The organism is Mesorhizobium sp. M1342, from assembly GCF_040317955.1.
Classification (GTDB): Bacteria; Pseudomonadota; Alphaproteobacteria; order Rhizobiales; family Rhizobiaceae; genus Mesorhizobium.
Genome location: NZ_JAMYLI010000001.1, coordinates 226714 through 328749 on the forward strand (window position 1 = coordinate 226714; position 102036 = coordinate 328749).

Sequence of the window (102036 nt, forward strand, 5' to 3'; positions counted from 1 at the left end):
GTCGCAGCGGCGCTGCGACAGCCTCGTAACCCATGTTGCTTCACGGAGGATATGGCTATGAGAAGCTTTGATTATACCCCTCTTTACCGCACAACGGTCGGCTTCGACCGTCTCTTCGATATGCTCGAGAAAAGCGGGCGCTCCGACTGGCCTCCCTACAATATCGAGAAGATTGGCGAGAACGACTATCGCATTACGATGGCTATCGCCGGCTTCGCTCTCGATGAAGTCGAACTCATACAGAACGGCCCCGAATTGTCTGTCATCGGCCAAAGGAAACCCGACCAGGAAAATCGGGAGGTCCTTCATCGCGGCTTGGCGACGAGCAACTTCAAGCAGGTGTTCAAACTTGCCGATCACGTAAAGGTCAAGGCGGCCAACCTCGAGAATGGCTTGCTGTCGGTGGACCTGATCCGCGAAGTGCCCAAGGAACTCAAGCCTCGGCGCATTGAGATAGGGTCCGAAGCCAAGGCGGTTTCGCTCGAGCAACCCGGCAAGAAGCAGTTGATCGATTCCGATGCGGAGCCTCAGCGCGAGGTCGCCTGATTCCCTGGAACCTAGATCTACGGTCCGCCTCCCGGTTCGGCCGGGAGGCACAGCTCGCGGAGAATGGAGATGAGAACCGAAGCTTACAGTTTTTACCAACCCGAACCGAAAAATCTTGCCGCGGAATCCGCTGAGTTGCGGACGCCAGATGACGTCCTGAACGAGGAGACGATGACAATCGGCGCAAAGCGGGCTTTGCTCGCTTTCTGGGCTTCCGACGTTCATGCGGTTCCTGACAATCCCGCGTTGCGGCAATTGGACAACGGCGCCATCGTGGAAGTCAGCGACATACTTCGCGCCCTCCACCTCCTGGACGAATCCGGGCGGGAACCGCGTATTTCAAAGATGCCGGGCACCGTCAGCCCGTCTTTCGACCGGCGCCGCAGGAAGAGCCGCCTCGGTTGGATGCGGCACCCCTGGCGAGATGACGACGATGATCCGCCGCCAATCCCGGCCATTGCAACGGTACCGCCTGGGCGTGGAGGTGGCGGCATGTTGGCCGAGCCGGAGCATGCAATCGCATGATGACCCGAACCAGCAACAACCCACCGTGCCGAATGGAGGATTACATGAGTGACAGGACGTTCGACCAACCGGTCCTGGTCAAGAATGGCGAGTTCATTCAAGAAATAGGGTGCCTCGACGACGCCTTTGACTTCTTTGACGAGTGGCCAAGGGAAAGGCGGGGTCCGATTTTCGAAACGGCCTTTCGAGCCTGCCAGCGTGCTTACGACGGCCAGGTTCCGCTGACGGTGGCGCGCGATGCCGTCGCCGGCTTCGCAAGATCCGTCAAGATCCTGCAGGACCCGCTTGCTCAGTTCCCTTGGATGGACACAAGGTCAGGTCGCGGTGGGATTACCGCTTAGCCTTGATAAAAGGGGCGGCGCTACCAGGACGGCTGGGCCTGCATCGTCGTTTTCACATCGCTGCAAGGTGAGCTGCCCTACCAGTTCACCTTGTAGCGGGGCGGCTCGATCTTTTGTTCGAACTCCCTGGTGCGGTTTTTGGCGACTGGCTAGGTCAGCCTCGCAACAGTCAACGCTAATATAATGTTCGAAGCGTCGCCACAGGAGGTTCAATGGTTTCCGCTATCGTAAGTCAACATCCGCATGTCCCGGAAAAACAAACGGCAGTGGGGAAGCCGCAAACCGGGGAAGGATTTTCGCCGGGCCGCAGCGCGGACGCCGTGGGACATCTGGCCAAAATCATGGTTGCCGCAGGCGGCGATATGGATGCTGGCGCGCAAGGCCGCGCGGCATCCAAGATCGCCAGGATGGACATCACGGTTCTGGCCGCACCACCCGTAGAAACACCAACAGAGTAAAATATGCTCGTTCGGGCGCCTCCGCGCCGTCATCAGCGGCATGCGCGGCTCTCGCAGATTACGCCACGGCTCTCAGCGGAGGCTCCGCCATCGTCCCCAGGCCGTCGCATTCCGCGCAGGCGCCCGTCTTTCCAGGGCAGCCACCCCGATGGGTTCCCTGCGGGCAGCAGTGCCCGTTTGACGCATACCACTTGGAGCAGTCGAAAACCCTGCCGCTGCCATGACAGCGCGGGCATTCCATATTCGATGAAATCATACTAATTCTTGCCCAACCCAAACGCACTCGCCCTACGTCGCAAGTAACAGGAATCATTGTGCTTTCAAGCACATTGCCCTGACTTAAATTGGGGGGATCGACGGATGGCCGGCATCGATGGCGAGCTATTGTTGCGCCGTAATTACGTTCCTCGTGAAGACCTTGCTCGCCACAAGCCGCGTTGGACATTGGCCGGCAACAATAGGTTGCGCCGCCTTGTCCCGTTCGTTCTCAATGGTGACGGCGACTGCGTCGCCGGGCTTCGCGTCGGCGGCCTGTGTGGCCGTGGACGCGAAGAGGACCGTCTGGGTGATGAGAGCCGAAAACGCGGCAACCTGGACCAGCACGGCGGCGAGGGCGATCTTCTTCAGCATGCGAGAAAACGCTCTTCGATGTTCCCGGTTCCCCACGCATTCAGGTTTTCTGCTCGCTACGGAACAAGAGACCGGCAGGGCGGTTAACTCGATTATGCCGAGCAAGATCAAAGAGCCACCATCGAAGCCCGCACCGGAGAAGATACCTGTGCAACGCCGGGACAAAGAAGTCCCGCCAGAGCTTAAGCATGTCGACCCGCCACCGCGAGATGTGCGAGAGGCACCGGCACCCAACCCGAACGGCGACAAGAGATGAGATCGCCGAGATCGAAGCAAGGCCTTATGCCTGCTCCCGCGAACCGTCCCGATGCCGCGGCGTCATCGACGGCGCTGGACAGCGGGGCCAGGTCAAGTTGAGAATCAACCTGCTGACCGCGATTTTGCAGACATGCCATAGATCAGCCCCTATGGGCGACCTGACCGTCTCAAGGCTTTGAAAAGATTGGCTCCCCGGGCCGGATTCGAACCAGCGACCAACCGGTTAACAGCCGGTTGCTCTACCACTGAGCTACCGGGGAACGGATGCTCTTATGTGAGTGGCGCAGCCTATAGCTGCCCTTTTCGGCTTTGCAAAGAAGCTTTTCACATTTTTCCGAGGCTTTTTCGCGCAGGCGTTTCTCGCAATCGTCGAAGGAAGCCCTCATATTAGCCGTCTTGGCGGGGATATGGAACCGAAAGCGCGGCGGCTGCTTTGGTTCAAGCATGCTTGCGAACAATCAAACGGGTCAATCTTTCGAGACGATGACAGCACAAGACAACCAGATGCCGGCGCGGAAAATCTCCGTTTTCGGGCGCGAGTTCAAAATGCCGCGCTCGCGCGGGCTCAGAATCACGATCGGCATCCTGCTGACCGTTGGCGGCGTCCTCGGTTTCCTGCCGATCCTCGGCTTCTGGATGGTTCCGCTCGGATTGCTGGTGCTGTCCTATGAATTCGCCATGGTTCGCCGTCACCGGCGTCGCTTTGTCGTCTGGTGGGAACGGCGTCGCCGGCCCGATTGACCGCCGATAGCGCAAGGCGGGTGTTCAGCGGGCGGCGTGCTCTTCCAGCGCCTCACGGATCTGCTTGAGAATCGCCGCGGCCGAGGCAAGCCTTGCCCTGTCATGCGGCGACAGGCTGTCCGCACCTTCGATGGACAGACGGTCGATTGCGTAATGCAGAGGCTCTCCGCATTGTGGCAGGGACAGGCCGGACGAGGCACTTGTATTTGCTGCCACTGTCCGGTGCATGGCTCTTCCTCCTGCCATGTCCAACGCACGGCCGCCGATGAGTTTCTTCTCCGGGCAGGCTATGCTTAATTGTCCGCTAATGGAGCGGTCAGGCCCGATCCGACGATTTGCCGGGTGCCGTCCGGACTGACGCGAGGAAACCGTTCGGAATGCACGGTGGCCGCTTGACGTCATTTTCGCCACAACCTATTGGAACCGGGTGGAACGCCGGGAGCAATGAGGCCTCGTGGCGGAGTGGTTACGCAGAGGACTGCAAATCCTTGCACCCCGGTTCGATTCCGGGCGAGGCCTCCAATGCCCGGGCCCCCGCGCGGCAGCGCAGGGGCCTGAAGTTCCTGACACAATGGACCGCGGTTCTGGCGCGGCAAGCGGATTGGTTGGGACATGAGCGCTGATTTCTCCGAACTACGCGTCAAGATGGTCGACGGCCAGGTCCGCACCACCGATGTGACCAGCGCGCCGCTGCTCGATGCAATGCTTGTCGTCCCAAGAGAGATGTTTGTCGGCGCCGCCCAGCGCGATCTGGCCTATATCGACGAGGACATCCGCATTGCCGCCGGCGCGGACGGCGCGCGCTACCTGATGGAAGCATCGCCGTTGGCCAAGCTTATCCAGCTGGCGGAGATCAACCCGACCGATTCGGCGCTCGATGTCGGTTGCGGAACCGGCTACGCCTCGGCCATCCTGTCGCGACTGGCCAGGTCCGTGGTGGCGCTCGAAAGTGATTCGGCGCTGGCGGAAACCGCCAGATCGACGCTTTCGTCGCTGGGCTGCGGCAATGTGACCGTCGTCCAGGGCGCGTTGCCGCAGGGGCATGCCGCTAAGGCGCCTTATAACGTCATCTTCGTCGGTGGCAGCGTCGCGGAAGTGCCGGTGGCGCTGCTGGACCAACTCGCCGAAGGCGGCCGCCTTGTCGCCGTCGAAGGGCAGGGCAATTCCGGCGTGGCCCGTCTCTTTTTCAAGGCCGGGGGGGTTGTAACCGGAAGACGTGCATTTAATGCGGCAATTAAGCCACTACCGGGGTTTGAACGCATTCGTGCTTTCGAATTCTGAATGATTTGGCCTTGCAGGAGAGGCTGTGTCATGGTCGCTTGCATTTGAACGATCGCTGCGGATCCCAGACTGGGGGCACTTTGGGGTGAGCAGCAGGGAACATCGAACACGCGGCGCCGGCTGATCTATGAGAGAAGCAGGCGCGGCGCGGTTCCCATGGAAAACGAATGAGGGTTTAACCGTGCCGTCTTTACGCAAGTCACTTTTCACCGCCGTCCTCGTTTCGGCGACCATGCTGTCCCCACTGGCGGCTTCAGCCGAAAGCATCTCCGGCGCGCTTGCAAAGGCCTATCAGTACAATTCTTCGCTGAATGCATCCCGCGCCGGCGTTCGTGTCACCGACGAGGGTGTCGCCATCGCCAAGTCGGGCTACCGCCCGATTGTCACCGGCTCGGCGGATATTGATTATTCGAGCAGCCATCTCAATGGCACCAATTCAAGCGTGAGGCTGACCACCGGAAATTTTGGCGTCCAGATAAACCAGATGCTGTTCGATGGCTTTCAGACCAGGAACAATGTCGCTGCCGCCGAAGCGCAGGTCCGCGCTTCCGTCGAAAGCCTGCGCAACACCGAAGAGGGTATCCTGTTCAGCGCGGCCCAAGCCTATATGAACGTGATTCGCGACCGGCAGGTCGCCGTGCTGACTGAGCAGAACCTTCAGTTCCTGACCGAAACGGCGCGCGCGGCGCGTTCGCGTTTCGAAGTTGGCGAAGGCACGCGCACCGATGTCGCCCAGGCCGATGCTTCGCGGGCCGCCGCCGTGGCATCGCTGAGTGCCGCCCGGGCGCAGGCGCTGGCAAGTGCGGCGATCTACCGCCAGATCGTCGGCGACGAGCCGGGCAAGCTCAAGGGCGCTTCGCCGGTGGCAAAGCTGTTGCCGTCGAGCCTCGCCGCCGCCGTCGGGGTGGCCTCGAACGAGCATCCGGCCATCCTTGCCACGCAGCATCTGGTCGACGCGGCCGCGTTTTCGGTGAAGTCGGCCGAAGGCGCGCTGTTGCCGCAGCTGTCGGCTTCCGCCGGCGTTTCGAGCGCCTATCGCAATACCTCGCCTTTGCCGGGCGTCGGTTCGCAGGATGGCACGACCAATTCGGCCAGTGTCGGGGCAACGCTGACCATCCCGATCTATTCGGGTGGCCGCACCTCGGCGATCGTGCGCCAGGACAAGGAATCGCTCAGCCAGGCCCGCATCCAGGTCGACGTCAGCCGCGACCAGGTGCGCCAGGCCGTCACCGCCGCCTGGACCGAGTACACCGCCGCGCAGCAGCAGCTGACGGCCAACAGGCAGGTGATCGAGGCCGCGAAGCTGGCACTGAACGGTGTCATCGAAGAGCGCAATGTCGGCCAGCGCACCACGCTCGACGTCCTCAACGCGCAGGCGACGGTCATCACCGCCCAGATCAACCAGGCCGGTTACGAACATGATGTGGTGGTGGCGAGCTACGCCATCCTGCAGGCGACCGGCCGTCTGTCCGTCGACCGCCTTGGCTTGCAGGTAGCGAAATACAAGCCTGAAGAGCATTACAACGCGGTCAAGGACAAGTGGTACGGCCTGCGCACGCCGGACGGCCGCTGAAGCGTTCGGCCAGGACTGGCCGTGCTCCTCGTTTGAGCAGGATCTTTCGTACTGCGCTCTCGGGTTCAGATCGCGCTAATCTGTTGAAATCCCACAAGTCCCCAGATTGGGGATTCTCGTGCGGCGATCCGTCGGTTACGCTGTCGCCATGATTCGATCCGGCTCTGCCGGATCGGAAAACCCAACAGGGGTCACAAGGGCGGCGGATGTGACGATGGCAACGGCAAGCAGCGCACAGCGCGAACCTTCCATGGAAGAGATACTGGCTTCCATCAGGCGGATCATCGAGGACAGCGACGGCGGCCGCAAGCAGCCGGGCGACGCCGATGAGTTGAGCCAGGATCTGGAGCGCGCGTCGAGCGCCTATGCAGCCCCCGACGTGGAAGCATTCCGTGCCGACCTGCATGCCGCCCCCGACGGCAGGAAGCCGGTCACGCTGGCGGAAGTCCAGGCACAGTTGCCGGCGGCCGAGCCGGTGGCCGCACGCATGGAAACGCCGGTGCGCCCCGATCCCGGCCCGGCAAAGCCATCGATGACACTTGCCGAGGTCAGCGCCCGCGTCGCCGCCGAGCCAATCACGGTTGAAGCGCCGGGATCGCGTCCTGTCGCCGACGCTTCCATCGCCGATTGGCGTCGCGAGATCGCCGCGGTCGGTGAGCAGGCGAGGGCGGTGTCGGACCGGAGCGAAGCCCCCAAGACCGCTGCCCAGCCGTCCGTGGAGACTCCAAGTGACGAACCGACCGCGAAAGCAGCCGTCGAGCCGTCTCGTCCGGATGCAAGCGTGGTGCGACCGGTGGCGGCCAGCGACGCGCCGCGTCCGGCGATCGTTTCCGAGCACACCGGCCGGCAGGTCGCGGCTGCCTTTGGCGAGCTTTCCGACGCGTTTGCCAGCCGCAGCAAGAAGACATTCGACGAAATGGCCGAAGAGATGCTGCGGCCGATGCTGCAGGATTGGCTCGACAACAATCTGCCGACACTGGTCGAAAGGCTGGTGCGCGAGGAGATCGAGCGCGTGGCGCGCGGGGCGCAGTAGTTCCCCATGCCGATCACCAAAGGAAGCGGCGCCCTCGTGGCGCCGTTTCCTTTGGTGAGGTCAGCTTGTTGGCAGGACGACGGATCGCTTTCCGTTGAAATGACCAAGGCCGCGCCTATCTGGTTGTGAGGGTCCGAGACAGCCCTTGCGGTTGACTTGGTCAAAGCCTTCCGATTTACAGCGGACCAGCAAAACTCCCGACAGCGCGGACCATTTTCCCATGCTTGAAAAGACCTACGACGCCAAAACCGTCGAGCCGAAGATCGCCAAAGTCTGGGAAGAGGCCGACGCGTTTCGCGCCGGTGCCGGGGCCGAGGAGGGGGCGGAAGCCTTCACCATCGTCATCCCGCCGCCGAACGTCACCGGCTCGCTGCATATGGGACACGCGCTCAACAACACGCTGCAGGATATACTGGTGCGCTTCGAGCGCATGCGCGGCAAGAATGTCCTGTGGCAGCCGGGCATGGACCATGCCGGTATCGCCACGCAGATGGTGGTCGAGCGGCAGCTGATGGAAAAGCAGATCCATCGCCGCGACCTGACCCGCGAGCAGTTCATCGAGAAAGTGTGGGAGTGGAAGGCCGAATCCGGCGGCGCGATCTTCAACCAGTTAAAGCGGCTCGGCGCCTCGGCCGATTGGTCACGCGAACGCTTCACCATGGACGAAGGCCTGTCCAAGGCCGTGCTCGAAGTGTTCGTCACGCTCTACAAGGAAGGGCTGATCTACAAGGATAAGCGCCTTGTGAACTGGGATCCCAAGCTGCTCACCGCGATCTCCGATCTCGAGGTCGAGCAGCAGGAGGTCAACGGCAATCTCTGGCACTTCCGCTACCCCGTAGAGGGCCAGGTCTTCGACCCGGAAAACCCAACAACCTTCATCACCGTGGCGACGACGCGCCCGGAGACGATGCTGGGCGATACGGCCGTCGCCGTGCACCCTGACGACGAGCGCTTCCGGCATCTGGTCGGCAAGAACATCGTCCTGCCGATCGTCGGTCGCAGGATTCCTGTGGTGGCGGACGAGTACTCCGATCCGGAAAAGGGTTCGGGCGCGGTCAAGATCACGCCCGCGCACGATTTCAATGACTTCGAGGTCGGCAAGCGCCACAAGCTGCCGGCGATCAGCATCCTGACCACGGAGGCGGCGGTAAGTCTCAGGGATAATGAGGATTTCCTTGCCGGCCTCGAGGTGACGCCGGAGCGCCAAATTGTCTGGGACGAACTCGACGGCCTCGACCGCTTCGTCGCGCGCAAGAAGATCGTCGAGCTGATGGAAGAGGGCGGCTTCCTCGAAAAGGTCGAGCCGCATCGCCACGCCGTCCCGCATGGCGATCGCGGGGGCGTGCCGATCGAGCCGTTCCTGACCGAGCAATGGTATGCCAATGCGGCGGAACTGGCCAAGCCAGCGATCGCTTCGGTGCGCGAGGGGCGCACCAAGATCATACCCGGGAATTGGGAAAAGACTTATTTCCAGTGGATGGAAAATATCGAACCCTGGTGCATCTCACGCCAACTGTGGTGGGGTCATCAGATCCCGGCATGGTACGGGCCGGATGGGCGCGTCTTCGTCGAGAAGACCGAGGAAGAGGCGCTCGGCGCCGCGATCGAATACTACCTGGCTCTGGAAGGACCCTGGAAGGGCTGGGTCGAGGACAAGTTGGAGAATTTCCAGCCGGGCGAGATCCTGACCCGCGACGAGGATGTACTCGACACCTGGTTTTCGTCGGCGCTGTGGCCGTTCTCGACATTGGGATGGCCTGATGAGACGCCGGAGCTGAAGACCTACTACCAGACCGACGTGCTGGTGACCGGCTTCGACCTCATCTTCTTCTGGGTTGCCCGTATGATGATGATGGGCCTGCACTTCATGGACGAGGAGCCGTTCCACACCGTCTACATGCACGCGTTGGTGCGCGACAAGAACGGGCAGAAGATGTCGAAGTCGAAAGGCAACGTCGTCGACCCCCTCGACCTGATCGACGAATACGGGGCCGATGCGCTGCGCTTCACCCTGACGGTGATGGCGGCGCAAGGCCGCGACGTGAAGCTCGACCCGGCGCGCATCGCCGGCTATCGCAATTTCGGCACCAAGCTGTGGAACGCCACGCGCTTCGCCGAAATGAACGAGGTCGCGCGCAATGACGAGTTCTGGCTGAATGACGCGAAGCTGGCGGTCAACCGCTGGATCCTGACCGAACTGACGCGCGCGGCGCGCGAAATCACGGACGGCATCACCTCATACCGCTTCAACGAGGCGGCGGGTGCCGCCTACCGCTTCGTCTGGAACCTGTTCTGCGACTGGTATCTGGAATTGCTGAAGCCGGTGTTCATGGGCGCCGACGAGGCGGCCAAGGCCGAAAGCCGCGCCTGCGTCGCCTTCGTACTCGACGAGATCTACAAGCTGCTGCACCCGATGATGCCGTTCATGACCGAGGAACTGTGGGCGCAGACCGCTGGCGAAGGCAAGCAACGCCTCTCGCTGCTGTGTCATGCGGCATGGCCGTCACCGGATTTCGAAGACGCCGAGGCCGCAGCGGACATCAATTGGCTGGTCGAACTCGTCTCCGGCATTCGCTCCGTGCGTTCGGAGATGAACGTGCCGCCGGCAGCCATTGCACCGCTCGTCGTGGTCGGCGCCAATAATGTGACACGCGAGCGCCTCGTTCGCGAGGATTCGGCGATCAAGCGGCTGGCGCGGGTCGGCGACATCTCGCTTGCCGATGTCGCGCCCAAGGGCTCGGCGCAGATCGTGCTCAATGAGGCGACGGTCTGCCTGCCGCTTGGCAGCCTGATCGACCTCGCCGCCGAGGCGGCACGGCTGCAGAAGGAACTGGCCAAGGTGACCGAGGAGATCGCGCGCCTGCACAAGAAACTGTCGAACGAAAGGTTCGTCGCCAGCGCGCCGGCCGAGATCGTCGATGCCGAGCGTGAAAAGCTCGCCGAATACCGCGATGCGCAGGGCAAGCTGTCAGTCGCGTTGGCCAGGGTTCGCGACGCCGGCTAAGGATAGATTCGCGAGACTTTAGCCCTCTCTAAACTGCTGGTTTTCCGCCTCGAAAATCAGCATGCCGTTGCGTTAATTTTGACGTAAACGGAAGTTTTAGCCCCATTGTTGCCATAATGTAACAATGGGGCTCCCGGACCGCAAAAAACGCTGTTTTCGAACCTTTTTGGATGGGTTTCCTCTGTTTTTTGGAAGCAGATCCGCCATCACGGACCGTTTTCGGCCTTGCCGCATCCGGTTGCATTTCCTCGAAAATGCGCCTGGCGAATGTGTACATGTACGCTCTTGAATTCGTTGTTGCACCGTTAACCCGAATTGGTTCTAGCTTGATGCACTCGAATTCGGGGAGGACATTTCATGACTATTCTGCGACTGAAAGCGCTGCTTGGGGCGGGCTGCTTTTCGCTGGCTTTGATCGGGACGGCGATGAACCCGGCACATGCCGGCGGCCTGGAGCGTGCTGGCTACGATATCGACCTGTTGTTTGATCCGGCTCCGTTCGCGACCGAAGCGGAAGCGACCTATGTGATGCCGGACCGCAAGTACAAGAATGCGCGCGGCCCGGGCGGAGCCGATCTCGGTTTGGGCACCTCGGCCGACGGAGCCGAGGGCTATTGGGTTCCACGCATTGGAGCCAAGGTCCAGGTCGTGCAAGGCGTGGATTGCATGGTCGATTATTCGCAGCCCTGGGGTGCACATACCGCGCCGGGAAATGCGTGGAACGGCGCGTTTTCGAATATCGAAACCGACATCAAGAGCGACAACTACGCGGCTACCTGCTCCTACAAGATGGACGCCGGCAAAGGCCAGCTTCGGTTCATAGGCGGTGTTTTCTACCAGAAGATCTATGGCTTCAAGGAGAACTACACAGATATTGGCTTCGGCACGATGGTCGGTCGTGTCGATCTGGAGGCCGATGGCTGGGGCTGGCGTGCGGGCGTCGCTTATGAAATTCCAGATATCGCGCTGCGCGCCAGCCTTGTCTACAATTCGCAAGTGAAGCTCGACAATATCTCTGGTACTCTGAACATCGGCGGCGTCGTCTCTGTACCGATTTATGGTGCGACGGAGTCAATGCCGGATTCGCTCGAATTGAAACTGCAGTCGGGCATCGCACCTGGCTGGCTCGCTTTCGGTTCGATCAAGTGGGTCAATTGGAGCGTCCTGCAAAGCGTTCCGATCTGTGCCCAGGGTACACCCTCCTCATTCTGCGTCACGAATGGTCTGGGCCAACTAACTTCACTCGACCTGATGTATCGTGATGGCTGGACTGTCACGGGCGGTATCGGTCACAAGTTCAATGATCAGTGGAGTGCCGCTGGGCAGCTTTCCTGGGATCGTGGCACGTCGCATGGCTATGGTGCACAGACCGATACCTGGACGCTGGGTGGTGGCGTTGCCTATACGCCCAGGCCGAATATCGAGGTTCGTCTGGCAGGTGCGGTCGGTGTGCTGACCAGCGGCCATTCAGGGGAGTTGGCTGGCGAGAACGGCTATATCGCGGGCACCGATGACAGCTATGACTTCGGCAACGATCTGGTCACGGCAATTTCCGGCGGTATCAAGATCAAGTTCTAAGCAACTGAAAATTCTAAGCAAAAGGCCGGGCGTTGCTCGGCCTTTTTCGTTTGAGCCGGCATCGCCCGTGCGCCCCGTATCCAAGCTGCGTTGCATATTAGCCGCACCTCTTTCGCCCCGTGCGATTGTGACGTTTTGGCAACACTTTCTGAACAACCCCTGCGCTGGAAGCCGGGCTGAGGAAATTGCCCATTTCCCGCCATAAACCCGGCGCACCTCGATCTTGTCTCGGGACACGCGCCAAAAGGCTCGGCGAGGGGGCAGGCCGCTCCGCCCCATTTGCAGGGAAGATGGGGCAAGGAAGAGTATGGACGCCAAAGTCATCTCCAAGGCTAAGCTCCCCAGCCGCCATGTGACCGTCGGTCCGGCGCGTGCGCCGCATCGTTCCTATCTCTATGCGATGGGTTTGTCGGCGGCCGAGATTGCGCAGCCGCTGGTCGGGGTCGCCTCCTGCTGGAACGAGGCGGCGCCCTGCAACATCTCGCTGATGCGCCAGGCGCAGGTGGTCAAGAAGGGCGTCGCTGCGGCCAGCGGCACGCCGCGCGAATTCTGCACCATCACCGTCACCGACGGCATCGCCATGGGTCACCAGGGCATGAAGTCATCGCTGGTGTCGCGCGAGGTCATCGCCGATTCGGTCGAACTCACCATGCGCGGCCATTGCTACGACGCGCTGGTCGGGCTGGCCGGCTGCGACAAGTCGCTGCCCGGCATGATGATGGCCATGGTGCGGCTCAACGTGCCGTCGATCTTCATCTATGGCGGTTCGATCCTGCCCGGCAGCTATCGCGGCCGCCAGATCACCGTGCAGGATGTTTTCGAGGCGGTCGGCCAGCACTCGGTCGGCACGATCAGCGACGACGAACTGCTTGAGATCGAGCAGGTCGCGTGTCCCTCGGCCGGTTCCTGCGGCGCCCAGTTCACCGCCAACACCATGGCCACCGTCGCCGAGGCGATCGGCCTGGCGCTGCCCTATTCCTGCGGCGCGCCGGCTCCCTATGAAATGCGCGACCGGTTCAATTTCGCCTCCGGCGAAAAGATCATGGAACTGATCGCGAAAAACATCCGGCCGCGCGACATCGTCACGCTGAAGGCGCTGGAGAATGCGGCGACCGTGGTCTCGGCCACCGGCGGTTCGACCAACGCGGCACTGCATCTGCCGGCGATCGCCCACGAGGCCGGCATCAAGTTCGACCTGTTCGACGTGGCCAAGATCTTCGAGAAGACGCCTTACATCGCCGACCTCAAGCCGGGCGGCAAATATGTCGCCAAGGACATGTTCGAGGCCGGCGGCATTCCGCTGCTGATGAAGACGCTGCTCGACCACGGCTATCTGCATGGCGACTGCATGACCGTGACTGGCCGCACTTTGGCCGAAAACATGCAGCACGTTGTCTGGAATGAGCATCAGGACGTGGTCCGCCCGGCCAACACACCCATTACCCAAACCGGCGGTGTCGTGGGCTTGAAGGGAAACCTTGCCCCCGAAGGCGCGATCGTGAAGGTCGCGGGCATGGCGGAGTTGAAGTTCTCCGGCCCGGCACGCTGCTTCGATTCGGAAGAGGAATGTTTCGAGGCGGTGACGCAGCGCAACTACAGGGAAGGCGAAGTTCTCGTCATCCGCTACGAGGGGCCGCGCGGCGGCCCCGGCATGCGCGAGATGCTGTCGACGACGGCAGCACTTTACGGCCAGGGCATGGGCGGCAAGGTGGCGCTGATCACCGACGGGCGCTTCTCGGGCGCGACGCGCGGTTTCTGCATCGGCCATGTCGGCCCCGAAGCAGCCGTAGGCGGCCCGATCGGACTGCTCAGGGATGGTGACGTGATCTCGATCGACGCTGTGAACGGCACGATCGACGTGGCGTTGTCCGATAGCGAACTGGCGGCGAGGGCAAAGACATGGAAGGCGCGCGCGACCGATTATCAGTCGGGCGCGATATGGAAATATGCACAGACGGTAGGGCCGGCGCGCGATGGCGCGGTGACCCATCCAGGCGGTGCGAAAGAAACACACTGTTATGCGGACATCTGAGTTGTTGAAGTCAACACCAGAGTTGTTGAGGTCGTCTGTCTTTTCGGCACTGGTCGTGATCGCCACTTTTGGCGCGACCTTTGGCGCCGTGGGCCAGGCCATGGCCTTCGACGACAAGGTGTTCGACGACAAGACCGGGGTGAAGCCGCAATCCAGCCCATGGGCGGTCTTCCAGTTCGGCTTCTCCGCCTACAAGAACGGCCACAAGGAACAGGCTGCCGAGGCCTACAAATACGCCGCCGAAAACGGCCAGATCGGCGCCACCTGGAAGCTTGCCCGCATGTATGCCGAGGGCGACGGCGTGGCGCGTGACGACTACGAGGCGTTCAAGTTCTTCTCCGAGATCGTCGATCAGGACGTCGAGCCCGGCTCGCCTGAGGAAAGCTATGTCTCCGACGCGCTGGTGGCGCTTGGCGACTATTTGCGCACGGGCATTCCCGGCAGCCCGGTCGCCGAGAACGAGGTGGCGGCCCAGGAATATTACATGCGCGCCGCCGCCAACTACCGCAATCCGAACGCGCAGTTCGAAATGGGGCAGATGTTCCTGAAGGGCGAGGGCGGCGTGAAGGCCAGCGTCAAGCAGGCCGGGCGCTGGTTCCAACTCGCCGCCGAGAAAGGCCATGCCGGCGCACAGGCGACACTGGGCCATTTGTTGTTCCAGAGCGGCAAGATCGTTCGTGGCCTGGCGATGATGACGGCAGCGCTCGAACGCGCTTCGCCGGCTGACCAGCCCTGGATCCGCGGCATGCAGGAAGAGGCATTTGCCACCGCCGGCGAGGCCGACCGCCGCACCGCCATCTCGCTGGCCGATGATATCCTCACCAAGGGCAACAACGCGGATCAGTAATCTCGCGGCCGCGTCAGCTTCACCAGCAGCACTCGATTTTCGATCGTGATCAGTTCTCGATCGGCTCCGTCGGCACCATGCTGGGCGCCGGCGTCGAGATCGGCGTGACATGGGGTTGTGGCGCCAGCGTGTTTTGCGGGCAGCTATCCCCGATCTTCGTCCACGATGTGTTGTTGAGCACCATGTCGCAGCGAGCCAGATGGCTCCGGTCGGCAAGCGTCAGGCAGGCGACCTGGCCAAGCTGGTAGGATTTTCCATTGGCCAGGCATTCCTGGTCGGCAAATGCCGCACCGGGAGCGGCCATGGCAAATGCCAGGCCGATCGGACAAAGATGAAATCGTGTGCTCATGGAACCCCAGCCGCCATGCTGGCCCGCAATGAGCGGCGCGAAATGTGGCGATATGAGGTCCAGCGCAGACGTGCCCGGCGAGGGTTCTCTCAGGCCGGCTGAAGTGCGAGATCGATCGCCACCGGCACGTGATCGGACGGTTTTTCCCAGGCGCGCACGTGCTTTTCGATCGACGCGGAAGAAAACCGGTTGGCGGCTTCCGGCGACAAGAGCAGGTGGTCGATGCGGATGCCGTTGTTCTTCTGCCACGCGCCGGCTTGATAGTCCCAGAATGTGTAGGTGTCGGGTGCGTCGGTGACCGCGCGCACCGCCTCGGTGAAACCAAGGTTGAGCAGCCGCCGGAAGGATTGTCGCGTCTGCGGCTGGAACAGCGCGTCGCCCAGCCAGTTCTCCGGAAACCGCGCGTCGATCCGCTCGGGAATCACGTTGTAGTCGCCGGCGAGCACCAGAGCCTCCTCCAGTCTCAGCCGTTCTTCGGCCCAGCGCTCCAGCCGCGCCATCCAGGACAGCTTGTAAGGAAACTTCTTCTCGTCATCGATCGGATTGCCGTTCGGCAGATAGAGCGAGGCGACGCGCAGCGCGCCCTTGTCAGTCGAGAAAACCCCTTCGATGAAACGCGCCTGTTCATCGGCATCGTCGCCGGGCAGGCCTCGGATCACCTCGTCGAAGCGCAGCTTCGACAGCAGGGCGACGCCGTTGAAACCCTTTTGGCCGTGGGTTTCGACATTGTAGCCAAGCGCCTCGATCTCGGCGCGCGGGAATTGCTCGTCGACCGACTTGATCTCCTGCAGGCAGACGATGTCGGGTGCGCTCTCGGTCAGCCAATGGGTGAGGTTGCCAATGCGGGCGCGGACACCGTTGATGTTCCAGGTGACGATTTTCATGGCGGTCTCGATGCTGTTCAGTTGGATTCTTGCGGCGGATGGCGTTCGACGAGGCCAATCGTATTGCCAGCCGGGTCCTTTAGGAAGGCCATCCATTCGCTTTCCCCCGCTGGACCGAACTGGCCCTCTGTGTCGCGATGGACAAGTGTTGGCGGCGCGGTGAAGGGTACGCCTGCCGCGACCGCAGAGGCATGGAAGTCATCGAGGCCCGATATGTCGAGATAGACGGTTCCGGCCGGTATGCCGTCGGTGAACAGCAGCCTGATATCGCCGGCCATGATGAAGGCGATGCCCGGCGGGTCGAAGCGCGCATGAACCGCCATGCCGAGCACGTCGCGCCAGAAAGCCAGCGTGGCGTCGAGATCACGGCCAGCCGACAGCGCGATCTGACGGACCGCACCGATAGCAGGCATTCTATATGGAGAAACTCGTGCCGCAGCCGCAGGAGGCGACGGCGTTCGGATTGCGGATCTGGAACGACTGGCCCATCAGATCGTCGACGAAATCGATCACAGAGCCGCCCATATAGACCAGCGACAGATCGTCGATCAGCACGGTGGCACCGTCCTTCTCGATGGCGACGTCGTCGTCATTGCGCGTATCGACCAGATCGAACTTGTAGGAGAAGCCCGAGCAGCCGCCGCCTTCGACCGACACGCGCAGCGCCGTCTTGCCGGCCTCGTTCGAGACAATCCTGGCGATCCGCTTGGCGGCGGCCTCGGTCATATCGACTTTCATGGCAGTCTTGGCATCAGCGCCCATGGGCGTCACCTTGCTTTCGGTTTCACATGATAGGTATGAAGCGCGAGGGGCCAAGTCAACCTGGCTAAGTCAAACGCGGCAGCATCAGCCATGACCAATGAGTTGGGCGACATCGGATTCGGCTATCGGCCGCGCGCCGCCTATGCCTGCGACCCGGCAAAGTCGCGCGGACGGCTGTTCGACGAGGTGGAAAGCCCGACCCGCACGCCATTCCAGCGTGACCGTGACCGCATCATCCATTCGACGGCCTTCCGGCGCCTGAAGCACAAGACGCAGGTCTTCATCGCGCATGAAGGCGACCACTATCGCACCCGGCTGACCCATTCGATCGAAGTGGCGCAGATCGCGCGCGCCCTGGCACGGGCGCTGCGCGGCGACGAGGATCTCGCTGAGGCGGTGGCGCTGGTGCATGATTTCGGCCACACGCCCTTCGGCCACACCGGCGAGGACGCGCTGAACGAAAAGATGGCCACCTGGGGCGGCTTTGACCACAACGCGCAATCGCTGCGCATCGTGACGAGGCTGGAGGCGCGCTACGCCGAGTTCGATGGGCTCAACCTGACCTGGGAAACGCTGGAAGGCCTGGTCAAGCACAATGGACCGCTGACGGACGCCAACGGCAAGGGTCTGAAAGGGCCGGTGCCGCAGGCGATCCGTGATTACTCTGAACTGCACGATCTCGAACTCGACCGGTTCGCCGGCATCGAGGCGCAATGCGCGGCGATCGCCGACGATATAGCCTACAACACGCATGACATCGATGACGGCTTGAGGGCAGGGCTACTGACGCTGGACATGCTGGAGACGGTTTCGCTGCCGGGAACGATCCTGAAAGGCGTTCGCTCACGCTATCCCTCCCTCGATGATGTGCGCACCGGCCACGAGCTGATGCGGCGGCAGATAACCGCCATGGTCGAGGACGTGATCAAGTCGACGACCGCCAATCTCGATCGCATCAAGCCGCGGAGCGCCGATGCAGTGAGGGCAGCTGGCGAGACGATGGTAGTTTTCTCGGCCGAAATGGCTGCCTTGGAGAAAGAACTGAAGGCCTTCCTGTACAAGCACCTCTACCGGCACGCGGAGGTTATGCGGGTGCGCGCGGACGCCGAGCAGATCGTCAAAAATCTGTTCGACGCCTATTTCGCCGATCCGCGCGCCATGCCGGACGGCTGGCGCGAGGGGCTGGATCGGGCCGACGACCGCATCAAGGCGCGCAGCGTCGCCGACTTCCTGGCGGGTATGACCGACACCTACGCGCTCAAGGAACACCGGCGTTTGTTTGACCATACGCCTGAATTGGGCTAGGGCGGGCTCGATTTTGCCGGCCAACGAGCCGGATTCGCTGCAAAGCCGCCAGAGCCAGACCCCAGAGTCACACAAATGAACATCTTCGCCGATTTCACCGCGCGAATCATAAAAGCCGTCGAAGCGCTTGATCTGAAAGACAAAGACGGCGTTTCGGCTGACCTGTCGCGCATTGCCGTCGAGCCGCCGCGCGACGCCAGCCACGGCGACCTGGCGACCAATGCGGCGATGGTGCTGGCCAAGCCGACCGGCCAGAACCCGCGCGCGCTGGCCGAAAGACTGGCGCAGGCGCTGCGTGACGACAAGGATGTCGCGGCGACGGAAGTGGCAGGGCCCGGTTTCGTCAATCTCAGGCTCAAGGACGGCTTCTGGCAGACACATCTGACCGCACTGCTCGGCGAGGGCCGCAACTATGGCCGCTCGACGGTTGGCGGCGGCAGGAAGACCAATGTCGAATATGTCTCGGCCAATCCGACCGGGCCGATGCATGTCGGCCATTGCCGGGGTGCTGTCGTCGGCGACGCGCTTGCCAATCTGATGGCCTTCGCCGGCTACGATGTGACCAAGGAATATGTCATCAACGATGCCGGCTCGCAGATCGACGTGCTCGGCCGTTCCGCATTCCTGCGCTACCGCGAAGCGCTGGGCGACGATATCGGCGAAATACCCGCCGGTCTCTATCCCGGCGATTACCTGGTGCCCGTCGGCCAGGCGCTGGTCGCGGAATTCGGCCGCTCGCTTCTGCAGATGCCCGATGACGAGGCGCTCGCCATCGTCAAGGATCGCACCATCGATGCGATGATGGCGATGATCCGCGAGGACCTGGCGATGCTCAACGTGCATCACGACGTGTTCTTCTCCGAGCGCACGCTGCACGCCGACAATGCCAGGAAGATCCGCTCGGCGATCAACGATTTGACGCTGAAGGGCCATATCTACAAGGGCAAGCTGCCGCCGCCCAAGGGCGAGAAACCCGACGATTGGGAGGACCGCGAGCAGACGCTGTTCCGCTCGACCGCGGTCGGCGACGACATGGACCGGGCGCTGGTCAAGTCCGATGGCTCGTTCACCTATTTCGCCGCCGACGTCGCCTATCTCAAGGACAAGGTCGATCGCGGCTTCGTCGACCTGATCTATGTGCTCGGCGCCGACCATGGCGGCTACGTAAAGCGGCTGGAGGCCTTGGCGCGGGCGATTGCCGGCGACGAGGTGAAGCTCACTGTCCTGCTGTGCAATCTGGTCAAGCTGTTTCGCGAGGGCGAACCGGTGCGTATGTCGAAGCGGTCGGGCGATTTCGTGACGCTGCGCGAAGTGGTGGAGGAGGTCGGCCGCGACGCGATCCGCTTCATGATGCTCTACCGCAAGAACGATGCGCCGCTGGATTTCGATTTCGTCAAGGTGACCGAGCAGTCCAAGGACAATCCGGTGTTCTATGTCCAGTACGCCTCGGCGCGCTGTCATTCGGTGTTCCGGCAGGCGAGCGAGCAACTGGGCGAAGCCAATTTCGACCGCAACAGCCTGGCGTCGGCCGCGGCATTGCTGACCGATGAGGGCGAGATCGGCCTGATCCGCAAGCTCGCCGAATACCCGCGGCTGATCGAGTCCGCCGCCCTTGCGCTCGAGCCGCATCGGCTGGCATTTTACCTCTATGATCTGGCTTCCAGCTTCCACGGACACTGGAACCGTGGCACGGATAATCCGGACTTACGTTTTGTTAAGGTTAACGACCGACAATTGACGCATGCCAGACTAGGGCTGGTGCAGGCTGTTTCGGACGTTTTGACGTCCGGCCTGACGTTGATCGGGGCCGCCGCGCCCACCGAAATGCGTTAGGTTTGACTAAATAACCTGTCACCTTTTGCCCACATTGCGCTGGTAAGGGCCAACCCTACGCGACGTCCATGGCGTCCGAATGAGTGCGAGTTCGGGAACAATAATGGCAGACAGAACCCAGCTGAGAGTAGCCGACAACAACGACATCGCTGACGATGATCCGTTCGCGGAACTGACCAGGATCATGGGATTCGACCCGCGCCAGCCGGTCAGGCCGCAATCGCCCGCCCAGCCGCAGGCCCCAGCCGCCGATCGCGGGCTCGAAGAGGGCGATTTCGATATCGATCTCGAGAAAGAAATGATGGGCGAGTTCGGCGCTGACGACAGCGACGCCGCTCCGGTTGTCCAGGCTCATGAGCCGACCTTCGAGCATGAGCCGGCATTCCAAGCGGCTGACGCCAGCGCGATGGACGACGAGCTTTCGGTGTCGCTCGACGACGATTTCCAACTGGACATGGCTGAGATCGACGGCCACGTCGCCGGCACCAGCCATGCGGTCGCAGCTGAAGCCGCGCCGTCCGTCGAGCCGGCTTTCGCGTCTGATTTTGACGATGCCGTCGCCGGTTCGCTTGAGGACGTCTCCCCCTTCGAGGACGATCAGTCGATGGCGGACGAGCTTGCCACTTCGCTCGACCAGGACCTCCGGATCGATGAGGAAGCCGAAGAGGCCCAATACGCCGTTGCCGACACGCACGCTTCTGTCGAGCCAGTTGCCTCAGATGACGAATTCGACGATGCGGTGGCAGTCTCGCTTGAAGACGAGCTGGTGCTCGACGACCATTCGGCGGCCGAACAGTCATTCGTGGTCGCCGAGCCCGTCGAGTATCCCATGCCGGAGCAAGCGGCGGCGCGTGACGGCCATGCAATCTCCGATGAAAGCTTTGCCGGCCATTTCGACGACGCCATGGCTGATGTCGACATGGATTTCGACGTTCGCGCGGATGAGCCGAATGCCTTCGACGAGCCGCCAACGCATGATGCGTTTGCCGATGTCGCTGACGCGAAGGGCGAGCTTCCCAGCCCTGAGAGCGTGCCGGACGATGCTTTTGACCTGAATTTGGACGACGCGTTTGCCGAAACGGTCGAAGAGCCGGTCACAGAGGTTGCCGCCGTTGCCGCCCAGCCGGCGGCGCCGGAAGCCTACATCGCAGCCGCGGTGCATGCCCCGACCGCGGACGAACGGAGCCTGGAAGACGAGTTGAATGCGCTGCTGGGTGCCATGACTGCGCGCACAGTGCCGGTGGCCAGTGAGCCCGTCACGGCTCAGCCGGCTGTCGCTGCCCTGCCGCCTGTTGCCGAGCCCGCCGAGGAACCGGCCGACCTTGTCGGCGACCTCGACTGGGATCTTGACGAACCCGCGCCTGAGCAGGACGGGCATGTTGGCACGGCCCAAGCGGCCGATGCGGATATTGACGACCTTATGCTTGATGAACTCCAGGATACGACCTGGAACACGGTTGGCGATGTCGATTTCGACGATGATGCGTTCGACGCGGCTTTGCCCAAGGATCTTGATCCGCGTGACGAAGCCGCTGACCGGGACAATTCGGCGGATTCTCTCGATTGGCTTGCGGAGCGTTCCCAACCGGCAGAGCCGCCGCGTTCGTGGAGCCGCGTGACGCCGGTTCCGCAGCAGCCGTCATTCAGCGCTCAGCCTGCGTTTGGTGCTCAGCCGGCCGCTTCGGTGGCATCCGTGGCCGCCCGGCCGGCAGTCGCCGCCATGACATCCTACCGTTCGTCCGAGCCGGTCGAGGCCGTGGCTCCCGCTGCCCCGGTATCGGCGCCGCAATCGCGCCAGCCGGCGCATTACGAAGACATGCCCGACGTCGAAACGGTCGATGTACCCGAGCGTGTCGTCGCGCTGGCGGACGATCTCGATATTCCCGAACTGCACTTCGAGGAAGACCAGCCAGCGTCGCCTGGCTACGACGATCTCGATGCGGAGTTCTCCAGCCTTCTCTCCGAGATGAACGCGGTGGAGGTCGCTGCCGCTCCCACAGGCAATTTGGCCGGCGCGTCTTACGATGATGACTCCTATGCCGCGGGCTTCAAGCCGGGCTATGACAGCCTCAAGCCGGCATATGACGGGGTCAAGCCGGGCTATGATGGGATCAAGCCGGGCTATGAGCCGGAAGCGCGGACCTATGCCGCGCGGCCGATGGACATGTCCGCCCGCGCGGCGGCGCCCACGGGTTATGCCGACGCCTCTGGTTTCGACCTTGACAGTCTGCCAGGGAGCCAGCCGGTTTCCCAAGCCGATGATTTCACCGTCGATGAACTCGACTACGATCCCGAACTCGACGAGGCTATGGCTGTGCCGGGGCTCGGCGAGCGTGAGGCCGCGAGGCCGTCGCGCGGACGCGGCCTGTTCATCGCCGCGATTGTCGGCGCGGTCGCCGTCGCGGGCGGTCTCGGTGCCTTTGCGCTGTCCTTTGGCGGCAAGGGCGGCAGCGAAGCGCCTGTCATCGTCAAGGCCGACAACGCGCCGATCAAGGTTAAGCCGGAGAATCCGGGCGGCGCCGTGGTGCCCAACCAGGACAACAAGGTCTACGACGCGGTCAGGGGCGCAAAGCCAGCCGAGCCGGTCCAGGAAAAGCTGGTCACCAACGTCGAAGAGCCGGTTGACGTGCAGGCGAAGGACCCGGCCCGCGCCATCGATCTTTCGCCGGACCAGAATGCAGCCGCCGCTGGAACCGATGTCGGCAATGCCGCGCCGATGTCCGGCGCCGCTTCGGCCGACAACGCTTCTGCCGATAGCACTGCGCCGGCGCCCAAGTCCGAGGATCGCATCGCGCAGGTGCTGCAGGATGCCGACAAGGGCACCAATGCCGATGTCGTCGCCGTTGCGCCGCGCAAGGTGAGGACCATGGTGGTCAAGTCGGACGGTTCGCTGGTGCCGCGTGAAGATCCGGCAGCGCCCGCCGCTCCGCAAATGGCCGCTACCGAGCCGGTCGATCCGGCGCCGCAGCATGTCGCCCCGGCGGCGCAAGCCGATGCGGACCAGACCGGCACCGTGGCGCCTGCCGCCGCCCAGGCGGACGACGAGCCGGCCCTCAAGCCGGTCGCCAAGCCGAAAGCCGAGGCCCAATCGGCGAACACGCCGGCAAAGGTTCCGCTCGCGCCGCAGCGTCCGTCCGACCAGCCGGTCGATGTTGTCGGCGAGGTCAAGCCCGATCAGGTTGCGTCCATAGATCCGGCATCGACCGCGGCCGGCGGTGGCTCGTGGTCGATGCAGATCGCCTCGCAGCCGACCGTCGAAAGCGCCCAGTCCAGCTATCAGGATCTGCAGCGCCGCTATGGCAGCGTGCTTGCCGGGCGTACCGCCAACATCGTCAAGGCCGAGATCGCCGGCAAAGGCACGTTCTACCGCGTGCGCGTTCCGGCCCAGTCACGCAATGACGCGATCAATTTGTGCACCAGTTACAAGGCCGCCGGCGGCAACTGCTTCGTCTCGCGCTAAAGCCGGAGCCAACCATCAAAAGCCGGCGCGGTCCACCGCGCCGGCTTTTTCATGGGGAAAGCAGATCCGGCATTGTCCCGGATGAATCCCTGGCGATTCCCTTTGATCGCACAAAGCCCTAAACTGCCGACATGACCGAATCAAAATCCATGATCCTCGGCTGTGCCGGGAAATCGCTTACCCGCGAAGAAATCAATTTCTATCGCAATGAATGCCCGTGGGCCTTCATCCTGTTTGCGCGCAACATTGGCGAGACCGAACAGATCCGCGATCTGGTCGCCGAGATGCGGGACTGCCTAGGGCGTCCGGACGCGCTGGTGTTCATCGATCAGGAAGGCGGCCGTGTGCAGCGCTTGCGACCGCCGCTGGCACCGAACTATCCCGCCGGCGGCGCGCTCGGCGCGCTGTGGCGCGACGATCATGATGCCGGCGCCCGAGCGGCCTGGCTGATGGCGCGGCTGCATGCCTTCGACCTGCTGCGCTACGGCATCACAGCCGATTGCCTGCCGGTGCTCGATGTGCCGATCGAAGGCGCCAGCGATGTCATCGGCGCGCGGGCCTATGGCAAGGATCCGCGACCGGTGATCGAGCTCGGCCGCGCAGCCGCGGAAGGGCTGATGTCGGGCGGCGTGCTGCCGGTCATGAAGCATATTCCGGGTCATGGACGTGCCTTTGCCGACACGCATTTCGAACTGCCGGTGGTCAATGCCTCGCTCAGCGATCTGCAGCGGCATGATTTCGCCCCGTTCAAGGAGCTTAGCCATCTGCCGATGGCGATGACAGCCCATGTCGTCTACAGCGCGATCGACCCCAACAATCCGGCGACCACCTCCGGCAAGGTCATCGACGAGATCATCCGGCGCGAAATCGGCTTCGACGGACTGCTGATGAGCGACGACACCTCGATGAAGGCACTTTCTGGGGATTTCCCGACAAAGGCGGCCTCGATCCTTGCGGCGGGCTGCGATCTGGTCCTTCACTGCAACGGGGTTTTTGAGGAGATGGCCGGCATCGCATCGCGCACCATGGGGCTTGAGGGCACGTCGCTGGAGCGCGCAAAGCGGGCGCTGACCTATATAAAGAACCGTGACACGGTTGAAGAAACCGAAATACGTGCCGAATTCGCCACCTACTTCGATGCGGTGGCATAGCAAAGGGAAAGCGACAGGCAGTGGCGGAAACATTGGAAAGCAAGGCCGCGAAGGCCGCACCGATGGACCGTCTGTGGGCCGAGAATGACGATTCACGCGTTACCGGCGACCCGTCGCTGGTCGTCGACGTGGCCGGCTTCGAAGGTCCGCTCGATCTTCTGCTGCATCTTGCCCGCACCCAGAAGGTCGATCTGGCTCGCATTTCGATCCTGGCGCTGGTCGAGCAATATCTGACCTTTGTCGAGACGGCGAGGGCGCTCAGGCTGGAGCTTGCCGCCGACTATCTGGTGATGGCGGCGTGGCTGGCCTTCCTCAAGTCCAAGCTCCTGGTCCCCAAGCAGCCCGGCGACGAGGGCGAAAGCGGCGAGGAACTGGCGGCGGTGCTGCAGTTCCGCCTGAAGCGGCTGGAAGCCATGCGCGACGCCTCGGCGCGTCTGGTCAACCGCAACCGGCTCGGCCGAGACGTGTTTGCGCGCGGCATGCCGGAAATGGTCATCGTCGAAAAGCGTAACGCATATTCGGCCTCGCTCTACGATCTCTTGACCGCCTATGCCCAGCAGCGCCAGAAGCAGGCGATCAACAATGTGACCATCGCCAGGCGCGGTGTCTGGTCGCTCAAGGACGCGCGCGACATCCTGACCCGCCTGGTCGGGGCTGCAAGCGACTGGACGGCGCTGGAGAGTTTTCTGATCGCATACATGACCAGTCCCGAGGAGCGGCGCACGGCGATCGCCAGTTCGTTTGCGGCCACGCTGGAGCTGGTGCGCGACGGCACGATGGACGTGCGGCAGGATCAGACGTTCGCGCCGATCTACCTGCGCGGCCGCACGCAGGCAATCAAGGCAGTCGAGGTGGCATCATGAGCGAACGCTTCAACGCTTCGGTTGTCCCGTTCAAGGTCGGCGATGAACCCGAAGAGGAGTTGCTTTCCCAGGATCCGGCCGAGCAGCAGCTACAGAACCCGGCCGAACGGCTGCATCTGGCCGAGGCCGTGCGCATGGCCGAGGCGATCGTGTTCGCCAGCGCTGAACCCGTCAGCGAAAAGCAGCTTGCGGCCCGCCTCCCTGACGGCATCAACATTGCCCTGGCCATGGCCGAGCTGCAGCAGATCTATGCGCGGCGCGGCGTCAATCTGGTGCGTGTGGGCGACGCCTGGGCGTTCCGCACCGCCGGCGACCTGGCTTTCCTGATGAGCCGCGATACCGTCCAGCAAAGGAAGCTCTCCCGCGCGGCTCTCGAAGTGCTGGCGATCATTGCCTATCACCAGCCGGTGACGCGTGCCGAGATCGAGGACATCAGGGGCGTGGAGACCTCAAAAGGTACGCTCGACACGCTGCTGGAAACGGAATGGGTGCGCATGCGCGGCCGGCGAAAGACGCCCGGACGCCCTGTGACCTACGGCACGACGGAGACCTTCCTCGACCATTTCGCGCTGGAAGAGATTCGCGATCTTCCTGGCATGGAGGAACTGAAGGGGGCCGGACTGCTTTCGGGCCGCATGCCGTCGAATTTCTCCATTCCGCAGCCGCCGGCCGATCCCGACGCATTGACCGACGACGAGGATGCGCTGACCGATATCGATCTCGAGGAACTCGGCCTGCTGACGCCGCGCGTCACGGAAGATTGACTGGCATTGGCGGCGAACTTGATGAGGATGCGCGGATTCGTAGCGGGCGTTCCCGTCGAAAATGCGTGACATCCGTCACCCTTTCATAAACTCTGTCGCAGTTGTGTTTGAATCCCAACGCGAAAACGCATAGATCATCGCCAGGGAAAACATTCGAGAGAGATTTGCTATGGGTTCATTTTCGATTTGGCATTGGCTGATCGTGCTGGTGATCGTGCTTTTGGTGTTTGGCCGCGGCAAGATTCCCGAGCTGATGGGCGATATGGCCAAGGGCATCAAGAGCTTCAAGAAGGGCATGGCCGACGACGAGGTTGCCGAAGACAAGCGCACCGTCGAACACCGTGCCGACGAGACCGTTGCGGCCGCGAAGGAAAAAGCCAGCAAGAGCTGAGCCAAAGGTTCTAGTCGGAACAGAGTGCCATGTTTGAAGTCGGCTGGACCGAAATGCTGGTCATCGCGATCGTCATGATCGTGGTCGTCGGACCCAAGGATTTGCCCAATATGCTGCGCACCTTCGGCCGCACGACGGCGAAGCTGCGCGCCATGGCGTCCGATTTCCAGAAACAGTTCAACGAGGCGCTGAAGGAAGCCGAGCTCGACGACGTCAAGAAGTCAGTCGACGAGCTCAGGGGTCTCAGCCCGATGGCCGAGATCAGGAAGCAGCTCAATCCGTTCGAACAGGCCGCGGCCGATGTTCGCTCCGGCGTCGATGCGGCGATGAAGCCGAAGCCGGCCGATCCGGCAAGCTCTGTCGCTTCGACCCCGCAGGCGGCCGAGCCGTTGAAGAACGGTGCAACGACCATGCCTGGCGTCAACGGACCGGAAGCAGCGCCAGCAGCGCCGATTTTCCCGGCGATGACCGACGAATCGGTGGTGACGACGTCAGTACCGGCGGCACCTGTCGTGGCGCCGAAGGCATCCGCGGCGAAGAAACTAACCAAGCCTGCACCGGCAAAAGCGACGCCGGCTGCAAAAGCTTCGGCAAATGGTGCAAAGGTTGCCGCGAAGGCAGCGTCTGCGTCCAAGACGCCGGCGAAGGCCGTGACGACGGCACAGCCTGAAACGCTCAGGGCCAAGACGCCCGCTGCGGCCAAGGCTATCGCGGCCAAGACTGTAGCGACCAAGACGGGGGCGAAAGCCGAACCGAAGCTTGCAGCGGTGAAGAAGCCGGTGGCCAAGAAGACGGCTGGAGCCGCCAAGTGAGCGTTTCGGACACCGAAAAGGACGAGATCGAGAAATCGTCGGCGCCGCTGATGGAGCATCTGATCGAGTTGCGCCGGCGGCTGATCTGGTCGCTGGGCGGCTTCTTCGTTGCCTTCCTGGTCTGTTTCTTCTTCGCCAAGAAACTGTTCAACCTCCTGGTCGTGCCGTTCAAATGGGCGACGCAATGGGCAGGGCTCGATCCGCACAAGGTCGAGCTGATCTACACGGCGCCGCAGGAATTCTTCTTCACTCAGGTCAAGCTCGCCATGTTCGGCGGCATGGTGATCGCCTTTCCGCTGATTGCCACGCAGATCTACAAGTTCATCGCGCCCGGCCTGTACAAGAACGAGCGGAATGCCTTCCTGCCGTTCCTGATCGCGTCGCCGATCCTGTTCCTGATGGGTGCGTCGCTGGTCTATTTCTTCTTCACGCCGATGGTGATGTGGTTCTTCCTCGCCATGCAGCAGGCCGGCACCGACGATCAGGTGCAGATTTCGCTGCTGCCGAAAGTGTCGGAATATCTCAGCCTGATCATGACGCTGATCTTTTCCTTCGGCCTGGTGTTCCAGCTGCCGGTGGTGACCAGCCTGATGACACGGGTCGGCATGCTGTCGTCCAAGGGACTGGCCGAGAAGCGCAAATGGGCGATCGTCATTGCCTTCGTCGTCGCGGCGATACTGACGCCGCCCGATCCGATGAGTCAGATCGGCCTGGCCATCCCGACCATCCTTCTCTACGAGGTGTCCATCTGGGCTGCCCGGCTGATCGAGCGCGATCGGGAAAAGCAGCGCGTGGCACGCGAGAAGCAGGATGCGGCGGACGAGGTGGCGGACAAAGCACCGGACGAGCCCCCGGCACCTGCCTCCTCATAGGCAACAGAGCGGCTGCAGCGGCGGAAAAACATAGTCGTCGCCCCGCCCATCTTGCATCGATCTCGGATGCGGTTTACGCCCTCTGGCTGAAACGCATCGCGCTCAAAGCGATGCGTTTCAGTTTTGTTTTGAGCATATCGTTGTCCCAAAATCGCTGTGCACTTTTGGGCGACATGCTACCCAGGAGCGTTCAAACCATGCTTGACATCAAATGGATTCGCGACAACCCGAAGGCCCTTGTCGAGGCGCTGGTGAAGCGCTCGTGGTCGGCCGGTGAGGCGCAGTCCATGGTCGACGGACTGATCGCCTCGGACGAGGCGCGGCGCGAGCACGTTACCGAACTGCAGACCAAGCAGGAGCGCCGCAATGCCGCGTCGAAGGAGATCGGTAACGCCATGCGTTCGGGCGATGCCGCCTTGGCCGAAAAGCTGAAAGCCGAAGTCGGCGAGATCAAGGTCTTCATCCAGAACGGCGAGGCGCGCGAACGCGAGCTCGACAAGGCCCTGACCGATGCGCTGGCAGTGCTTCCCAACGTGCCGTTCGACGACGTGCCTGTCGGCAAGGACGAGCACGACAATGTCGTCAAGCACCTCGTCGGCAAGGTGCCGACGCGGCCGAACTGGGTGAAGGAGCACTTTGAGATCGGCGAAGCGCTCGGCATGATGGATTTCGAGCGCGCGGCAAAGCTGTCGGGCTCGCGCTTTACGGTGCTGAAAAGCGGACTGGCCCGGATGGAACGTGCGCTCGGCCAGTTCATGCTGGACCTGCATACGACCGAACACGGCTACGAAGAAGTCATCCCGCCGTTGATGGTCAAGGACGATGTTCTGTTCGGCACCAACCAATTGCCTAAGTTCGAGGAAGATCTGTTCTTCACGCCGCACGGGGAGGGCAGGCTTGGCCTGATCCCGACCGCCGAGGTCCCACTCACCAACCTTGTGCGTGAAGAAATCACCGCGCATGAAAAACTGCCGCTGCGCTACACCGCGCTGACGCCGTGCTTCCGTTCGGAAGCGGGTTCGGCCGGGCGCGACACGCGCGGCATGCTGCGCCAGCATCAGTTCTACAAGGTCGAGCTGGTGTCGATCACCGATCAGGAATCGTCGCTTGCCGAGCACGAGCGGATGACGCAATGCGCCGAGGAAGTGCTGAAGCGGCTCGGCCTGCCGTTCCGCACCATGACGCTGTGCACCGGTGACATGGGGTTTGGTGCGCGTAAGACCTACGACATCGAGGTCTGGCTGCCCGGCCAGAACGCCTATCGCGAGATCTCGTCCTGCTCGGTGTGCGGCGATTTCCAGGCGCGCCGCATGGACGCGCGCTACAAGGACAGGGACGGCAAGGGCAACCGCTTCGTGCACACGCTCAACGGCTCGGGCACAGCCGTTGGCCGCGCGCTCATCGCTGTCATCGAAAACTACCAGAATGAAGATGGCAGCGTAACCATTCCTGAAGTGCTGCGGCCTTACATGGGCGGTCTGGAAAAGATCGAAGCGAAATAATGCGCATTCTCCTGACCAATGACGACGGCATTCATGCCGAGGGACTGGCGTCGCTCGAACGCGTCGCACGTACGCTGTCCGACGATGTCTGGGTGGTGGCGCCCGAGCAGGACCAGTCCGGCTATGCGCATTCGCTGTCGATCTCGGAGCCGCTGCGGCTGCGCAAGATTGGCGAGAAGCATTTTGCCGTGCGCGGCACGCCGACGGATTGCGTCATCATGGGCGTCAAGAAGATCCTGCCTGGCGCACCCGACCTGATCCTGTCCGGCATCAATTCGGGCGCCAACATCGCCGACGATGTCACCTATTCCGGCACCGTCGCCGGCGCCATGGAGGGTGCGCTGCTCGGCATCCGCTCGATCGCGCTCAGCCAGGGCTACAGCTATGTCGGCGAAGATCGCGTCGTGCCCTACGAGACGACAGAAGTGCTGGCGCCGGCGCTGCTGAAGAAACTTGTCGCGACGCCGTTGCCGGACGGCGTGCTGCTCAACGTCAATTTTCCCAACTGCACGCCCGAAGAGGTCGCGGGCACGGTGGTCACCACGCAAGGCAAGCTCGTGCACTCCCTGTGGGTCGACGAGCGCCGCGACGGGCGCGGCCTGCCTTACTACTGGCTGCGCTTCGGCGGCGAGCCGGTCGAGGGCAAGCAAGGCACCGATCTCTACGCGTTGCGCAACAGGCTGGTGTCGGTGACGCCGCTGCAGCTCGACCTGACCGCGCATGAAATCCGTGACCAATTGAGCAAGGCGCTTGCATGAACCAAGGCCTCCCGATCGATGACCGCGAAGGTTTTGCTGCCTTTCTGCTGCGCCTGCGCGGCCGGGGGACTGTGCCGAAGGCGCTGATCGCGGCCTTCGAGGCGACGCCGCGGCGCGGCTTCCTGGCGGCCCAGTTCCATCAGATCGCCTGGTCGGACCGTATGCTGCCGATCGAATGCGGCGAGGCGATCGAAGGTGCCGACATGCAGGCGGCGGTGATCGCGGCGCTCGCTATCGAGCAGGGCAACCGCGTGCTCGAGATCGGCACCGGCTCGGGCTACACTTCGGCGGTGATGTCGCGGCTGGCGGCGCGGGTCATCACCACCGATCGCTACAAGACGCTCGCCGAGCAGGCGCGGCAGCGCTTCGAGGCGCTCGGCATCGGCAATGTGATCGTGCGCCACGCCGATGGTTCCGGCGGGCTGCCGAATGAAGGGCCATTTGACCGTATCGTCGCCTGGGCTGCCTTCGACAGCCTGCCGCGCTTCCTGCTCGACCAGTTGTCGAGCGGCGGTATCGTCATCGCTCCGATCGGCCCCGAAGAGGGCGAACAGGTGCTGGCCAAGCTGACCAAGGTCGGCAGCCGCTTCGAGCGTGAAGACATCGGCCTCGTTCGCCTGCAGCCGATCCTGCGCGGTGTCGCCGCTGTCATCTAGCGCGTATGTCGATGTTCAGGCCGCGCCGCGTCGGGTGCGCGCGCCGTCTTCGACCCCGGCCGGCATGACCTGAAAATCTCCCCTGGGCTCGCTCTCTAATATTTTAAGAAAAATTGCGTCGGATTCCATGGGGTTAACCGTCGAGTAACATTAACGCGCTTTAATCATGCCTAGTTTGTACCGGGTATGTGCGGGTTAGTGCGATGCAACTCAGTGTTTTGAAGACAAACGGTCGCAATCTGGCGCGAGGCTGCGCCATACTGATGGTCGCGGGTGCCGCTGCGGGGTGCAGTTCCCAGGTTTCGCGGTTCAATGGCGTCGACGATGTCTTTACATCCTCGACCAACAATCAGCGCGCCATCATCAACAAGCAGGATGCCGTACAGCAGCCCTATCCGGGCGATGTCGCCGCCGCTCCGATCGATGGCAGCCATACACAGTCGGTCAGCCGCTCCAGCCTCGATCCGGTCTCGACGCGGCCGCTGCCGCCGCCGGTTGCCCAGGCTTCCGAAGTGGCGCCGGTGTCGAAGCCGGTACGCACCGCATTGGCCCCGGCACCGCATGTCGACAGGACCACGACCGGCACCGTCGCCCCAGTGGCGTCGCCTTTCAAGGTTTCGCAACCTGACGAACCCCGCGTGGCTGCTTCCGGCACTCCGCATGCAACCGAGATCGTCGTCAGGGACGGCGAAACGATCGGCGGCCTGGCGCAGCGCTACAAGGTGCCGTCCGACGTGATCATGAAGGTCAACGGGTTGAGCGCGACCAAGGGGCTGAAGACCGGCCAGAAGCTGGTCATCCCGGCCTACGCCTATTCGAGCAAGAGCGAGCCGAAGCTCGCGGATGCCAAGCCGGCGAAAGACACCAAGCACAACCTGCCGGCCACCGCGCCCGACAAGGTGGCCGTCCTGCCGCAGCAGCCGAAGCCTAGGGAGGGCAAGTCCGCCGCTCCGGTCGACACGTCGGCCGCCGCGAGCCAGCCCAAGGAGCCCAAGCCGCAGGTAGCTGCGGCCAAGGCGACCAATGCAGCTGGCACCTATACGGTTCAGTCGGGCGACACGCTTTCCTCGATTGCCAGGAAGACCGGCGTCGGCGCCACTGCGCTGAAGCAGGCCAACGGCATGAAGGATGGCTTGCTCAAGATCGGCCAGACGCTGAAGGTGCCGGCCGGTGGAACCGCGACCGCCGCCGCTGCCAAGCCGGCCAAGGTCGATCCGGTGACGACGGCCACGACGCAGCCCGCGGCAAAGACCACGCCGTCGGAAACGCTGGCGTCCTACACGCCGCCGAAAAAGGATTCCAAGGTCATCCAGCAGGCCGAGGCCGACGATGCCGTCGCGCCAGACGCCACCGGCATCGGCAAGATGCGTTGGCCGGTGCGCGGCCGCGTGATTTCCGGTTTCGGCTCCGGCAAAGACGGCGTTGACATCGCCGTACCCTCTGGCACACCGGTCAAGGCAGCCGAAAACGGTGTCGTCATCTATGCCGGCGACGGCCTCAAGGAATTCGGCAATACGGTGCTGGTGCGCCACGAGAATGGCCTGGTCACCGTCTATGGCCACGCCAGCTCGATCGAGGTCCAGCGCGGCCAGAAGGTCAAGCGCGGCCAGGAAATCGCGCTGTCGGGCATGAGCGGCACAACGGACTCGCCGAAGCTGCACTTCGAAGTGCGCAAGAACTCGGCGCCAGTCGATCCCTCCGGCTATCTCGAATAGTCGAGGCTATCTCGAATAGAAGAAAAAAAGCAATTTTGCGGGCCGTCTGACCTCCAGTCCGGCCCGCCGGCTCAGCCCGTTCCGAAAGGAGCGGGCTTTTTCAGCTTCAACGCGACGCGCCAGTCTTCAAGCTTCAAAGATGATCACGCAGGGTGTCGGCGATCATGACGCCAAGGCTGCTGGCCTTGATGCCGAGAAGCGTCTCCGCGTCGGAGGAATCGACCAGCAAGGGATTGTCGAAGAGGTAGCTCATTTCGATGACCTCATGCATGCCCGATGCCTCCATTTCGGGGATGGAATAGGAACGTGTCTCTGGAATTTCACGGTGAAGCATTGCCGCCGTCGTTAGGATGAGTTCCCGTGGTGAGGCGTGTTGCGATGGAACATGGAATGCTCGTCCCCATTCGCCCGTGTAGCGGGAAGCGGCGACCAGTGTCCTGGCCACGTCCTTCGTGAAGGACCAGGCATGAGTCGCGTCGAGGTTTCCAATGAAAGCAGTCGGCCTCCCCTCGATTATGGAGGGCAGCGCGACCAGTGAGAAAGAGCTGATCGCGCCATGTCCAAGATAATCGCTGGACCGCACTTCGACTGCCGGCACGTCCGCACGGACCGCGCGCTGCCACATGATCGTCCGGGCGGTTCCTTTCTTCGAAGTCGGATCCAGAGACAGGTCGGAGTGAAGCGGACTATCGGCATGTTCGCCATAGCCATAGAGGTTTCCGAGTATCACAAGCTTCGCGCCGACCGCTTCCGCGGCCCGCACGGTGCCGTCGATGATTGGGAAAAAGTCGGTCGGCCACCGGTGATAGGCGGCCATGGCACACATGAAAACGGCGTCGGCGTTTCGGCAGATACGCGCCAGTTCAACGCCATCGGTGGCATCGGCCTGCACCGCCCGGACGTTCCGCAACCCGTTTGAGCCGACACTCCGGCTCGTGAGAACGACATCATGTCCTTCTTCTCCCAGAAGGCGCGCGGTCTCGTGCCCGACCGGGCCTGCTCCGACAACTACATAAAAACCCATGGCAACCTCTCGTCCAAACTCTATGGAGAGGCGTAGGTACATGTCCCCGGCATTGAAAATCGCGCGGAAATTGCCAATTCTTGGACAGGTTTTGCCATGAAGTGAGAAAGCATGCATTCGCAGTCTGTTCCGGCTCGATTTCCGCCCGACGTCACAATGGCCTTCTGGCATATCGAAGCGGGCGTCCATCGTCTCTCCAAAGCGGCCCATCATCGCATCATGGTGCATGCAAGCGCGGCGACGCGTTCCTACTGCAATGAGGTTGGTCGATATTTCGTGAGGCGCGCCGGCGATATTGACCTGGTGCCCGCTGGCCAAGAGGGCGGTTTCGAGACTGAAACCCCGTTCGACACGATCGAGATCGCGTTACAACCAGCCCTGATGGAAAGGGTGGCGGCTGAGCTTGGCGGCAAGGCGCGCGCATTGCCGCTCGACACACGTCACCTGCTTCGTGATCAGCGCATCCAACATCTCGCCCGAGCACTCGAGAGCGATGTCAACGCAAACTCACCGAGTGGACCTTTGTTTGCCGACAGCATTGGCGCAGCTCTTGCGGTGAGGCTGCTCGGTCTTGACAATCTCGATGTCGACCGAAGAAACCGGTTGTCAGATGCCCAGCTCAAGCGTGTGTTGGAGCATATTGAGGCTGGCCTGCACGAGCCCCTTTCGATCCTCCGACTGAGCCGAGTTGCCGGGGCGAGCAGCTCGCACTTGCGGGCTTGGTTCAAGGCGGCGACAGGCTTCACCCTGCACCGGTACGTGTTGCGACGCCGGGTCGAACGCGCACGCGTCCTGCTCCGGCGCGGGGATCTCAGCACAAGCGAGGTTGCGGAATTGACGGGCTTTGCGCACCAGTCACACCTGGCGCATTGGATGCGTCGTGAGATCGGCCAAACGCCGCGTGACTTGCGGCGGTCGCAGCCCAAATGATCTTGTCATTGGATGGCGTTGGCGACGCCACCCAACGTATCAGTCCCTCAGTGGCTTGCCGAGCCGGCCAGCCAGGTCCTGGGTGAACTGCCAGGCGACGCGACCTGAGCGGCTGCCGCGGGTGGTCGCCCATTCCAGTGCTTCGGCGCGCAGTTGCTCGGGATCCACGACAAGGCCATGGTGCCTGACATAGCCGTCGATCATGTCGAGATACTCGTCCTGCGAACATTTGTGGAAGCCGAGCCACAGCCCGAACCGGTCGGACAGCGACACTTTTTCCTCGACCGCCTCGGACGGGTTGATGGCGGTCGAGCGCTCGTTGTCGATCATGTCGCGGGGCAAAAGATGCCGGCGGTTCGAGGTGGCATAGAAGATGACATTGGCGGGGCGGCCCTCGACGCCGCCTTCGAGCGCTGCCTTGAGCGATTTGTAGGAGGTGTCGTCATGGTCGAAGGAGAGGTCGTCGCAAAACAGGATGAAGCGGAAGGGCGCCGCCTTGAGCAATCCCATCAGCTTCGGCAGCGTGTCGATGTCCTCGCGGTGGATTTCGATCAGCTTCAACGGCAGGTCGGACTTGGTCCTGGCGTTGATCTGGGCATGCACGGCCTTGACCAGCGACGATTTGCCCATGCCGCGCGCGCCCCACAACAATACGTTGTTGGCCGGATAGCCGCCAGCGAAGCGTTCGGTGTTGTCGACAAGGATGTCGCGGACGCGGTCGACGCCACGGATCAGGCCGATGTCGACGCGGTTAACCCTGCGCACCGGTTCCAGATAGCCCGGATCGGCCTGCCAGACGAAGCAATCGGCCGCGCCGAGGTCGGTTTGGGGTACCGGCGGCGGGGCAAGACGGCTCACCGCCTCGATCAGCCGGTCGAGTTTCTGGTTCAGGGCTTCAATGCTGCTGTCGGTCATGGCTGTCTTTTGTTTCGCGTTTTGACGTGTGGGGGCGTGAAGCTGGCCGATTCCGTCTGATACAAAACCGGCTGCAACCTTTTGTTCGAGCGTGATCTTTTCCAAAAACTGGCTCGCGCTTTTCGCGATCCTGCTCTAACACGGCTCAACAGGCCGGAAAAGCAGCCGATTTGGGCGGCCGCGCAGTTGCATTGACAACTTTACCGACTATATTCCGGCCAAATTTCAAGGGGCCGCCAGATTGGCGGCTGTTTTCAAAATTCAGGAGTACCTCGATGTTCGTGACACCGGCATACGCCCAAGGCGTCGGCGCTTCTCCAGACATGTTCATCAGCATTTTGCCGTTTGTCCTGATTTTCGTGATCATGTATTTTCTGATCATCAGGCCGCAGCGCACGCAGCTGAAGAAGCGCGGCGAGATGCTGGCCGCGGTCCGTCGCGGCGACACGGTCGTCACCGGCGGCGGCTTCGTCGGCAAGGTGACCAAGGTGATCGACGACAACGAGCTCGAGATCGACCTCGGCGGTGGCATGAAGGTGACGGCGCTGCGTTCCACGATCGCCGATGTGCGCGTCAAGGGCGAGCCGGTCGCCAACCAGAACGCCAAGAAATAACCGAATTGTCGGCGGAGGGATCCGCCAGCATGCCTGACGGAGGACGCCATTTGCCGCCTTCTTCGCGCTTCAGGATAGTTCTGATCTGTGTGGCTGCGGTCATTACAGCAGTGCTTGATGTGTCCATCCTTTTCGCGGCAAGTCCGCTCGCGAAGCAGCCTTATTGGGCACCAAAAATCCAGACGGCGATTGGCCTCGATCAAAAGGGCATTTCGCGCTTCGTATTCGGCCTGGATCTGGACGAATTGATCAAAGGCAGGCTGGAGACGACCCAAGACGAAATCCGCTCACTGCTGCGTTCCGCTCACATCGGCTATACCGGTCTGGCTGTATCGGGTCGCGCGGTTCAGGTACACATTTCGGATGCCGCTCAGCTTGTTTTGGCCAAAGTAACGCTAAAGACACTGACCGATCCGTCTGCCGATGATGACGCAGTCCAGGAGCTGGTGCTGGATGAGTCCGGACCAGTCTTGCTCAAATTCGTCATCACGGGCGCCGGCATCAAATACCTAACGTCCGCGGCTTTGAAGCAGTCAGTGGAGGTCATCAAGCATCGCATCCATGACTTCAGGAGGGTTGAATCGGGCATTTCGGAGCCGATCGTGCGGCAGCAAGGCGATGATCGGATTATGGTCCAAGTGTCGGGCCTCAAGGATTCGCATAGGCTAAGTAATATCCTTGTTCGTGCCGCCAAGCTGACTGTCCAGATGATTGATGGATCGATGCCGGTGAAAGACGCGCTTAATGGGCCGCTGCCCAATTCGTCCAGCATGCTTTATTCACACGACGATCCGCCGGTCCCCTACCTGATCGAGAACCGTGTCATCGTTTCGGATGACAACCTGATCAATGCGAAGCCGGCCTACAGCCCGCAAAGTAACAAGCCGATTGTCCTGTTTCGGGTCGATTCAAAAGGAACCGCACGGCTAAGCCGGGAGACCTCGCAGAATGTCGGCAGTTCGTTTGCAGTCGTGCTGGACGGTCGGGTGGTTTCAGTACCGGTAATCCGCGAGCCCATCCTTGACGGCATCGGCCAGATATCGGGCAATTTCACTGTCGAGGACGCTAACGATCTCGCCGTGCTATTACGCAATGGCCGCTTACCCGCACGATTGACAATAGTTGAAGAAAGTCCGATGGCAGCACCAAAGTGACCGCCTTGTGCTCGACAACCACAGATGCGCGGATGAATGGTGAGCCGGTGGCGAACCAGAATGCCAAGAAATAACCGAATTTTAGGCGGAGCGATCCGCGGACACGCTCTGACGGACGACGCCATATGCTGTATTTTTCGCGCTTCAAGATGATCCTGATCTGGGTGGCCGTGGCCATCACGGTGATCCTCGCCGCGCCCAATCTCATCCCCGCAAGCACTTTGGCCAAGCTTCCCGACTGGGTGCCGAAGCGGCAGATGACGCTCGGCCTCGATCTGCAGGGCGGCTCGCACATCCTGCTGGAGATGAATCAGAACGATCTGATCAAGGACCGGTTGGAGACGACGCGCGACGAAATCCGCACGCTGCTGCGTGACGCCAAGATCGGCTACACCGGCCTCGCCGGCACCGGACGTGTCTTGCAGGTCCGTATCACCGATCCCGCCCAGATCGATGCCGCCAAGACGGCGCTGAAGACGCTGACCGATCCGGTCGCTGCCGGCCTGTTCACCGGCGGCTCCATCCAGGAAATGACGCTCGATGATTCCGAGCCCGGCCTGCTCAAGTTCAACGTCACCGACGCCGGCATCAAATATCGCACATCGACGGCGCTGACGCAGTCGATCGAGGTGGTCGAGCGCCGCGTCAACGAACTCGGCACGACCGAACCTATCGTGCAGCGACAGGGCGACGACCGTATCCTTGTCCAGGTGCCGGGTCTTCAGGACCCGCAAAGGCTGAAGGAAATCCTCGGCCAGACCGCCAAGCTGACCTTCCAGATGGTCGACCAGTCGATGCCGGTGCAGGATGCCCTCAACGGCCGTCCGCCAGCCGGCTCGTCGGTGCTGTACTCGCAGGACGATCCGCCGGTTCCGTATCTGATCGAAAATCGCGTCATCGTCTCGGGCGAAAACCTCGTTGACGCACAGGCGACATACAATTCGCAGAACAACGAGCCGGTGGTGTCGTTCCGCTTTGATTCGAAAGGGGCGGCGCGCTTCGGCCAGGCCACTGCGCAGAATGTCGGCAAGCTGTTCGCCATCATCCTCGACAACCAGGTGATTTCGGCGCCGCAGATCCGCGAGCCGATCCTCGGCGGCACCGGCCAGATATCCGGCAACTTCACCGCCCAGAGCGCCAACGACCTTGCGGTGCTGCTGCGCGCCGGTGCGTTGCCCGCAACGCTTACGGTCATCGAAGAACGCACGGTGGGTCCGGGCCTTGGCCAGGATTCGATCCATGCCGGCAAGGTCGCCGGCATCATCGGTTCTATCCTCGTCGTCGCCTTCATGTTCGTCGCCTACGGCTTCCTCGGCTTCCTGGCCAACATCGCGCTGGCGGTGCACGTGGCGATGATCGTCGGCGTGCTCTCGTTGCTTGGCGCGACGCTGACCTTGCCTGGTATCGCCGGTATCGTGCTGACCATCGGCATGGCGGTCGATTCCAACGTGCTGATCTACGAACGAATCCGCGAGGAGCGACGCGCCGGCCGCTCCGTGATCCAGGCGATCGATACCGGTTTCACCAAGGCGCTGGCGACCATCGTCGATTCCAACATCACTTCGCTGATCGCCACCGTGGTGCTGTTCTATCTCGGTACCGGGCCGGTGAAGGGCTTTGCCATCACTTATGCCATCGGCATCCTGACGACCGTGTTCACCGCTTTCACCTTCACCCGGCTGCTGGTCTCGATCTGGCTGCGCCGGGCTCGCCCGAAGGAACTGCCGCGCGCGCCGGTGACCTTCGTTCCGCCCGGCACGAAAATTCCGTTCATGGGCATCCGTCGCTGGACGTTCACGCTGTCAAGCGCACTGTCGATCCTCTCGGTGGTGATGTTCATGACCGTCGGCATCAATTACGGCATCGATTTCAAGGGCGGTTCGCTGATCGAGGTACAGGCCAAGAGCGGCAATGCCGACCTCGCCGACCTCCGCTCGCGCCTGACCGAGCTCAACATCGGCGAAGTCCAGGTCCAGCAGTTCGGTACGCCCAACGACGTGTTGATCCGCGTCGGCACGCAGGATGGCGGCGAGAATGCCGAGCAGACCGTCATCGACAAGGTGCGCGGCGAACTGCAGGACAATTATGACTTCCGCCGCGTGGAAGTGGTGGGACCGACAGTCTCCGGAGAACTCGCCAAGCAAGGCACCATCGCCATGCTGATCGCGCTGCTCGGCATCCTGGTCTATGTCTGGTTCCGCTTCGAATGGCAGTTCGCGGTCGGCGCCATCGTGGCGACGGTGCACGATGTGGTCATGACACTTGGCTTCTTCGTCATCACCGGGCTGGAGTTCAACCAGTCGTCACTGGCGGCGATCCTGACCATCATCGGCTATTCGCTGAATGACACGATCGTGGTCTATGACCGTGTTCGCGAGGATCTGCGAAAATACAAGCGGATGCCGCTGCCGCAACTGTTGAACAACGCCATCAACGAGACTCTGTCGAGGACGACACTGACATCGGTGACGACGATCCTGGCGCTGCTGGCGCTGGTGCTGTTCGGCGGCGAGGTGATCCGCTCGTTCACCATGGCCATGCTGTTCGGCGTCGTCTTCGGCACCTATTCCTCGATCTTTATCGCCGCACCGCTGCTGATCCTGTTCAAGTTGCGGCCGCAGGCAACTGCCGACGAGGAGAAGCCGGTCAATGGCGGCAAGGCGGTCGCGACCTGACGCGCCGCCCCGAAGGGATGACAGAACGATGACCAGCAAAGGCATCGTCATCCGCGAGGCGCATTTTCCGGGCCGCGCGCCGATCGAAGCCTACGGCAATGGCGGGTTCCGCTTTGCCGACATGTCGCACCGTGGTTCGCTCATGTGCCTGCCATCCGGCATCCATGGTTGGGAACCGGCTGATCCCCTGGCGCTGACGGTGGCGGATTTCGACAGGCTGCTGGCTGAGGCCGACAAGGTCGAAATCCTGCTGGTCGGCATGGGCAGGGATCTCAGGCCATTGCCCGCCGCATTGCGGGCCGCGCTGAAGGCCGCCGGCATTGCATCCGACCCGATGTCGACGGGGGCCGCGGTGCGGACCTACAATGTCCTTCTGGCGGAAGAGCGCGCGGTGGCCGCAGCGCTCATTGCCGTCGATTGACATGTCTCGAAGCGCTGAAATCGTCATGGACGCGGTGCGCGCCACCGACCATGACCGCTATCTGACCGCGCTCTATGCAACGGCGGACAAGCGCGACGCGCTGTTTTCGCTCTATGCCTTCAATGCCGAGATCGCAGGCATTCGCGATCGCATCCATGAAGCGCTGCCGGGCGAAGTGCGGCTGCAGTGGTGGCGCGATGTCATTGCCGCCGGCGGCGAGGCCGGCGCCGGCCATCCCGTTGCCGAAGCCTTGAACGCCACGATAGCGACGTTCGGCCTTCCGGAGCCGGCCTTCGAGAACATGCTCGATGCGCGCATCTTCGACCTCTACGACGACCCGATGCCGTCGCGCACCGATCTGGAAGGCTATTGCGGCGAGACGGCCGCAGCACTCATCCAGCTTGCGGCGATGGTGCTCGATCCCGTCGAGGCGCCGCGCTTTGCCGATCTGGCGGGCAGGGCAGGCTGTGCGCAGGCGATGACCGGCCTGCTGCTGCTGTTGCCGCTGCATCGCCGGCGCGGACAGTGTTTTGTCCCGGCCGATATCCTTGCAGCGGCCGGCTCTTCGCCGCAGGAGTTCGTTGCCGGTGATGGCGGACCCGGCGCCAAACGCGCGGTGGCGGCGATGATGGCGCTGGCACGGGAACATCTTTCCGCCTTCGAGCGAGGCGCTCCGGCTCTGCCTGTATCGCTGCGTCCGGCATTCCTGCCGCTCGCCCTGTCACGTGCCTATCTCGGCAAGATGGAGAATGGTTCGCCGCTCGAAGGCGTGGCGCGGCTGTCGGCCTTGCGCCGGCATTGGCTGCTGCTGCGTCGCGCGAGCAAGGGCTGGCCTGCGCTTTGACGTAAACGTCAATCATGTTAAGACGTCCCCGCGCCAAACTGTTGCTGAAGACAACAGGCCGGCCCGGAGGAGATGAATGAGCTTACCCATATTGGTAGCGATCGTTACCTTCGGCATCGCGCTGTCGGTTGCGGCGGTGCATTTCACCGGCGGCAGCAAGACGGCGACGCTCAGCAGTGTCGATCGCGCAGTGAGCCGATTCACTGAGGATTTTCCCGACGAGATCGCGACGGTGGTCCGCCTGACAGCGGATGCCAAGACGGCGTTTCTGGATATCGGGCGAGGGCGCATCGGCATCGTTCACAGCATCGGCGATCGCTTTTTGACCCGCATCGTCTCGCCTCAGAATGTCGCGGTTTTGAACGCCGGAGATGCGAACACGGTTTCGCTGCGGCTCGCCGATTTCACCTGGAAGGGCGGCCGCTTCCGCTTTGCCAGCTCAACGGATGCACAGGGCGTGCTGAAAGCGCTTGAGCCGCAAGGTTCAAATTCCACTGGGCAGGCCGCGTGATGGACAGCTACAATTTCCCGCAAGTCACCCAACTGGCCATCCCGTTCTTCGTGGTCGCGATCCTGATCGAGCTTTGGTTGGTGCGCACCGGCCGCGCCAGGGATTCGTTCGAGACGCGCGACACCTTGACCAGCCTGATGATGGGCACCGGCAATGTCGTTGCCGGGCTGCTGCTTGGCGTCGTGTCCTACTGGGCACTGCTGTGGCTGTGGCAATTCCGCGTCTTCAATCTCGGCCTGTCGGTCTGGGTGTTCCTGGCCGCCTTCCTGCTCGATGATCTGCGCTACTACGTCTATCATCGCATCGCGCACCGGGTGCGCTGGGTGTGGGCCGAACACGTAAACCACCATTCCAGCCAGCACTACAATCTGTCGACGGCGCTCAGGCAAAGCTGGACCGGTCTGTTCACCTTCATGTTCGTTTTGCAGGCGCCGCTGGTGCTGCTCGGCTTCCACCCGGCGGTGATTGCCTTCACCTTCGGCTTCAACCTTGTCTGGCAGTTCTGGATCCGCACCGAGACGATCGGCAAGATGTGGAGCTGGTTCGAGTTCGTCTTCAACACGCCGTCACACCACCGCGTCCATCACGCCACCAATCCGCGCTACCTCGACGCCAACTATGCCGGCACGCTGATCATCTGGGATCGCGTGTTCGGCACCTTCGTCGGAGAACTGGAAGAAGACCGGCCGCGCTACGGCATCGTCAGGAATCTCGGCACCTTCAATCCGCTGAAAGTGGCGTTCCATGAATGGATCGGCATGTTCAGGGATGCCTTTGCGCCCGGTCTGACGTTGAGCGACCGCCTGAACTATCTGATCAAGCCGCCGGGCTGGAGCCATGACGGCTCGCGCGAAACTTCCGAGACATTGAAAGCTGCCTATGTCAGGCGAAATCCTGATGAGGCGGGCAAGCCGGGGTTGCCGGCGGCTGGTGTCGAGCCAGCCGAATAACCATCGCCTCAGGATGGTTCGCTCGACCCGCCCTCGCGCATCAGCGTTTCATAGTCGCGACCGCCATGGAAGATGTTGACGATGCGGACGAAGTTATCGTCGATGATGTAAGCGATGACTGCAGAGTGCTCGAACGGAACTGTTCGCAATCCTGGCAGGATGTCGTCGCGGGAACGACCGCCGCGAGGCGCGTTGCCGATGCTCTGGCACCGGTCTTCGATGCGCAGAACGAACTTCAGCGCGACGTCAGGACTTCCACTGGCTTCGACTATATGTCTGAAAATGTTGGCCAGATCATTTCTGGCATCTTCACGATACTCGACCTCAAGCCGCCGAATCATCGGCACGGCTCGAATACTGGGCGAAGAGTCCCCGGAGGTGAGTGCGAACCTCTTCTCCCGAATGGCCCGGCCTTGTATCCTCGATCGACGCCTTCACCCGGGCTCTGATCGACGCCATGCGCTCGGCATGCTCTTCCTCTTCGCGCTGGAAGGCGCGAAGGGCTGCACGGATGACTTCGCTGGCCGATCCGAAGGAGCCATCTTCGACCTTTTCGCGGATCATGCGCGCCATTGCGGGCGTGACGGTGACCGATAGTTTCTCGGCGGATTCCATGGCTGTCTCTCTTAGGCAAGAAGTGAGATAGTATCCTACTTGACGCCTATGGTCCAATCAGAGAGGAAGCTGGCTACTCTGCAGCTTCGGCCGTTTCCGTTTGCGCCGCCAATCCCAGCCATTGCCGGCAATCGGCGCGTGCGCGCGATGTGATGGCATGCCGCTTGGCGACGGTCTTGTCCTTGCCGCGCATGCGCTTGCCCTCGGTCTTCGGCGCTTCCACAGGCGGGAACAGGCCGAAATTGACGTTCATCGGCTGGAAAGAGCGCTTTCCCGGCTCGTCATCCGAAACGATGTGGCCGCCTGTGATGTGGTTGAGCAGCGCGCCGAAGGCCGTGGTCAGCGGCGGCAGCGACGGCGCATGGCCGAGCCTTTCCGCGGCGGCGAAACGGCCGGCGAGCAGGCCGATCGCGGCACTCTCGACATAGCCCTCGCAGCCGGTGATCTGGCCGGCAAAACGCAGGCCGGGGCGCGACTTCAGCTGCAGCGAAGCGTCGAGCAAGGTCGGCGAGTTGATGTAGGTGTTGCGGTGCAGGCCGCCGAGGCGGGCGAAATCGGCGTTTTCGAGACCCGGTATGGTGCGGAACACGCGCACCTGCTCGGCGTGCTTCAGCTTGGTCTGGAAGCCGACCATGTTATAGAGCGTGCCCAGCGCATTGTCCTGCCGCAGCTGGACGACGGCATAGGCCTTCACCGTCGGATTGTGTGCATTGGTCAGCCCCATCGGCTTCATGGGGCCGTAACGGAGCGTCTCGACGCCGCGTTCGGCCATGATCTCAATCGGCAGGCAGCCGTCGAAATAGGGCGTGCCTTCCCATTGCTTGAATTCGGTTTTCTGGCCGTCGACCAGCGCCTGAACGAAGGCAAGGTACTGGTCCTTGTCCATCGGGCAGTTGATGTAGTCCTTACCGGTGCCGCCGGGCCCGACCTTGTCGTAGCGCGACTGGAACCAGCAAATGTCCATGTCGATCGTGTCGAAGTGGACGATCGGCGCGATGGCGTCGAAGAAGGCTAGCGCATCGGCGCCGGTCGCTTCCGCGATCGACTGGGCAAGTGAGGGCGCGGTCAATGGACCCGTGGCGATGATCGCCTGGTCCCAATCCGCCGGCGGCAGGCCCGGCACTTCCTCGCGCTGGATTGATATCAGCGGGTGCGCTTCAAGCCTTTTCGTCACCGCGTCGGCAAATCCGTCGCGGTCGACGGCGAGCGCGCCGCCAGCAGGCACCTGGTTGGCGTCGCCGGCGCTCATGATCAGCGAGCCGGCCAGCCGCATTTCGGCATGCAACAGGCCGACGGCATTGTTGTCGGCGTCGTCGGAGCGGAAGGAGTTCGAACAGACCAACTCGGCCAGGCTGTCGGTCTTGTGCGCATCGGTGCCGCGAACGGGCCGCATTTCATGCAGGATGACGGGCACGCCGGCCTCGGCTGCCTGCCATGCGGCTTCGGAACCGGCGAGGCCGCCGCCGATGATGTGGATTGGGTTTTTGCTCATGAACGCCGGAATAATCGCTTGGTGCGGCGATTGCAATTGCCGTGCGCGGTGCGGAGCAAACAGCTGCTGATCGGAGCGCCCCTGAAAACAACAACACCCGCCGGGGGAGGAGGTCCGGCGGGTGTCGTTTTTGGGGTCGACCCTCGGGAGGAGGTGAAGGCCGACCATATTCGTCATCGCCGGGGAGGAGGTCGGCTTTGACGAAAACTCTTTCGCTAATTTTGAAAGGGGCGAAACCCTTCTGGGGCCGGGAAACAGCGCCCGCCGCGGGAGGAGGTGCGGCGGGCGCCGTTTTGGTGGCCAACCTTCGGGAGGAGGTGAAGGTCGGACCTATTCGTCATTGCCGGGGAGGAGGTCGGCTTTGACGAAATCTCTTTCGCTAATTTTGAAAGGGGCGAAACCCTTCTGGGCAAATTTGATTTGCCCCGGGGAAACAGCGCCCGCCGCGGGAGGAGGTGCGGCGGGCGCCGTTTTTGTGGTCAACCCTTGGGAGGAGGTAAGGGGTGACCGTATTCGTCAAGGTCGGGGAGGAGGTCGACCCTGCCGAAATTCTGTCTAGATCGCCTGGCGGGCGATGATCTTGATTTCGTCGCGGACGATACCGAGATCATGCAGCTGGCGGTTGGAAAGGCGACCCAGCTCGGTAACCGTCTCGCGATAAACGCGCCAGTTACGATAGTTGCGGATCAGGTTCATTGTCGTTCTCTTTTTCAAAACTGGTTCGGACCATTCGCGGTCCGAAGAATTAGACCGCCTTGCGAGCGACGTAAGGAATGTCGCTGCGGCTGATGCCGAGGTCGGTCAGTTCACGGTTGCTCAGGCGGCTCAGCTCGGACACGGTGTCCCTGTAGCGGCGCCAGTTGCGGTAGTTGCGGATCAGGTTCATGGTAGTTCTCGTTTCGTCTTTCTTGCGGATCATTCCGTTTGTGTACGAACTATAAATAGGCGGAACCATATCGATTTAAAAGCGCTATGGCTGCATGGCAGCAATGCAAATTGTGCAATGCAGCATTAACGGGCGTTCACGGACCTGACACAAAGAAACCCGAATCGGAAAATGCCGCCGCGTCAACGATTTGACCGGATCGGCTGAAAAAAGACCAAACGTGGGGGAGACACAGCATGGCGAGCTATTCGTCGCGGGTCAGGGCGGATATCGCGCGCTGGCTGCAGGCCGGGCTGATCGACGCCGCCACAGCCGATTCGCTTTCGTGCAATGTCGAGGCCAACGCGCGCGAGTCGCTTAGCTTCGGCTCTATCCTGGCAATGATGGCCGCCTTGCTGTTCGGCGCCGCCATCCTGATTTTCGTCGCCGCCAACTGGGACGCGATCCCGCGCCTGGCACGCGTGGCGGCACTGTTTGCCGTCATCCTCGGCGGCTATGTCGGCGGCGCGGTGCTGAAGACCCGCGACCATCCGGCGCTCGGCGAAGCGCTGTGGATCGTGGCGGCCGCGGCTTTCGGCGGCTCGATCGCGCTGATCGGCCAGATCTATCATCTCTCGGGCGACGAGGCGTCTGCTCTGGTCACCTGGGGCGCCGGCACGGCGCTGGCGGCGGTTGCGCTGCGTTCGAATCCGCTGACGGTCGCTTCGGTCGGCATCGCCGATGCCTGGCTGTTCCTCAAAGGCTTCGACTACTACAGCCGCAGCGAATTTCCGCATGCCTTCGTGATCATGGCGATCGTGCTGTTTGCCGTATCGTTCTGGACCCGCAGCCAGGCGGCGCGCCACCTGATCATCCTGTCGGTTCTGTTCTATCTTGTGCTGCTCGTCACCAACCACGACACGCTGCAGGTGGCTATCCCGCTGGTCGTCGTCTCGGCGCTGCTGTTCGCGGCCTCGGTCTTCGCGCCGGATCCGGTCGACCGGGTCGTGCAGCTCGGCGGCCGCTTGCCCTTGCACGCACTGCTCGGCTTCCTCACCGGCCTCGCAATGATCCAGTTCGAACTCGCCGACGAGAGCACCTACAACAGCGGTTTTGCCCTCGCTTCGGTGATCGCGCTTGCCGGCATTGTCGGGGCAATCGTGCTGGCGGGACGGGAGAGCCGTGGGCTGCGCTGGTTTGCCTATCTTGGCTTCGCCTTCGAACTCGCCATCATCTATGTGGTGACCTTGCAATCGATGCTCGATACAGCCGGCTTCTTCCTGGCCGCCGCAGTGCTGCTCGGCATCCTTGCGATCGTCATCATCCGCGTGGAAAAGCGTATGAAAGGTCCAGATGCCAAAGGAGCCACGGCATGATCACCGGGAAAAGGCTTGTCATCTCGGCACTGCTGCTGGCGCTCGTCCAGATCGGCTTCCTGAGCTGGATCATCGCCGGCCGCGCGGCGATCCTGCGCAACGGCAAAGAGGTGCTTCTGAAGATCGAGCCCGTCGATCCGCGCGACCTCCTGCGCGGCGATTATATTATCCTGGGCTACGATATTTCGCGCATACCGGTGAAAATGATCGCCAACATTCCGCCCGACAAGTTTTCCAGCGACGACACCTCGATTGTCGTGCGCCTGAAGAAGGGCTCCGACGGCTATTGGCAGCCGACGACAGCCTGGTTCGGCAAGGCGCCGAAGCCGGCCGCTGCGGACGAGGCCGATATTTTAGGCCACATCGCCGAGGGCTGGGATCTTCGCGGCGAAGGGATGACCATCGCGCCGGACTATGGCATCGAACGCTTCTATCTGCCGGAAGGCGAGGGGATGGCGATCCAGAACGACATGCGGGTGCGGCCATTCGGCATCCGTCTTGCGCTCGCCGGCGACGGCACCGCGCAGATCAAGGCGCTGGTGGACGGCGACAAGACGCTGTTCGAGGAACCACTCTACTAAGTCCCTTATTTGCAGTGGTGTGAAACATGCCAGTTAGCCTGTCGACGCGTGAGGACATCAACCTCGACACTGTTTTCCGCGTCGCCTGGAAGAAGGACACGGTGGACATCGACGAGAAGGCCTTGCAGCGCATCGCCGAATGCCGCGCCTCGTTTCTCAGGCTGATTGAATCCGATCCGCCACCGGTCATCTATGGCGTCACCACCGCCATGGGAGAGCTGGCGAGCCGCAAGCTCGAACTCGACGAGCGGGATCGCCATGCGCGCATCAAGGCGTTTGCCGCCGCCACCTCGTTCGGCGATCCCTTGCCGGATCGCGTGGTCAGGGCGATCGTGCTTGCCCGCCTGACGAACTTCATCGAGGGCAACGCCGCCACCTCGCCACGCATCGCGCTTGCCGTGGCCGCAATGCTCAATGGTGGGCCGATGCCAACAGTGCCGGCCTCGGGCCAGGGCGGCGCCGGCGAAATCCTGGCGCTCTATCCGCTGTTTGCCGAGCTTTCGACGCGCTTCGATCTCGAGGTCAAGGAACGCGGCTCGCTGATCAACGGCTCGCCCTGCGCTGCAGCCCTCGTAGCGGACGCGGCGCTCGCGGCGCGCCGCCGGATCCGCATGGCGCAAAAAGTGTTCGCGCTGTCGATCGAGGCGTTTCGCGCCCCGCTCGAACACTATGACGCCGCCCTCGATACGCTCTGGGGTGATGAGCATGAGGCCGCGGCCCTGCAGGGTTTGCGGGAATTTCTGGTTGGCGCCGGCGATGGGCGACGCAATTATCAGGCGCCGGTCAGCTACCGCATCGTGCCGCGCGTCCTCGGCCAGGCGCATCGTGCGCTGTCGTCGGCCGAGCGGGCAGCCAATGTGTCGCTGGCCTCTATATCGGACAATCCGGTCTATATCCCGCCCGAAGATGCACATCCGCTCGGCCGCTGCATCTCGACCGGCGGCTATCACAACGCCATGGCGACGCCGGCGCTGGATGATCTGGCGGCGATATGGGCCGACATCTGCCTGCTTTGTGATCGCCACGCCTCCAAGCTGCTCAACGGCAAGGTGTCGCTGCTGCCCGATCTTCTGATGACCGGACGACACTCGGCCGACAGCGATGGCCACGGCAGTGTCGGCTACGTGCCGATGGCGATCACCGGCTATCTCGAGCAGGCCAAGCTGGCGGCGCAACGTACCTTCATTCCGGGCACGGAATCGGCCGGTGCGGGGCAGGACGACGTCGCCACGACGGCATTCTTCGCATGGACCAAGGAAGCGACCGCCGGCCGCTGCGTCGATGCCGCCATGGCGATGCTGGCGATGATCGCCTCGCAGGCGCTGCACGTCACCGAACGGACGCCGCCGCCGGCACTGCGCTCCTTCGTCGATCAAATCAGAGCTATCGTGCCGCCTGTCGGTGCCGATCGTGTGCTGGGGCCTGAGCTTGCCAGGCTGGCGGAATGGTTCACACAGAAAGTGTTCGAGGCGTAGAGATGCCAACAAGCCCTGGCTGGTGAAATTGGTGCGCCTGAACGGATGAAATTCGAACCGGTCCTCCTTGGCCAAGGCTTCGGAGGACGCTCCTTTGTCTAAGCGGTGTCGCGCCTTCAGGCGACCCGCTTCAGGTCTTTGTCTTTGTGCATGTCGCTCTCCCAAAACCGAGGTCACTTTGGGCGACATGCACTAACGAGCTTCAGGTGGCCCGCCACCCCAAGCTCGAAGAGCGAAGGCTGGTGCGGACGACGGGAATCGAACCCGTACGATCAGAGATCGAGGGATTTTAAGTCCCTTGCGTCTACCAATTCCGCCACGTCCGCAGGCCAGCCCTTTTCAGACGCCTGACACAGGCCGTCAAGTCGTGTTGTTGAGCGTTCGCCGAACGTGCAAACAGACGGGGCGGCTTGATGATACTGGCGCGATCACGGAATTATCGGCGCGGCGGGTAGTGGTAGGATGCCTGTGTGGTGGATTTGATCTGCCAAGGCCGGCGCCTCTCAGGCCCAACCCATTCCCCCCGCCCACTGGGAGCGTCGGCCACCCTTCCATGAAAGAGCCCTTTGAGTGGTTGCCTGGTCCGGCAGCGTCGCGATTGTGGCCCTGCTCAGAACTTGTAGCTCAAATTGATGCCTACCGTGTTGAGCTTCACGTTCTGATCGCGATCGTTGAAGGGTTCCGCCACGTCGTAGTGCTCGGAGCCGAAATCATAGTAGCGATACTGTGCGCCGACGACGAACTTGTCGGTCAACGCGTAGTCGACGCCGGCACCCACGGTCCAGCCGACATTCGTGCGCGTGCTGGCGAACGCCGGACCCGCGACTTGCGATGTTTCGATGCCGGCAAAGGCGACGCCGCCAATGCCGTAGACCAGCAGGCGATCCATGGCGTAGCCGGCCTTGGCGTTGACCGACCCGAACCACTTGATGTCGGTGCCGAATGTGCTTCCCAGCGCCGATACCGTCGTGCCGCCGACCGAGGAATAGTTGAGGTCCGCCTCGGCGCCGAGCACCGCCTGGTTGAACTGCCACAGGCCTGCGACATGGCCGCCGACAAAACCGCCGTCAATGTCGGGCGCGATGGAAAACGGCGCGCCTTCTGTCACCGATATATCGGATTGGCCCCAGCCATAGCCGGCCTGCAGACCAGCGTAGTAGCCCGTCCAGTCGAAGCCGGGCGCGGTCATAGGCACGTCGACCGCTGGGTCGGCTGCAAAAGCCGGCACGGCCAGAACGGCAAGAAAACCGGCACTTGCGACTATCAGTCGACGCATCGAACTCCCCAAATGACGATTCAGAAAGGTCCTCGCCAGAAGGATAACCGCATTCGCCGCAATCGCAATCCCCCTGTCGCCGCACAGAATCCTCTATTTGGCGTCGATGAAGTCCAGCACAGCCTGGCTATATTCATCCGGCGCTTGCAGCATGGCGAAATGACTGGCGTTGGGCAGGATAATCAGCTTCGCGCCCGGGATGACGGAGGCGATATATTCGGTGTGTTCGCGCTTGATCGCTTCGTCATGGTCGCCGGCAACGATCGCCGTCGGCGTGGTTATCTCAGCGAGCTGCTCCTTGGTCCACGCCGGCTCGGTCTCCCACATATGGCTCATCTGCGCCACGAAGGCGTCATACTGGTCCGGTGTTTTCGACATCTTCTTGTATTCGCGGCCGGAGCGGTCGATGTAGGCGGCAAAGGTCTTGTTGGTCATCACGCCCGGATCGACGCCGTCGGTGGTTACGTTGGCGGCTTGCGCAAAGAGCCTTGTCAGCCGCTCCGGATGATGCAGTGCGATGTCGATACCGATAATTCCGCCATCGCTCCAGCCGACGAGCGCGGTCTTGTCGATCTTCAGGTGATCGAGCAGCGCCAGATAGTCCGACGCCATCAAGTCATAGCCATAGGGCTGCTCGGTGCGGGTGGAGCGGCCGTGACCACGGCTGTCGGCGACTACCACCTTGTGCGTCTTGGAAAACGTGGCCACCTGGCTGGCCCAGATGTCGGCGTGGCCGAGGCCACCATGGATGAGCAGCACGGGGTCACCCGCTCCGAAAACTGCGTAGTACATCTGGATGCCGTTCACCGGCGCATATCCGCTCTGATCGGGTTTGGGCATGGCCGCAGGCTCCGGCAAGGTCTGCCAACGTTCCTCGGCGGCGGCAAAAGCGCTCGAGGCGGCGAACAAGATGACGATGGCGAACGCTTTCCAAAAACGGGTCATGTTTTTTCCCTCATATGGTTCGGTCCGCGGTCAGCATCGCCTTCCAGCCGGATTAGTCAACAAGCCCGGCCTGCGCGGCGTGTCGGACCGACGGCTCTGGCGGCGCCCGCCGACATTTGCGAGACTGGCGACAACCGAAGGAATCGCCAATGACGAAAGCAACGCCAGCAAAACCCAGACCGTGGACCGAGATGGCGACACATCTGGTCGATGTCGCCATGGGGCGCAAACCCGCTGACCTGGTCGTCCGCAACGGCCGTTGGGTGAACGTCCATTCGGGCGAGATCATCGCCGGCACCGACATCGCCATCGCCGGCGGTCGTTTCGCTTATTGCGGGCCGAACGCCAGCCATGCCATCGGCCAGGGCACCAAGGTGGTCGACGCCGGCGGGCGCTATCTGGTGCCCGGCCTCTGCGACGCGCATATGCATGTCGAGAGCGGCATGGTGACGGTGACCGAGTTCTGCCGGGCCGTTATTCCGCACGGCACCACCTCTATGTTCATCGACCCGCACGAGATCGCCAATGTGCTTGGCCTGCCCGGCGTGCGGCTGATGCATGACGAGGCCGTCGCCATGCCCATCAACGTGCATGTGCAGATGCCGTCCTGCGTGCCCTCGGCGCCCGGGCTGGAACATGCAGGCGCCGAGTTGACGGTCGCCGATGTCGCGGAGGCAATGAGCTGGGAAAACATCATCGGTCTTGGCGAAGTGATGAATTTCCCCGGCGTCGCCGCCAACGATCCTGTCATGTCGGGCGAGATCGCCGCAACGGTGAAAGCGGGGAAAACGGTCGGCGGCCACTACGCCTCGCGCGATCTCGGCCTGCCGTTCCATGGCTATGCCGCCGGCGGTCCCGAGGACGATCATGAGGGCACACGCGCCGAGGATGCCATCGCCCGTGTGCGCCAGGGCATGAAGGCGATGCTGCGGCTCGGCTCGGCCTGGTACGACGTCGCCTCGCAGATCAAGGCGGTGACGGAGAGCGGCATCGACCCGCGCAATTTCATCCTGTGCACCGACGACAGCCATTCCGGCACGCTGGTCCAGGAAGGCCATATGGACCGCGTGGTGCGCCACGCCATCCAACAGGGGTTGAAGCCGGTGACGGCGATTCAGATGGCGACGCTCAACACCGCCCAGCATTTCAGACTGGAGCGCGAGATCGGCTCGATCGCGCCGGGCCGGCTGGCCGACCTGCTGATCGTATCGGATCTCGCCGCAATGACCATCGACGAGGTCTATGCACGCGGCATCAGGCTGGCCAAGGGCGGCAAGCTCGAAATCGATATTCCGGCCTATGATTACCCGAAGACGGCGAAGAACACCGTCAAGCTTGGCAAGAAGCTGAAGGGCGGCGACTTCGATATCGTTGCTCCCAAAGGCGCCAACGAGGTGCGGGTGCGTGTCATCGGCGTCATCGAGAACCAGGCGCCGACGCGGGCACTGGAGGCCGATCTGCCGGTCGAGGACGGACTGGTCGCCATGGATCGCCGCAACGACATCTGCCAGATCGCGCTGGTCGAGCGCCACCGGGGCACGGGTGGCGTCACCAACGCCTTCGTCTCCGGCTTCGGCTACATGGGCGACTGCGCCATGGCGTCCAGCGTGGCGCATGACGCCCACCACATCATCTGCGTCGGCACCAACAAGCAGGACATGGCGCTGGCCGTAAACCGTCTGGGCGAGGTCGGTGGCGGCGTCGTGCTGTTCTCCAAAGGCAAGGAACTGGCGCTGGTCCAAATGCCGATCGCCGGGCTGATGTCGGACGAGCGGGCGGAAATCGTCGCGGCCAAGGCCGAGAAGCTCACCGAGGCGATGCGCAAGATGGGCTGTTCGCTGAACAACGCCTACATGCAGCACTCGCTGCTGGCGCTGGTCGTCATTCCCGAACTCAGGATTTCCGATGTCGGCCTGATCGACGTGACGACATTTCAGAAGGTCGATCTGTTCGTCTAGGATTGTTGATATTCAGGCCATGCCGGCCTGCAAGTAGCGATTTTCTGCGCTTCCGGTGCTCACGTACTTAAGTACGCTCCGCTCCGGTTCTCGAAAACCACCACTTTCGGCTCGGCCTGACCCGAATCTCAACAATCCTAGGGCCAATGTCGCCCGCCGGTTCACCCGCCGGTGGCGATGGTCAGCACCTTGAACGGCGTGGTGATGACGATCTCGGCGACCGAGCCGACGGCCTTTCCGAGGCCCTGGCCGAGATTGTTGAGCTGAGTCGGGACGGGCTCGTCCGAGGCAAGGCCGGCAGGCGCCCGCAGCCGGTCGCCCAGCAGTTGCACCAGCATCGGGTTGTCGGCGAATTTGGCGTGGTTGAGGCGGTCACCGCCCTTGGCCTGGGAAAGGTCGACCACCGACACGCCATAGCTGGCGAGGTCGGCCGCATCGCCGTAATCCCCGACGCGCGGCTTATCGCCCGAGATCAGGGAGGACAGCTTGAGAGCCCGGTCATCCGCCGAGAGCAGGATGGCGAATGGCTTGTCGGGTTTGCCGTAACGGATCATCTGTTTCTTGAACACGTCGACATCGATGTCGGGTGAGGCCAGGATGACGTAGCCGAGTTTGTCGTCGAGATCGCGATCGCCGGTGATGGCAAGCTGGCGCAGCGCCTCCATGGTCACCCAGGTCCCCATCGAATGGGCGATGATGTCGATGCTCTTGACCTTGGTCTTGGCCAGCATCCTGAGCGTCGCCTCGAGGTCGTCGCGCGCTGCGTTGGCGCTTTCCTTGTCGTAGATGTAACCCGTGGTCTTGCCGCTCGAAGCCCACGAGAACAGCACCGGCGTGCCGGGATATTTCGTATCGTGGGCGATCTGCGTCAGCCGGTAAATGCCGTCATCGAAGCCATTGTTGAAACCGTGCACGAAAACCAGCGCACGGTCGCCGCGCATGGCGATGTCGGCACCAACCGCCTTGGCGAATTGCGGTGCGCCTTCGTAGAAGGTGACGTCCTTGGCGGTGAAATCCTTGGCCGGATTGCTGTTTGCCGATCCCTTGGCCCGCTCGATGGCGCCGACCTGATGGCTTTTCGGAACGGTGACGTCGACGCGGGCAAAGCTGGTGGTCAGCGAGCGATCGCCGTCGAACACTTGCCGCGGTTCCTTGGTTGCCTTCTGGCGGGTCGTGGCGACGAAGATCTCATGCGTTGCCGCAATGTCGGACGCGGGCACCGAGACCGTCGTCCTGTTGAGCAGGTCATGCGTTTTCCCGCCGGCGCAGCCGGTGACGGCGAGCGCGAAAGCAACGACGAGGTAACTCTTCGAACGCACGGTCACACGCCGGCTCCCGCAAAGGGGGACGTCAAACGCATGACGCCGCTGGCTATTCCGATAAAGCCAGAGGCCGGCGCGGTCCAGTCCAAAGTGAGTCCATGCGTCAGCAACGGCGAGCAGGCACGGCAAAAACCGCGGGACCGCATCTATTGCCCGAGCAGGCCGATGCGGTCGGTCACGTCACGGTCGCTGGCAAAGCCGTCATCCTCGCGCAGCCGCTGGCCGATCATCTTCACCAGCGTTGGATTGTCTGCGAATTTCGTATGGTTGAAGCTGTCCGATCCCTTGACCTTGGAGAGGTCGACGACCGTCACGCCGTAGGAGGCAAGATCGGCGGCATCCTTGTAGTCGCCGACGCGCGGCCGCGAACCGGCGATCAGACCGGAGAGCCTCAGCGCCCGATCGTCGTCCGACAACAGCAGGAAGAACGGCTTGTCGGGCTTGCCGTAACGCCGCATCTGGCTCTTGAACACATCGACATCGATGTCGGGCGAGGCCAGCACCACGTCACCGAGTTTGCCGCCGAGATCGCGATCGCCGCTGATGGCCATCTGGCGCAGCGTTTCCATGGTGACCCAGGTCCCCATCGAATGCGCGACGATGTCGATGCGCCGCGCGCCCGACTGCTCCAGCATCCTGAGCGTCACTTCCAACTGGTCGCGGGCAGCACTGGCGCTTTCCTTGTCATAGACATAATCCCTGGTCCTGGCGCCCGATGCCCAGGAAAACAGCACCGGCGTGCCGGGATAGCCGGAATCATGGACGATCTGGGTCAGGCGATAGACGGCGGCGTCGAAGCCGGTGTTGTAGCCATGCACGAAGACCATGACGCGGCCGCCACGCGCCGCGATGTCGGCGTTGAGCGCGCTGGAGAATTTCGGCTGCGTGTCGTAGCCGACGACCTCGGAAGCCATGAAATATTTCGCCGGGTCGTCCGACTTGCCGCGCGAGCGCCGCTCGATCTGGCCGGTCTCGTGCAGCCCCGGAACGGTAACGTTGACGCGGGCATAGTTCAGCGTGGCAGACCGCTCGCCGTCGAAAACCTTGTTGGGATCGTCGGATTTCTTGCGCGTCGTCGCGATGAAGATGCTGTGATTGCCGGCGATCTCCGTCACCGGAGCGGACACCATGGCGCTACCCAGCAGTTCCTGTGTTTGCGAGCCGGCACAGCCGGCGACGAACAAGGCTAGGACAACGGTAAAGATCTTCTTCAAAGGCACGCTTGAAATTCCAACTCCGGCCGAAAGGCCTGTCTACCCCCGCGACACCTCCCGGACAGCCAGAGTGCGGCAGAACTAAGTCGTGTCCAGTCGAAATGTGATCAGCGCCCGATTACAGCCATCGCAGTGTTGCGCGAAAGCCAAAATGGCGGGAGGAACGGCGGAATGTTGGAAAAGGGCAGCACCCCCGGGGTCGGGCGGCTGATTCAATACACATCAACAAGTGCTTACAAACACCTGAGAGAAATATAAAAATACCCGTTTCTGAGAAGCATCAACGGCCGGACAATGGTGTGGCGAAGCCGGATATGCGATAGGCGGGCTGGCTACGCGAAGGCAGGACGCGCAACAAACAGCCAGCGCGGCCCGATAAATACAGAAATCCGCGGACAACATACGGCGCGAGGTGGTTTCCAATGAACAGTTTTTCTTCTCGCGTCGCTGCCGCTGCCGCCGCGATCCGCCAGATCTTCCCGGAAACGCCGCTGCAGGAAAACGACTATCTGTCGAAAAAGACCGGTGCTCGGGTGCTGCTCAAGCGTGAGGACTTGTCGCCGGTGCGTTCCTACAAGATCCGCGGCGCCTTCAACTTCTTCCGCAAGACGCTTGCTGCCGGCAACGAGGCCGAACTGTTCGTCTGTGCGTCCGCCGGCAACCATGCGCAGGGCTTTGCTTTCGTCTGCCGCCATTTCGGCAGACGAGGCGTTGTGTTCATGCCGGTGACGACGCCGCAGCAGAAGATCGACAAGACCAGGCTGTTCGGCGGCGATTTCATCGAGATCAGGCTGGTCGGCGATTTCTTCGACGACTGCTACCGCGCCGCCTTCGAATTCACCGAGAGCTCCGGCGCCCATATGGTGCCGCCCTTCGACCACAAGGATATCATCGAGGGGCAGGCGACCGTCGCCTATGAGATATCAGACCAGATGCCGGGCGCCCGCATGCCCGACATCATCATGCTGCCGGTTGGCGGTGGCGGGCTTGCCGCCGGCGTCACCCATTATTTCGCCGATCAGGGCAGGGACGCACGCTTCGTCTTCTGCGAGCCGGCCGGTGCGCCGAGCCTGCGCGAGAGCCTCGCTGCGGGAAAACGGCTCAAGCTCGCCAAGGTCGACAATTTCGTCGACGGCGCGGCGGTGGCCGAGATCGGCCGCGAGCCGTTGCGGCATCTCAAGGATTTTCCGGCCGACACGGTGCGGCTGATCCCGGAAAACCGGCTCTGCGCCACAATGATCGAAATGCTCAATGTCGAAGGCGTCGTGCTGGAGCCGGCCGGCGCCCTGGCGATCGATGCGCTGAAGGATTTTTCGAAGAAGGAGATCAGGGGCAAGACCATTGTCGCCGTGGTTTCGGGCGGCAATTTCGATTTCGAGCGGCTGCCGGACGTTAAGGAGCGGGCGCTGCGCTTCGAGGGGCTGAAGAAGTATTTCATCATCCGCTTCCCGCAGCGGCCGGGCGCGCTGCGCGACTTCCTCGAACTGCTCGGTCCCGACGACGACATCGCCCGCTTCGAATATCTGAAGAAATCGGCGCGCAATTTCGGTTCGGTGCTGATCGGCATCGAAACCAAGGACCATCGCAATTTCGACATGCTCAAGGCGAATTTCGAGGCCGAGGGCGTCCAGTATCAGGACATCACCGACAACGAGACATTGGCCGGGTTCATCATATGAGCGGCAAGGAGGCAGGAAAAATCTTCGTCGCGCTGTTTTCTGGTATCAATGTCGGCGGCAACCGCATCGTCAAGATGGCGGAGCTGCGGTCGTTCTTCGAGGATCTCGGCTTTTCCGATGTCGCCACCTATGTGCAGAGCGGCAATGCCGTGTTCCGGGCGAAGAAGGGCGACGCGGTGACGCTGACGAAGCAGATCGAAGCAGCCTTCGAGAAGAAATGGGGTTTCCATTCGCGCATCATGGTGCGCGATCTCTCATGGTTCGAGCGGTTGGTGAGCGAAAATCCGTATCCGGAAGTTGCCGCGGACCACACGAAGCTGCACGCCTATGTGCTGGAACGCGAGCCGACCGCCGATGAGGCGGCGCGGCTGGCCGAAAAGTGCACCGGCCCCGAACGCTTCGAGATCAAGGGCGATGTGCTCTACCTCAGCGCACCGGACGGGCTGGGCAAATCGGTGTTTGCCGGGCTGATCCCGCGCACGCTGAAAGTGCCGGGAACCGCGCGCAATTGGCGCTCCGTGCAGGCGTTGCTGGAGATGGCCGCACACGCCGGTGAGAAGTAGGTCACTGCCTAGGCGGAGGTGGGTTTCCAGTCGAAGGTCAGCTCTTCGCGGAAAGCAAAGCGCTTGATGTGATCGGCGACAACGCTTTCCAGGCGCTCGATCGATCCTGCTTCGTCAGTCGACACCGTGATATGCAGCGTTGCCGCATCGGCATCCATGACGGTACGGCCCATTGAGAGATCGATGGTGCCGTGGGTGGGATCGAACTCGACCGGGAATTTGTGCGCCCAGTGCTTGCACAGCTGCTGCAGGTAGCGGCTGGCATGTTCGGTGGCGACGTCGGCATGGCTGGTCGGCATGAATTCTCCTGGGCAAGCGCCTGTTGCGTGGCCGGGGCACCGGCCCAAGCCTGGCGCCTCAGCCAGACAGATAGGCGCCGTCCCTGAAAAACCAAACAGTACCGGGCCGTCAGACTGCCATTGTCCGCTCAAGACAGCGTGATCGGCTACCAGCTTCCGGTGTTCGCCATCGAAGCCCATGGTTCGGCCTTGGCCTTGGCCGGGCCTTTCTGCAGAAGCTCGATCGAAATGCCGTCCGGCGATCTGACGAAGGCCATGTTGCCGTCGCGCGGCGGCCGGTTGATGATGACGCCATTGTCCATCAGGTGCTGGCAGGTGGCGTAGATGTCGTCGACCTCATAGGCGAGGTGACCGAAATTGCGCCCGCCCTTGTAGTCTTCCGGGTCCCAATTGTAGGTCAGTTCGACCAGCGGCGCCTTGTCGGCGATGGCGCTTTGTTCGTCTTCGGAGGCCGCGAGGAAGATCAGCGTGAAGCGGCCTTGCTCGTTTTCGTAGCGGCGCACTTCCTTGAGGCCGAGCTTGTTGCAGTAGAAGTCGAGCGAGGCATCGACGTCGGTGACGCGGATCATGGTGTGCAGATAGCGCATGTGATTTCCTTGATAAATTGCGTTGCGGCGCAACATAGGGTCGGCCCTGTCAAAGGGCAATCGTGCGGCGGTGCGCAATGCCGGCAAAGAACAAATCCGGTATTGCCCAAATGAACCGTAAAAAAAGGCACGGCAGGTCTTGCACAGACCGGAAGCCGCAGTGTTAATCTGTTGGCAAGAATCAGTTGCGGTGTTCTTGAAAAGAGGGGGCATTCTTATGGGGGAAAAGGCCTCTTTCATGGGGCGGGACGGACCCCTTGGCGACGCCCCGCAGCGTGACGAAGGCGGCGACGCCGCCGACCTGCGAGAAATTGCCGGCGCCATCAAGTGGTTCGATGTGGCCAAGGGCTATGGTTTCATCCTCCCGGATGACGGCATTTCGGGCGACATCCTCCTCCATGTGACATGTCTTCGAAAGGACAGCTTTCAGACGGCCCTGGAGGGCGCGCGCGTGGTCTGCCTTGTCAAACATGGCGACCGCGGATTGCAGGCCTTCCGGGTGCTCTCCATGGACCTCACCACCGCGGTCCACCCGGCCGAGATGCAGGAGCAGCGCACCCATGTCGCGGTGACGCCGGAGAGCGGTCTCGAACGCGCCTTGGTGAAATGGTTCAACCGCACCAAGGGGTTTGGTTTTCTCACCCGCGGCGAGGGCACCGAGGACATCTTCGTCCATATGGAGACCTTGCGCCGTTACGGTATCACCGAGCTTCGGCCCGGACAGGTCGTGCTGGTTCGTTTCGGGCGCGGCGACAAAGGCCTTATGGCCGCCGAAATTCACCCCGATATGGGGACCTTGCCGGTCTCGCACTAGGGCGTTTCCGGCCGAGGATTTCGAATGGCTTACAGGAACTGGCTGACCGCGGGCGCGATGTGCGCGATTGCCTTCATCGCCGCCGCCGGTGGTTACTTCTATTCCGAAAAGCCGACCTCGGCGGACAGCCGGGCGATGATCCTTCCGGCCGATCCGGCGCCACTGGTCGTGGTGACGAAAGGCGGTGATCGCTCTTTTTCCATCGAAGTCGCCGACACCGCCGCGGAGCGCGAGGCCGGCTTGATGTACCGCCAGGACATGGCGGACAACCACGGCATGCTGTTCGTCTTCGAGGTCCAGCAGCAGGTCGGCTTCTGGATGCACAACACGCCAATGCCGCTTGATCTGATTTTCGTCGGCCAGGATGGCAAGATCCGGGCGGTCAAGCACGGCGAGCCGCAATCGGACGCCGTCATTTCGCCCGGCGTACCGGTGCGCTTCGTGCTCGAGCTCAAGGCCGGCACTGCCGCCAGAAACGGCATCGAGTATGGCGACCTTTTGCGCCACCCGGCCGTGGGCACGGTATCCGGCCCCGGCATGCCACCAGCCGACAATGGCGATGCGTCGAATGGCGGTGGCGGTTGAGCACACAGGCGGGATCGCAGATGCAGTCTTTCACCCATGACGGCTTCGAGCTTGCCTTCCTCGACCGCCAGCCGGCATCGGGCGAGGGCGATCCGGTGCTGATGATCCATGGCTTCGCCTCGAGCCATTATGTCAACTGGGTATCGCCCGGCTGGTTCAAGACGCTGAACGATGCCGGTTACCGCGCCATCGCCTTCGACAACCGCGGCCATGGTTCGTCGTCGAAGAGTTATGAGGAGGCCGACTATACGCCGGTCAAGATGGCCTCGGATGCCGCCGCGTTGCTCGGCCATCTCGGCATCGAGCGCGCCCATGTCATGGGCTATTCGATGGGTGCCCGCATCGCGGCGTTCATGGCGCTGTCGGATCCGGACAAGGTGGCGACGCTGGTCTTTGGTGGCCTCGGCATCGGCATGATCGATGGTGTCGGCGATTGGGATCCGATCGCCGCGGCCCTGCTTGCCGATGATCCGGCCGCGACCAGCCATCCGCGCGGCCGGTCGTTTCGCGCCTTCGCCGACCAGACCCGCAGCGATCGCCGTGCATTGGCCGCTTGCATCGCCAAATCGCGCGAACTGCTGAGTGAAGAGGATATTGCCCGTATCGCCCAGCCGACGCTGGTCGCTGTCGGCACGACCGACGACATTGGCGGCTCGCCCGATGAACTCGCGGCGTTGATGCCGAACGCCAGGGCCTTTCACATCGAGGGCAGGGACCATATGCTGGCCGTCGGGGACAAGACCTTCAAGCAGCGCGTGCTGGAGTTCTATGCCGAGAATCCGCTCTGAGCGGACGGTGAGGGACGCGGGACGTGACTGCCCTCAGCCTGTGGTGAGAGCCGCCAGCGACCGCGCCATGTTTTCCCGGGCCTGCCGTTCAAAGCGTTGCCGGAATTCCTCGGTGTGGAAAATGTGTGGGCGGGCGAGGAAATTCTTCAGCACCGCACTGCGTCCGGCTCGCCACATCGGCTCCTCCACCCAGTGATACTCGCGCCGCACGGCGCGCTCATAGGCGTCGAAGGCGTCCGGCGCGGCTCCCAGGATCGACAGGTCCATATCCAGAAACAGACTTGCGTCCCGTATGGCCGCCGCGTCGTCGAACGGCGGCACCTGATGCGTGGCGGTGGCGACGATCATTGCCGAGATGCGGTCGAGACGTGAAGAATCCGCGCGGCCCGCCAGCTCTTTCTCGGCAAGGGCCGCACTTTGCGCCTCATTGTCCTTGGCCTTGCTGTCGTAGATGGCATCGTGGAACCAGATCGCCGCTTCGATCGCCTCGGGGTCGCCGAGCAACCTTCGACAGTCGCCAGCGAGCGCCAGCATTGCCTCGATATGGGAAAGGTTGTGATAGTGGCGGCCTGGCGCCCGGTAGAGAGCCGAAAGCTCGCTTTTCAGCGCGTCGTCGATCAAGGGTTCGTTTTCCATGGCTGCTTGAATTCCCGCGAACCAAATCCATTTGACAAAGCACTAAGGAAAATTGAGTTCAATCGTGCTATGATCTGGCTTATATGTGCGGCCGGGCAACAGGCAAGCACTACAGGCAAGCCAGGCAGGACGCAGGACCAGACGGCGATGAACAGCATCAGCATTTCCCGACACAGCGCATTGAAGCCGGTCGATCCGATCTGGCGTTCGATCCGCGACGAGGCCATGGAGGCTGTCAACCGCGACCCGCTGCTCGCTGCATTCCTTTATTCGACCATCCTCAACCAGGACAGCCTGGAGGAGGCGGTCATTCATCGGCTGGCCGAGCGGCTGGCGCACCAGGACATCGGCTCCGATCTCATCCGCCAGACCTTCAAGTCCATGCTGGCCGACGACAAGGAGTGGCCGACGACGGTGCGTGTCGACATCCAGGCCTATTACGATCGCGATCCGGCTTGCGACCGCTTCATCATGCCTGTGCTCTATTTCAAGGGTTTCCACGCCATCCAGACCCATCGGCTGGCGCATTGGCTGTGGAACCAGGGGCGCAAGGATTTCGCGCTCTACCTGCAGAGCCGCTCGTCCTCGGTCTTCCAGACCGACATCAACCCGGCCGCCCGCATCGGCAAGGGCATCTTCATCGACCACGCCACCGGCCTCGTGGTCGGCGAGACCGCGGTCATCGAGGACGACGTGTCGATCCTGCATGGCGTGACGCTGGGCGGCACCGGCAAGGCCGGCGGCGACCGCCACCCCAAGATCCGCTATGGCGTGCTGATCGGCGCCGGCGCCAAGATCCTCGGTAACATCGAAATCGGCCATTGCTCGAAGATCGCGGCCGGCTCGGTGGTGCTGTCGCCGGTGCCGCACAACAAGACGGTTGCCGGCGTGCCGGCCCGCGTCGTCGGCGAGACCGGCTGCGATCAGCCGTCGCGCCAGATGGACCAGCTTCTACCGTCGCAGACGATGGATCAGGTCGTCAGTTTCGACATCTGATTTTCACGGCGCCGCCGTCTGCTGTCGAATTCCGGCCGCGGGCAGGAGCGGGCGGTTGTCTCGCCTTATCAGGCCGCTTGCCTTTACATCGCCATTGTCGACGTGCCAGAAGCGCGTTGAACGAGCAAGCCTGATGATCGGAGAAGACTGTTGAAGCCGGACGAAATCAGAAAGCTGGACGCCTATTTCAAGCGCGTCTTCCAAAACCCCAAGCTTGAGGTCAAGGCACGGCCGCGCAAGGATGATTCGGCCGAGGTCTATGTCGGCGACGAATTCCTCGGCATCGTCTTCAAGGACGAGGACGACGGCGATTACAATTTTTCGATGGCAATTCTCGACATCGATCTGGCCTGAGCCAGCAAATCTTGCGGTCGGTCGGCTCATGCGGCCGGCCAGCCGGTTCCCTCGAAGCGTTCTTAGCGTCCCGCCTTCAGAACGCGCCCGGCTTCAGTGGCGATTGCCGCGTCGAGCGCCTGCCAATCGCCCAAAAACTCCCTTGGGAAGCGATAGGTGAGGCTGAGTTCGTCGCCGACCTGAATGTCGCGCTCGCAAGGCGCCAGCGATTGCTCGGCACTCGGCCCGCTCAGGCAACGGGCCACGAACGGCTCCTTGCCGGGGCGATTGCCGACAACCAGCACCTCGTTCAGATAGCCTGATTTCTCGTTGAAACCATAAATCATCGTGCCGCCAGGCCCGGCAATGCCGGGTCGGGTGATCAACGCGCTGTAGATCGGCGTGAAGCGGCCACTCATGTCACGCGACATCATCTGCTGTTCGAAGGACAGAAAGACGACGCTCTTGACTGTGCCCGTGTGGTTGAAATCGTTGCGCGCCGGCTCGCTGTAGCCGTCCATCTGGGGATAGCGCAGATAGAGGTCGAGCCGCGAGGCGATGCCGTCGCGCCGGGCTTGGGCGAAACGGATGGCGTTGGCCGGGACCGTGATGACATTGTTGCCGATCACCACTTGGTGCACCGTTGCGTCGTCGGTGTATCCGGCCATGGCGATCGAATGGCCAAACCATTTGCCGGCAAGGCTGATCGCTGCCGAAAGCAGGGCCAGCGCCGCGAATCCGTAGAGCACCCGCTTCATCAGCCTGGAATCGACCACGGTGAGTTCGTTGGCGAGCGCTGCCTGCTTCATCTCAGTCCTCGAATCTCGGGCCGCCCGTCCGCCTCCAGTGTCCCTGGGCGGCACACATCGCACGGCACGGCTCTTGCAGCCTGCATGGAACGACTGTGCAATTTCATGGTAAATGGAAAGTTAAGATGGGACCGCTGGAACTCACACTCTTTGCTTTTGCCGTCGGGTTGACGGCCTGCGGGCTGGCCGGATCGGCCATGGAACTGGTGTCGGGCCGCAAGGTCGCCTTCACCGAACCCTATGTGTCGCCGTCACATGTCTTGCGCTCGTTGCTCGCCACGGCCTGTGCCGGACCCTTCATGCTGGTGAACGATGCCATCGATGCTCGGCGTCAGCGCCGCATTTCAACGTTGGCGCTGATGTCCTGCGGCTGCACGGCAATTGCGTGGACCTTGGCGCTGGGCGTCGTCGTGCTTGCCATTGCCTCATGGACGGTCCGTCTCCTAGGGTCCGAGCTGCCAGGCTGAGACGATTCGGAGACCAGAAATGCCGCTTTATGCGATCGATGGAGCAGAGCCCAGCTTCGCCGATGCTGACTCGAACTGGATCGCGCCCGATGCGACGCTGATCGGCGACGTCAGGGTCGGACGCAATGCCGGCTTCTGGTTCGGCGCCGTCATCCGCGGCGACAACGAGCCTATCGTCATCGGTGCCGACACCAATGTGCAGGAACATACGGTCATGCACTCCGATCCCGGCTTCCCGCTGACGATCGGGGAGGGCTGCACGATCGGCCACCGCGCCTTGCTGCATGGCTGCACGATCGGCGACAACAGCCTGATCGGCATGGGCGCCATCGTGCTGAACGGCGCGAAAATCGGCAGGAATTCCCTGGTCGGCGCTGGTGCGCTGGTCACCGAAGGCAAGGAATTCCCGGACAATTCGCTGATCGTCGGTTCACCTGCCAAGGCGATCAGGGTGCTGGACGACGCGGCCGTGGCAAGGTTGCGCGGCTCGGCGGCGCATTATGTCGCCAATGGCAAGCGCTTCAAGGCGGGATTGAAGAAGGTCTGAGGTCAGCCCGGCATTTGCTGGCGGTGGTTTCGTAGCGCCCCAACTCACTGTCTGTCAGAGCCGCGCCCGGCCATCGCACCGCGCAGCAATGAAGCCCCGGCTTCAAAGCCGGCAATCTCGGCTTCCTCGATCGCTGTCCTATAGACATCGATGCGGGTCTCAAGCGCCGGGTTGGCGCCCGCCGCCAAAAGCAGGCGGATCGCATCGACACTGCCGATTGCCACCGAATAGTGAAGCGGCGTCCAATCGTTCACACCCCGCATGTTGGGGTCAGCGCCGCCGTCGATCAATACCCGCACTATGTCCAGCCTGTCGGCCCGGTCGGTGGACAGCGCCGCAATGATAGATGGAAAGCCGCCGTGATCCTGATAATTCGGATCCGAGCCCGCTTCGAGCAAGGTCGAGATGAAGCCGACGGGGCTCCAATAGATCGCATATTCTAGCGGATGCCCGAGGCCGAGCTCGAACGGCATGCGTTCGTCGAACCAGCCGGGCAAGCCGCCTAGCGCTTTGCCAAGGCCATCGAAGTCACCGGCCTTGAAGGCATCGTCGATCGCCTTGAACAGACGATGGCGCTCGCATCGATCTTCCGGGACTTCCAACATCGCTGTGATCCAGAGGGGCGGAACTGACGGGCCTACAGTGCCCCGATCCCCTGCGTGTGGAAAGGCGGTCGCGACGTTCTGATGCGCTCGTCGGGAGCTGTGATCCCCTGGCCACCGCTACGCGGCTTTGTTTTTTGCTTTCTTCCCTGCCGTGGGCTTGGTCCGTATTCGCATGCCTCCACCCTTAGGGGGTTCGATTTCAAATGCATCCGTACTCCTCACCAGATCGCTCAGTTTGCTGAAGCCGTAGGTGCGAGGGTCAAAATCTGAAAACAGGTTTGACAGCTGCTTTCCAAATGTGCCGAGCAATACCCAACCATCCTCACTGTCCATCTGACCAATGACTTTCTTGAGTATGGGCATCGCAGCGCTGGACGATTGAAGCGGCTTGGCTGCAGGCGCGGTATCTTGAATGTTGGCCACGCCACGTAGAAGATTTTCGGTGTAGATGAAACGGCGGCATGCCTGCCGAAAACTCTCCGGTGTCTTCTGCTCGCCGAACCCGAATACATCGACACCCTGTTCGCGAATGCGGGCGGCAAGCCGGGTGAAATCACTATCGGAAGAAACCAGGCAGAAACCATCGAAGCGACCGCTATGGAGGAGATCCATGGCATCGATCACCAGCGTGATATCTGAGGCGTTCTTCCCGGTGGTATAGGCGAACTGCTGCTGCGGAATGATCGCATGCTTTGACAAGACGTCAGTCCATCCCTTCGACCGGACGTTTGAAAAGTCACCGTAGATGCGGCGGACGCTGGCTTCACCGATCTTCGCGATCTCCGCGAACAGGCTGTCGGCAATCTTGGCGGAAGCGTTGTCGGCGTCGATAAGAACCGCAAGGCGAGGTGATCGGGGCTCGGGAGGCATGCGACACTTCCTGCGGCTGGCGCCCTCTCAAGATTCGAACTCTAGCCGGCGAAACCATTGCCAAACCACGGTTCGCGCTACTTGCTGTTGTAGCAGAGGTGGGCTGCAAACAGGAATCTAAGGAATAGAAATCGTGACATTGTCAAGATTTCAATGGACCGCCAGAAATGGCGGAGCCGGCCCGGGGACGGGGCCGGCTCCTTTCACCCGGTCGTTGGGGACGGGGAGGGTGGGGACTCGACCGGGTTTCTCCTGAAGCGCCTCGCATTCACGCGGCGCGCTTGAGCTCTGTTCTAGCGGACGCTGGCGACCGCGTCGGAGCGGCCGTCATTGATCGTCACCCAAACGCCGGAATTCTGGTCCGACTGGCGCTTGAGATAGGTGTAGTCGGTGTCCGTCCAGGACAGGACCTTGGTCTCGAGATTGTCGAGGATGAATTCTCCGAGGCTGGTGCGCACTGTCAGCACCGCGTGGCCGTCGCCATTCGGCTGGCGCGCCACCGTCATCAGCAAATTGCCGGCCGGCATGCCCGCATCCATCAACTCGCGGCGCTTTTCCAGCGCGTAATCCTCGCAATCGCCATAGCCATTGGCCGGATAGGCCCAATATTCCTCGACACCGTAGTTTTCCATGTCGGTGCGCGGCTTGATGCGGGTGTTGACCGAATTGTTGACGTTGACGATCGTCGCCCACAGTTTGCGGGTCAGTTCGATCGGCGCACCCTTCGGGGTCCGTTCGCTGCATTCGCCAGGACTGCGCTGGCAGAACTCATAATGACCAACAGGCTGGGTGGTGCGTCCGCCGGTGTGCATATAGGCCGGTCCCGCGGCATATGCTGATCCCCAAGCGGAAAGCTGCATCGCCATTGCCACCAGCAACAGCTTGCCCCTCGTTTTCTTCATTGTTGTAGTCTCCCCGTTCGAAGGAGACATTGCCACATGTGGATTTATTTGACGCAAAAGCGCGAAGTAGATATTGAGTAAAACTCCAGTAGAATAAACGTAAAATTTGAATCATTTGAGTATTAATTCGTTTGGATCTTGAGGCGCCATCTCGGCGCGCGGAGGGCTCCAAGCCCCGCCTAAAGTGGCCTAAGCATGCCGGTCATGGCGTCGAAAACAAAAAACCGGCCACAAGGGCCGGTTTCCTGGAGTGTCGCTGTCGGGCCTGCTCAGGTGCGTGGCGTGTTGAATTCGGAATCGAGCGTTTCGGGGCGCTGGATCACAGCGAATTCGATGGCGACGCCGTCCTCGAAATGACGCACGACCTGCCCGCGCATGGTGCCAAGCATAACCTGGATGCCGATCGCCGGCTTGACGTCGATCTCGACCGCGGCGCCGGAGAGCGAAAGGTCGATGATACGGCACTGGTACTGGCGACCGTCGGTGAGCTGCAGCACGCTGGTCGGATTGCGCGGCGCGACGCGCTCGTGGCGGCGATCTTCCGGCAGGTCGAGTTCATGCTTGTTGGCGAGCCAGGTCAATTGCGCGGCCAGCTTGTCCTTCTTGCGATCCGACGCGATGACGGTCATCGCGAAACCGTCCTGCAAGGTGCGCGTGACGACACCTTCGATGCGGCCGATATGATCGATGTAGGCAATGATTTTTTCGCCGGGCATGCCGATGCGGTCGGTGCGAAACGCGACGTTGCCCGGTGACATGTCGACGACCTGGCAGGGGTGTTCGGTGCGGTCTTCCAGCATGAAGCGTCCGTAGATTTTGACCCGGACGCGCTGAAAGTTACGCCTTTCAGCTTGGGACGGCGCATAGTCGACCGCCGCTGACCTCATGACTGCCTACACCCCGTTTGGCATCCCGCGCGCCGATGCGAGGAACTTCATCAGAGAAGTACAACAAAGCGGGTTAACAAAGGGAAAAAGCGGGCGCTCCAAGGTTTCCTTTTTGCAGGCCGTGGTGCCAAAACAGCGGCGCGGTTTTGGGCGACGTGCATCAGGCCGCAAACGGACTATTCCTCGCGCCCGCCATCGAAGACGACGAGATGGCGGATGCGGCGCGCCCGGCCGAGCGCCGAGATCGTCTCGGGTGCTCCAAGTTCATCGGGAACGAGCGAGGGAACATCGATCGCCGGACGGTTGTTGAGGAGCTCCTTCTCCGGATCTATGACGCGGATCGAATCGATCAACGCGTCGGTGATCGGGTCGGCACCCAGCCAGAAGGGCTTCTCCACGGCGCTGATGACGCCCAGGCAGCGTGGATTTTCGACGCCGCCGTCAAGCGGCAGGGCAAGCAGTTCGAACTTGTTGGAGCGCCCGTTGCGGCTGAAGCCCTCATAGCTGATGAGCACGACCGACTTCTGCTCGAAGACGCCGTGGATCAGCCGCGAGATGAGCCGTTGATCCTTCTCACGCCACAGCGATGGAAAGGAAAACCCCTTGAGTTCTCGGCCGTAGCAGGCGCAAAGCCTGGTGCCGGCGAGCCGGAACACGGCCTGTCCGCGCGTGTCACGTTCCAGGATAAAGGTGTCGGCCAGCAGCGACTTGATGTCGGCCGGCTCGACCTCTGAACGCTTCGGGGCAGGGCGTCCGTCACGCAGACGGTTCCAATATTGGAACAGCGTGATCGATCCATTCTGGTTCATGCTATGCTGCTCCGCGCATTCTGTCGTCTGATGTCCCATCGGTGAACAGAAGGGCGCCCTCCGATGACCTACATGCGTTGCGGAGCAGGAAGCGTGCCAGCGTCGTTAACACTTGTTCACGGGTCGGGGCCGTTAAGGTTAACAAGTGGTTTACGTTGCGTCGAAGCGAGCCCCGTGGCACACAAAAACCACTCCAGAAGCGGTCGTTTCGCGACGATCGGCAGCACTTCAGTCAGAGTTTTAGGGGAGCAGGGGGCTCGACCAGCCGTTCAGGGGAAACCTTGAACGGCTTCTTTTTTGATTCGCGCCAGGCGATTCGGGGTTAACGGCGGGCGTGTATTTCTACCTGCCGACAAGTGCTGGCAACCATCCCGGCGGTCGCTAAGGCGGCATCGTCCGATCGCTATGCGACGAAAAATCTGCGTTCCGTGGTCGGCTGGTGTGAACTATCGCTTCTTCCCCGGGCCGAAGGTCAGCGCCAGAGCGCCAACCAACACGACACCCTTGACGAAGTCCTGCGTGTAGTAGGGCGCGTTCAGCATGGTGAGGCCGTTCAGGAGGACGCCGACGAAAATTGCGCCGGCCACCGTGCCGATCACATGCGGGCGACGCTTGTCGAGCACGGCATAGCCGATCAGCGAGGCCGCCACCGCATCGAGCAGGAGCGAGTTGCCGGCCGAGACGTCGCCGCGGCCGACACGCGAAGCGACGATCAGCCCTCCCAACGAAGCAAGCGTGCCGGACAGGATATAGGCCCAGAGTCGATATGCCTTGGTCGGCGCGCCGGATAGATGCGCGGCCGTTTCGTTGCCGCCGATCGCATAGAAGACGCGTCCCCAGCGCGTACGCTCCATCAGGAACCAGGCGAGGATGGCGACCACCGCCATGACCACGACAGACAGGGGTACGGTGTCGAAGAGCCGTGACCGGCCGAGGATCAGGAAAGCCGGATCGTAAGCACCGGGAACGGACGAGCCGTCGGGCAGCACCATGCCGGCGGTGATGGAGCGGCCGCCGGTCGGGATCAGCTGCAGGCCGGCGAGCAGGAACATTGTCGCCAGCGTGGCGAGAAGATCGGGGACGCCGATGCGGACAATCAGCAGTCCGTTCAGGAGGCCTATGAAGGCGCCCATCAGCAAGACCAGACCCATGGTCTGGGCCGCATCCAGCTGCCATACGACCATGGCATAGCTTGCCGCCATCACCGACGAGGCGGCGATGCTGCCCACCGAGAGATCGAAGCCGTCGGCCGACATCGTGATCGAGACCCCGACGCCGAGGATCGCCACGACCGAAACCGCCTGCAGGATGGAGAACAGGTTGGCCGAGCGGATGAAGGCGGGCTGCGCGTACCAGAAGCCGATCACCATCAGTGCCAGCAGCACGAACAGCGCGTAACGGCGCGTTTCGCGGAAAAGCGATGTGCGCGGGGCGGCCTGCTGGACCGTCGTCGGGTTCGTCATCGATGCTCTCCGGCCTTTTCGCTCTCGACCTTGCCGATCTGGTCGGTCAGCGGGCCATGGCCGTCACCGGCCTCGTGAAGGGAGTGATCGCGCATGACGAGGATGCGGTCGGCAACCTCCAGCGCCTCTTCGGTGTCGCTGGTCGCGATCAGCGTGGCGGAACCGCTTTGGCTGTTGCGGATTGCGGAGATCAGGTCGGCACGCGCCCCGACGTCGACACCCTGGAAGGGCTCGTCGAGCAGCAGCAGCCGGCAAGGTGCCGCCTGCCAGCGGGCGAGCACGACCTTCTGCTGGTTGCCGCCGGAAAGCTCGTCGAGCGTGTCATCGGGGCCGCGCGCCTTGATGCCGAGCCGGGCGATCGCCTCGGCGGCAACCTTGCGCTCGCGCGCGACCCGCAGCAGGCCGTCCGGAAACCAGCGCCGCAGATGCGGCAGGGCGATAGTACCGGCAATCGAGGCGCCGGGAACCTCGGGCGGTAGCAGCGACGATGCCCAGCGGTCCTCGGCGACCATGAAGACGCCGTTTTCGATCGATCGCGCCGGCCCGTTGGAAAGCCACGGTTTTCCATCGAGCACGAAGCTGCCTTGCGCCAGCGTTTCCAGACCAAAAAGCGCGCGCAACAGCCGGCTCTTGCCAGAGCCAAGCGTGCCGGTCAGAGCGACGACCTCGCCGGAGCGCAGATCGAGATCGAAAGGCCTCGCACCGGGAATCAGTTGCGCACCCTTGATGGAGGCGATGATTGGGGCCGCCGAAATCTTGCCGTCATGGGTGGCGGCTTCCAGCGTCCGCCCGATCATGGCCGCAACGGCGGCCGGGAAATCGATCGGTTTGGCAAAGGCGCCGACGATGCGACCGCCGCGCATGACCACGGCGCGGTCGGCGATGGCGGCAAGGTCGCCCAGCCTGTGCGAGATGTAGAGGATTGCCATGCCGCCCGCGCGCAGCCGCCGGATGATGGCGAAAAGCCGGTCCGCTTCCGTGGCCGAGAGGCTGGATGTCGGCTCGTCGAGGATTAGAACGGAGGCCTTGGCCGCGACGGCGCGGGCGATGGCGATCAATTGCCGCTCCGCCGGCCGCAGGTCGATGAAGTCGCGGTCGAGCGGCAGGTCGAGATCGATCAGCGCCGCGATGGCGCGCGCACGCCTGCGGATCGACCGGGCCGAGACGAAGAAGCGCTCGCCCGGCTGGCAAAGTTCATCGAGCAGAAGATTCTCCGCGACCGTCAGTCCGGCAGCCCCCGCCTGATCCGTCGCCTGATGGACGGTCGCGATGCCGGCGGCCTTGGCGGCGCTGGGCGAGGCGAGGGCGACGATCCCGCCGCCCAGGGTGATCGTTCCGGCGTCGGGTACATGCGAGCCTGAAAGGATTTTCACCAGAGTCGATTTGCCGGCGCCATTGGCGCCCATCAGCGCCACGACCTCCCCGGCTGCCACGGTAAGATCGGCTCCAGCGAGCGCGCGCGTCGGGCCAAAGGATTTTTCGATCCCGGCGACAGCGACGGCAATGGGGGCGGCGGTGAGGGACAATTGGTTCAGCCGGTTACAGGTTGAGCGGGAACTGGGAAAGGCAAGCAAGCCAACGGGGCACGGTCGTAATTGTCAGCCGCCATATTCCATGATCGCCAGTCCGGCATTGTAATCCGGCGAATAGACGATGCCGTTGGCGTCGACGAATACGTCGGTCGACTGGATCACTTGCGGCCGATTCGGACGTTTGTCGACCATGCGGCTGGGAGCCGGCGGCACCAGCGCCCCGGTCTCCTTTGGGCGATAGGGATCGGAGATGTCGAAAACGCGCACGCCGGCATTCTGGTAGGTTGCAAAGATCAGGGTGTCTGACACAAAGCTGCCCGGCCGGTTCTCGTGCAGATTGTGCGGACCGAAATGTCCGCCCTTGGCGGTGTAATCGGTCTCGTCCGGGGTCGGCAGGGTCGAGATCGAAATCGGGTTCGCCGGATCGCGTATGTCGAAGATCCAGGTGAGCTTGCGCCCATCCTCCTCATGGTCGAGCACGGCCTCGTCGGCGACAACGAGCAAGCCGCGTTTGAGCAGCGGCAGCGCCGAATGGGTGCCGCCACCATAGGGCGGCGACCAGTTCCTGTGGCTGATCAGCCTCGGCAGGGCAGGGTCGGCGACATCGAGGACGGTCAACCCGCCGTCGCGCCAGCAGGCATAGGCGGTATCACCCTCGACGACCGCATGATGCAACGCATAGCGGCGGCCGTCGGGCCAGCCGGGTGTCTCGCCGCCGGCAAGATGCATTCCTGGAATCCACCAGCGACCGGCCTCGACTGGCCGTGCCGGGTCCTGAAGGTCGACCGTCAGCAGGATGTAGTCGCTGTAGCCGTCGAGAAGCGCCGATACGTAGGCGTAGCGCCCGCCGACGTACCAGATGCGGTGGATGCCGATGCCGTCGACCGGGAAGAAGCCGATCTGGCGAGGCTGCGTCGGCTTCGAGATGTCATAGACGGCCATGCCGGCCGACCAGGTCCGCGCCGCGCCCGAACCAGACGCGGTGCCGATCGTCTCGCCGATCGACTGGGTGTAGTAGACCTTCTCGTCGAACGCGAAAGCGGCGTCGGCGAACAGATCGCGTGCATGGACGACCAACAGCAGATCCTCATGCGTCTGCAGATGGATGGTCCAGGTATTCGGCAGCGCGGGCACGAACACCGTCCCGCCCGGATTCTTGGGATCCCGTACATCGATGATGGAAAAGCCTTGTGACCAGGGATGCGCGACATAGGCGAAGCCGCGATGCACCATCACCTGCAATCCGTCCGGCCGCCCGCCTTGGTCGGAATGACCGATCAGGCGCATGTTCCTGGAATAGTCGGGGGTGGGGACAGAAACCATAATTGTCTTTCAAAAGGTCGGTCCGGCGTACTTTGCCTGTCGCAGCGGGTGGTGTGGCGGAGGCAGGCGCAATCATCCCCCAGCAGGCCGGGGGATGATTGTTTGGATCGCTGATTTTGTGAAGGCGCTGAAGCTCAATTCGTCGCCGGGATCCACGGTGCCTTTGCGGCATCGCTGTCCTTGAAGGCCGGGAATTTCGCCTGCAGGTCCTCGATCGTCTTGATGTTGTTGTCGACGAGGTCCTTTCTGGTGACGAGCGTCGGCTGGATCAGCACCGAATGGCCGGGATTCTGTCCGGCGATCAGCTGGGCCAGCGCGCGCACCGAAGCCTCGCCGACGACGGCCGGGTTGGTTGCCGCCGTCGCCACCCACGGGCTATTCGGTTCGAGGATGGCCTGGATGTCCGAGGTCGAGATATCGACACCGTAGATCTTCACCTTGTCTGCCACGCCAAGCTCGTCGATGGCGAGCTTCACGCCACGGGCGAACTCGTCCCATGGGGCGAAGACGACCGAAAGCGTCGGGTTGGCGGTGAGCACAGCCTTGGTCTGGTCGGCGACCGAAGCGGCAACGGTGTCGTTGACCACGCCCCAGGTGGCGACTTCCTTGATGCCTGGGTACTTCTTGCCGAAATCCTTCCACACCGCATAACGGCGGTCGAGCGGTGCGAAGCCGGCGACATAGAGGACGCCGCCGTCGAATTTCTCGCCCTGGTCCTTGACCGCCTGGTCGAGCACGAGGCGCGCCATGTCGGCATCGGACTGCTCGACCTGCGGGATCTTGGGGTTGTCGAGGTTGGTGTCGTAGGCCACCACTGGAATGCCGGCGTCAAGCGCTGCCTGTGCGACGTCCTTGATGGCTTCTGGCTGGCCGTTGTTGATGATGATGCCTTGCACGCCGAGATTGATCGCCTGCTGGATCAACTGCCGCTCGGTGTTGATGTCGTTGCGCGCCTGCGAGATGTTGGCCTCGATGCCGAGCGCATCGGCCTGGCGCTTCACGCCGGCCTCGAATGCCTGGAGCCAGTCACCGGAGCCGAGGAAGCTGACGACGGCGATCTTGACGCCGCCCTTATCGAAGGGTGCCGGCGCGCCGGATATGCCCTGCGCCGAAGCCGCGGTGGCGAGACCGGCTATGCCGGCGGCTGCCGCCAGCGAAAGAATATGCTTGATCATGTGGAGACCCCTTTGAAATTGGCCGCATTCTAGGGGGGAGGCCCATCGCTTCCGAGAACGCTCATTGCGAGTTTTTCAAATCCCGGAGCATTTCCACTTCGCTTCCTTTCGGTTTCGTAGCAAATGAAGACGATGCGGTGCCGGGCGTTCGCTGTTGAGAAAACAGAATTGTTCCAACCCGGACATCCTTGCTCTAAAGGACGCGCAGGAATTCCTGGACCAGATGCGCATGAACGAACCGGTAAACCCTTCGGACACGGAACAGATGGACGACGCGCCGCGACGACGGCGCGAGCCGGTGTTCAACCTCCCACCCGTCGTGTTGGCGGTGATCGGCATCTGCGTCGTCGTCTACCTGTTGCAGCAATATGTGTTGAGCGAATCCCAGCAGATGACATTGCTGTATGACGGGGCCTTCATCCCCGTTCTCTACACCGGGCAATACGGCTTCGACTGGTTCCTGTTTTCGCGGCCCTTCACCTATGCCTTCATGCATGGCGGCTTTGCTCATATCGCCATCAACATGGTGTGGCTCGCCGCGTTTGGTTCACCATTGGCAAACCGCCTGGGAACGCTGTGGTTCGCGCTGTTTTTTGCCGCAACCGGGTTGGCTTCGGTCGCGCTTTTCTGGGCGATCCATCCTTATGGTGAGGCGCCGCTGGTCGGGGCTTCCGGTGCGATATCAGGCATGATGGGGGCTGCGGCGCGTTTCGGCTTCCGCACCGACCGTTCGGCCGGCAAGGCCGCCTTCGCCGGCCCTGTGCTGCCGATCGCATTCGTATTGCGCTTGCGCGGTGTCGTGATCTTCCTCGCCATGTGGATGGTCATCAATCTCGCCACCGGCCTGCTCGGGTTTGCCCCAGGGGTAGATGGTCAGATCGCCTGGGAGGCCCATATTGGCGGCTTTTTCGCGGGCTTCTTCGGCTTGCGTTGGTTCGACAGGCGATGGCAGGCGCCTGAATGGGAGACGACCGACCACCGCACTTGAAATGCAACCGATCACGGCGCACGATGTTCACTCTTACGTGAAGGCCGGTCAGGGCAGGAACCGGCAGGCAAAGCAGAGGAGGACGCCATGACGGTGAAGGCAATTCTCGAGAGAAAAGGCCATGACGTGTTGACGCTCGGGCCGAACGAAAAGCTTAGCGAAGCCATCCGCATCCTGGCAGAGCACAAGATCGGTGCGCTGGTCATCACCAATGGCGATCGCAAGATCGTCGGCATCCTGTCAGAGCGCGACATCGTCCGGGTTGTCGCCCGCGAAGGTGGAGCCGCGCTGGATATCGCCGTGCGCTCGGCAATGACGCCGAAGGTGAAGATCTGCAACGAGAATCACACCGTCAACGAGGTGATGGAGATCATGACCCGAGGCCGCTTCCGCCATCTGCCGGTGGAGAAGGACGGCATGCTCGATGGCATCGTGTCCATCGGCGATGTGGTCAAGCGCCGCATCGAGGATGTCGAGCGCGAGGCCGACGAGATCAGGGCCTATATCGCCACCGCCTGAGCGGCGAGGCGAACCGCCGGCCGGAGAACCGACCGGCGGAGCCGTGGTTTACCTGTTGTCGAGTTCGGAGCGGACGAGCGCGAGCCCGCGCCGGGTGATGCGGTAAGGGCCGCCTCCCGACGAAGAAACCGCCTTCTTACGCTTCAGTTTTCGAAACATATCGAGATCGACGCCCGGATAATGCCAGCCGTCGCGGGTCAGGCATTTGACGGAGGCGATCCGCTTTTTCTCGTTCTTTTCGATTTCAATGCGTCCACCCTGCGCGAGCAGGTGCAGGATGCGCTGTTCTATGCGCGAAATGTCCATGTGAGAGTTTTCCGGGAAAACAAAAAATGCCGCCGCCGCGAAGCTTCGCGGCACGGGGTTTCGGTTTTCTGCCCTGCCTCGCCAGGAGGTCAGGGCCTTACCGGGACTGAGCGTAAGTGGACATCCACTCTCCATTGGAATGAGCGTCCTATAGGCGAACGCGGCTGAAAAGGCCAGTCCGTGGCTTTGCGCTTGTCTCTTTTGGCGGTTTGCACTAGCGAAGTTGCAAATCAGAATGTGCATTAATGCAGCTTCCCATCATTCCAGTTCGCAGGCCGCCATGTCCCTTATCGACACCCGTACTCCTGACGCAAAACGCCTGATCCCCGGCGCAACCGGCGACTGGGAGATCATCATCGGCCTCGAGGTCCATGCGCAGGTCACTTCGGAAGCAAAGCTGTTTTCGGGCGCCTCGACGGCCTTCGGCGCGCCGCCTAACGCCAATGTCAGCCTGGTCGATGCGGCGATGCCGGGCATGCTGCCGGTCATTAACGAGGAATGCGTCAAGCAGGCGATCCGTACCGGCCTGGGGCTGAAGGCGCAGATCAACCACAAGTCGGTCTTCGATCGGAAGAACTACTTTTATCCCGACCTGCCGCAGGGCTACCAGATTTCACAGTTCAAGCAGCCGATCGTCGGCGAGGGCACGGTCATCGTTTCGGTGGGCCCGGACCGCCAGGGCGAATTCGAGGACATCGAGGTCGGCATCGAGCGGCTGCATCTGGAGCAGGATGCCGGCAAGTCGATGCACGACCAGCATGCGACCATGTCCTATGTCGATCTCAACCGCTCCGGCGTGGCGCTGATGGAGATCGTCTCCAAGCCGGACATGCGCTCGGCCGACGAAGCCAAGGCTTATGTCACCAAGTTGCGCACCATTGTACGCTATCTCGGCACCTGCGACGGCAACATGGACGAAGGTTCGATGCGCGCCGACGTCAACGTTTCGGTGCGCAAGCCGGGCGGCGAGTTCGGCACGCGGTGCGAGATCAAGAACGTCAACTCGATCCGCTTCATCGGCCAGGCCATCGACTACGAGGCGCGCAGGCAGATCGCCATCCTCGAGGATGGCGGCAAGATCGATCAGGAGACGCGGCTGTTCGACGCCGTCAAGGGCGAGACGCGCTCGATGCGCTCCAAGGAAGAGGCGCATGATTACCGCTACTTCCCCGATCCCGACCTTTTGCCGCTGGAATTCGACCAGGCCTATGTCGATGCGCTGGCCAAGGAATTGCCGGAACTGCCGGACGACAAGAAGGCGCGGCTGATCGCGTCGCTCGGCCTGTCCGTCTATGACGCCTCGATCCTGGTTTCGGAAAAGCCGATCGCCGACTATTTCGAAAAGGTGGCCGCCGGCCGCGACGGCAAGCTTGCCGCCAATTGGGTCATCAACGATCTGCTCGGGCAATTGAACAAGGCCGGAAAAGACATTGAAAACGCTCCGGTTTCGCCCGAGCAGCTCGGTGCGGTCATCGATCTGATCAGGGATGGCACCATCTCCGGCAAGATCGCCAAGGACCTGTTCGAGATCGTCTGGAATGAGGGCGGCGACCCGCGCCAACTGGTCGAGAGCCGTGGCATGAAGCAGGTCACCGACACCGGCGCCATCGAGAAGGCCGTCGACGACGTTATCGCCGCCAACCCTGACAAGGTCGAACAGGCGCGCGCCAAGCCGAGCATGGCCGGCTGGTTCGTCGGCCAGGTAATGAAGGCGACCGGCGGCAAGGCCAACCCGCAAGCCGTCAACGACCTCGTCAAGGCCAAGCTGGGCATCGAGTAGCGCCGTGTTCGTCCGCACCGCAGGTGAACGCGACCTTGCCGCTGTGCGGACGCTGCTGGTGGAAACGTGGCATGCGACCTATGACGCCATTTATGGCGCTGCCAAAGTCGCCGAGATCACCGACGAATGGCACTCGATCGCTTCGCTCCGCTCGCGGCTGACGCGGCCCAACTCGGAATTCCTGGTGGCCGATGACGGCAAGCGGATCGGCGGCATGGCTTTCGCCGCCGCCACCGCCGATGCGAAAATCATCCTGTTGAACCAGCTCTACGTCCATCCGGACTGTCAGCGGCGGGGGATCGGGCAAGCACTGCTCGACGAGGTCGAAGCCAGTTTCCCGGAAGCGCGAACGTTGCGCGTCGAGGTCGAGGAGGCCAATGGCGGTGCCATCGCCTTCTATCGGTCGAAAGGGTTCTTGCCTGTCAGTGCCGCGGAAGAGTCCCGTGATACCTCAAGGCCGACGACGCTGAGTTTCGAGAAACCGCTGGGATAGACCACCGGGATGAATAGAGCGATCAAGCCATGCGTCATCGCGGCGTTTGCTGTGCCGGCTCACGACGGATATGCAAGGGCATGACCAAACTGTCCCGCATTACAGCGCTGGCGCTGCTCGCCATCATCATTTTCGCGACCTTGTCGCCGATCCAGATGCGGCCGCACCTCGCTGAAGCGAATGTCGAGCGTGCCTTGGCTTATGTCCTGCTGGGCTTCGCCCTGGCGATCGGCTTTCCCAACCGACTGTATCAGGTCGTGATCTTTGTGGCTGTGACCGCCGGCATGCTGGAACTGCTTCAGCTCATTGATCCCGGTCGCCATGCACGCCTCATCGATGCATTGGTGAAAGCCCTTGCCGGGGTGGTTGGGATCGTGGCGGGACACCTGATCGTCAGGGCCGGCGGACAAAAGAGCGAGAGCTAGGCGCGGCGGCAATCCGCCGGGAGTGCGGGACCATCGACCTTGGTCGCGGCCCGTGTCTATCTGGCCGAAGCCTTCTCGCTAGGCAGCGGGAACCTCCACATTGTCGATCAGCCTCGTCTTGCCGAGCCATGCTGCCGCAAGAAGACGCCCTTCGCGGTTTCGACGCCATGGCGCAAGCGTCAGGCTTTGGCGTGCCTCGACATAGTCGACCTTCTGAAAGCCGGCGGCGATGAGGGCGCGGCTGGCCTCTTCGGTTGCGTCGCTCTGGCCGGCGCCTGCCGCCAGGGCCGCAGCCGTATTGCGCAATATCACGTTGAGCTGGCGGGCGATCTTCAGTTCGGCCTCATCGAGATAGGCGTTGCGTGACGACATGGCGAGACCATGCGCGTCGCGGATCGTCGGTGCGCCGATGATCTCGACAGGCAGGTCGAGGTCGCGGCAGAGCTGCCTCACCACGCAAAGCTGCTGGTAGTCCTTCTCGCCGAAGACCGCACAGTCGGGCGTTGCCTGCAGGAGGAGCTTTGCCACCACGGTGGCGACGCCGTCGAAAAAAGTCGGCCGAAAGTCCGATTCGAGCCCGGCGGAGGGGCCGCCGACCGAGATTTTCGTGGCGAAGCCGGCGGGATACATCTCGCCAACCGTCGGTGTGAAGGCAAGGTCGGCTTTTGCCGCGCCCAGCCGGTCGAGGTCGCGGGCGAGTTGGCGCGGGTACTTGTCGAGGTCTTCGCTCGGCGCGAACTGCGTCGGATTGACGAAGATCGACACGACGCAGCGCTCGGCTTTTTGGAGCGCGATCCTGACCAGCGAGATGTGTCCGTCATGCAAAGCACCCATGGTCGGCACCATGGCGACACGAAGGCCGTCGCGCCGCCAGTCCCGGATTTGCGCGCGAAGTGCGGCCACGCTGTCGACGACGACGGGTTGGCTCATGCGTCGTCCCTGCTGTTTGTCGCCGAAAAGACATGGCCGGGGCCGGGGAATGTCCGGCCCCGCACCTCGGCTGCGTAGCTTTCAGCTGCACGCGAGATCACGCTGCGCAGATCCGCGTATTCCTTGACGAATTTCGGCACGCGATCGACGGTCAGCCCGACCATGTCGTCGATGACCAGGATCTGGCCGTCGCAGTCGCCGCTGGCGCCGATGCCGATGGTTGGAATGGCGATGCGGCGGGTGATTTCGGCGGCGACCCTCTCGACCGTGCCTTCGATGACGACCGAGAAAGCGCCGGCGTTCTCGACGGCAAGCGCATCGCGAAGCAATGCCGCAACAGCCTCCTCGGTGCGGCCTTTGATCTTGTAGCCGCCATCCTTCTCCACCGATTGCGGCTGCAGGCCGATATGTCCCATGACCGGAATGCCGGCGGCGGCGATGGCCTCGATCTGGCTGATCATGTCGAGGCCGCCTTCGAGCTTCACCGCCTGGCAGCCGGTTTCGTCGACGACCCGCCGCGCCGAGGCGACGGCTTGCGCTGCCGTTGCCTCATAGCTGCCGGCCGGCAGGTCGACGACGACGCAGGCCCTGGCCGAGCCGCGCATCACGGCCTGCCCATGTGCGATCATCATCTCCAGCGAGGCGCCCAGCGTCGTCTTGTGGCCATGCAGGACCATGGCGACACTGTCGCCGACCAGAAGCAGGTCAACATGGTGATCGAGCAGACGGGCGATGGGATAGGTATAGGCGGTCAGGCAAACGATCGGCGTGCCGCCCTTGCGGTGGCGAATCGCCTCGGCGCTGATGCGAATGTCGGTGGTCGGCAATTCCGTGGCCAATCGTCACCTCCTTTGGCCTCAAGCCGGGCTGGATGCAGGCATGGGCGCGCAGAGCTTTAGAAATACCGTAAAGGCTTGGCAAGCGTGCATGCAGTGACCGGCAGGATCACAGGCTTGTGTCGGGTTTCCGGCAAGCCATTTGCGCGCACGCCGTGGCAAAAGCCTTGCCTTCGGCAAGGCCTGACGCCATAAGCAGGAAAACGGGCGCTGCCGGCGCGAGGGTTTTGAAATGAAGACTTTCCTTACGCAGTTTTTCACCTGGTGGAACAGCCAGACGATTGGAACGCGCCTGCACACCTGGCGGTACGGCAAGAAGGTCGGCCAAGACGAAACCGGCAATTTCTACTACGAAGGCGGCATCGATTCGGAAGGCCGCACGCGCCGCTGGGTCATCTACCGCAATTATTCGGAAGCTTCGGCGATACCGCCCGGCTGGCACGGCTGGATGCACCACCGCGTCGACGTCGCGCCGTCCAGCGAGGACTACAAGCCGCGCGACTGGCAAAAGCCGCATCAGCCCAATCTGACCGGCAGCCCGGCGGCCTATCGCCCGAAGGGCTCGGTGCTGACCAATCAGCATCGTCCGCAGGTTACCGGCGACTACGACGCCTGGACGCCCGGGTCGTAATGGTAGGGTGCAGGCCGGTGCTTTATCGCCACAATTGGTGTTTAGCTGCTTGCTGATCAGAAAACGGCGACTAGCCTTGGCGATCGACAGAATCACCCGGGCGCGAACCACCGGTATCCTTGCATGAGCTTTTTCAACCTGACATCGATGGGCGGTCTGACGCTAGCCGCCGGTCTTGCCGTCAGCACCGCGGCGTTTGCCGCTTCGCCGACCCCCGCCGCCCCCGCGCCGGCGCCAGCCCCGGGATCGGACCGGGTTACCAACGCCGTTGCCGAGTTTGCCGGTATCGACAAGATCACCGGCCGCATCATCACCTTCGATGTCTATATCGACGAGACGGTGCAGTTCGGTGCTTTGCAGGTGACGCCGCGCGTCTGCTATTCGCGGCCACAGACCGAAGAACCGAAGACAGATTCCTTCGTCGAGGTCGACGAGATCACGCTGGACCGCAAGATCCGCCGCATCTTCACCGGCTGGATGTTTGCCGAAAGCCCCGGCCTCAATGCCGTCGAGCATGCCGTCTATGACGTCTGGCTGAAGGCTTGCAAGCAGAAGTCGGATGTGCCGGCGCCCGATGGCGCCAAGGCAGACTCGACCAAAGCCGAGGCGCCCAAGCCCGCCGCGGCCAAACCGAAAGCCGCGACCGCTCCGGACGTGACAGAGCCTGGCGTGACGGAGCCGGACGCTTCGGACCCCGATACGACCGACACCAACTGATCCTCCGGAACCGTCCTTGCCACCATACGTTGGGGCACGGATGAGCGCGCATTTATGCGCAGGGAGGATCTTCCGATGTCAGACAGCAAGCGGATCACGGCCGGCAAGACAGAGTTGCTGGAACTCGAAAAGGGATTCTGGACGGGCGACGCGGCCTACTATGCGGCCAATGCCGACACCGAATGCTTGGTGGCGTTTCCGCAGATGGCACAGGCGATGGACAATGCGGATCTCGCCAAGACCGCAACCAAGCCCAACCGCTGGCGCGACCTGAAAATCGACCTCAAGGGTATTATCGAGCCGGGCAGCGACATCATCATGCTGACCTACGAGGCACATGCGACACGCGAGAACGGCGAACCTTACGCCGCGCTGGTCAGCACCGGCTATGTCCATCGCGTCAACGGCTGGAAGATGATGTTCCATTCGCAGACGCCATTGGAAGCCGCCACTGGGAAGTAGGCTCAATCTTCAGGGATAGAATTGGGCGTCAGGGATAGAATACGGCCTCGCCCTTCAGCGCGTCGGCCAGCATCTTTTCATATTTGCCGCGCGGCACGTCGACGGCGCCGAAGCGCTTGAGGTGCTCGGTGGTGAACTGCGTATCGAGCAGCGCGAATCCGCGTGCCTTCAAGCGCTCCACGAGATAGAAAAGGCAGGTCTTGGAAGCGTCCGTCTCCCTGGCGAACATGCTCTCGCCAAAAAACACCCGGCCGAGCGACACGCCATAGAGGCCACCGACCAGCCGGTCCTCGCGCCACGCCTCGACCGAATGACAATGGCCTATCCGATGCAACTCGACATAGGCTTCGCGGATCGGCGCATTGATCCAGGTCGAGCGCCGTTCCACCCGCTTCTCGGCGCAACCGTCGATCGTGGCTTCGAAATCGAAATCGAAACGGATGTCGAAGGGGTTCTTCTTGATCGTTTTCCTCAGGCTCTTCGGTGCGTGAAAACCATCGAGCGGGATGATGCCGCGAGTCTCCGGCCGCACCCAGAACACCTCCGGGTCGCCGGCACTTTCTGCCATTGGGAAGACGCCCGAGGCGTAGGCCTTGAGCAGCAGGTCGGTGGGGATGCGATAGCCGGGCGCGTAGGGGCGGGTCATCGCGTCTCCGCGCTACTCTTCCTTGGCCAGATATTTTTCCAGCCAGTGGATGTCATAATCGCCATTGGCGATGTCGGCATTGCCGACGAGATCGCGAAACAGCGGCAGCGTCGTCTTGATACCGTCGACGACGAACTCGTCCAGGGCGCGGCGCAGGCGCATCATGCACTCGACGCGATTACGCCCATGCACGATCAGCTTGCCGATCAGGCTGTCGTAATAGGGCGGGATCTTGTAGCCGGAATAGACGCCGGAATCGACGCGGATGCCCAGGCCGCCCGGTGTGTGGAAATGGGTGATCGTGCCGGGCGAGGGGGTGAAGGTGCGCGGGTCCTCGGCGTTGATGCGGCATTCGATGGCGTGGCCGTTGAACTTTATGTCCTCCTGCTTCACCGAGAGGCCGCCGCCGGAGGCGACGCGGATCTGCTCGTGCACGAGATCGATGCCGGTGATCGCTTCGGTCACCGGATGCTCGACCTGCAGGCGCGTGTTCATCTCGATGAAGTAGAACTCGCCATTCTCGTAGAGGAACTCGATCGTGCCGGCGCCGGAATAGCCGAGGTCGGCGATCGCCTTGGCGCAGATGCCGCCGATGCGGGCGCGCTCTTCGGCATTGAGGGCGGGAGAGGGCGCCTCTTCCCAGACCTTCTGGTGGCGGCGCTGCAAGGAACAGTCGCGCTCGCCGAAATGCACGCCGCGGCCAAAGCCGTCACCAAACACCTGGACTTCGATATGGCGCGGCTTTTCCAGATATTTTTCAATATAAACGGCATCGTCGCCGAAGGCGGCACCGGCTTCGGTGCTCGCCGTCTGCAGGGCGATCTCCAGGTCAGCCTCGGTGAGGGCGACCTTCATACCGCGCCCGCCACCGCCGGCCGATGCCTTGATGATCACGGGATAGCCGATCTCGGCGGCAATGCGCCTGGCTTCCTTCTGGTCGGTGACGGCGCCGTCCGAACCGGGCACAACCGGAATGCCGAGGCGCTTGGCGGTTCGCTTGGCCTCGATCTTGTCGCCCATGATGCGGATATGGTCGCCGGACGGACCGATGAAGGTGATGTTGTGCGCGGCCAGTATGTCGGCGAACTTGGCGTTCTCCGACAGGAAGCCGTAGCCCGGATGCACGGCGTCGGCGCCGGTGATTTCGCAGGCCGCAACGATCTGATGGATGTTGAGATAGCTGTCGCGCGATGGCGGCGGACCGATGCAGACGCTCTCGTCCGCGAGCCGCACATGCATGGCGTCGGCATCGGCGGTCGAATGCACCACCACCGTCTGGATGCCGAGTTCCTTGCAGGCGCGCAGCACCCGGAGGGCGATTTCGCCGCGATTGGCGATGAGGATCTTCTGAAACATCAGGCCCGCTCTACTCGATCACGACGAGCGGCATGCCATATTCGACCGGCTGCGAATCCTCGAAAAGGATCGCGGTCACCGTGCCGGCGCGTGGCGAGGGGATCTGGTTCATCGTCTTCATTGCTTCGATGATCAGCAGCGTCTGGCCTTCCTTGACCTTCTGGCCGACTTCGATGAATGCCTTGGCGTCCGGCGACGGCGCCAGGTAGGCCGTGCCGACCATCGGCGAGGTGACTGCGTTCTTGGAAATATCTGCCACAACGGGCAGAGCTACGGAGGCAGCTTGCGCTGCTGCCGGCGCATAGGCCTGCTGCGGCGCTGCGATTGCATGAACAGCCGGCGCCTGCCGCGAGACGCGCACCTTCAGGTCGCCCAGTTCAACCTCGATCTCGGTGAGGTTGGTGTCGTTCAGTATGCCCGCCAGATCGCGAATCAGTTGCTGGTCAACACCGGTCTTCTTTATCGACATTTTCGAGCCTTCTGTTTGTTGGCCGGTCATAGGCGTGCGGCCAGCGCCTGTAGCGCCAGCGTATAGCCGAGCGGCCCAAAGCCACAGATCATGCCGACGGCGACCGGCGCGACCATGGAGACGTGGCGGAATGGTTCCCGCGCATGGATGTTGGAAAGATGAACTTCGGCCACCGGCAACGGTGCGACGGCGCGGATGGCGTCATGGATGGCAATCGAGGTGTGGCTGTAGGCGCCCGGATTGATGACGATGCCGACAGCCTTGTCGCCGGCTTCCTGAATCCAGTCGACAAGGTCGCCCTCATGGTTCGACTGGCGGAAATCGATCTCGAACCCCAGCGCCGTGCCTGCCTGCTTGCAGTCGTCGGCGATCGCGGCAAGCGTCTTGCCGCCATAGATGCCCGGCTCGCGCTTGCCGAGCGCGTTGAGATTGGGACCGTTCAGGACGAAAACCGTTTTCAAAAAGCCGACCTTTCCCGGCGCCGTCATCAAGCCGGCGCGCTGGGCCCTCTATAATGGGCATAACCGCCCGCGGAAAGAGCGCAAGTGCGTTCTTTCACTGTCCACAACAGGCGGAAATGTGCCCGTGAGAAATAGCTGGCGAGCAAGATCAGAGCGCGGCTTTCGCCGCCTCGATCTTTTCAGCCAGCACTTCCTGCCCGAGCGCCCCGAACACCACCTCGTTGCCGACGACATAGGACGGCGTTCCGGTGATCGCCAGCTTGTTGGCAAGATCGTAGGTCTTGGCGAGGGCCTCGTTGATTGTCGGGTCCTTCATCTTCTCGCGCAGCGCCGCTTCGTCGGCACCGAGCGATAGCGCGACCTTCATGGCCGCCGCCTCGGTGGCGCGCCCCTGGCCACCGAGCAACGCATTGTGGAACTCGCCGTACTTTTCCGGGTGCATCAGGTGGAAGGCCATCGAGACCACGCTCGCCTTCTGCGAATCCGGTCCGAGGATGGGGAATTCCTTGAGCACGAAACGCAGGTCCGGATCGGTCTTGGTCAGCGCCTGCATGTCGTCGATGGCGCGTTTGCAGAAGCCGCAATTGTAGTCGTAGAACTCGACGATGGTGACCTTGCCGTTGGGATTGCCGACGACGCCGTCGAAGGCGGAGTTGAAGATCTGGTCCTTGGCATCCTTGATCACGCCGAGATGAGCGATGCGCTGCTCTTCCTTCTGCTTGGCCTCAAGCGCATCCTGGACCTCCAGGAGGACTTCCGGGTTTTTCAACAAATAGTCGCGGATGATGCCTTCGACCTCGGTGCGGTCGATCTTGGTATTGGCCGCCGCCGTCTCGACCGGCTGCGCGGTACCGGCCTTGGCGATCTGCGGGTTTCCGGCAACGAATCCGAAAGCCAGCATGGCCAGGGCGACCGCAACCCCCGTGGTGCCCAGCAGCAGTGCCTTTTTCATCGTTCCTGTTCCTTCTACCTGTTTTCCGGTCTGGCTATGTCGTGGCGCGCGACCGGAAGGTTCACTTGATCTTGGTTGACGGCCTGTAGTTTATGATATCCTGGGCGCGAAGCCAGCGCGGCTCGCCGCGTTTCATCTGCTGTTGCGCCCGCATGGCGAAAATCTTCGCATCCTTGTAGCTGCCGGAATAAAAATGGCTTTCGGCGGTGGCAAGTTCAGCGCCGGATATGTCGCCCAACTCGCCATAGGCCTGTGCCAGATAGCGATATCCGGCTGAATTTTCCTTGTCGCGACCGAGGCCATTGTTGATCTGCACGACGGCTTTTTTGAGGGAGTCGGGCGTGCCGACGGCCATCAGCGCCTGACCCACGGACACCGGCAGCAGACCGGACCGAGCCGAATCGAGGCTGACCGCCTTGGCGTAAGCGTCCGCAGCTTCCTTGGGTTTGTTTGCTTTCATCAGGATGTCGCCGCGCAGTTCCTGGAAGTAGGCATTTTTCGGCTGCGCTTTGATCAGTGCATTGGTCTTGGCGAGAGCGGCGGCGATGTTGCCGAACAGGTAGGTCGACTGGGCGTCGCCGTACTGCGCGGCGAGGGTTCCTTGCATCTTTCGCATCAGCCGGGACGCGGCCGCCTGGCCTTCCATGTAGACGGCGATCTTCACCCGCATCATGTCATGGCGCTGCTGCAGCGCGGGCGGGTCCGGCCTGTCGACATTGGGGTCCTGTTTCACCAGCACTTCGAGATTGGCGATGCGGTCCTGCGGCATCGGATGGCTGATCCGATACGGATCGACCTGGGCGCCCGAAAGCGACAGTGCGGTCTGGAAGCGGCGGAATGTCTTCAGCATGCCCATGCCGGACTGGCCGGTGGCATTGAGATAGGTGATCGCCGAGCGGTCGGCCGTCATCTCCTCGGTGCGCTGGTAGGCGAGGATGCTGCGCTGTGCCATCTCGCCGCCGCCAGCGGCCACGCCCATGCCAGCGCCGGCGAGACCGCGGCTGCTGGTTGTGGCACCGGCGACAATGGCGCCGGCGCCAAGCAATGTCGCGATGACGGCCATCGTCTTGGCTCGTTCGAGTTGGTCGCGCAGCTTCTGCTGGTGGCCGCCGGCGATATGGCCGGCTTCGTGCGCGATGACGCCGATGATCTCGTTGGGCGTTTCAGCCGTCATCAGCGCGCCGGTGTTGATGAACAGCCGGCGCCCGGTGACGAAGGCGTTGAAACTCTGGTCGTTGACCAGAACGATGTCGATGCCGTCATTCGCCAGGCCGGCCGCCCTGAAGATCGGCCGCGCGTAATCGCGCACCAGCGCCTCGATCTCGGCGTCGCGCACCACCGGCACGTTCTGGGCGAAGGCACTGACCGAGCTCGCCATTGCAACGGCAACGCCAAGCGAAAGCGTCGCGAAGACGCGCGCTGCCTGGGCAATCGTCGATCTGGGTCGGCTCAACATGATGGCTCCACTGGTAGACGAGCGGGCGAAAGATGAAAAGTCGGCGCCGGAAACTTCCTCAACTTGTGATCCTCACATCAATCGGGCATTTGTGCGGCACATGCGCCAGTGCGTGGCGCCGTCAGTCATCGGGAATACTGGTTAAATGGTCGTTTCGCTCTCACGCCGTGGCAATGTCGAGCCCTTCCATGCGATGGACATTCTGGCAGAGGCAAACCGGCTGAAGTCCCAGGGCGTGCCGGTTGTTTCGATGGCCGTCGGCCAGCCCTCCGATCCCGCACCGGTTCTGGTTCGCGCCGCAGCCGCCAAGGCGCTGCAGGATGGACGCATCGGCTACACCGATGCGCTGGGACTGGCAGGTTTGCGCAAGGCGATCGCCGGACACTATGCCGATCACTACGGGCTTGATATCGAGCCCGGCCGGATCGCGGTGACCACTGGATCGTCGGCCGCCTTCAACCTCGCCTTCCTGGCGATGTTCGATGGGGGTGACCGGGTCGCCATCGCGGCACCCGGCTATCCCGCCTATCGCAACATCATGGCCGCACTCGGCATCGAGGTGGTCGAGATCGAGCTCGGCGACGCCGCCTATCTGCATGCCGGCCATCTCGAGACCGCGCATCGTGAAAAGCCGCTGAAAGGCGTTCTCTTCGCCAGCCCCGCCAATCCAACCGGCGCGGTCATACCGGCCGATGAACTGGCGGTTCTGGTGAGGACGGCACAAGAGCTCGGCATCGCCGTCATCTCCGACGAAATCTATCACCGGCTGGCCTATGCCGCCCCCGACACCACGGCGCTGGCCTATGGCGGCGACGTGACGGTGATCAACTCCTTCTCCAAATATTACTGCATGACGGGCTGGCGCATCGGCTGGATGGTGCTGCCGCAAGAGCTGGTGCGGCCGGTCGAGCGCGTCGCCCAGAGCCTCTACATCTCGCCGCCGGAACTGTCGCAGATCGCCGCGATCGAAGCGTTCAGGGCGACCGAGGAGCTGGAGGCGGTAAAAGGCCGCTACGCCTGGAATCGCGAGCTTTTGATGAAACGCCTGCCGGAACTCGGCTTTCCGCTGGCAGCGCCCATGGACGGCGCCTTCTATGCCTTCTGTGACGTCACCAGGCATACCAATGACAGCATGGCCTTCGCACGCAAGATGCTGGCTGAGGCGCATGTGGCGGCAACGCCCGGCCGCGACTTCGACACTCAGGCTGGGCACCGGACGATGCGGTTTTCCTATGCCGGCAGCCACGACGACATGGTCGAGGCAATGGCGCGCATCGAACGCTGGTTGAGGTAGCACCATGCCGGAACTCGAACAGCCCCTCAGACTTGATCAGGCCTCCAAACTTGATCAGGCCCCCAAACTTGATCAGGCATTGGCCGAAGTCGCCGCCGAAATGGCCGATCGCATCGATCGCGGTGATGTCGCTTCCTACATTCCGCAGTTGGGCAAGGTCGATCCGAAGAAATTCGGCATCGCAGCGGTCACCAATGACGGCCGCGTGCTGACGGCAGGGGACGCCGACCAGGCCTTTTCCATCCAGAGCATCTCGAAAGTGTTCACCCTGACACTGGCGCTCGGCAATGTCGGCGACGCGCTGTGGCAGCGGGTCGGCCGCGAACCGTCAGGCAATCCGTTCAACTCGATCGTGCAGCTCGAGCATGAGAACGGCATTCCGCGCAATCCGTTCATCAATGCCGGCGCCATCGTCATTTCCGACATCCTGCTTGCCGGCCACCAGCCGCGCGAGGCGATCGGCGAGATCCTGCGCTTCATCCAGTTCCTGGCCGACGACGAGACTGTTATCATCGACCGCGAGGTCGCGGCGTCCGAACGGGCCACCGGCTATCGCAACTTCGCGCTTGCCAACTACATGAAATCCTTCGGCAATCTCCACCACGCGCCGGAGCTGGCGCTGGGCGTCTACTTCCACCACTGCGCCATCGCCATGAGCTGCCGGCAATTGGCGCTCGCCGGCCGTTTTCTCGCCAATGGCGGCAAGAACCCGGCGACCGGGCATTCCGTGGTGTCGGCCGAACGGGCGCGCCGCATCGGCGCGATGATGCTGACCTGCGGTCACTATGACGGTTCCGGCGATTTCGCCTTCCGCGTCGGCATTCCCGGCAAGAGCGGCGTCGGCGGCGGCATATTGGGCATCGTGCCGGGCGTGGCGTCGCTTGCCGTCTGGTCGCCGGGCCTCAATGCCAACGGCAACTCCAAGCTGGGGTCGATCGCGCTGGAAAAGCTGGCCAGGATGATGAACTGGTCGATCTTCGCGCCGTGATGCATGTCGCCCAAAAGTGCGCAGCGGTTTTGGGACAACGACATGCTTGGAATCAAAGAAGCGTTTTAGCCTTTCGCGATCCAGCATAACGCCAGATAAGAAAATCCCGCACCGTCTTCGAGACGGCGCGGGATTTTTTTGTCAAAGAACTAGCTCATGCGATTGAAAGGCTTAGAAAAAGCCCTTCCGCTGCCACCATCCGCCGCGTTTCGGCTTGTCCTCGGTCTTGTCCTCAGCCTTGGCCGCGGGTTCTTCCGCTACGGTCGAAGACACCACGGGCTCGACCGGCGCATTCACCGCCGCCGGCTTGCGCCGCGACGGGCGGGCCTTCGGTGCCTTCTCCACAGCCGCTGCTTCGTCGGACGCCGTGGCCGGCGTCTCGACCGGTGCTTCCGCCTCGGCAGCCGGCTCTTCGGCGACGATTTCGGCCGCGGCCTTCTTCGGCTTGGCGGCACGACGTGGCTTCTTCGGCTTCTCCGTGCTCGGCGCGTCGTCATTGGCCGGAGCAAGCGCCACCGGCTCTTCGGCTGGTGCAGCAACGACCGGCTCGCTGGCGATCACCTCGGTTGCCGAGACTTCGCCTTTGGACGCGTCGGCTGCTTCGCCAGCACTTGCCTCGGCCTCGCCTTCACCGTCTTCGCGGCGGTTGCGCTTGCCGCCGCGCTTGCCGCGCCGGCGCTTTTTGCCTTGGCCTTCGTCCGAAGCCTCAACTGTCTCGGACGTTTCGGCAACACCAACAGGGGCGTTGTCGTCCGTTTCCGTGTCGCCGTCGCTGGCGGCCGAGTCTGGGTCCGAAAACTCGCCGGCCGGAGCCGAGACGGAAGCACCGTCCGCCGGGGCGCCATGTTCGCGATCGCGATCCTTGCCGCCGCGCCGACGCCGGCGCTTGCGGCGCTTGCGGTCGCGGCCTTCGCCTTCCTCGCCACCGGCGGCAGCAGGTCGGGGTTGTTGCTGCGGCTGCTGGCGTGGCTGTTCGGCCTGGACCGGCGCCTCGTCATCCTCCTCCTCGGCGACGACAATCTCGTCCTCGGGCTCTTCCGGCTCGACATAGGCCGGGAAGCTGCGCGCCTCGACAAAGCCTTCCGGCTTTTCAGCCAGCGCGCCGCGGAAGATCGCATAGTGCTGCGAACCGACCGAATCGTCGGCCTCGACGGTGATCGTCAGCCCGAAGCGGCTTTCGAGTTCGACCAGCGTGCCGCGCTTATGGTTGAGCACGTAGAGTGCGGTCGCCGCCGGCGTCCGTACCGTGATGTGGCTGCGCGAATCCTTGAGCAGGAATTCCTCGATCGCCCGCACCACCATCAGCGCGACCGACGAATCGGAGCGCACATGGCCGGTGCCGCCGCAATGCGGGCAAGGCTTCATGGTCGATTCCAGCACGCTGGCGCGGATGCGCTGGCGGGACATCTCCATCAGGCCGAAATGCGAGATGCGGCCGACCTGGATGCGCGCACGATCGTTCTTGAGGTGATCCTTCAACCGCTTCTCGACGGAGCGGTTGTTGCGGTTCTCCTCCATGTCGATGAAGTCGATGACGATTAGGCCGGCGAGATCGCGCAGCCTGAGTTGACGCGCGACTTCCTCGGCCGCTTCCAGATTGGTGTGGAGCGCGGTGTCCTCGATCGAGTGCTCCTTGGTGGAGCGGCCCGAATTGACATCGATGGCAACCAGCGCCTCGGTCTGGTTGATGATGATGTAGCCGCCGCTCTTCAGCGTCACCTGCGGCTGCAGCATGCGGTCTAGCTGTGCCTCGATGCCGTTGCGCACAAAGATCGGCGTCGTGTCGCGGAACGGCTGAACCACCTTGGCGTGGCTCGGCATCAGCATGCGCATGAAGTCCTTGGCCTCGCGGTAGCCTTCCTCGCCGGAGACAAGAATCTCGTCGATATCCTTGTTGTAGAGGTCGCGCACCGAGCGCTTGATCAGGCTGCCTTCCTCGTAGACCAGGGCAGGGGCCGTGGACTGCAAGGTGAGATTGCGGACATTTTCCCAAAGCCGCATCAGATATTCGTAATCGCGCTTGATCTCGGCCTTGGTGCGGCTCTCGCCGGCGGTGCGCAGGATCACGCCCATGCCCTGCGGCACTTCGAGATCGGCAACGACCTCCTTCAGGCGCTTGCGGTCGACCGCGCTGGTGATCTTGCGCGAAATGCCGCCGCCACGCGCCGTGTTCGGCATCAGCACCGAATAGCGGCCGGCAAGCGACAGGTAGGTGGTCAGTGCCGCACCCTTGTTGCCGCGCTCTTCCTTGACGACCTGCACCAAGAGGATCTGCCGGCGCTTGATCACTTCCTGGATCTTGTACTGGCGGCGCACCGGCTTGCGGCGGTTGCGCACTTCCTCCAGCGCGTCCTCGGCGCCGACCGATTCGACCTCGTGATCGTCCGGATGCGAGGACTGCACTTCTTCCAGCATGCCGCGATCATTGTCGCCGGAGGTCGCTTCGCTGCCTTGTTCGGCCTGCGGAACGGCTTCGGAAACCACATCGGCCTCGACCGAGGCGGCGATCGACGTCGGGCCGCCTTCGCGGGTTTCGCCTTCGTCCTGCTCGGCGGAATCCTCGCCATGTTCGGACGCATCGGCATGTTCGGACGTATCGGCCGCATGTTCGATGATCTCGGACGTGTGCGAGATCTCTTCGAAACCAGCGTCGGCCCCTTCTTCTGCCTCGTCGGCAGCGTCGTTTGCCTCGCCGGAATCGGCTGCATCGCGCTTGTGCTCACCCCGGTCACGGGGCTTTCCGCCGCGCCGGCGGCCGCGCCGTCCGCGATCGCGGCTCTGACGGTCATCGCCGTCGCCGTCCTCGTTCTCCTCGTCCTCGGCCTCCTGCGCTTCCGCGCGTAGCAGTGCCTGACGATCGGCGACCGGAATCTGGTAGTAATCGGGGTGAATTTCACTGAAGGCGAGAAAACCGTGGCGGTTGCCGCCATATTCGACAAAGGCTGCCTGAAGGGAGGGCTCTACGCGCGTTACGCGGGCTAGGTATATGTTTCCTTTGAGCTGCTTCTTGTCCTGGGATTCAAAGTCGAATTCTTCAATACGGTTACCGCGTACGACGACAACGCGTGTTTCCTCCGGGTGGGAGGCGTCTATCAGCATTTTGTTGGGCATTATTTCGTTTCCCCCCGGCAGCCGTCAGCCGCAGCTTGCGAGGCAAAGCCTGCTGCTGCGTGTCTGGAATGTGGGTGCCGGATATTTGAACGTCCGCCGGCCGCCGCTTGAGCGCCATGGCGGTGCCGCCCGCAGCCATAATGGCGCGGTTTGATGCGGACCTTTCCATGATTGCGCTTGAAGCCATCGTCACCAACAGAACCTTTTGAACCAAAGCCCGGATGAACCGGACCAGCTTGTTTGCTCATACAGAGCCGGCGCGGGAACAAACCCGGCCGTTTTCCTCACGCAGGCGATTCCCCCGCCACGGGAGCACGCCTGCGAAATTCGTCGCGATCACCTGAACCCTTTTCGCCTGAAGCGAAAGGAGCCGCCTTTACATCTGACCCTGTAGCAAGAAGCTGCGGAGGAGGGCGGTTCCAGGATTGCAGTGATCCACTATCGCTTTTATGATTTGGCGGGATGGAAGGCAACCCCGATTTCCGATGCCGGCAAAAAGCCGTTCCGTAGCGTAAGCCAGGCTTGCGGCCTTGCATGAAAAAGCTTGGTTAACCTTCTCTGGATACCAATCGTTAATCGAGTTCGCGGCCTAACCGGCATATGGACGAAATGACCGGGCGCCGGGCGCCAAACCGGGAGCGACTGGAAGAGAGATGGGATTGGCGGACTTCACAGACAAGGGATGTCGTGTCGGCGGCCGGATCCTGGCCGCTTTCTGCCTCTTGCTGCTGCTGGCGGTCTCATCTGCCCTGTCCTCAAATGCCAATGCCGCCGACGCTCCGCTCGTGGCAAAAGGTTACAAGATGGCCGGCGATGCCACCAAGATGCGCATCGTCATGGACTTCGATCGCGAACCCGGTATCAAATGGTTCCTGCTGCGCGGTCCCAACCGTCTTGTCATCGATCTCGCGAATACGAGATTCGCCGTTGATGCCAAGGATTTGAAGGCGCGGGGCCTGGTCAAGAGCGTGCGCCTGGGCGCCCTCGGCGAGGGCGTTTCGCGGCTGGTCCTCACCGGCAAGGGTCCCTTTGCGGTCGACAAGCTCGATGTGCTCAAGAACGAGGACGGTACCGGCTACCGCATTGCCATCGACATGTCGGCGGCATCCGAGCGCGAGTTCGATGTGGCGCTGGCCAATCAGGCGCTGACCACCGGATCGACCGTTTCGACCGACAAGGGAGGGCGGGTCGGCACCGGGCCGGTCTCCAATCCAGGCCATCGGTTCACCGTCGTCATCGATCCCGGCCATGGTGGCATCGACGGCGGTGCCGAGGGCCTGAACGGCACCATCGAGAAGAATGTCACGCTGGCCTTCGCCACGGAGCTGCGGGACAAACTCGCAGCCATCGGCAATTATGATGTGTTCATGACGCGCGACACAGACGAATTCCTGCGTCTGGACGATCGCGTGCGCATTGCCCGTCAGCATGAGGCCGACCTGCTTATTTCGATCCATGCCGACACGATCAGCGTCAAAGGCATTCGCGGCGCCACCGTCTACACCGTCTCCGACAAGGCTTCGGATCCCGAGGCGCAGGCGCTTGCCGACCGAGAAAACCTCTCCGACCAGTTCGCCGGCATGGAAATCAAGAACGACAACAAGGAAGTCACCGACATCCTGATCGACCTGATCCGCCGCGAAACGCACAATTTCTCGATGAGTTTCGCCCACACGCTGGTCGGCCAGTTGTCGACCAGCGTCGGCCTGATCAACAATCCCCAGCGTTCGGCGGGCTTCAAGGTGCTCAAGGCACCCGACGTGCCGTCAGTGCTGGTCGAACTCGGTTATCTCTCGAACGCCAAGGACGAGGCGCAGTTGCTCAACGCCGACTGGCGCGGCAAGGCGGCCCAGAGCATAACCAACGCCGTCGCGCTGTTCGCGTCGGCCAAGGCCGGACCGGGAACCGGAGGTTGACATGACCGGCGGCGCCTGCAACCAGAGGCGGCGTTGCGCGACGACAACACCCAATGCTTTTATTTCCGGCTCGCGACCGCGAAATCAGGCATTGCCGTATTTTGTCCACATGGCGGCGACAAGGGTTTTCGATTACGGATTGGGACCGGCTCGAAAGCTTGCGCGAAAGGCGGCTTCGTTTAGGAAATTCCCGAACCAAGGACTGGAGCGGGTATGATTCGTCTCATTGGCTATTTTTTCGGCATCGGCACGACGCTGGCCCTTCTGGTCGCGGCGGGCGTTGCCATCTATATCGGCCATTTGTCGAAGGATCTGCCCGACTACGAGGTGCTGGCCAAATACGAGCCGCCGGTGACCACCCGCATCCACGCGTCTGACGGCGCGCTGATGGCCGAATACGCGCGCGAACGGCGCCTGTATTTGCCGATCCAGGCCATACCGGACCGCGTCAAGGCGGCCTTCCTGTCGGCCGAAGACAAGAATTTCTACAACCACCCGGGCATCGATGTGACCGGCCTCGGCCGCGCCATCATCGTCAACCTGCAGAATCTCGGCTCGGGCCGGCGTCAGGTCGGTGCCTCGACGATCACCCAGCAGGTGGCGAAGAACTTCCTGTTGTCCTCGGACCAGACCTACGAGCGCAAGATCAAGGAGATGATCCTCGCCTTCCGCATCGAGCAGGCCTATCCCAAGGATCGCATCCTCGAGCTCTACCTCAACGAAATCTTCTTCGGCTTCGGAGCCTATGGCGTCGCCGGTGCGGCGCTGACCTATTTCGACAAGTCGGTCAACGAACTGTCCGTGGCCGAGGCCGCCTACCTGGCCTCGCTGCCCAAGGGGCCGAACAACTACCACCCTTTCAAGCATGCCGATCGCGCGATCGAGCGCCGCAACTGGGTCATCGACCAGATGGTCGAGAACGGCTACGTCACGCGTGAGGAGGGCAACAAGGCCAAGGCCGAGCCGCTGGGCGTGACGCCGCGGCGCAGCGGCACCTATCTGTTCGCCGGCGAGTACTTCACCGAAGAGGTGCGCCGCCAGATCATCGCCCGCTACGGCGAGAACGCGCTCTACGAAGGCGGTCTCTCCGTCCGCACCACGCTCGATCCGAAGATCCAGCTCATTGCCCGCAAATCGATGCAGAACGGGTTGATGAAATACGACACGCTGCGCGGCTATCGCGGGCCGGTGACATCGATCGACGTGTCTGGCGACTGGGGCGTGCCGCTTGGCGCCGTCAAGGGGCTGGAGGATGTCCCCGAATGGTCGCTCGCCGTCGTGCTCGACAGTTCTGCGACCGGGCTGTCGATCGGCCTGCAGCCGGCACGGCAGGCGTCGGGCGAGATCGTCAAGGAGCGCGTCGAAGGCACCATCAGCAAGGAGGACATGGGTTTCGCCATGCGCCATGTGGTTGCCGGCAAGACCGTCAAGGCCAAGTCGCCGGCGGAGGTGCTGAAGCCGGGCGACGTCATCTTCGTGCAGAAAAACGATGGTGCCGATGGCGCCTACAGCCTGCGCCAGGTGCCCGAAGTGGAAGGCGGCCTCATCGCCATGGACCCGCACACCGGCCGCGTGCTGGCCATGGTCGGCGGCTTCTCCTACGCGCAGTCCGAATTCAACCGCGCCACGCAAGCCATGCGCCAGCCGGGCTCCTCGTTCAAGCCGATCGTCTATTCGGCCGCACTCGACAATGGCTATACGCCGGCGTCGGTGATCATGGACGGGCCGATCACGATCCAGAGCGGTAACACGAGCTGGACGCCGAAGAATTACGATGGCACCGTCGCCGGTCCGGCGACCCTGCGCTCCGGCATCGAGAAGTCGCGCAACCTGATGACGGTGCGGCTTGCCAATGACATGGGCATGAAGCTGGTCGTCGAATATGCCGAGCGCTTCGGTGTCTACGACCATCTGGCACCCTATCTGCCGATGGCGCTGGGTTCCGGCGAAACCACCGTGATGCGCATGGTGTCGGCCTATTCGATCATGGCCAATGGCGGCAAGTCGATCAAACCATCGCTCATCGACCGCATCCAGGACCGCTACGGCAAGACGGTGTTCAAGCAGGACGAGCGTGGCTGCCAAGGCTGCAATGCGCCCGAATGGCAGAACCAGCCGGAGCCGGAACTCGTCGACAATTCCGAGCAGGTGCTCGATCCGATGACCGCCTACCAGATCACCTCGATGATGGAAGGCGTCGTGCAGCGCGGCACCGGCGCCACCATCAATGAACTCGGCCGCCACATCGCCGGCAAAACCGGAACGACCAACGACGAAAAGGACGCCTGGTTCATCGGCTACACGCCCAACCTCGTCGTCGGCCTCTACATGGGCTACGACACGCCGCGCGGCCTCGGCCATGGCGCCACCGGCGGTGGTCTCGCAGCACCAATCTTCAAGGACTTCATGCGGGTGGCGCTGGATGGCACGCCCAATGTCGACTTCAAGGTGCCCGAAGGCATGAACCTGGTTGCCATCAACCGCAAGACCGGCATGCGTGCCGCATCGGGCGATCCCGGAACCATCATCGAAGCCTTCAAGCCGGGCACCGGTCCCGCCGACAGCTATTGGGTGATCGGCATGGGCGCCGACGGCTCCAATGCCACCGGTGGCGCGCTGTCGCCGCAGGCCAATCAAGCCATCCAGTCCGGCGGCGGCGGCCTCTACTGATGATTTTCAGGAGCGGATGGGCTGGCCTTGGCGCCAGCCCATTTTGCTTTACAGCCGGCGGCGGCCTGCCTATGTATCGCGCCAACCGACTTCAGCAAACAGGACAGAACAGCCAGCCATGCGCGCGGAAACGCAGAATATTGTCGACGAGATCAGGCAGGCGATAACCCTGCTGAGGAGGCATCTTTGACTGGGATCAGGCCATAAAGCGGCTTGAATACCTCAATGTGCGCGCCGAGGACGCCAGCCTCTGGAACGAGCCGCTGGAAGCGCAGAAGCTGATGCGCGAGCGCCAGGGCCTCGAAGAGGGCATCGCCTCAGTGAAAGGTCTGACGCAGGCGCTGGAAGACAATATCGGCCTGATCGAGCTCGGCGAGGAAGAGGGCGACGAGGGCGTGATCGCCGAGGCGGAAGCCGCGATCCGCTCGATGCAAGGCGAAGCGAAGGCCCGCCAGGTCGAGACGTTGCTGTCGGGTGAAGCAGACTCCAACGACACCTATCTCGAAATCCATGCCGGCGCCGGCGGTACCGAAAGCCAGGACTGGGCCTCGATGCTGCTGCGCATGTACACGCGCTGGGCCGAGCGCCGTCGCTTCAAGGTCGAAGTGCTGGAAATGCATGACGGCGAAGAGGCCGGCATCAAGTCCGCAACGTTGATGATCAAAGGCCACAATGCCTATGGCTGGATGAAGACGGAATCGGGCGTTCATCGCCTGGTGCGTATCTCGCCCTATGACAGCAATGCGCGCCGGCATACGTCCTTCGCCAGCGTCTGGGTCTATCCGGTCATCGACGACACGATCGAGATCGACGTCTCCGAATCCGATGTCCGCATCGACACTTATCGCTCGTCAGGCTCGGGCGGCCAGCACGTCAACACCACCGATTCGGCGGTGCGCATCACGCATCTGGCCACCGGCATCGCGGTCGCATGCCAGGCTGAACGTTCGCAGCACAAGAACAAGGCCAAGGCCTGGGAGATGCTGCGCTCGCGCCTTTACGAAGAAGAGCTGAAAAAGCGCGAGGCGGTTGCAAACGCCACCGAAGCGTCGAAAAGCGATATAGGCTGGGGTCACCAGATCCGCTCCTATGTGCTGCAGCCCTACCAGTTGGTGAAGGATCTCCGCACCGGCGTCGAGAGCACCAGCCCGTCGAGCGTGCTCGATGGCGACCTCGACGATTTCATGGAAGCCTCGTTGTCGCAGCGCATCGAGGGCGGCGCGGGCGAAGCCGTAGCAGACCTGGATTAGGATATGTTCAGGTGAGGTTAGCTGACCTCAATCTGACATACCCCTGCGCACCACAGCGACGGAGGAGAGGGTGCCGAGCAAGCTCACCGGAAAGTGCTTCTGCGGTGCGGTTCACTACGAGGTCACTGACGAATTCATCTATGCCGCGAATTGTCATTGTTCGGACTGCCGGCGCACCACCGGTTCGGCCTTCAAGCCTTTCGCCGGTATCGAGCGTGAAAAGCTTGTCCTCACCGAAGGCGAGGACAAGCTCCTGATCTTCGGCGACGAAAGCGGCCATAACGCGCATTGTGGCCGGTGCGGCTCCTTGCTTTATTCGCTCGTGCGCGAGGGGGCCTATGTCCATGTCGCCATGGGAACCCTCGTCGACGACCCATCCATCCGCCCGACCGCGCACATCTTCGTCGGTTCGAAGGCGGGCTGGTTCACCATCACCGATGACCTGCCGCAGTATCAAGAGCACGTGATTGCCGGCTCTGACCAGCAGTAGGCTGGAACCACAGCGGGCCTATTCCGTTTATCCGACGCCCGTTTGCCGGGAATTGACCTTGGCCTCATCTCGTCGGCGGTAGCGGATACCTGACGTCTATAGAACGATGTCGGGAATGCATCGTCTTGCGCCGACCAAGGAATCAGCCCAGCATCCAAGGGCTGGGAGTGCAAAAGCATTTATGGCCGGACGCGGCATATCTGCGACCCGACGATCCGGCCACTGGGAAGATACGTTCCGGGAACGGGCAAGCGAAACGCTTGAGCTCGTTTGAAAGGAACGCGTCATGTCTGCTGCCACACTCAGATCGGCCAATGCCGTTCAACCGGCTGGCCGACTTTTGTTTTCCCTGTTCGCGATCGGCGCGATGGCAATGCTGACGGCACCTGCCTTCGCGCATGACGCCACCCCCACGGCGGCAAAGCCACAGGGCTGGAGTTATCCGTTCGCATGCTGCGCCAACTATGATTGTCGCACGACCCATACAGGCGAAGTGCTGGAGAAACCCGAGGGCTATGTCATCGCCGGAACGGGTGAGATCGTTCCAATGACCGACAAGCGTGTCAAGGACAGCCCGGACGGCGAGTTCCATTGGTGCGCGCACCAAGCGGGCCTCGACGCCGGCAAGACAATCTGCCTGTTCGTGCCGCCGCGCTCCTATTGACGACAGGACGGCGGTCGGACGTCCGCGGTCGCGTGTGACCGGGGCCGCAGGCCGGGTTTGCGCGGTTCGGGTGATGCCTGCTGACAGACAGTTGTCAGGAGCACCTCTTTATGGTGCCTTTGCCGCACAGGGTGGCGGGCGACAGGAGGAGTTCGTTGATGACCATCAAGGCAAGCTGTCATTGCAAGGCGACGACATTCGAGGTTTCGCAGGCACCGCAGACGGTGACGCAATGCACTTGTTCTTTCTGCTCGAAGCGCGGCTCGCTCTGGGCCTACTACGTGCCTTCGCAATTCAAGCTCACCAGCCCGATGGAGAACGTCTCTTTCTACCGCTGGGGATCGAAAACCGTAAAGCACGGTTTTTGCGCCACCTGCGGCTGCGGCACCTTTACCGAAACGCCGGACTGGTCGACCGGCGAGCCGGATTTCGACAATCCCAAGATCAGCGTCAACGCGCGGCTGTTCGACGATTTCGATCTCGACAAGGTCGAAGTGGTTGTCATAGACGGCAAGAACCTCTGGTAGCCTGATCCAGACCATTCCGGCACGGCGATGCGGCGCCACCGCCGGGTATTATCTCTCGGGAAAAGCCGTGAGCGGCGCTTTCGCCATTCCGCTTTTCGCCGCAATTCGTGGTACAAGTCGCGGGAAGGGCTGATTTGGCGCCACCGCAAGGCGTGACTTGGAGAGGGACCATCCTATGAAAAAGACTGTGCTCGTCGTCGTGGCGACGGCTGTGCTCGTGAGCGCCTGCACCACCACCGATCCGTATACGGGCGACCAGAAGATTTCCAACACGGCGGCCGGCGCCGGCCTTGGCGCCCTAGCGGGCGCCAGCCTTGGCCTGCTTGCCGGCGGCAATGACCGCCGCAACGCACTGATCGGCGCCGGCATCGGCGCGCTGGCTGGCGGCGCCATCGGCGCCACCATGGACCAGAACGAGGCCGAACTGCGCCGGCAGCTCGAGGGCACCGGTGTCAGCGTCACCCGCAGCGGCGACCAGATCATTCTCAACATGCCGTCCGACATCACCTTCAACTCGGATCAGGATGCGGTGAAGCCCGGCTTCTACCAGGTCCTGAACTCTGTCGCGCTGGTGCTGAAGAAGTTCAAGCAGACCACGGTTGACGTGTTCGGCCACACCGATTCGACCGGTGGCGACCAGCACAATTTCGATCTGTCGCAGCGTCGTGCTCTGGCGGTCGCGAACTATCTGTCCGGTCAGGGCGTGGATCAGCGCCGCTTCGCAGTCACCGGCTTCGGCAAGACGCGCCCGGTCGCATCCAATGCCACGTCCGAAGGCCGCGCCCAGAACCGCCGCGTCGAGATCCAGCTGTCGCCGCTCACCTGATTTGCACGGCAAACCAATGCGAAACGGCTCCCATGGGGGTAATGCAGTTCACTTAAGTTGGGCTGGATGAGGATCTGGTAAGACCTATCGAACAGGATGGAGATTCGTTTCCATCCTGTTCGT

Annotated in this window: 103 protein-coding genes and 3 tRNA genes; 64 read left to right on the plus strand and 42 right to left on the minus strand. The window is 62.4% G+C overall.

Annotated features, from left to right (window positions below; translation table 11 throughout):
- Positions 1 to 57: 57 nt before the first annotated feature.
- From NKH06_RS01080 to NKH06_RS01095, 4 genes are all read left to right on the plus strand, one after another.
- Positions 58 to 546: an Hsp20 family protein gene (locus tag NKH06_RS01080; RefSeq protein WP_023812212.1), complete on the plus strand. Its 489-nt coding sequence runs from the start codon at positions 58 to 60 to the stop codon at positions 544 to 546.
- Positions 547 to 615: 69 nt separating this feature from the next.
- Positions 616 to 1071, plus strand: a complete 456-nt coding sequence (locus tag NKH06_RS01085) for a hypothetical protein (protein WP_023812211.1) — start codon at positions 616 to 618, stop codon at positions 1069 to 1071.
- 44 nt (positions 1072 to 1115) lie between these two features.
- Positions 1116 to 1412, plus strand: a complete 297-nt coding sequence (locus NKH06_RS01090) for a DUF982 domain-containing protein (protein WP_023812210.1) — start codon at positions 1116 to 1118, stop codon at positions 1410 to 1412.
- A gap of 212 nt (positions 1413 to 1624) precedes the next feature.
- Complete coding sequence (locus tag NKH06_RS01095) at positions 1625 to 1870, plus strand: hypothetical protein (protein ID WP_023812209.1); 246 nt, start codon at positions 1625 to 1627, stop codon at positions 1868 to 1870.
- A gap of 381 nt (positions 1871 to 2251) precedes the next feature.
- On the opposite strand, the gene NKH06_RS01100 is transcribed toward NKH06_RS01095, so the two are convergent.
- Positions 2252 to 2500 (minus strand): hypothetical protein, encoded by a 249-nt coding sequence (locus tag NKH06_RS01100; RefSeq protein WP_023812208.1) that lies wholly within the window; start codon positions 2498 to 2500, stop codon positions 2252 to 2254.
- Between the two features lie 443 nt (positions 2501 to 2943).
- Positions 2944 to 3018 (minus strand) — tRNA-Asn (locus NKH06_RS01105).
- 223 nt (positions 3019 to 3241) lie between these two features.
- Between NKH06_RS01105 and NKH06_RS01110 the strand changes: the two genes are divergently transcribed.
- A complete protein-coding gene (locus NKH06_RS01110; RefSeq protein WP_023812207.1) occupies positions 3242 to 3499 on the plus strand; it encodes a hypothetical protein in 258 nt (85 codons plus the stop codon).
- A 24-nt stretch (positions 3500 to 3523) separates the two neighbouring features.
- On the opposite strand, the gene NKH06_RS01115 is transcribed toward NKH06_RS01110, so the two are convergent.
- A complete protein-coding gene (locus NKH06_RS01115) occupies positions 3524 to 3727 on the minus strand; it encodes a hypothetical protein (RefSeq protein ID WP_128304002.1) in 204 nt (67 codons plus the stop codon).
- 220 nt (positions 3728 to 3947) lie between these two features.
- Between NKH06_RS01115 and NKH06_RS01120 the strand changes: the two genes are divergently transcribed.
- The 8 genes from NKH06_RS01120 to NKH06_RS01155 all read left to right on the plus strand — a co-directional run bounded on the left by NKH06_RS01120 (position 3948) and on the right by NKH06_RS01155 (position 14847).
- Positions 3948 to 4021, plus strand: a tRNA-Cys gene (locus NKH06_RS01120).
- A 90-nt stretch (positions 4022 to 4111) separates the two neighbouring features.
- Complete coding sequence (locus tag NKH06_RS01125; protein WP_023812205.1) at positions 4112 to 4780, plus strand: protein-L-isoaspartate O-methyltransferase family protein; 669 nt, start codon at positions 4112 to 4114, stop codon at positions 4778 to 4780.
- Between the two features lie 181 nt (positions 4781 to 4961).
- A complete protein-coding gene (locus tag NKH06_RS01130) occupies positions 4962 to 6353 on the plus strand; it encodes a TolC family outer membrane protein (protein ID WP_023812204.1) in 1392 nt (463 codons plus the stop codon).
- A gap of 214 nt (positions 6354 to 6567) precedes the next feature.
- Positions 6568 to 7386 (plus strand): PopZ family protein, encoded by an 819-nt coding sequence (locus NKH06_RS01135; RefSeq protein WP_128304003.1) that lies wholly within the window; start codon positions 6568 to 6570, stop codon positions 7384 to 7386.
- Between the two features lie 220 nt (positions 7387 to 7606).
- Complete coding sequence (locus NKH06_RS01140; protein ID WP_128304004.1) at positions 7607 to 10390, plus strand: valine--tRNA ligase; 2784 nt, start codon at positions 7607 to 7609, stop codon at positions 10388 to 10390.
- A gap of 357 nt (positions 10391 to 10747) precedes the next feature.
- Entirely contained in the window at positions 10748 to 11968 is a 1221-nt protein-coding gene (locus NKH06_RS01145) for an OmpP1/FadL family transporter (RefSeq protein ID WP_128304005.1), read from the plus strand.
- Between the two features lie 307 nt (positions 11969 to 12275).
- Positions 12276 to 14000: a dihydroxy-acid dehydratase gene (ilvD, locus tag NKH06_RS01150; protein WP_352439900.1), complete on the plus strand. Its 1725-nt coding sequence runs from the start codon at positions 12276 to 12278 to the stop codon at positions 13998 to 14000.
- Positions 13987 to 14847: a tetratricopeptide repeat protein gene (locus tag NKH06_RS01155; RefSeq protein WP_031213511.1), complete on the plus strand. Its 861-nt coding sequence runs from the start codon at positions 13987 to 13989 to the stop codon at positions 14845 to 14847. Before ilvD ends, NKH06_RS01155 begins: the two co-directional genes overlap by 14 nt.
- Positions 14848 to 14896: 49 nt before the next feature.
- Here NKH06_RS01155 and NKH06_RS01160 read toward each other — a convergent pair whose 3' ends face one another.
- From NKH06_RS01160 to erpA, 4 genes are all read right to left on the minus strand, one after another.
- Positions 14897 to 15196 carry a hypothetical protein gene (locus NKH06_RS01160; RefSeq protein WP_352439901.1) on the minus strand — a complete coding sequence of 100 codons (300 nt, stop codon included), beginning with the start codon at positions 15194 to 15196 and terminating at the stop codon, positions 14897 to 14899.
- A gap of 89 nt (positions 15197 to 15285) precedes the next feature.
- Positions 15286 to 16080 (minus strand): exodeoxyribonuclease III, encoded by a 795-nt coding sequence (gene xth / locus NKH06_RS01165; protein ID WP_023812197.1) that lies wholly within the window; start codon positions 16078 to 16080, stop codon positions 15286 to 15288.
- A 17-nt stretch (positions 16081 to 16097) separates the two neighbouring features.
- Positions 16098 to 16493: a VOC family protein gene (locus NKH06_RS01170; RefSeq protein ID WP_128304007.1), complete on the minus strand. Its 396-nt coding sequence runs from the start codon at positions 16491 to 16493 to the stop codon at positions 16098 to 16100.
- 1 nt (position 16494) lies between these two features.
- On the minus strand, positions 16495 to 16842 hold the full coding sequence (erpA, locus tag NKH06_RS01175) for an iron-sulfur cluster insertion protein ErpA (RefSeq protein ID WP_013531288.1): 348 nt from the start codon (positions 16840 to 16842) through the stop codon (positions 16495 to 16497).
- Positions 16843 to 16932: 90 nt separating this feature from the next.
- Here erpA and NKH06_RS01180 point away from each other — a divergent pair, with 90 nt between their 5' ends.
- The 13 genes from NKH06_RS01180 to NKH06_RS01240 all read left to right on the plus strand — a co-directional run bounded on the left by NKH06_RS01180 (position 16933) and on the right by NKH06_RS01240 (position 32924).
- Entirely contained in the window at positions 16933 to 18147 is a 1215-nt protein-coding gene (locus NKH06_RS01180) for a deoxyguanosinetriphosphate triphosphohydrolase (RefSeq protein WP_023812194.1), read from the plus strand.
- A 75-nt stretch (positions 18148 to 18222) separates the two neighbouring features.
- Positions 18223 to 19980 (plus strand): arginine--tRNA ligase, encoded by a 1758-nt coding sequence (gene argS, locus NKH06_RS01185; protein WP_352609614.1) that lies wholly within the window; start codon positions 18223 to 18225, stop codon positions 19978 to 19980.
- 103 nt (positions 19981 to 20083) lie between these two features.
- The gene (locus tag NKH06_RS01190) at positions 20084 to 23440 is read left to right on the plus strand and encodes an SPOR domain-containing protein (RefSeq protein WP_352891910.1); all 3357 of its coding nucleotides are present in this window, start codon (positions 20084 to 20086) and stop codon (positions 23438 to 23440) included.
- 131 nt (positions 23441 to 23571) lie between these two features.
- On the plus strand, positions 23572 to 24591 hold the full coding sequence (gene nagZ / locus NKH06_RS01195; protein ID WP_128304010.1) for a beta-N-acetylhexosaminidase: 1020 nt from the start codon (positions 23572 to 23574) through the stop codon (positions 24589 to 24591).
- Between the two features lie 62 nt (positions 24592 to 24653).
- Entirely contained in the window at positions 24654 to 25454 is an 801-nt protein-coding gene (locus tag NKH06_RS01200) for a segregation and condensation protein A (protein WP_352773778.1), read from the plus strand.
- Positions 25451 to 26218 carry an SMC-Scp complex subunit ScpB gene (gene scpB, locus NKH06_RS01205; RefSeq protein ID WP_128304011.1) on the plus strand — a complete coding sequence of 256 codons (768 nt, stop codon included), beginning with the start codon at positions 25451 to 25453 and terminating at the stop codon, positions 26216 to 26218. The genes NKH06_RS01200 and scpB overlap by 4 nt, the downstream gene beginning before the upstream one ends.
- Before the next feature lie 169 nt (positions 26219 to 26387).
- On the plus strand, positions 26388 to 26609 hold the full coding sequence (locus tag NKH06_RS01210) for a twin-arginine translocase TatA/TatE family subunit (RefSeq protein WP_023812188.1): 222 nt from the start codon (positions 26388 to 26390) through the stop codon (positions 26607 to 26609).
- A 29-nt stretch (positions 26610 to 26638) separates the two neighbouring features.
- Positions 26639 to 27421, plus strand: a complete 783-nt coding sequence (gene tatB, locus NKH06_RS01215; protein ID WP_128304012.1) for a Sec-independent protein translocase protein TatB — start codon at positions 26639 to 26641, stop codon at positions 27419 to 27421.
- On the plus strand, positions 27418 to 28293 hold the full coding sequence (gene tatC, locus NKH06_RS01220) for a twin-arginine translocase subunit TatC (RefSeq protein ID WP_023812186.1): 876 nt from the start codon (positions 27418 to 27420) through the stop codon (positions 28291 to 28293). The genes tatB and tatC overlap by 4 nt, the downstream gene beginning before the upstream one ends.
- A 197-nt stretch (positions 28294 to 28490) precedes the next feature.
- Entirely contained in the window at positions 28491 to 29795 is a 1305-nt protein-coding gene (serS, locus tag NKH06_RS01225; protein ID WP_352609618.1) for a serine--tRNA ligase, read from the plus strand.
- The gene (gene surE / locus NKH06_RS01230; RefSeq protein WP_023812184.1) at positions 29795 to 30553 is read left to right on the plus strand and encodes a 5'/3'-nucleotidase SurE; all 759 of its coding nucleotides are present in this window, start codon (positions 29795 to 29797) and stop codon (positions 30551 to 30553) included. The genes serS and surE overlap by 1 nt, the downstream gene beginning before the upstream one ends.
- Complete coding sequence (locus NKH06_RS01235) at positions 30550 to 31209, plus strand: protein-L-isoaspartate(D-aspartate) O-methyltransferase (RefSeq protein ID WP_023812183.1); 660 nt, start codon at positions 30550 to 30552, stop codon at positions 31207 to 31209. The genes surE and NKH06_RS01235 overlap by 4 nt, the downstream gene beginning before the upstream one ends.
- A 203-nt stretch (positions 31210 to 31412) precedes the next feature.
- Positions 31413 to 32924 carry a peptidoglycan DD-metalloendopeptidase family protein gene (locus tag NKH06_RS01240; RefSeq protein WP_352891912.1) on the plus strand — a complete coding sequence of 504 codons (1512 nt, stop codon included), beginning with the start codon at positions 31413 to 31415 and terminating at the stop codon, positions 32922 to 32924.
- Positions 32925 to 33057: 133 nt separating this feature from the next.
- Here the strand turns inward: NKH06_RS01240 and NKH06_RS01245 are convergent, their stop codons facing one another.
- Complete coding sequence (locus tag NKH06_RS01245) at positions 33058 to 33948, minus strand: NAD-dependent epimerase/dehydratase family protein (RefSeq protein WP_352891914.1); 891 nt, start codon at positions 33946 to 33948, stop codon at positions 33058 to 33060.
- A gap of 111 nt (positions 33949 to 34059) precedes the next feature.
- Here NKH06_RS01245 and NKH06_RS01250 point away from each other — a divergent pair, with 111 nt between their 5' ends.
- Positions 34060 to 34878: an AraC family transcriptional regulator gene (locus tag NKH06_RS01250; RefSeq protein WP_023812180.1), complete on the plus strand. Its 819-nt coding sequence runs from the start codon at positions 34060 to 34062 to the stop codon at positions 34876 to 34878.
- Positions 34879 to 34917: 39 nt separating this feature from the next.
- Here the strand turns inward: NKH06_RS01250 and NKH06_RS01255 are convergent, their stop codons facing one another.
- Positions 34918 to 35793 carry an ATP-binding protein gene (locus tag NKH06_RS01255; RefSeq protein ID WP_352891916.1) on the minus strand — a complete coding sequence of 292 codons (876 nt, stop codon included), beginning with the start codon at positions 35791 to 35793 and terminating at the stop codon, positions 34918 to 34920.
- A gap of 275 nt (positions 35794 to 36068) precedes the next feature.
- Between NKH06_RS01255 and yajC the strand changes: the two genes are divergently transcribed.
- The 7 genes from yajC to NKH06_RS01290 all read left to right on the plus strand — a co-directional run bounded on the left by yajC (position 36069) and on the right by NKH06_RS01290 (position 42962).
- Positions 36069 to 36407 carry a preprotein translocase subunit YajC gene (gene yajC, locus NKH06_RS01260; protein WP_023812178.1) on the plus strand — a complete coding sequence of 113 codons (339 nt, stop codon included), beginning with the start codon at positions 36069 to 36071 and terminating at the stop codon, positions 36405 to 36407.
- A gap of 29 nt (positions 36408 to 36436) precedes the next feature.
- Positions 36437 to 37561: a SecDF P1 head subdomain-containing protein gene (locus NKH06_RS01265; RefSeq protein ID WP_155930585.1), complete on the plus strand. Its 1125-nt coding sequence runs from the start codon at positions 36437 to 36439 to the stop codon at positions 37559 to 37561.
- Positions 37562 to 37686: 125 nt separating this feature from the next.
- Positions 37687 to 40236: a protein translocase subunit SecDF gene (secDF, locus tag NKH06_RS01270; protein WP_128304016.1), complete on the plus strand. Its 2550-nt coding sequence runs from the start codon at positions 37687 to 37689 to the stop codon at positions 40234 to 40236.
- Between the two features lie 28 nt (positions 40237 to 40264).
- On the plus strand, positions 40265 to 40657 hold the full coding sequence (locus NKH06_RS01275) for an Mth938-like domain-containing protein (RefSeq protein ID WP_023812175.1): 393 nt from the start codon (positions 40265 to 40267) through the stop codon (positions 40655 to 40657).
- Between the two features lies 1 nt (position 40658).
- Positions 40659 to 41501, plus strand: coding sequence for a phytoene/squalene synthase family protein (locus NKH06_RS01280; RefSeq protein ID WP_164892931.1), 843 nt, complete (start codon positions 40659 to 40661; stop codon positions 41499 to 41501).
- A gap of 136 nt (positions 41502 to 41637) precedes the next feature.
- Positions 41638 to 42012: a hypothetical protein gene (locus tag NKH06_RS01285; protein ID WP_348629836.1), complete on the plus strand. Its 375-nt coding sequence runs from the start codon at positions 41638 to 41640 to the stop codon at positions 42010 to 42012.
- Entirely contained in the window at positions 42012 to 42962 is a 951-nt protein-coding gene (locus NKH06_RS01290; protein ID WP_352891919.1) for a sterol desaturase family protein, read from the plus strand. The genes NKH06_RS01285 and NKH06_RS01290 overlap by 1 nt, the downstream gene beginning before the upstream one ends.
- Before the next feature lie 8 nt (positions 42963 to 42970).
- On the opposite strand, the gene NKH06_RS01295 is transcribed toward NKH06_RS01290, so the two are convergent.
- From NKH06_RS01295 to NKH06_RS01315, 5 genes are all read right to left on the minus strand, one after another.
- The gene (locus NKH06_RS01295; RefSeq protein WP_352891921.1) at positions 42971 to 43303 is read right to left on the minus strand and encodes a type II toxin-antitoxin system RelE/ParE family toxin; all 333 of its coding nucleotides are present in this window, start codon (positions 43301 to 43303) and stop codon (positions 42971 to 42973) included.
- A complete protein-coding gene (locus NKH06_RS01300) occupies positions 43287 to 43577 on the minus strand; it encodes a type II toxin-antitoxin system ParD family antitoxin (RefSeq protein WP_128304019.1) in 291 nt (96 codons plus the stop codon). The genes NKH06_RS01295 and NKH06_RS01300 overlap by 17 nt, the downstream gene beginning before the upstream one ends.
- 73 nt (positions 43578 to 43650) lie before the next feature.
- Complete coding sequence (trmFO, locus tag NKH06_RS01305) at positions 43651 to 45069, minus strand: methylenetetrahydrofolate--tRNA-(uracil(54)-C(5))-methyltransferase (FADH(2)-oxidizing) TrmFO (protein ID WP_352439910.1); 1419 nt, start codon at positions 45067 to 45069, stop codon at positions 43651 to 43653.
- Between the two features lie 555 nt (positions 45070 to 45624).
- Positions 45625 to 45765, minus strand: a complete 141-nt coding sequence (locus NKH06_RS01310; protein ID WP_013531314.1) for a DUF1127 domain-containing protein — start codon at positions 45763 to 45765, stop codon at positions 45625 to 45627.
- A 49-nt stretch (positions 45766 to 45814) separates the two neighbouring features.
- Positions 45815 to 45955 (minus strand): DUF1127 domain-containing protein, encoded by a 141-nt coding sequence (locus tag NKH06_RS01315; RefSeq protein ID WP_013531315.1) that lies wholly within the window; start codon positions 45953 to 45955, stop codon positions 45815 to 45817.
- 236 nt (positions 45956 to 46191) lie between these two features.
- Between NKH06_RS01315 and NKH06_RS01320 the strand changes: the two genes are divergently transcribed.
- Genes NKH06_RS01320 through NKH06_RS01330 form a run of 3 tightly spaced genes read left to right on the plus strand, consistent with a single transcriptional unit; the run spans position 46192 to position 49366 of the window.
- On the plus strand, positions 46192 to 47310 hold the full coding sequence (locus NKH06_RS01320; RefSeq protein ID WP_352891923.1) for a DUF2157 domain-containing protein: 1119 nt from the start codon (positions 46192 to 46194) through the stop codon (positions 47308 to 47310).
- Positions 47307 to 47891, plus strand: coding sequence for a GDYXXLXY domain-containing protein (locus NKH06_RS01325; RefSeq protein ID WP_352439912.1), 585 nt, complete (start codon positions 47307 to 47309; stop codon positions 47889 to 47891). The genes NKH06_RS01320 and NKH06_RS01325 overlap by 4 nt, the downstream gene beginning before the upstream one ends.
- Before the next feature lie 26 nt (positions 47892 to 47917).
- Positions 47918 to 49366 carry an aromatic amino acid lyase gene (locus tag NKH06_RS01330; protein WP_352891925.1) on the plus strand — a complete coding sequence of 483 codons (1449 nt, stop codon included), beginning with the start codon at positions 47918 to 47920 and terminating at the stop codon, positions 49364 to 49366.
- A 240-nt stretch (positions 49367 to 49606) separates the two neighbouring features.
- On the opposite strand, the gene NKH06_RS01335 is transcribed toward NKH06_RS01330, so the two are convergent.
- From NKH06_RS01335 to NKH06_RS01345, 3 genes are all read right to left on the minus strand, one after another.
- Positions 49607 to 49692: transfer RNA gene (locus tag NKH06_RS01335), tRNA-Leu, on the minus strand.
- A 284-nt stretch (positions 49693 to 49976) separates the two neighbouring features.
- A complete protein-coding gene (locus NKH06_RS01340; protein WP_023812168.1) occupies positions 49977 to 50642 on the minus strand; it encodes an outer membrane protein in 666 nt (221 codons plus the stop codon).
- A 93-nt stretch (positions 50643 to 50735) separates the two neighbouring features.
- Positions 50736 to 51587: an alpha/beta fold hydrolase gene (locus NKH06_RS01345; RefSeq protein WP_352891927.1), complete on the minus strand. Its 852-nt coding sequence runs from the start codon at positions 51585 to 51587 to the stop codon at positions 50736 to 50738.
- Between the two features lie 149 nt (positions 51588 to 51736).
- Between NKH06_RS01345 and ade the strand changes: the two genes are divergently transcribed.
- On the plus strand, positions 51737 to 53545 hold the full coding sequence (gene ade, locus NKH06_RS01350) for an adenine deaminase (protein ID WP_352891928.1): 1809 nt from the start codon (positions 51737 to 51739) through the stop codon (positions 53543 to 53545).
- 161 nt (positions 53546 to 53706) lie between these two features.
- Here the strand turns inward: ade and NKH06_RS01355 are convergent, their stop codons facing one another.
- Together NKH06_RS01355 and NKH06_RS01360 are read right to left on the minus strand one after the other, a co-directional pair.
- Positions 53707 to 54870: an alpha/beta hydrolase gene (locus NKH06_RS01355; RefSeq protein WP_352891929.1), complete on the minus strand. Its 1164-nt coding sequence runs from the start codon at positions 54868 to 54870 to the stop codon at positions 53707 to 53709.
- A 143-nt stretch (positions 54871 to 55013) separates the two neighbouring features.
- Entirely contained in the window at positions 55014 to 56087 is a 1074-nt protein-coding gene (locus NKH06_RS01360) for an alpha/beta hydrolase (RefSeq protein WP_352891930.1), read from the minus strand.
- A gap of 416 nt (positions 56088 to 56503) precedes the next feature.
- On the opposite strand from NKH06_RS01360, the gene ilvA reads away from it, so the two are divergent.
- Both ilvA and NKH06_RS01370 read left to right on the plus strand, forming a co-directional pair.
- Positions 56504 to 57760: a threonine ammonia-lyase IlvA gene (gene ilvA, locus NKH06_RS01365; RefSeq protein WP_352891931.1), complete on the plus strand. Its 1257-nt coding sequence runs from the start codon at positions 56504 to 56506 to the stop codon at positions 57758 to 57760.
- Positions 57757 to 58323: a DUF1697 domain-containing protein gene (locus tag NKH06_RS01370; RefSeq protein WP_352891932.1), complete on the plus strand. Its 567-nt coding sequence runs from the start codon at positions 57757 to 57759 to the stop codon at positions 58321 to 58323. The genes ilvA and NKH06_RS01370 overlap by 4 nt, the downstream gene beginning before the upstream one ends.
- A gap of 8 nt (positions 58324 to 58331) precedes the next feature.
- On the opposite strand, the gene NKH06_RS01375 is transcribed toward NKH06_RS01370, so the two are convergent.
- Both NKH06_RS01375 and gloA read right to left on the minus strand, forming a co-directional pair.
- Positions 58332 to 58622 (minus strand): DUF2218 domain-containing protein, encoded by a 291-nt coding sequence (locus NKH06_RS01375; RefSeq protein ID WP_352719991.1) that lies wholly within the window; start codon positions 58620 to 58622, stop codon positions 58332 to 58334.
- Between the two features lie 146 nt (positions 58623 to 58768).
- Positions 58769 to 59209 carry a lactoylglutathione lyase gene (gene gloA, locus NKH06_RS01380; RefSeq protein WP_127291474.1) on the minus strand — a complete coding sequence of 147 codons (441 nt, stop codon included), beginning with the start codon at positions 59207 to 59209 and terminating at the stop codon, positions 58769 to 58771.
- Between the two features lie 238 nt (positions 59210 to 59447).
- Here gloA and NKH06_RS01385 point away from each other — a divergent pair, with 238 nt between their 5' ends.
- From NKH06_RS01385 to NKH06_RS01395, 3 genes are read left to right on the plus strand one after another with little or no spacing between them, the layout of a single operon-like run.
- Positions 59448 to 60023 (plus strand): cold-shock protein, encoded by a 576-nt coding sequence (locus NKH06_RS01385; protein ID WP_352891955.1) that lies wholly within the window; start codon positions 59448 to 59450, stop codon positions 60021 to 60023.
- Between the two features lie 24 nt (positions 60024 to 60047).
- Positions 60048 to 60608, plus strand: a complete 561-nt coding sequence (locus NKH06_RS01390; RefSeq protein ID WP_352891933.1) for a DUF192 domain-containing protein — start codon at positions 60048 to 60050, stop codon at positions 60606 to 60608.
- A gap of 20 nt (positions 60609 to 60628) precedes the next feature.
- On the plus strand, positions 60629 to 61396 hold the full coding sequence (locus NKH06_RS01395; protein ID WP_352794441.1) for an alpha/beta fold hydrolase: 768 nt from the start codon (positions 60629 to 60631) through the stop codon (positions 61394 to 61396).
- A gap of 33 nt (positions 61397 to 61429) precedes the next feature.
- Here NKH06_RS01395 and NKH06_RS01400 read toward each other — a convergent pair whose 3' ends face one another.
- Positions 61430 to 62032 carry an HD domain-containing protein gene (locus NKH06_RS01400; protein ID WP_352677334.1) on the minus strand — a complete coding sequence of 201 codons (603 nt, stop codon included), beginning with the start codon at positions 62030 to 62032 and terminating at the stop codon, positions 61430 to 61432.
- A gap of 147 nt (positions 62033 to 62179) precedes the next feature.
- On the opposite strand from NKH06_RS01400, the gene cysE reads away from it, so the two are divergent.
- On the plus strand, positions 62180 to 63028 hold the full coding sequence (gene cysE, locus NKH06_RS01405) for a serine O-acetyltransferase (RefSeq protein WP_013531333.1): 849 nt from the start codon (positions 62180 to 62182) through the stop codon (positions 63026 to 63028).
- A 150-nt stretch (positions 63029 to 63178) separates the two neighbouring features.
- On the plus strand, positions 63179 to 63382 hold the full coding sequence (locus NKH06_RS01410; RefSeq protein WP_013531334.1) for a DUF3126 family protein: 204 nt from the start codon (positions 63179 to 63181) through the stop codon (positions 63380 to 63382).
- Positions 63383 to 63444: 62 nt separating this feature from the next.
- Here the strand turns inward: NKH06_RS01410 and NKH06_RS01415 are convergent, their stop codons facing one another.
- On the minus strand, positions 63445 to 64170 hold the full coding sequence (locus NKH06_RS01415; protein ID WP_352439924.1) for a hypothetical protein: 726 nt from the start codon (positions 64168 to 64170) through the stop codon (positions 63445 to 63447).
- 125 nt (positions 64171 to 64295) lie between these two features.
- On the opposite strand from NKH06_RS01415, the gene NKH06_RS01420 reads away from it, so the two are divergent.
- Positions 64296 to 64637 carry a DUF6949 family protein gene (locus tag NKH06_RS01420; protein WP_127291442.1) on the plus strand — a complete coding sequence of 114 codons (342 nt, stop codon included), beginning with the start codon at positions 64296 to 64298 and terminating at the stop codon, positions 64635 to 64637.
- 19 nt (positions 64638 to 64656) lie between these two features.
- Positions 64657 to 65184: a gamma carbonic anhydrase family protein gene (locus tag NKH06_RS01425; RefSeq protein ID WP_352891935.1), complete on the plus strand. Its 528-nt coding sequence runs from the start codon at positions 64657 to 64659 to the stop codon at positions 65182 to 65184.
- A 44-nt stretch (positions 65185 to 65228) separates the two neighbouring features.
- Here the strand turns inward: NKH06_RS01425 and NKH06_RS01430 are convergent, their stop codons facing one another.
- The 9 genes from NKH06_RS01430 to NKH06_RS01470 form a co-directional block, all read right to left on the minus strand.
- Positions 65229 to 65789: an ankyrin repeat domain-containing protein gene (locus NKH06_RS01430; RefSeq protein ID WP_352891938.1), complete on the minus strand. Its 561-nt coding sequence runs from the start codon at positions 65787 to 65789 to the stop codon at positions 65229 to 65231.
- Positions 65790 to 65906: 117 nt separating this feature from the next.
- Entirely contained in the window at positions 65907 to 66659 is a 753-nt protein-coding gene (locus tag NKH06_RS01435; protein WP_352891939.1) for an NYN domain-containing protein, read from the minus strand.
- A 293-nt stretch (positions 66660 to 66952) separates the two neighbouring features.
- Positions 66953 to 67561 carry a transglutaminase-like cysteine peptidase gene (locus NKH06_RS01440; protein WP_352439927.1) on the minus strand — a complete coding sequence of 203 codons (609 nt, stop codon included), beginning with the start codon at positions 67559 to 67561 and terminating at the stop codon, positions 66953 to 66955.
- A gap of 269 nt (positions 67562 to 67830) precedes the next feature.
- Positions 67831 to 68448: a PilZ domain-containing protein gene (locus NKH06_RS01445; RefSeq protein ID WP_023812149.1), complete on the minus strand. Its 618-nt coding sequence runs from the start codon at positions 68446 to 68448 to the stop codon at positions 67831 to 67833.
- A gap of 176 nt (positions 68449 to 68624) precedes the next feature.
- Positions 68625 to 69257, minus strand: a complete 633-nt coding sequence (locus tag NKH06_RS01450) for a PAS domain-containing protein (RefSeq protein ID WP_352891942.1) — start codon at positions 69255 to 69257, stop codon at positions 68625 to 68627.
- A gap of 446 nt (positions 69258 to 69703) precedes the next feature.
- Positions 69704 to 70720: an ABC transporter permease gene (locus NKH06_RS01455; protein ID WP_023812147.1), complete on the minus strand. Its 1017-nt coding sequence runs from the start codon at positions 70718 to 70720 to the stop codon at positions 69704 to 69706.
- A complete protein-coding gene (locus NKH06_RS01460; protein ID WP_352629426.1) occupies positions 70717 to 72246 on the minus strand; it encodes a sugar ABC transporter ATP-binding protein in 1530 nt (509 codons plus the stop codon). The genes NKH06_RS01455 and NKH06_RS01460 overlap by 4 nt, the downstream gene beginning before the upstream one ends.
- Positions 72247 to 72318: 72 nt before the next feature.
- The gene (locus NKH06_RS01465; RefSeq protein WP_023812145.1) at positions 72319 to 73575 is read right to left on the minus strand and encodes an LVIVD repeat-containing protein; all 1257 of its coding nucleotides are present in this window, start codon (positions 73573 to 73575) and stop codon (positions 72319 to 72321) included.
- 134 nt (positions 73576 to 73709) lie between these two features.
- Positions 73710 to 74750, minus strand: a complete 1041-nt coding sequence (locus NKH06_RS01470) for a substrate-binding domain-containing protein (RefSeq protein WP_023812144.1) — start codon at positions 74748 to 74750, stop codon at positions 73710 to 73712.
- Positions 74751 to 74979: 229 nt separating this feature from the next.
- On the opposite strand from NKH06_RS01470, the gene NKH06_RS01475 reads away from it, so the two are divergent.
- Both NKH06_RS01475 and NKH06_RS01480 read left to right on the plus strand, forming a co-directional pair.
- Positions 74980 to 75738 carry a rhomboid family intramembrane serine protease gene (locus NKH06_RS01475; protein WP_023812143.1) on the plus strand — a complete coding sequence of 253 codons (759 nt, stop codon included), beginning with the start codon at positions 74980 to 74982 and terminating at the stop codon, positions 75736 to 75738.
- An 87-nt stretch (positions 75739 to 75825) separates the two neighbouring features.
- Positions 75826 to 76257 carry a CBS domain-containing protein gene (locus NKH06_RS01480; RefSeq protein WP_023812142.1) on the plus strand — a complete coding sequence of 144 codons (432 nt, stop codon included), beginning with the start codon at positions 75826 to 75828 and terminating at the stop codon, positions 76255 to 76257.
- Between the two features lie 48 nt (positions 76258 to 76305).
- Here the strand turns inward: NKH06_RS01480 and NKH06_RS01485 are convergent, their stop codons facing one another.
- Entirely contained in the window at positions 76306 to 76563 is a 258-nt protein-coding gene (locus tag NKH06_RS01485; protein WP_128304037.1) for a YjhX family toxin, read from the minus strand.
- A gap of 280 nt (positions 76564 to 76843) precedes the next feature.
- Here NKH06_RS01485 and gatB point away from each other — a divergent pair, with 280 nt between their 5' ends.
- The 3 genes from gatB to NKH06_RS01500 are packed head-to-tail and all read left to right on the plus strand — an operon-like array spanning position 76844 to position 79261.
- On the plus strand, positions 76844 to 78343 hold the full coding sequence (gatB, locus tag NKH06_RS01490; protein ID WP_128304038.1) for an Asp-tRNA(Asn)/Glu-tRNA(Gln) amidotransferase subunit GatB: 1500 nt from the start codon (positions 76844 to 76846) through the stop codon (positions 78341 to 78343).
- Positions 78344 to 78347: 4 nt separating this feature from the next.
- Positions 78348 to 78836: a GNAT family N-acetyltransferase gene (locus NKH06_RS01495; protein WP_023812140.1), complete on the plus strand. Its 489-nt coding sequence runs from the start codon at positions 78348 to 78350 to the stop codon at positions 78834 to 78836.
- A 29-nt stretch (positions 78837 to 78865) separates the two neighbouring features.
- A complete protein-coding gene (locus NKH06_RS01500; protein WP_245465083.1) occupies positions 78866 to 79261 on the plus strand; it encodes a VanZ family protein in 396 nt (131 codons plus the stop codon).
- A 78-nt stretch (positions 79262 to 79339) separates the two neighbouring features.
- Here NKH06_RS01500 and panC read toward each other — a convergent pair whose 3' ends face one another.
- Together panC and panB are read right to left on the minus strand one after the other, a co-directional pair.
- On the minus strand, positions 79340 to 80191 hold the full coding sequence (gene panC / locus NKH06_RS01505) for a pantoate--beta-alanine ligase (RefSeq protein WP_352439929.1): 852 nt from the start codon (positions 80189 to 80191) through the stop codon (positions 79340 to 79342).
- Entirely contained in the window at positions 80188 to 81030 is an 843-nt protein-coding gene (gene panB, locus NKH06_RS01510; RefSeq protein ID WP_023812137.1) for a 3-methyl-2-oxobutanoate hydroxymethyltransferase, read from the minus strand. The genes panC and panB overlap by 4 nt, the downstream gene beginning before the upstream one ends.
- A gap of 229 nt (positions 81031 to 81259) precedes the next feature.
- Between panB and NKH06_RS01515 the strand changes: the two genes are divergently transcribed.
- From NKH06_RS01515 to NKH06_RS01525, 3 genes are all read left to right on the plus strand, one after another.
- A complete protein-coding gene (locus NKH06_RS01515) occupies positions 81260 to 81658 on the plus strand; it encodes an NADH:ubiquinone oxidoreductase subunit NDUFA12 (protein ID WP_013531353.1) in 399 nt (132 codons plus the stop codon).
- A gap of 123 nt (positions 81659 to 81781) precedes the next feature.
- A complete protein-coding gene (locus NKH06_RS01520; RefSeq protein ID WP_023812136.1) occupies positions 81782 to 82375 on the plus strand; it encodes a DUF2155 domain-containing protein in 594 nt (197 codons plus the stop codon).
- Positions 82376 to 82450: 75 nt separating this feature from the next.
- Positions 82451 to 82837, plus strand: a complete 387-nt coding sequence (locus tag NKH06_RS01525) for a hypothetical protein (protein WP_023812135.1) — start codon at positions 82451 to 82453, stop codon at positions 82835 to 82837.
- Between the two features lie 28 nt (positions 82838 to 82865).
- Here the strand turns inward: NKH06_RS01525 and aat are convergent, their stop codons facing one another.
- The 6 genes from aat to NKH06_RS01555 form a co-directional block, all read right to left on the minus strand.
- Complete coding sequence (gene aat / locus NKH06_RS01530) at positions 82866 to 83483, minus strand: leucyl/phenylalanyl-tRNA--protein transferase (RefSeq protein WP_023812134.1); 618 nt, start codon at positions 83481 to 83483, stop codon at positions 82866 to 82868.
- Between the two features lie 12 nt (positions 83484 to 83495).
- Entirely contained in the window at positions 83496 to 84839 is a 1344-nt protein-coding gene (accC, locus tag NKH06_RS01535; protein ID WP_023812133.1) for an acetyl-CoA carboxylase biotin carboxylase subunit, read from the minus strand.
- A gap of 10 nt (positions 84840 to 84849) precedes the next feature.
- Complete coding sequence (accB, locus tag NKH06_RS01540) at positions 84850 to 85308, minus strand: acetyl-CoA carboxylase biotin carboxyl carrier protein (protein WP_023812132.1); 459 nt, start codon at positions 85306 to 85308, stop codon at positions 84850 to 84852.
- Positions 85309 to 85334: 26 nt separating this feature from the next.
- Positions 85335 to 85769 carry a type II 3-dehydroquinate dehydratase gene (gene aroQ / locus NKH06_RS01545; protein WP_013531359.1) on the minus strand — a complete coding sequence of 145 codons (435 nt, stop codon included), beginning with the start codon at positions 85767 to 85769 and terminating at the stop codon, positions 85335 to 85337.
- Between the two features lie 148 nt (positions 85770 to 85917).
- On the minus strand, positions 85918 to 86721 hold the full coding sequence (locus tag NKH06_RS01550) for a DsbA family protein (RefSeq protein ID WP_352439930.1): 804 nt from the start codon (positions 86719 to 86721) through the stop codon (positions 85918 to 85920).
- Positions 86722 to 86782: 61 nt separating this feature from the next.
- Positions 86783 to 88177, minus strand: coding sequence for a M48 family metalloprotease (locus NKH06_RS01555; RefSeq protein ID WP_023812130.1), 1395 nt, complete (start codon positions 88175 to 88177; stop codon positions 86783 to 86785).
- 145 nt (positions 88178 to 88322) lie between these two features.
- On the opposite strand from NKH06_RS01555, the gene NKH06_RS01560 reads away from it, so the two are divergent.
- Both NKH06_RS01560 and NKH06_RS01565 read left to right on the plus strand, forming a co-directional pair.
- Entirely contained in the window at positions 88323 to 89471 is a 1149-nt protein-coding gene (locus NKH06_RS01560) for a pyridoxal phosphate-dependent aminotransferase (protein ID WP_023812129.1), read from the plus strand.
- A 4-nt stretch (positions 89472 to 89475) separates the two neighbouring features.
- Positions 89476 to 90459 (plus strand): glutaminase, encoded by a 984-nt coding sequence (locus NKH06_RS01565; RefSeq protein ID WP_050592706.1) that lies wholly within the window; start codon positions 89476 to 89478, stop codon positions 90457 to 90459.
- A 171-nt stretch (positions 90460 to 90630) separates the two neighbouring features.
- On the opposite strand, the gene NKH06_RS01570 is transcribed toward NKH06_RS01565, so the two are convergent.
- Positions 90631 to 93570 carry an Rne/Rng family ribonuclease gene (locus NKH06_RS01570; RefSeq protein ID WP_352751390.1) on the minus strand — a complete coding sequence of 980 codons (2940 nt, stop codon included), beginning with the start codon at positions 93568 to 93570 and terminating at the stop codon, positions 90631 to 90633.
- A 653-nt stretch (positions 93571 to 94223) separates the two neighbouring features.
- On the opposite strand from NKH06_RS01570, the gene NKH06_RS01575 reads away from it, so the two are divergent.
- From NKH06_RS01575 to NKH06_RS01605, 7 genes are all read left to right on the plus strand, one after another.
- The gene (locus tag NKH06_RS01575) at positions 94224 to 95486 is read left to right on the plus strand and encodes an N-acetylmuramoyl-L-alanine amidase (protein WP_023812126.1); all 1263 of its coding nucleotides are present in this window, start codon (positions 94224 to 94226) and stop codon (positions 95484 to 95486) included.
- A 213-nt stretch (positions 95487 to 95699) separates the two neighbouring features.
- Entirely contained in the window at positions 95700 to 98156 is a 2457-nt protein-coding gene (locus NKH06_RS01580; protein WP_352679400.1) for a penicillin-binding protein 1A, read from the plus strand.
- Positions 98157 to 98274: 118 nt separating this feature from the next.
- A protein-coding gene (gene prfB / locus NKH06_RS01585; protein WP_127291384.1) for a peptide chain release factor 2 occupies positions 98275 to 99406 on the plus strand; the annotation gives its coding sequence in 2 pieces (ribosomal slippage) (positions 98275 to 98340 and positions 98342 to 99406; 1131 coding nt in all).
- Positions 99407 to 99476: 70 nt separating this feature from the next.
- Positions 99477 to 99896 (plus strand): GFA family protein, encoded by a 420-nt coding sequence (locus NKH06_RS01590; RefSeq protein ID WP_023812123.1) that lies wholly within the window; start codon positions 99477 to 99479, stop codon positions 99894 to 99896.
- A 286-nt stretch (positions 99897 to 100182) separates the two neighbouring features.
- Entirely contained in the window at positions 100183 to 100560 is a 378-nt protein-coding gene (locus NKH06_RS01595) for a hypothetical protein (RefSeq protein ID WP_023812122.1), read from the plus strand.
- A 158-nt stretch (positions 100561 to 100718) separates the two neighbouring features.
- On the plus strand, positions 100719 to 101087 hold the full coding sequence (locus tag NKH06_RS01600; protein WP_023812121.1) for a GFA family protein: 369 nt from the start codon (positions 100719 to 100721) through the stop codon (positions 101085 to 101087).
- Between the two features lie 175 nt (positions 101088 to 101262).
- The gene (locus NKH06_RS01605) at positions 101263 to 101913 is read left to right on the plus strand and encodes a YiaD family glycine zipper/OmpA-like lipoprotein (protein ID WP_023812120.1); all 651 of its coding nucleotides are present in this window, start codon (positions 101263 to 101265) and stop codon (positions 101911 to 101913) included.
- Positions 101914 to 102036 lie beyond the last annotated feature (123 nt).

Excerpts from the sequence above, each read along its gene's own strand:
- NKH06_RS01080 (WP_023812212.1), top strand. The coding sequence starts at position 58 with ATGAGAAGCTTTGATTATACCCCTCTTTACCGCACAACGGTCGGCTTC.
- NKH06_RS01085 (WP_023812211.1), top strand. The coding sequence starts at position 616 with ATGAGAACCGAAGCTTACAGTTTTTACCAACCCGAACCGAAAAATCTT.
- NKH06_RS01090 (WP_023812210.1), top strand. The coding sequence starts at position 1,116 with ATGAGTGACAGGACGTTCGACCAACCGGTCCTGGTCAAGAATGGCGAG.
- NKH06_RS01095 (WP_023812209.1), top strand. The coding sequence starts at position 1,625 with ATGGTTTCCGCTATCGTAAGTCAACATCCGCATGTCCCGGAAAAACAA.
- NKH06_RS01100 (WP_023812208.1), bottom strand. The coding sequence starts at position 2,500 with ATGCTGAAGAAGATCGCCCTCGCCGCCGTGCTGGTCCAGGTTGCCGCG.
- NKH06_RS01110 (WP_023812207.1), top strand. The coding sequence starts at position 3,242 with ATGACAGCACAAGACAACCAGATGCCGGCGCGGAAAATCTCCGTTTTC.
- NKH06_RS01115 (WP_128304002.1), bottom strand. The coding sequence starts at position 3,727 with ATGCACCGGACAGTGGCAGCAAATACAAGTGCCTCGTCCGGCCTGTCC.
- NKH06_RS01125 (WP_023812205.1), top strand. The coding sequence starts at position 4,112 with ATGAGCGCTGATTTCTCCGAACTACGCGTCAAGATGGTCGACGGCCAG.
- NKH06_RS01135 (WP_128304003.1), top strand. The coding sequence starts at position 6,568 with ATGGCAACGGCAAGCAGCGCACAGCGCGAACCTTCCATGGAAGAGATA.
- NKH06_RS01140 (WP_128304004.1), top strand. The coding sequence starts at position 7,607 with ATGCTTGAAAAGACCTACGACGCCAAAACCGTCGAGCCGAAGATCGCC.
- NKH06_RS01145 (WP_128304005.1), top strand. The coding sequence starts at position 10,748 with ATGACTATTCTGCGACTGAAAGCGCTGCTTGGGGCGGGCTGCTTTTCG.
- ilvD (WP_352439900.1), top strand. The coding sequence starts at position 12,276 with ATGGACGCCAAAGTCATCTCCAAGGCTAAGCTCCCCAGCCGCCATGTG.
- NKH06_RS01155 (WP_031213511.1), top strand. The coding sequence starts at position 13,987 with ATGCGGACATCTGAGTTGTTGAAGTCAACACCAGAGTTGTTGAGGTCG.
- NKH06_RS01160 (WP_352439901.1), bottom strand. The coding sequence starts at position 15,196 with ATGAGCACACGATTTCATCTTTGTCCGATCGGCCTGGCATTTGCCATG.
- xth (WP_023812197.1), bottom strand. The coding sequence starts at position 16,080 with ATGAAAATCGTCACCTGGAACATCAACGGTGTCCGCGCCCGCATTGGC.
- NKH06_RS01170 (WP_128304007.1), bottom strand. The coding sequence starts at position 16,493 with ATGCCTGCTATCGGTGCGGTCCGTCAGATCGCGCTGTCGGCTGGCCGT.
- erpA (WP_013531288.1), bottom strand. The coding sequence starts at position 16,842 with ATGGGCGCTGATGCCAAGACTGCCATGAAAGTCGATATGACCGAGGCC.
- NKH06_RS01180 (WP_023812194.1), top strand. The coding sequence starts at position 16,933 with ATGACCAATGAGTTGGGCGACATCGGATTCGGCTATCGGCCGCGCGCC.
- argS (WP_352609614.1), top strand. The coding sequence starts at position 18,223 with ATGAACATCTTCGCCGATTTCACCGCGCGAATCATAAAAGCCGTCGAA.
- NKH06_RS01190 (WP_352891910.1), top strand. The coding sequence starts at position 20,084 with ATGGCAGACAGAACCCAGCTGAGAGTAGCCGACAACAACGACATCGCT.
- nagZ (WP_128304010.1), top strand. The coding sequence starts at position 23,572 with ATGACCGAATCAAAATCCATGATCCTCGGCTGTGCCGGGAAATCGCTT.
- NKH06_RS01200 (WP_352773778.1), top strand. The coding sequence starts at position 24,654 with ATGGACCGTCTGTGGGCCGAGAATGACGATTCACGCGTTACCGGCGAC.
- scpB (WP_128304011.1), top strand. The coding sequence starts at position 25,451 with ATGAGCGAACGCTTCAACGCTTCGGTTGTCCCGTTCAAGGTCGGCGAT.
- NKH06_RS01210 (WP_023812188.1), top strand. The coding sequence starts at position 26,388 with ATGGGTTCATTTTCGATTTGGCATTGGCTGATCGTGCTGGTGATCGTG.
- tatB (WP_128304012.1), top strand. The coding sequence starts at position 26,639 with ATGTTTGAAGTCGGCTGGACCGAAATGCTGGTCATCGCGATCGTCATG.
- serS (WP_352609618.1), top strand. The coding sequence starts at position 28,491 with ATGCTTGACATCAAATGGATTCGCGACAACCCGAAGGCCCTTGTCGAG.
- surE (WP_023812184.1), top strand. The coding sequence starts at position 29,795 with ATGCGCATTCTCCTGACCAATGACGACGGCATTCATGCCGAGGGACTG.
- NKH06_RS01235 (WP_023812183.1), top strand. The coding sequence starts at position 30,550 with ATGAACCAAGGCCTCCCGATCGATGACCGCGAAGGTTTTGCTGCCTTT.
- NKH06_RS01240 (WP_352891912.1), top strand. The coding sequence starts at position 31,413 with ATGCAACTCAGTGTTTTGAAGACAAACGGTCGCAATCTGGCGCGAGGC.
- NKH06_RS01245 (WP_352891914.1), bottom strand. The coding sequence starts at position 33,948 with ATGGGTTTTTATGTAGTTGTCGGAGCAGGCCCGGTCGGGCACGAGACC.
- NKH06_RS01250 (WP_023812180.1), top strand. The coding sequence starts at position 34,060 with ATGCATTCGCAGTCTGTTCCGGCTCGATTTCCGCCCGACGTCACAATG.
- NKH06_RS01255 (WP_352891916.1), bottom strand. The coding sequence starts at position 35,793 with ATGACCGACAGCAGCATTGAAGCCCTGAACCAGAAACTCGACCGGCTG.
- yajC (WP_023812178.1), top strand. The coding sequence starts at position 36,069 with ATGTTCGTGACACCGGCATACGCCCAAGGCGTCGGCGCTTCTCCAGAC.
- NKH06_RS01265 (WP_155930585.1), top strand. The coding sequence starts at position 36,437 with ATGCCTGACGGAGGACGCCATTTGCCGCCTTCTTCGCGCTTCAGGATA.
- secDF (WP_128304016.1), top strand. The coding sequence starts at position 37,687 with ATGCTGTATTTTTCGCGCTTCAAGATGATCCTGATCTGGGTGGCCGTG.
- NKH06_RS01275 (WP_023812175.1), top strand. The coding sequence starts at position 40,265 with ATGACCAGCAAAGGCATCGTCATCCGCGAGGCGCATTTTCCGGGCCGC.
- NKH06_RS01280 (WP_164892931.1), top strand. The coding sequence starts at position 40,659 with ATGTCTCGAAGCGCTGAAATCGTCATGGACGCGGTGCGCGCCACCGAC.
- NKH06_RS01290 (WP_352891919.1), top strand. The coding sequence starts at position 42,012 with ATGGACAGCTACAATTTCCCGCAAGTCACCCAACTGGCCATCCCGTTC.
- NKH06_RS01295 (WP_352891921.1), bottom strand. The coding sequence starts at position 43,303 with ATGATTCGGCGGCTTGAGGTCGAGTATCGTGAAGATGCCAGAAATGAT.
- NKH06_RS01300 (WP_128304019.1), bottom strand. The coding sequence starts at position 43,577 with ATGGAATCCGCCGAGAAACTATCGGTCACCGTCACGCCCGCAATGGCG.
- trmFO (WP_352439910.1), bottom strand. The coding sequence starts at position 45,069 with ATGAGCAAAAACCCAATCCACATCATCGGCGGCGGCCTCGCCGGTTCC.
- NKH06_RS01310 (WP_013531314.1), bottom strand. The coding sequence starts at position 45,765 with ATGAACCTGATCCGCAACTATCGTAACTGGCGCGTTTATCGCGAGACG.
- NKH06_RS01315 (WP_013531315.1), bottom strand. The coding sequence starts at position 45,955 with ATGAACCTGATCCGCAACTACCGCAACTGGCGCCGCTACAGGGACACC.
- NKH06_RS01320 (WP_352891923.1), top strand. The coding sequence starts at position 46,192 with ATGGCGAGCTATTCGTCGCGGGTCAGGGCGGATATCGCGCGCTGGCTG.
- NKH06_RS01325 (WP_352439912.1), top strand. The coding sequence starts at position 47,307 with ATGATCACCGGGAAAAGGCTTGTCATCTCGGCACTGCTGCTGGCGCTC.
- NKH06_RS01330 (WP_352891925.1), top strand. The coding sequence starts at position 47,918 with ATGCCAGTTAGCCTGTCGACGCGTGAGGACATCAACCTCGACACTGTT.
- NKH06_RS01340 (WP_023812168.1), bottom strand. The coding sequence starts at position 50,642 with ATGCGTCGACTGATAGTCGCAAGTGCCGGTTTTCTTGCCGTTCTGGCC.
- NKH06_RS01345 (WP_352891927.1), bottom strand. The coding sequence starts at position 51,587 with ATGACCCGTTTTTGGAAAGCGTTCGCCATCGTCATCTTGTTCGCCGCC.
- ade (WP_352891928.1), top strand. The coding sequence starts at position 51,737 with ATGACGAAAGCAACGCCAGCAAAACCCAGACCGTGGACCGAGATGGCG.
- ilvA (WP_352891931.1), top strand. The coding sequence starts at position 56,504 with ATGAACAGTTTTTCTTCTCGCGTCGCTGCCGCTGCCGCCGCGATCCGC.
- NKH06_RS01370 (WP_352891932.1), top strand. The coding sequence starts at position 57,757 with ATGAGCGGCAAGGAGGCAGGAAAAATCTTCGTCGCGCTGTTTTCTGGT.
- NKH06_RS01375 (WP_352719991.1), bottom strand. The coding sequence starts at position 58,622 with ATGCCGACCAGCCATGCCGACGTCGCCACCGAACATGCCAGCCGCTAC.
- gloA (WP_127291474.1), bottom strand. The coding sequence starts at position 59,209 with ATGCGCTATCTGCACACCATGATCCGCGTCACCGACGTCGATGCCTCG.
- NKH06_RS01385 (WP_352891955.1), top strand. The coding sequence starts at position 59,448 with ATGGGGCGGGACGGACCCCTTGGCGACGCCCCGCAGCGTGACGAAGGC.
- NKH06_RS01390 (WP_352891933.1), top strand. The coding sequence starts at position 60,048 with ATGGCTTACAGGAACTGGCTGACCGCGGGCGCGATGTGCGCGATTGCC.
- NKH06_RS01395 (WP_352794441.1), top strand. The coding sequence starts at position 60,629 with ATGCAGTCTTTCACCCATGACGGCTTCGAGCTTGCCTTCCTCGACCGC.
- NKH06_RS01400 (WP_352677334.1), bottom strand. The coding sequence starts at position 62,032 with ATGGAAAACGAACCCTTGATCGACGACGCGCTGAAAAGCGAGCTTTCG.
- cysE (WP_013531333.1), top strand. The coding sequence starts at position 62,180 with ATGAACAGCATCAGCATTTCCCGACACAGCGCATTGAAGCCGGTCGAT.
- NKH06_RS01415 (WP_352439924.1), bottom strand. The coding sequence starts at position 64,170 with ATGAAGCAGGCAGCGCTCGCCAACGAACTCACCGTGGTCGATTCCAGG.
- NKH06_RS01420 (WP_127291442.1), top strand. The coding sequence starts at position 64,296 with ATGGGACCGCTGGAACTCACACTCTTTGCTTTTGCCGTCGGGTTGACG.
- NKH06_RS01425 (WP_352891935.1), top strand. The coding sequence starts at position 64,657 with ATGCCGCTTTATGCGATCGATGGAGCAGAGCCCAGCTTCGCCGATGCT.
- NKH06_RS01430 (WP_352891938.1), bottom strand. The coding sequence starts at position 65,789 with ATGTTGGAAGTCCCGGAAGATCGATGCGAGCGCCATCGTCTGTTCAAG.
- NKH06_RS01435 (WP_352891939.1), bottom strand. The coding sequence starts at position 66,659 with ATGCCTCCCGAGCCCCGATCACCTCGCCTTGCGGTTCTTATCGACGCC.
- NKH06_RS01440 (WP_352439927.1), bottom strand. The coding sequence starts at position 67,561 with ATGAAGAAAACGAGGGGCAAGCTGTTGCTGGTGGCAATGGCGATGCAG.
- NKH06_RS01445 (WP_023812149.1), bottom strand. The coding sequence starts at position 68,448 with ATGAGGTCAGCGGCGGTCGACTATGCGCCGTCCCAAGCTGAAAGGCGT.
- NKH06_RS01450 (WP_352891942.1), bottom strand. The coding sequence starts at position 69,257 with ATGAACCAGAATGGATCGATCACGCTGTTCCAATATTGGAACCGTCTG.
- NKH06_RS01455 (WP_023812147.1), bottom strand. The coding sequence starts at position 70,720 with ATGACGAACCCGACGACGGTCCAGCAGGCCGCCCCGCGCACATCGCTT.
- NKH06_RS01465 (WP_023812145.1), bottom strand. The coding sequence starts at position 73,575 with ATGGTTTCTGTCCCCACCCCCGACTATTCCAGGAACATGCGCCTGATC.
- NKH06_RS01470 (WP_023812144.1), bottom strand. The coding sequence starts at position 74,750 with ATGATCAAGCATATTCTTTCGCTGGCGGCAGCCGCCGGCATAGCCGGT.
- NKH06_RS01475 (WP_023812143.1), top strand. The coding sequence starts at position 74,980 with ATGAACGAACCGGTAAACCCTTCGGACACGGAACAGATGGACGACGCG.
- NKH06_RS01480 (WP_023812142.1), top strand. The coding sequence starts at position 75,826 with ATGACGGTGAAGGCAATTCTCGAGAGAAAAGGCCATGACGTGTTGACG.
- NKH06_RS01485 (WP_128304037.1), bottom strand. The coding sequence starts at position 76,563 with ATGGACATTTCGCGCATAGAACAGCGCATCCTGCACCTGCTCGCGCAG.
- gatB (WP_128304038.1), top strand. The coding sequence starts at position 76,844 with ATGTCCCTTATCGACACCCGTACTCCTGACGCAAAACGCCTGATCCCC.
- NKH06_RS01500 (WP_245465083.1), top strand. The coding sequence starts at position 78,866 with ATGCGTCATCGCGGCGTTTGCTGTGCCGGCTCACGACGGATATGCAAG.
- panC (WP_352439929.1), bottom strand. The coding sequence starts at position 80,191 with ATGAGCCAACCCGTCGTCGTCGACAGCGTGGCCGCACTTCGCGCGCAA.
- NKH06_RS01515 (WP_013531353.1), top strand. The coding sequence starts at position 81,260 with ATGAAGACTTTCCTTACGCAGTTTTTCACCTGGTGGAACAGCCAGACG.
- NKH06_RS01520 (WP_023812136.1), top strand. The coding sequence starts at position 81,782 with ATGAGCTTTTTCAACCTGACATCGATGGGCGGTCTGACGCTAGCCGCC.
- NKH06_RS01525 (WP_023812135.1), top strand. The coding sequence starts at position 82,451 with ATGTCAGACAGCAAGCGGATCACGGCCGGCAAGACAGAGTTGCTGGAA.
- aat (WP_023812134.1), bottom strand. The coding sequence starts at position 83,483 with ATGACCCGCCCCTACGCGCCCGGCTATCGCATCCCCACCGACCTGCTG.
- accC (WP_023812133.1), bottom strand. The coding sequence starts at position 84,839 with ATGTTTCAGAAGATCCTCATCGCCAATCGCGGCGAAATCGCCCTCCGG.
- accB (WP_023812132.1), bottom strand. The coding sequence starts at position 85,308 with ATGTCGATAAAGAAGACCGGTGTTGACCAGCAACTGATTCGCGATCTG.
- NKH06_RS01550 (WP_352439930.1), bottom strand. The coding sequence starts at position 86,721 with ATGAAAAAGGCACTGCTGCTGGGCACCACGGGGGTTGCGGTCGCCCTG.
- NKH06_RS01555 (WP_023812130.1), bottom strand. The coding sequence starts at position 88,177 with ATGTTGAGCCGACCCAGATCGACGATTGCCCAGGCAGCGCGCGTCTTC.
- NKH06_RS01560 (WP_023812129.1), top strand. The coding sequence starts at position 88,323 with ATGGTCGTTTCGCTCTCACGCCGTGGCAATGTCGAGCCCTTCCATGCG.
- NKH06_RS01565 (WP_050592706.1), top strand. The coding sequence starts at position 89,476 with ATGCCGGAACTCGAACAGCCCCTCAGACTTGATCAGGCCTCCAAACTT.
- NKH06_RS01570 (WP_352751390.1), bottom strand. The coding sequence starts at position 93,570 with ATGCCCAACAAAATGCTGATAGACGCCTCCCACCCGGAGGAAACACGC.
- NKH06_RS01575 (WP_023812126.1), top strand. The coding sequence starts at position 94,224 with ATGGGATTGGCGGACTTCACAGACAAGGGATGTCGTGTCGGCGGCCGG.
- NKH06_RS01580 (WP_352679400.1), top strand. The coding sequence starts at position 95,700 with ATGATTCGTCTCATTGGCTATTTTTTCGGCATCGGCACGACGCTGGCC.
- NKH06_RS01595 (WP_023812122.1), top strand. The coding sequence starts at position 100,183 with ATGTCTGCTGCCACACTCAGATCGGCCAATGCCGTTCAACCGGCTGGC.
- NKH06_RS01600 (WP_023812121.1), top strand. The coding sequence starts at position 100,719 with ATGACCATCAAGGCAAGCTGTCATTGCAAGGCGACGACATTCGAGGTT.
- NKH06_RS01605 (WP_023812120.1), top strand. The coding sequence starts at position 101,263 with ATGAAAAAGACTGTGCTCGTCGTCGTGGCGACGGCTGTGCTCGTGAGC.